The sequence below is a fragment of the Idiomarina sp. OT37-5b genome (assembly GCF_002968395.1).
Lineage (GTDB): Bacteria > Pseudomonadota > Gammaproteobacteria > Enterobacterales > Alteromonadaceae > Idiomarina > Idiomarina aquatica.
Map to the genome: position 1 here is coordinate 286,757 of NZ_CP027188.1, position 115,343 is coordinate 402,099.

Sequence of the window (115,343 nt, forward strand, 5' to 3'; positions counted from 1 at the left end):
GTACTGGGCGGTTTAATGCAAACCACCACCACCGAAGACATCGAGCAAGTACCGTTACTGGGAGACTTGCCGTTATTGGGTAACTTGTTTAAAAACCGTGCCAATCGGGTCGAGAAAAAAGAGTTGGTCATTCTGATCAAACCAACGGTCATTGGCGCGGATACGTGGCAACAGGAACTGGAACGTTCACGGGAACTCTTGAAAACATGGTTTCCTGATTTAACGGATTAATGAAAGCGGGTGTCGTCGGGATGTATTTGTATCACTATGGTCTGCAGCAGCTACCGTTCACAATAACGCCGAATACGCAGTTTTATTGTGATCTTAAAAGCCATCATCAGGCGGCTAAGGTGGTGCTGACGGCGCTGAAAACCGGCGAGGGTTTTATTAAAGTAACCGGTGAGGTCGGCACCGGGAAAACCTTGCTGTGTCGGCGGCTGCTTGAGGACATACCTGACTTTTTTAAAACCGCTTACGTGCCTGACTCCTACCTCAGCCCGGAAGAGCTGCGGCGAGCTATCGCGCAAGAGCTGGAAGTGGATACCCAGGCTATTGGCGGCGAGCATCAGTTAGCGCGCGCACTGCAACAACGCCTTCTGGAGATTAATCAACAGGGTCAGTCGGTGGTGCTGATCATTGATGAGGCACAGGCGTTGCCGGAAGAGAGCCTCGAAGCGGTGCGGCTGCTTTCTAACCTGGAAACACAATCCCGCAAACTGCTGCACATCGTGCTGGTTGGGCAGCCTGAGTTAGACGATCGAATGCAACAGCATCGGTTTCGACAGTTGCGCCAACGCATCAGCTTCTCCTACCAATTAACGGCAATGAACGCTGATGAAACCAGCGAATATATTGGCCACCGCATGCGCATTGCCGGCTATAGCGGAGCACCCATTTTTTCAGCCAAAGTGGTGGCTTCCATTTATGAATGCAGCAGAGGGATACCGCGGTTGGTTAACATGTTGTGCCATAAAATGTTGCTGCTGGCGTTTGGCGAAGGCCGCCATCAACTCACGCTGAATGATGTCAAACTGGCCGCTGCCGATACCGACGATGTCATCTACCGCAGTCGCCGTTATCGACTGTTCTTGTGGACTCTACTTTTTAGCGTTGGGCTAGTGGTCGCGTTAGGAGCGCTGTTTGTCGACTATCTGCCGTGGGAGTTACTGGGTTGAGTATTATCAATAAAGTATTGAATGACCTGGATAAGCGCAACCAGCACAATGGCTCGGGCGGTGGACATGGCTCAGCCGTTGCGCCGCCGAGCAGAAGCGGCAGCCGGCTGCTGTGGCTGTTGCTGGTCGTTGTGATGGTGACGGTCGCTGCTGTGGGCTATTACGTCTGGAATAACGCCTCCGTTTCGTCAACGTCTCAGGCTGCTGATCCGGTTCAGCAACCACCATCGCAACAGCCACAGTCCGAGCGGTCAGAGCCGGTGAAGGCAACAGCGTCCAAACCGGATACCGGGAGTGATAAACGCGTTGCCGAAGTGGCGGAAGAGAATGAAGCCGCGCCGTCGCGAGTTGCTGAGCTTGAATTACCCGAGCCTATTGCGGTTGAGCCAACCCCGAATGAGCAGCAACAATCAGACGACACGGCAAGCGAAAGCGAGCAACGCGCTAGCACTGGCAGCTTTAGCAAGCAAAGCGTACAGCTCACTGCCGCAGAAGTTGCCGAACGCCAGCGACAAAAAGCCGAGCAGGCACAAAAACAAGGGCTATTCACGGATGCTGCCAGCCACTACGAAGCAGCCCTGAATGCCCAGCCACAATGGCATGATGTGCGCAAAGAGTGGGCCGCGCTGGAATATGGCCGAGGGCAGACTACCCAAGCCCTTGCGATTTTGCGCGAAGGGCTGCAGCAGTTCCCGCAGGCGCATTCACTGCGACTGTTGGCGGCATCTATGCTGGAAAAACAAGCCCAGCCGCAGTTGGCTCTGCAGTTACTGGTACAGCATCAGCCTGCGGCGACGGAGCTACCCCAGTATTACCAGCTACAAGCCGAACTGGCGCAACAACTTGATGATAATGACGCAATGCAGCAAAGCTACCGCGCACTGGTTAACGCTCAACCGGATAATGGTCGTTGGCGACTGGGGTTGGCGCTGGCACTGCGCGAACAGCACCCACAGCAGGCATTGGCTGAATTTGAGCAGGCGGCCGCGCGGATCGAGCACACCCCGACGCTGAATTTTATTGCCGAACAGATCAAACGACTCAGGAGCCAGCATGCAACGTCCACGCCTTAAAATGCGCTTGGGTGACTTGCTGGTTCACGAGCAAGTCATTTCTGAGAAGCAACTGGATTCGGCACTGAAAGAGCAAAAGCAGTCCGGCCGTAAGCTTGGCGCAACGCTGATTGAACTTGGCTTTATCAGTGAGCAACAGTTAACGGAATTCCTTGCGCAGCAGTTGAAAATTCCGACGGTGTCGTTAAGCGATCAGAAGATCCCACAGCAGGTCGTTGAGTTGTTGCCCGAGGTACAGGCACGCCGCCACCGGGCGCTGGTTTACGAGGCTGATAACGGTCACGCCAAAGTGGCGATGAGCGATCCAGCGGATTTGGCCGCCATCGACCAGGTGAATCAACAACTGGCACCGCGAGAAGTGGATATTGCGGTAGTCGCAGAAACCGACCTGTTGCAGGCGTTTGACAGTCTCTACCGGCGCACTAAAGATATTGAAACCTTCGCCAGCCAGTTGCAGGACGAATACGAGGACACGGCTGAGTTTGAACTGGGCGCCCTGAGCCTCGACGAGGAAGGAGAGGATGCGACCGTCGCCAAGCTGCTGCAGTCCATCTTTGAAGATGCGGTGCAAGTGCGGGCCTCGGACATTCATATCGAACCCGACGAGAATATGCTGCGGATCCGTCAGCGGGTCGACGGAGTACTGCAGGAAAACATTCTTGATGAGACCAATATCGCCAGTGCTTTGGTGTTGCGCTTAAAGCTGATGTCAGGCATGGATATCTCAGAGCGCCGATTACCTCAGGACGGTCGCTTCAACATCAAGATCAAAAAGAAGAATATCGATGTGCGGGTATCCACAATGCCCGTTCAGTACGGTGAGTCCTGCGTTATGCGTCTGCTGGACCAAACCAGTGGCATTCTCTCGCTGGATCAGACCGGCATGCCGGAACCGCTGCTGAAGCGTGTTCGTGCGCTCATCAACCGGCCCCATGGCATGTTGCTGGTTACCGGACCAACCGGCTCGGGTAAAACCACCACTCTTTACGGCGCGTTAAGTGAACTTAACACCGAAAGTAAAAAGGTCATCACCGTTGAAGACCCGGTCGAGTATCGGTTGCCGCGGATTTCTCAGGTGCAGACCAGCAGTAAAATCGGTCTCGACTTTGCCCGGGTACTACGAACCACGCTGCGTCAGGACCCCGATATCATCATGGTGGGTGAGATGCGTGACCATGAAACCGTGGAAATCGGCTTACGTGGTGCGATTACCGGTCACTTGGTGTTGTCGACCTTGCACACCAACGATGCCATTACCAGTGCTATGCGCTTGATTGACATGGGCGCGCCTTCCTATCTGGTTGCTGCCGCATTGCGTGGCATTATTGCGCAGCGACTGGTACGGCGTGTGTGCGAACGCTGCGCTACGGATACGCCATTAGAGCCAGAACAGGAGTCGCTACTAGAACACCTCGAAAAGGGCAGCTCCGGGCATAGCTACAAAAAAGGTAAGGGCTGTCAGCATTGCAACCATACCGGCTACAAAGGCCGGATAGGTGTGTTTGAACTACTGGAAATGAACCGGGCAATGATGGATGCCCTGCGCATGAATGATACCCAGCGCTTTGCGGAAGCGGCCAACGAGTCCACTGGCTTTCGCTCGATGGCGTTGGTGGCGCTGGATTACGCCAAGCAAGGCATTACCAGTGTCGAAGAAGCGCTGTTCCTGGCTGAGAGTGTTGAGGACAACATTACCCCGGCGACGGTGGATACCGAAGCCGACGTAGAGCAGGCGGAGCGTTAACATGAAGTTTCGCTATCAAGCTCGTGACAAACAAGGCAAGTTGCAAAGGGGCAGCATTGAGGCGGCTGACTCACGGGCCGCCGCCAAAGCCATTATGTCGCGCGGTTTGGTCCCGGTACAGGTTGAGGCCAATACGGCTTCCGGAGCCGCTACGCCGAAAAGCAGTGGTAATGATTGGTTGCAGGTGTTAAAGGATGCGCTAGAACCCAGTGTTGAGCTTGATCAACTGATTATCTTCTGCCGGCAGATGTATTCGTTAACTAACGCCGGTATCCCGATTTTGCGGGCGATAGACGGACTTGCCGACAGCACCCACAACAAACGCATGAAAAAAGCGTTGAAAGACGTTCACAGTCAGTTGGAGCGCGGACGCACCTTATCCGCCGGCCTGTCGCAGCATAAAAAAGTGTTCCCTAAACTGGTGATTGCGATTGTCCATGTGGGTGAAAACACCGGTCAATTAGAAGAATCGTTTGAGCAGTTAGCGCTTTATCTGGAAAAAGAACAGGATACGCGTAAACGCATTAAAGCGGCGACCCGCTACCCAAGCTTTGTACTGATCGCGCTGGTTGTGGCGATGTTCGTACTGAATATTTTCGTCATCCCGACCTTTGCCGATATGTTTAGCCGCTTCAACGTCGAGTTGCCTTGGGCAACACGGGCGTTGTTAGGTACCTCCAGCGTTTTTGTCAATTACTGGCCGTTGATGCTGATGGCAATACTGGGCGGCGTTATCGGCATCCGCTACTACGTCAGTCAGCGCTCCGGACGCCTGTTTTGGGACAGTTTAAAACTTAAGGTGCCGGTGATAGGCAGTATTTTAGAGCGTTCAATGCTGGCGCGGTTTTCACGATCGTTTTCGGTGATGCTGGGGGCCGGAGTGCCACTGACCCAAGCCTTGTCGCTGGTAGCCGAGGCAGTGGACAACGCCTGGATGGAAAAGAAAATCATCGACATTCGCCGCTCCATCGAACGGGGCGACAATTTGTCACGTGCGGCCAGGCAGTCAAACCTGTTTACACCGCTAGTGATGCAAATGATCGTGGTAGGGGAAGAAACCGGACGCATCGATACGCTATTAAAAGAGGTGGCCGAGTATTATGAGCGTGAAACCGATTACGACCTGAAAACCCTGACGGCCCGCATCGAGCCCGCCATGATAGCGGTGGTCGCTGTCATGGTACTGATTCTGGCGCTGGGTATTTTTACCCCAATGTGGGACATGATGAGTGCTTACCAGGGGGGCTGATGAGCGCCGAAGAAAAGTCACGCTCACGGTTATTGCGCTGGTTGCAGAACCTGGTGGTGATTACGGTGATGGCGCTGCTGGTGATGAAGTTGCTCGAGGTGGGTATATTTAACGACCGCTGGGGCTGGCAGGCTGCTGAACGCGAGGTCGTGCAAAAGCGCTTTAATGAAAACGCGATGCTGGCGCGGACCGAATGGCTGCGGCAGGGAAAGCCTCCGCAAATAACGTTGCAAACGCAACGAGAGGACTTTCAGGTACGCATGAATCGGCAGGGATGGCCCGGCATCGACAATGGCTGTCTGCGGTTATGGCAAATGTTAGCCGGCGGACGTTTGCATCCGCGTGTCGAATTGCAGTCGCAGCAATGTTGGTTTTGGGTAGCTACGACAGACGCTGAAGAGACATTGCGGCTTGTTTATGACGCCCGCACAGGGCAGTTGAAATGATGACAGTTTGACCGTAATGACTATGAAACGTAAACATTACGTTATAGAATATTCTTACATTTTTTAAGGAAATAACTGATGGTTTCGGCAAAGCAACAATCAGGTTTTACCATTATCGAGTTGATCATTGTGGTGGTCATACTAGGGCTGCTTGCTGCCTCGGCCTTGCCGCGCTTTACCGACGTAACCGCCGATGCTGAAGACTCAGCGATCGAAGGGGTGGCCGGTGGCTTTGCCAGTGCGGTTGGTATCGCCCGCGGCGAGTGGGAACTGCGAGGCCGCCCGCGCGGCAATGACAGCAATGGTGCCGGCGCACAGGTCGAACTGGACTCGTTGCCGATTTATGTTGATGGCAACACCGGTTACCCGGTTACCGCACGAGGCGATGACAGCATTCACGATGCCAATTTAACCGGCGCCGATTGCGTGAGCCTGATGCAGGGCATACTGCAAGGCTCACCCACCGTCACCGACGACTATAATGGCTTAGGCGAAAATCGCTATTTCACCTACGCCACCCCGAATCCAGAACCCAGTATGGATAATCAGTTGTGTGTTTACTATCTGGCGAACACCATCAAAAACTTGGCCGCAGAACCGGCAGGTGAGGACTATCGCACCACCGGCAATGCCTTTGTGTACAACCCCAGAAATGGTGGTGTCACCGTGTTCAGTAATAACGATAACTGATAGCGTGGCCCGCGTTTAACGACTTATTTTTTAACTTAGTAAAACAAAGAGAGAGTACTATCATGCGCAATCAAAAAGGTTTCACACTGATCGAACTGATCATCGTGATCGTGGTATTAGGAATTTTGGCGGTTACGGCTGCGCCTCAGTTTATCGACTTTTCTAGTGATGCTCGGACGAGTACCGTTAAGGGCTTGAAAGGTGCAGTTCAAGCTGCCCAACAGACAATAAATGCACGAGCAGCAATCGATGGCGACTTAGGCGCTACGGGCAATGTTAATGGCGTTGACACTATTTATGGATATCCTGCTGCATCCGAAAGCGGGATCGTAGCAGCAGCACAGTTATCGACTATTAACGCTGTCGCAGGTCCTGGTGCAGATAGAGAGTCTGTTGACTGGGCTTTCACAGTAGTCGAGGATACTGGAGCAAATGGCGAAGACACAATTTACCTTTCACCGGTTGACTTTGCAGCTGTCGGGGCGGCTTTAGATGGTACCAACGGATGTTACCTTGAATACACTGAAGCTGGTCAAGATGGGGATGGTAACTTAGTACGGCCAGTGATCGAAGTTAATTCATCTGAGTGCTAAGTAACAAATGAAAGCCTTCACCCTAGTAGAACTGATTATCGTGCTAGTAGTGGTGGGCATTCTAGCCGTCAGTGCAACACCTTTGTTTGTGGGCACTGGCGGCGTTGAGAGCCTAAGTCTGCGTGAGCAGGCTGTGACGGTGTTACGAAACATTCAGTTGTCGGCGATGCAGGATACGACGTCAGGATGCCGGGTGGCGGTGGTTAAACCAACCACACTGGGCCGGCCGAATGAAGCCTGTGGGTCGGACGACCCAAATGACTATAGTCTGGCGACAACGGATGCTGAAGCGAATGACCGTATCCTGGACTTTGGTGCCAATACCGTGGCATTCAGTGATGCGGACGGCGCCTCGGTACCGGCGGCAATAAAGTTTGGACCATTGGGTCGACCGGACAATGTAAATTGCACCACGGTTTGCCGTATTGACTTTACCGAACCTCAGGGCACGGTAGCAAGCTTGTGTATCAATCAGGAAGGCTACATCAGCGCCTGTTGATGACTAACGAGCAGGAGGCCTATGGTAACGCAGCGCGGCTTTACCCTCATCGAAATCATCATTGGCATTGTTGTTATTGCCATTGTGACGCTGGTCGTCACCGCCGGTATGGGGCCTTTATTTCGACAATCGGTTGACCCCTGGCAACAAGTGCGGGGCGCTGAGCTCGGCCAGAGCCTGATGAACGAGATCATGGCGCGCAAATTTGATGATGCTAACACGGCCTCTTATCGTTGCTCGGCAAGTGGTCCGGAACAGTGTACCAATCCACCAAACCCAACCAGTGCTTCTTGTCCCGCTGTTGGAAACTCCCTTCCTCATATTGAAAATTCAGAAACACGGGACGAATTCGACGATGTCGATGACTTTAACTGTGTCGGCATTACTACCAATCAACTCAATAATATTTTTGGTGATGGCATTGATGTCGATTATTATCGTGGCTTTTCAGCAGAAATCCGCGTGTATTCCGTTGCTGATGATCAACTCAAGCAAATTGATATCGATGTGGTAACACCGCAAGGTGAGCGAATCGAATTTTCATCGCTTAGAGGAAATTGGTAATGATGCAGCGTGCGAAGGGCTTCACATTAATTGAACTCATTATTGTGATCGTGCTGCTGTCGATTGTTGCTATTTTTAGTTTTCGTTTTGTCGGGCTGGGTTCTGAAATGTTTGTAACCGGCGCCGATCGGGTTAAGTTGCTGGATCAAAGCCGCTTCACCATTGAGCGAGTGACCCGTGAACTACGTAATTCAGTGCCAAACAGCGCCCGCGTGCTGACTTCATCGGATAACAGCTTTCAGTGCCTCGAATTTGTCCCCATAAAAACCGCCGGTACCTATTATGGTGCGCCGTTTAGCAGCGGTGCCAATGGACAGTTTGAATTTGTGTCACTGGCAACAGAATGGGTTGATATTACTCCGGCCGATCGTCTCTTCGTGTACGCGACAAGGCCGTTCTATATCTATGACGATGTGGCGTCACAACGCTGGGCTGGCGTGGCAACCTCTACGCTTCGCGCCGGTGATACCACAGCAATAACGTTGCAAAGTGGTCAGTATTTTCAGGAACAGTCTCCGCGTCAGCGTATGTACGTTGGCGCGCCACCGGTGAGTTTCTGTGTTGACTCTGGTGGGCAACTCATTCGTTATCGCGACTACGGCTGGAATGAAACCCAAGTGAGACCACCTGCGAGTGCAGGAACGGTCATTGGAGAACGACTGGTTAATCTGCAGTTCTCAGGAACTCAGTTGCCCTTTCGGGTCGATGATGCGACGTTATTGCGTAATAATGTCATCCACGTTTTTCTTGAGTATCGCTCGGCATCCGCTGAGGCGTTATTCTTTAATCAGGAAATACAGGTACCCAATGCGCCATAGTACTCCGAGAATCGGTGCAAGGAGGCAAACCGGCAGTGCGCTGGTGGTTGCTATTTTCGTAATTGTAGTACTCGGATTATTGGTGTCTGTTCTGTCGCGTCTGGTTAGTACAAGTTCCGATTCGGTAGTCGTCGAAATCTTTGGGGGGCGTGCCTTTAACGCAGCGCAAAGTGGACTCCAACAAGCTACATTAGAACTTTATCCAGTTAGCGGTAATTTTACTGGTTGTACCGATGGTCAAACCTTTACTTATGATTTCAGTGCCCGAGGAGAGGGGCTTCAGCAATGTCGCGCCGAAGTGAGCTGCAAAGTATTTAATGATCAGAGTGCTAGCAACTATGATGAAAAATTTGCGACGCACTATCGACTAACTTCGGTAGGTTCGTGCCAGTCTGGAATAGGATATTTCTCACGTAAGGTCGCAATTGAAACTAGGAATCGACCATGAACATAGTAAACGCTACCTTACGGTTACTTTTCATAATAGCGTTATTCGCATCTTTTTCTAGTGTGGCGCAAAACAAAATAGAGTTGCTTCCTGATGATGCGGGGCGAAATGGTACGAGTTTCGCCAGTTGTGCTGATTTGGGAGTCCAAAGTGGGGTTCGAGTAATCAACTGCCCGAGTAATGTGAATCTCCCTAACGGCAATAATAACGCAGTAGCACTCAGTCAGGTTCCTCTGGAACTTCGCATTAGTGGGGATCTGAATTTGAACGGTGCAGATATCAACCCCTCTGGTTCTGCCAATGACTTAGTTCTCATTGTAGGTGGCAACCTCAATACTGGTAACAATTCGACCATCATCAATGCTAGCGTGGATGTGGGTGGAAGCATAAATGCGGGGAATAATACCGATTTAGCTGGCGGATTAGTTGTTACAGGTAATGTTACGCTTGGTCAGAACAGCAGCGTTAACGGGGACGTTGATATAACTGGTAATTTTACTACGGGCAATAATGTCACCATTAACAGTGACAGTAGTATTAGTATTGGTGGTAATGCAGTTTTTGGACAAAATAATGATATCAATGGTGATATAACTGCTACTAATGTAACGGTTAACGGCAGTAATACAGTACTGACAGGAGATATTACTGCTACTGGTAATCTCGTTAATACCGGTACCATTAATGGCAATATCAACGTTGAGGGAAATGTTAATAATAATGGGTCAGGCATCATTAATGGCAACGTTAATGTTGATGGAAATTTGCAAAATGACGGTGAAATTAATGCTGACTATGTTAACGCCCCCTGTGTTTCATCACCTAATCCTAATGCCTGTGGTAATGGTTCCATCGATGCGGATGAATTATGTGACATCAACGATAATGAGGGGCCATGCTTTGAGGGGCCAAGCTCAAATGATGCAGAATTAGTCGGTGACTGGCACTTTGATGAACAACAGTGGCAGGGTAACGAGGATGAAGTGCTTGATGCCAGTGGGAACAATAATCATGGTGAAGCGCTTGGAAGTGCAGATACCAATGGCTTTCTTTCTGCGATTGCTGGTACCGTTGGAACCTGCCGTTATGGCACCTTTGATGGTACCAACCAAGTGCAAATCCCGCGTTTGTCGGCGTTGTCTTCAGCAGATTCGGTCAGTGTTTCGCTCTGGTTCAAGGGGGGGAGTCAACGACAGGATCCGAATGGCAATAATGAGTCCTACCAAACATTATTGGTTTTAGGAGAAGGGCCGACCCTCGGTAATGAAGGGCGTTTCGAGGTCTATCGCCGTGCCAATGGTGGTGGCATGAACTTTGAAGTGCGAAATAACCAAGGCGATTTTTATGCCGTTGAGTATGGCGATCAGTCGCAAAACGAACCTCAGTTATTGAACGATGAGTGGCAACATTTTGCGGCAACATTTGACGCCAGCGAGGGTGAATTAAGGCTCTATATTAATGGTACAGAGGTAGCGGCCCGTACTATTTCATCCAATTTTAAATTGAATAACATTGGTGGTCAGCCGAATCTCTATATTGGTGGCCAGCAGTTCGGTACAAACGGTTTCGTCGGAGAAATCGATGAAGTAACGGTCGCGACCGGCGTGTATACGCCAGCGGAAGTTTCGGAACTGTATAATCGCACGCGCAATTGTGGTGCATCACAGATCTTGGCGCAATGTTCAGCGGTCTGGCCAACGGCATTTGATGATGCGGGTAATACCCAGCCGCAACCGTTTGAGTTACCCGATAATTCCAGTCAAAACCAATTACCTCAGCAGCTTCAACCGGTAGATTATTTGCGGGTAGGTGATTTTGGTGATGTTGGTGAAAACTACGACACTAATGGCGAAACCTCACGAGTCTATATCGACGGAGACCTAACGATACAATCAGGACGCCGGATCAATACATCGGGTGATCCGAGTGAACTGATCTTTATTATCACGGGCGACTTAACCATCGAACGAAATGTTCGCATTAATGGGTACATATACGTTCAGGGAAATCTTCGCTACTACCATGCCAACAATATGGACAATCGTATTGTGATCAATGGTGGACTCAGTGTGGGGGGAGTTTCGACGGCGCTGGATTCCTATCTAACTTATGGTCCCGATATCACTTATCAGCAACCCTCGACGCCACTCGATGGTGGACAGTTCTGTGCCGCAGAGCCGCCATCAGCACCACAGCCTCTATTGAATTGGCGTTTAAATGACGGCCCTTGGGGTGGTAGCGCTGGCGAAGTGTCAGACAGTAGCGGTAATGGCCTCAATGGTCGCAGTTATAATGGCGTAAGCTATCAGCCGGCCGATAGTGGCTCGGCCATAGTTACTGATGTAACCGGACTTGGTACCTGTGGTTACGGATACTTCCAGCGTAACAGTCAGCAGTACCTTGCAATTGAGGATCAGCCGGAGCTCGATTTGGATGATGAATTTACTATCGGTGTTTGGATAAAGCCAACGCAATTTCCAAATTCTGGATTGATGACCGTACTGTCAAAAGATGAAAATTATGAATTTCATGTTTTACCCGATGGGCGTATCAATTGGTGGTGGCAAACCAGCTCTGGCGCTGCGCGAGACTTGAACAGCACAGCGGCAGTACAGCGGGATCAGTGGAACTATGTTGCTATTCGATATCGCAACAATGAGCAGACGATTTTCATCAATGGCGTCGCATCTGGCACATCATCATACGGCGGCGGGTTAAGATTAAATAACGATCCGCTACAGCTAGGTTCGGATCAGAATACTTCCGGTCGATATTTCCAGGGTTACCTTGACGAACTGTCGATTTTTGCTCGTGCATTGACGCAGGCAGAAATTCAACAAGTTCAGCAACAAACGGTGCTGTGCGAAGGCGCTGCACCACAATGTTACACGTCAGCGTTAGACAGCAATGAAATTTTCGGCCAGGAATGGAGTCGTTCTAACGTTTCAGGCTCATTTCTACCCCAAATTGTGGACGGCAGAGCACGTTTGACTGAAGCGGAAACCAATCAATCAACAGCCATCACATTAAACGGCACGTTTCCCGCTGAGGACAATCTGGTTGAGCTGGAGTTTAAGCTATATGCCTACGGTGGTTCCGGTGCTGATGGCATTGCGGTGGTGTTCTCGGATGCCGAAGAGGAAGCCATTCCGGGCAGTTACGGTGGTTCTCTCGGTTATGCCCAGCGCAATAACGGCGACAGCGGTTTTAATGGCGGCTGGCTAGGCATTGGTTTTGACGAGTTCGGTAACTTTTCCCGAGCTACCGAAGGTCGAGTCGGTGGTTATAGTGATGGCTCTTTGAGGCCCAACCGTGTTGTGTTGAGGGGGGCCGAAGAGACCAACTATAACTACCTTACGGACTCAGGAGAGTTGTCACCGGGCATTGACGATAACTCCAACGCTGTTGGTCCAGGTCATAAATATCGTATTCGTATTGACTCAAGAACTCCGGGAGAGTCTATTGTCAGTGTCGAACGTGATATTAACGATGGGATGGGTTACCAACAAATCGTGCCGCCTTTTAACATCTACGACAACCAGTTTGGTCAACAACCTTATGTCCCGGAAAACTTTACCATCAGCTTTACCGGTAGCACCGGTGGCTCTACCAATATTCATGAATTTGATGACATTCAGGTATGCGCCGAAAAGGCGTCTTTTATTCCGACCGCGATAGACCATTACCGGCTCGAGTTTAATGCATCTGCGCTTACTTGTACCGGGGCTACCGTTACGGTTAAAGCGTGTGAAGACAGCAACTGCACGTCAACGTTTAGCGAAAGTAGTACTGTTGATTTAAGCCTCGCGACGGGAGCCGATGGTTGGAGTGAGAACCCGGTTATTTTTTCTGGAAGTGATTCGGTACAAGTTCAGAAATATACTGCCGGTAGCTACGAAGTAGCGATTGATTCTGCGCAACCCTCAGCAGATAACCCATACCGCTGTTTCGTTGATGGGAACGAGGAAAGCAACTGTCAGCTAACCTTTAGCGATGTGGGTTTTTTATTTACCGATGGTCCAGGACTGAACAATACTGAGTTCCCCAAGCAAGTGGCCGGGGAAACCTACGATAATTTGTTCCTTCAGTTAGTCGAGTTGAATACCAATACGCTACAGTGCCAAGCGGCGGCCGCTGATGTATCGATGGTAAGTCTACGACGCCGGTGTCTCGATCCGGGCACGTGCTCTGATACGGTAGAGTTCCCGCAGTCGAGTATGTCAGTCAGTTCCGGTGAAGGCAGTATTGATTTACCGGCCGATGAAAGTTATGTCGCACTCGCTGTGGATTTTAATAACAGCCAAGAGCAGTTGGCTTTAGATTATGGTGATGTTGGCGAAGTATTATTAACCGCCAGCGCTACGCTTCCTAACGGTAAAGCTATAGAGAACAGTAGTCCGTCTTTCGTGTGGCAACCAGCTGCAATTGGCGCCAATATAAGCAATCCGAACGAATCGTTCTCAACGGATATTATAGCTAGAGCAGGGACACCGATATCCGTTGAGTTGGCTGCATTAAATGCTGATGGTAGTGTCACGCCGAATTTTGGTAACGAGTCGCAGCCGGAACTTTTGCGTCTTCGGGGCAGTGCAGAGGTTAATCAGGTTGGTGAGGTAGTTGGTACGTTAGCAGGCGGAGATAGTTTCCCCCAGCCGGTAGATGGGAAAACCCAATCGTCAGAGGTGGTTTACTCTGAAGTCGGCTCCCCCGTATTTACTGCTGAAATTGCCTCAGGAGATTACTTGGCGGGTATCCATGCTCCGCAAGCAACTCCTACGCAAACGATAATGCCGGGGCGTTATATCCCTTACCAGTTTACTGTATCGAGTTCAGGGTTCGCTTCCACCTGTGAAGCAGGAGCCGGCTATTTTTACATCGGGCAACCTCAGTTGCTGGACAGCTCATCAGAATTTATCGCTGTTAATGCCGCTGGTGTGGTTACACGAAATTATGATTCCGATGTTGCAAACTATGTCCAATCTGGGGCGGGCCTAGAGTTTTATCCTTTTAATGACGGCGGTAATACACTACCGCAGCCTAGCGATGGACAACTTCTTGAGAGTGATGTTGCGCTGTATTGGGAACAAGGAAAGGGTAGGTTCCTGGCTACAGCAGAACCCCAAGTAACCTATGAAAGGACCGATCCGGCTCAACCGGAAGGGCCATACGATAGCTACCGACTGGGCGTGCAATACAACGACGGTGAAAACGGCAATTATTACTCATTGATTGATACATCAACGGTAGCCTTAAACGACAACAGCGCACCTCGCAGTTACTATCCATTAAATAATAATGCGATCGAGCTTAAATTTGCGCGTTTTGTTCTGGATAATCTGTTTGGGCCACCATCGGATCCGCTTTCTATACAAGGCCGTGTGGAAGTATGGGACGGCACGAAGTTTGTACATTACGCTACTGATAATTGCTCGAGCTTTAGCGCAAGCAGTGCGAATGATGATTTATTGGATAGTGATTATGACGCATTGCTTCAACCACAACTCGGTAGTGAGCAACTACTTAATGAGGGCGATTTATTTAATCCCGCGGAACCTCTGGACGAACAATTAGCCTGGTTAGAAGACGAAAGCCAGCCTGTATCAGGTGTTCAGCAGTTTATGTTTGAACTTGTTGTCCCCGGATACCTGCAGAGCGACGAAGATAATGATGGTGATTACAACGATAATCCTCAGGCGGAAGCAACCTTTGGTATATATCAAGGCTCCGATCGCCAAATCTACTGGCAGGAAGTTGGATGGTGATCGAATCTCACCACTTTGTCGTCATTATCCTACATTCCCTCTTGCGCTTTTATTGACAAGCACATAGCATAAAGCACAGTGATTACAAATGCGCGACGTTGACGAACGTTCAATAAAACTACAATAACAATAGCGCGGACGCAGCAACAGCTTACTGCCGCTGAGTTATTTTCAAGCTTGGAATGGGAACATGATGCGATTGGCTCGACTGGCCGTGATAATGGCCTCTACTTTGACATTCGCCTCGACAGCATTGGCTCAACAGGAGTCAGACGCAACGCAAATGTCTGTCGAAGAAATATCAAACCAAATTGCGACCTTAGAGACAGAATACGAAAATTTTTCTGATACCGTCGCGACCTTGCAGCGAGAAGAGCAGCAGCTAAGAGAGCAGCTACAGTCTCTGCGCGAGCGTAACAATGCGCTCGAACAGCAACGGCAGACGGCGTTGGAAGAGATGAATCACCGCTATCAGCAGTTGGTTGATGACCCCAGCATTGATATTGCTGGCGCTCAGGAAGCTTATAAAGAAGCGGTGATGGCGCATCAGCAAAATAAAGAAGACATTAAGACTCAGGTGCAACTGGTCAGTGCGAAAAGCCGTGAGGTGGAAGAAGCGCGGGTTAGCAAACACAGCCTGATTAATGAAATTGAAACGTTGAAAGATCAGCGCAACGTTGCCCGAGTTGAACGTTTACAGGAAGAGTTTAACCGCACGGGTGAGCTGGAAGTCAGCCAGTCCATCGTTTGTGACCGTCAGGAAACGCTCAGCCAGTGCGAAAACCGCGGTAAATTGCTGGCTAAACAGAAAGCGTCAAAGCAATACCTGGATCAGACCTTGTCGAATTTATCCGAGTCTCAGTTGGCGCGTGATAACCTTGACCGTGTTAGTCCAAACGTACAAATTCTCGGCTCAAAGACGGTAAGTGATGGCTTTAGCGGGCAGGGTAATTATGGCGTTAAAATGGGTGTTGAATTACGCGGACAATTGCCGCAGTCGCAGGCTTGTACGTTGCTTGATATCGACGTTCGGTACTGTGCGGTAAAGCGCAGTGAGAGTAACCAACCGGTTGCTGAAGCGCCGGTTGACAGTTCTATTATGCATCCGTTGACGATTCGTTCGAATGTCTACGACGACGAAGTGATCATTGATGGCGTGAGTTATGGTTCAACGCCTATCGAAGTGATGTTGCCGGGAGGTGAACACGAAGTCGAGGTGATTAAGTATGGTTACTCCGCGTTCACACAAACCATCAATTTAAAAGACGCTCAGTCGATTCGTGCCGACTTGGAAAAGTCTGAGTACTCATTTACGCGCGGTGAAAAAATTCAGGATATCTTGTTTCGGGATGTTCGCGGCCCGGAGCTGGTCGTTATGCCATCGGGCAATTTCAAAATGGGCGACTTAACCGGTAATGGTATGTCTAATGAACGCCCTGCGACGACGGAAACCATTGAACGTCCGTTTGGCATTACCGATACTGAAATTACCGTTGCGGATTTCCGTAAGTTTGTGAATGACACCGCCTATGTGACCGAAGCTGAGAAAAATGGCAGCTGTGCGGTGCTGGAAAATGGCATGCCGAAGTTTGATGATAGCCTGAACTGGCGTAATGCCGGTTTTGCTCAATCTGACGCTTCGCCCGTGGTGTGTGTGAGCTTGAACGACGCGCAGGCGTATACACAATGGCTCAGTCAGAAAAGTGGCTTTAGCTACACGATTCCTACCGAAGTGCAGTGGGAATATGCCGCGCGAGCGGGTACCGAAACCGATTTTTGGTGGGGCAACGACGTCGGTTTTGGTAAAGCCAACTGCCGTAACTGTGGCTCGGACTACTCCAATCAGCGTACCGCGCCGGTAGGCAGCTTTCAGCGTAACCCGTGGGGATTATTTGATACCGTGGGTAACGTCTGGGAATGGACGCTGTCTGACCAGAGCTCTGTCGTCCGTGGTGGTGCGTGGAATTTTGCACCCAGTTTAGCGCGAGTTTCGACACGGATGGAACTTCCGGCGGATTTCAGCTCTAATTATATAGGTTTTCGTGTGGTAAGAGCGCAGTAAGTACTGACTTGCGTTATCATTGCAGTTTTTAGCTTTTTAAGTAGGGATCTACCGCTTCATGTTTAAGAAAATTCGCGGCCTTTTTTCTAATGACCTGTCCATCGACTTAGGTACCGCCAACACATTGATCTACGTTAAGGACGAAGGCATCGTCCTGAATGAACCTTCTGTCGTTGCGATTCGTCAAGAGCGCTCGGGCGGTCCAAAGGCGATCGCCGCGGTGGGTGCGGCAGCGAAACAGATGCTGGGTCGTACGCCGGGCAACATTAAAGCCATCCGCCCGATGAAAGACGGTGTTATCGCAGACTTTTACGTGTGCGAGAAAATGCTGCAGTTTTTCATTAAACAAGTACACGACAGTCATTACTTTCGTCCCAGCCCCCGAGTATTAGTCTGTGTTCCTTGTGGCTCAACACAAGTTGAGCGCCGTGCGATTCGGGAATCGGCATTGGGTGCTGGCGCACGCGAAGTGTACCTCATCGATGAACCTATGGCTGCGGCTATTGGTGCCGGTTTACCGGTGTCTGAAGCGACCGGCTCAATGGTTGTCGATATCGGTGGTGGTACGACCGAAGTCGCCATCATCTCGTTGAATGGCGTTGTTTATTCGTCATCGGTTCGCATTGGTGGTGATAAGTTTGATGAAGCTATCATCAACTACGTACGCCGCAACTTTGGTGCGCTGATTGGTGATGCAACCGCAGAACGCATCAAACACGAAATCGGTTCAGCCTTCCCGGGCGAGGAACTGAAAGAAATCGAAGTGCGCGGTCGTAACCTGGCCGAGGGCGTGCCGCGTTCGTTCACGCTCAACAGCAATGAGATTCTTGAAGCGCTGCAGGAGCCACTGATGGGCATCGTCAGTGCGGTTATGGTCGCGCTGGAACAATCTCCGCCAGAACTGGCTTCGGACATTTCAGAGCGTGGCATGGTGCTGACCGGTGGTGGCGCGTTATTGAAAGATCTGGATCGTCTGTTGATGGAAGAAACCGGGATTCCGGTGATCATTGCGGACGATCCACTGACTTGTGTGGCCCGCGGTGGCGGTAAAGCGCTCGAGATGATTGATATGCACGGTGGTGACCTCTTTAGTTACGAGTAACAGAGCGATTTATGCAACCGATGCGAGGTGACCTAGCGCCAAGATGAAAACATTATTTGTCAGAGGCCCATCACTGTTATCCAGGCTAGTGCTCGCACTAGCCTGTTCGTTTTTATTGATCTTTATTGATCATCGCTTACAAGCGATGCAACCCGTCCGTTTGTTCCTTAATTCACTGGTCACGCCGGTACAATATTTGGCGATTCTGCCCGAGCAAATTTTGAGTGGCTTTTCGGAAAGCATTAAAACTCAGGATCAGCTCAGCGATGAAAACCAACGCCTGAAAAAGCAGTTACTGGAATTACAGGGGCAATTGCAGCAATTTCAGTTTATTACCAACGAAAATAAGCGTCTGCGCGAGCTGTTGGGTTCCGAACAAAGGGTTCCAAACCGGCGTATGGTTGCCGAGGTAATCGCTGTTGCATCGGAACCATTCAGTCAGCAATTAGTGATCAATAAAGGCACCCTGAATGGCGTCTACGAAGGTCAGGCGGTGCTCGATAACCGCGGTATCATCGGTCAGGTACAGGACGTCGGCAGCAATACCGCCCGGGTGTTGTTAATTTCTGACCAAAGTCATGCCATTCCGCTACGCTCGGAGCGCAGTGACATTCGCGTGCTGGCACAGGGCACCGGTGAGATTGGTCGCCTGCAGTTAATGTTCGTGCCCCACAGTACCGGCCTGAAGGAAGGCGATTTGCTGGTGTCTTCCGGGCTGGGCGGTGTCTACCCCGAGGGCTATCCGGTCGCGCGTATTCGTAGCATCGTGCGTGACGAATCGCTGCCGTTTGCACAGGTTCAGGCGGATCCTATTTCGGCTCTCGACCGTGTTCGAAATGTGTTGTTGCTGTGGCGCAGTGACGATCAACAGCAGCCCATCTATGAGGATCAGCCAGATGCTTAAGCACGGAACCTTTACGCTGATATTAACCTATCTGGTGGCGCTGGTATTGATGGTGATGCCGATGCCGGCAGCGTTTGATACCTTTCGTCCAGACTGGGTGACGCTGGTACTACTGTATTGGGTACTGGCGATTCCACACCGTGTGAACATGGGCACCGCGCTGATCCTGGGCGTACTCAGTGATATTTTGCTCGGCTCTGTGCTTGGGGTACATGCGCTTGGTATGGTGGTGGTTACCTATTTCGTGGCTCGTCATTTCCAGCGTTTCCGCAACTTCTCGTTACCGCAGCAGGCCATTCTGGTGGCGTTTCTGATCTTGTTAAAACGGATGATTGTGTTTCAGGCTAACGTGTTCATTCATGATGCTGAGTTTACCGCCAGTTACTTTTGGCCGGCGTTTACTTCTGCGGTCTTCTGGCTGTGGCTGTTTCCATTGTTACGCAAAATTCGTCGGCACTTTAAGGTGGCCTAATGAGGATTGTCCTGGCATCGGCTTCGCCTAGGCGGGCGCAGTTATTAAAGCAGATTTGCGCCCAGTTTGAGGTGTTGCCGTCACACATCGAAGAACGGCGTCATGCCGATGAAACACCGTCGGCTTACGTACAGAGACTGGCGCTCGATAAGGCGCGCTATGTTGCCGGGCAGTTGGACGACACAGCGCTGGTGATTGGTAGCGATACACTCATCGATTACGCCGGTGAGGTGATGGAAAAACCACTCGACAAGCCGCATTTTAAGCAGATGTTAGGACAGCTTGCCGGGCACGTACATCAGGTGCGTACCGCCGTTGCCGTGGTTGTTACTGATGGTCGGCAGATAAAGCGTGAACAGGTCCTGGAAGTGGTCACCGATGTCGAATTAGGTGCCATCAATGACCAGCAGTTAGAGCACTACTGGAATACCGGAGAGCCGCAGGACAAAGCTGGCGGTTACGCCATTCAGGGTGGTGCAGCGCGATTCGTGAAACGCATCAATGGCAGTTATACTGCAGTTGTTGGCTTGCCATTATATGAAACCGACCAATTATTGTCGGCCGTTGCGAACAGTTAAAGGGGAGCGCGATGAGTGTCGAAGTGTTGATGAATGTGACGCCCACAGAAAGTCGCGTTGTGCTCGTCGAAAATGGCATCTTGCAGGAAGTTCATATCGAGCGCCAGGTTAAGCGTGGCTTGGTAGGCAATATTTATATGGGCAAGGTGTCGCGGGTGTTGCCGGGGATGCAAGCCGCGTTCGTTGATATTGGGCTGGATAAGGCCGCGTTCCTGCATGCGTCGGATATCGTCACCAGTATTGATGGTGATGCCATTGAGCGCGCAGAACGCAGCGAACCCAATATTACCTCATTGGTCCATCAGGGGCAGCACATCATGGTGCAGGTGGTAAAGGATCCGCTGGGCACTAAAGGCGCTCGCCTGACCACGGATATCACACTGCCATCCCGTTATCTGGTGTTCATGCCGCAGAGTTCACACGTCGGCGTGTCACAACGTATTGATGACGCTGACGAGCGCGAGCGTTTGCGCAGCCTTGCCGAGTCGCTCAGTAATGAGGATGGTTATTTCATTGTGCGTACCGCCGCTGAAGGTGCCGAAGAGGCCGCGTTAAAGGGCGATGCAGAGTTTCTGACACGATTATGGCAACAAATAAAGAAGCGCAAAAAGGCGCAACGTAAAGTTGGCGTGCTGTATGAAGATTTAAACCTGTGTTGCCGGGTGTTGAGAGACTTTGTCGGCGAGCAGATAGAGCGGATCCGGGTTGACTCCCGAACCACGCTGGAACAGCTCAAGTTGTTCACCAAGGACTTTATTCCCGAACTCAGCTCGGTGCTGGAGTACTACACCGGTGACCGGCCAATTTTTGATTTATTTGATATCGAAAATGAAATTCAGCGTGCGCTGGACAGAAGGGTGGATCTTAAGTCCGGTGGTTCGTTGATCATTGACCAGACTGAGGCCATGACCACGATTGATATCAACACGGGGGCTTTTGTTGGTCATCGTAATCTCGAAGAAACCATTTTTAACACCAACATCGAAGCCACTCAGGCGATCGCACGACAGCTGCGGCTACGCAATCTCGGCGGTATCATTATTATCGATTTTATCGATATGCAGAACGATGAACATAAACGCCGTGTGTTGCACAGCCTGGAGCAGGCATTGGCAAAAGATCGGGCAAAAACGTCGATTAATGGCTTTACCACCCTCGGCTTAGTCGAAATGACTCGTAAGCGCACGCGCGAAAGCTTAGAACATGTCTTGTGTGGTGAGTGTCCGGTGTGCCGCGGTCGTGGTTCAATGAAAACCGTCGAAACGGTCTGCTATGAAATCATGCGCGAAATCGTCCGTGTGCACAAGGCCTATGACGCCGATAAATTTGTCGTTTACGCCTCGGCGGCGGTGAGCGAAGCGCTACTTAATGAAGAATCTCACGCACTGGCTGAACTTGAGCTGTTTGTTTCGCGTCAAATAACCATACAAACTGAAACGCTCTATAACCAAGAGCAATTTGATGTGGTGATGATGTAGTGTCCGCGAGTAAAGGTTTATTGTGGTTGTTGAACAAACTGTGGCTTTCACTTGCCATTGTTCTGGTGCTTGCGGCTGTGCTGATGAGTGCATTGCGCTATGCATTACCGCATATACCGGACGTTTCTGAACAATTGGAAGCGCAACTCGAAGCGCGTTTGCAGCAACCGATTGAAATTTCCTCGTTAGCGATGTCGTGGCACCGGCAAGGACCGGCGCTCGACGTAACCGGCATTCAATTGGCCGGACAAACCGATTCGCCGGTACAAGTGGATGTGGGTCAGGTATCGGTGGTACTGGATTTCTGGCAGTCACTGCTGCAGCAGCAATTGGTAGCACAGGAATTTATTTTAAATCAGGCGACCATCGACATTGATTTGCGGGGCTTGCAGGCGCAGGACAGTGAAGCGCTAAATTTAGACACGCTGGAAAGTCTATTTCTGCAGCAGCTCGAGCGTTTCTCATTAACCGAGAGCGAGCTCAACGTCATTAATCTTGCCGGAAATCGTCGTTCGATTGTGATTGAGCGGCTGTCCTGGCTCAATCGTGGTCGCCAGCACCAGGGGATTGGCCAATTCCGGGTGCGTGACTTTACCCGCAATAGTCTCGACTTCATCATCAAGCTGGATGGCAATGATCTCAGCACCGTCAACGGTCAGTTTTACGTCGATTCAAGGCAGATTGATATCAGCCCATGGCTGGAACAACAGCTGTCTAATGTGGATATCACCGAGTCTAAAGTGAACTTCACCAGTTGGTTGACGCTGGTCGACGGCAATATTTCCAGTGGTCTGCTGCAGTTGCGCGATAACGTCGTGGCGGCTCGTATTAACGAGCAAGATCTGCAGTTGCACATTGCGCAAGGACAAATTGCGATTCAGCCTCGCCAGCAGGGTTGGTTGTTGAATGTGTTGCCAATGACGCTGGAAATTAATGAACAGCAAATCGAGCTGCCGCTGATTGCCTGGCAAAGTAGCCAGCAACAACATCAACTCTCAGCACGACGTATTCCCATTCATGATCTGGCACCGTTCGTGCCATTACTATTGCCCGACACCCGCGGCGTAATCGAACAGCAAATCAATGCCGGCACCCAGGCTTTTGTTGACGCTAAGGTTATGCGCGACGCCGAAGGAGATTGGGACTGGCTGGTACACAGTGACAGTATTCAAAGTGACGGCGATGAGCAACTGCCGTCGTTTTCGCCGATAGCTGTTACCGTCGCAGGGCATAACGATGAGCGCGGTTATTGGTCGGCACAGGCCGATGAATTTCAGCTGTCCAGTAGCCGCTTATCGGACGCTGCAATTTGGCAACAGCAGGCGTTCAGCTTAACGGGCAACTGGAATCACGATGACGCTGGCTGGCAATTTGAATTGGGTGACGGACAGTGGCAGTTGGGGGATTTAGCTCTGCAACTTCAGGGTCGCCTTAAGCAAGTGGGTGATGACACCCCCAGCATTGCATTGTTAGCGACGGCTGAACAATCATTCGCGGTGGCTACAGCACGTGATTTATTGCCGCGTGCCATGGGCGAGGGCGTTCGCAACTATCTGAACGAATCATTAGTGGCTGGTGACATTCGTGGTCTGGAGGTGCTCTGGCGTGGCCCTCTGCAACACTTCCCCGATGATGACATGGCCGGCGTATTTAATGCCCGCGTTGACTTCGCAGGGTTGGATTATCAGTTTCAGGCCGATTGGCCGATGCTGCAGGACACGCCTCTACGGCTTGATTTTTACCAGCACGGGCTGTTTATGTTCAGCGACGCCGGTCAGCTTATGGACGTCACGGTGGACGCGGTCAGTGCAAAAATTCCCGATCTGACTGACGGCGGCCGCGGGCTGCAGTTGCAAAGTTCAGTCAGTGCGGAGGCCGGCAGCTTGAAACCGGTCTTTGATGCGTCGCCATTGCAGTCGATAGCAGAAACCTTAACTCAGGTGCAACCGAGGTCAGCGATTAAAGGTGACTTTCGCCTGGATATTCCTTTCGACGGCTCCCGGGATGTCGATGTGTCGGTGCGAGCCGATCTGGCCGGGCAAGCCTTTTATGTGACCGCGATCGATCAAAACTTTGCCGTGAAGCGTGGCACATTGATGATTGATAATGCGCAGGTAAGTACCCGTGATCTCATCATGAACTGGTACGGGCGTCCGATTAACACTGAAATTGTCGGCAATAACAAAGATGGTGACTACTTACTAACCGTTTCTACGGCGATTGATTGGCAATTAGAGCCATTACTGGAGAATTTACCGAGTGACGGTTGGCAGAAATATTTTTATGGTGCCATCAACGGTACCGGTGAGTTGGAATTATTATTGGGTGACCAAGTTAACGTCGACTGGACTTCACAATACGACTTGACCGGGCTGGAATCGAACTTGCCGGCACCGTTAGCGAAAGACTTTGGCGAAAACTGGCAGTTGCAGTTGAACCTGAGCGGAGACCCCGGGCAACTGCAACTGGACGTCAATGTCGACGACCGGTTGGACTGGTCCAGTCGTTGGCAACCGGGTGTTGCTGAATGGCAGCAGGCTAGCCTGGTGCTGGGTGAGCAACCCTCTTCGCAACGGGCAACATTGGCGCAGGGGCGAGGCGCCTTCGTGATCTCAGCGGTTTTACCCCAGGTTAATATTGGTGAATGGTACGATTTGGTTTATTTCATGCAACAGAGCGATGACGGTACCGATGATACCGCTGAAGGCTCGTCGATACCGCCGTTGGCGCCGGACTATATTACGGTTACAACGCCATTGTTGATGTGGGCCGGACAGCAGTTTGCCGACGCGGAATTTGAAATATGGCCTGACAATACGGTTTGGAATGGTCGAGTATTTGCCAATGATTTGGCCTTAGAAATCCGTATCCCGGAAGACTTTATAGAAAGCCCCATTGAAGTGGATGCGGATTTTGTACAGCTTTCCTCTGAGTTAGATGGCGGTACGGATAATCCCGTTCGCGAGTCGGAAGGCGAGTGGCAGTGGGTGACGCGGTTACCGGCCATTAACGTTAACTGTAAAACCTGTAAACTTGACGATAAGAGCTTCGTCGATGTGCGGGCGCAGTTAAAGCCGGTGAAAGGTGGGGTCGAATTATCAAACCTCAGCGCGCGCAGCAATAATTCACAAATCAATAGCTCTGGTTATTGGCTGGTTGATGATGGTAAGCCTCATACCCAAATCAGCGGCCAACTCAGCAGCGAAGATTTTGGTGATCTGTTACGAGAGTATGGGTTGGAAACGGCGATTCGCGACAGCGCTGCGGAGATTGAGTTTGGACTCAACTGGGACGGACATCCGCATCAACTGGATTTTGACAGCCTCGGTGGTTCGATGAGTTGGGAGTTAGGTCAGGGCTATCTTGCCGAAGTCAGCGATGGTGGCGCACGACTGTTTTCGTTACTGAGTTTAGACGGTATTTTGCGTAAGCTGACCCTCGATTTCCGTGATATCTTCTCTCAAGGTATGTTCTATACTAACTTGTCAGGTAGCGTGCAGGTGGCTAATGGTGTGGCGACCACCAACGATACCCAAATGCTCGGCTCGGCCGGTAATATGGAAATCAAAGGCACCACCAACCTGGTGACCGAAGAATTAAACTATCAATTGACCTACGCGCCCAAGGTGACTTCCAGCTTACCGGTTATCCTTGCCTGGATGGTGAACCCGCCCAGTGGACTTGCCGCCTTGCTCATTGATAAGGTATTGCAGGACGCCGAAGTTATTTCACAGTTACGTTATCAAGTGACCGGCACCATTAGCGAACCCGTTGTGACCGAAGTGGATCGCAACAGTCGCCCGGTTGATATTCCGGAGCTTGATATCCCGCAGGAGGACCAACCGAGTGAACCAACAAACGCAACCTCTGCTGACGGCGGTTCAGTTAAGTAGCCGCGAAACGCCCGAGCAAAACCTGGAACGTGTCGAACATTGGCTGCAACAGCTGCCTTCACAACGGCCACAACTGGTGGTACTGCCGGAGGCTTTTAGCTGTTTTGGCGCAGGCGATCGCGCGCAATTGGCGATGGCTGAGCCTGACAACGACGGCCCGGTGCAGAAGCGCTTAGCGCAATTAGCGAAACACTATGGGGTATACCTGATTGGTGGCACCATTCCGTTGCAGGCCGGTGAACGCTTTGCTGCTGCATCCCTGGCCTACGATCCGCAAGGCCAACGGATTGGTCGTTACGATAAAATCCATCTGTTTGATGTCGATGTCGCTGATAACACCCGTCAGTATCGGGAGTCCAAATGGACGAAACCGGGCGGCTCGATTGTTACCATCGACTGTGGCTTTGCTGTGGTCGGTATGGCGGTATGTTATGATGTTCGTTTTCCTGAGTTATTTAAGGCGCTGCGACAGGCCGGCGCCGATATTATTGCCCTGCCGTCGGCGTTTACTCAGGTGACGGGAGCGGCGCACTGGCACACGCTGGTGCGCGCCCGAGCCATCGAACAACAAGTTTATGTGGTTGCGCCTGGGCAGGTTGGTGAACATGCTAACGGCCGGAAAACCTATGGACATTCACTGATCGTCGATCCCTGGGGCGAAATTCAGGCCGAACGAGCGCAGGGTGAAGGGGTTATCAGTGCCCCGTTTGAGCGAGCTCGGCTTGCTGAGATCCGGCAACAAATGCCGGTGGCAGAGCAAAGTCGTTTAAAGGTCGCGTTAACGCAGTAATAAAGAGGTTTCATGACAAATAACAGTCAACCCTCACTGGCGTGGTTAAGCCAGTGGGGTATTGGTGAAGACCAACTCCAGGCCGCACTTGGCAAACTCTATACCGGCGACATTGATTTCGCAGACATTTATCTGCAAAACAGCGTCAATGAGTCCTGGGTGCTGGAAGACGGAATCATCAAAGATGGTGCTTACCATATCGAAACCGGTATGGGTGTGCGTGCAGTACACGGTGAAAAAACCGGTTTTGCGTACGCCGATGAGATAACGGAGCAGGCGCTTTCACGCACGTGCGAAGCGGCACGCGGTATTGTCCGACAGGGACAGAGTAAACAGGTGAAAGCACTGTCATCGCGTGCTATCACGCCGCGCTATCAAGGCATTAATCCGCTGACGTCGCTCAATGAAAGCGAAAAAATCGCGTTGCTTAAGCAAGTGGATGCGCACGCACGCGCGCAAGATCCACGAGTTTCACAAGTGGTGGTGAGTTTATCGGCTAGTTACGATGACGTTACGGTTGCCGCTACCGATGGTACCTTGGCTTCCGATGTGCGGCCGTTGGTGAGACTGAACTGCAGTGTGATTGCTGAACAGGACGGTCGCCGTGAGCGTGGTAGCGCTGGCGGCGGCGCGCGTGTCGGGTATGATTATTTTCTGCTGCAGGACGGTAAGCCTCGCTGGCAGAAATTTGCCGAAGAAGCGGTACGTCAGGCATTGGTTAATCTGGAAGCCGTGCCGGCACCTGCGGGGACGATGCCCGTGGTGTTAGGGGCCGGCTGGCCCGGTGTGTTGTTGCACGAAGCTGTGGGTCACGGGCTGGAAGGGGACTTTAACCGCAAAGGATCTTCGGCCTACTCCGGCAAAATTGGTCAGAAAGTAGCGTCGGAGCTGTGCACCATTGTCGACGACGGCACCCTCAGCGACCGTCGGGGTTCGATGACCATCGACGACGAGGGCACGGAAAGCGGCTACAACGTGTTGATTGAAAAAGGCGTTCTCAAAGGCTACATGCAGGACAAGATGAACGCGCGCTTGATGAATATGCCGTTAACCGGTAACGGGCGTCGGGAAAGTTACGCGCATTTGCCAATGCCGCGCATGACCAACACCTATATGTTACCGGGCGAACACGAGCCGGAAGAGATCATCGCCAGTGTTAAGCGCGGTATTTATGCGCCACATTTTGCCGGTGGTCAGGTGGATATTACCTCCGGTCAGTTTGTGTTTTCGGCGTCGGAAGCCTATTTAATTGAAAACGGCAAGATTACGACACCGATTAAAGGCGCGACGCTGATTGGTAATGGCCCGGATGCCATGTCTCAAGTGTCCATGGTCGGAAATGACCTGGAACTGGACGAAGGGGTTGGCGTGTGTGGTAAAGACGGTCAGAGTCTGCCGGTTGGCGTTGGCCAGCCGACACTCAAACTGGACGCAATGACGGTCGGCGGCACCGAATAACGGAGGATGAGCCGCTCAGCGGCTCATCAACTTACGCAGTTCGACAAAGATGCGACGCGATGCCATTGGCGGCTTATTGTGTTGCTGCTGTTGCAGGTGTTCAGCGTATAACGACAGCAACTGTGCTCGGTCAGCCTCGGGCTGCTGTTGGCACAGTTCATCAATAGCGCTGGCGCCCTCAGCCAGAATGCGGTCACGCCATTGCTCAATGTGATGAAACTGGGCGGTAGCCTGCTGGTGACGTCCTTGCAATTCGGCCAATGCCTCTTTAATTGGCTGTGGGTCACGCTGGCGCATCAGTTTGCCGATAAACTGCAATTGGCGACGGTAGCCTTCGTGCTTGTTCCGAATGCGTCGGGCCAGCAGCAAAGCATCGCGCAACTCGTCATCTAACGGGATGGTTTTGAGTTGGGTATCGGTCAACTGGATCAGTTCTTTGCCAAGATCCTGCAACGCGTCCATTTCGCGTTTGATCTGGGACTTACTGACAAACGACTCGTCGTCGTGTTGGCCATCGTTGGCATCAGAAGTGTGCTTGGTCATGAGTAGTGCAGTACACAGGTTATGAATGAAGACTAAGTTTAGCAGTTTTCGCTACCAAGCCGGTAGCGGTTTAAGGAGAGCTTTTTGAAATTACAACGCGAACAACTAGAGCAACAGCTTGGGCAAGTGAAGCAGGCCGTTTCCGAGGCGTTAGATATTGCTCGCCAGCTTGGCGCGAGCGATGCAGAATGTTCGATCAGCAAGAGCTCGGGAATTTCGGTGGGTACTCGCATGGGTGAGGTTGAAACCGTTGAGTTTAACCAGGATGGCGCACTGGGCATTACGGTCTACCGCGATCATCAGAAGGGCTCGGCGTCGACCACCGATTTGTCGACCGAGGCGATTCGTGCTGCGGTTAATAAAGCCTGCGAAATCGCCCGTCACACCTCCGCAGATCCTTATAACGGGTTAGCACCGAAGGAACTGATGGCGTTCGAATACCCTGAGCTTGAGCTTTGCCATCCGGGCGACCAAAGTCCCGAGTATGCTATTGAACAAGCGCTACGGTGCGAGCGACACGCGTTAACTCTGGATAAACGGATTATCAACTCAGACGGCGCCCACTATGGTTCACACAGTGGCTTTAAAGTTTACGGCAACAGCCACGGCTTTATCGGCGGTTATCTGCAGTCACGGCAGAATCTCAGCTGTGTGCTGATTGCAGAGCAAGACGGTAAAATGCAGCGAGACATGAGCTATACCGTCGCCCGCCGCACGGACGACTTGCTGGCCGCTGAACAGGTTGCTGAGCAAGCGGCCGAAGAAACGTTGGCGCGACTGGGTGCGCGTAAGATTGATACGGCGAAGGTACCGGTAATTTTCCGTGCCGACGTCGCGAGCAGTCTGTTTGGCCATATGATTGCCGCCATCAGTGGGGGCAACCTGTACCGTAAGTCGAGCTTCCTATTGGACGCGCTGGGAGAAACCATCTTACCCGAGTGGCTAACCATCACGGAAGACCCTCATTTGGTTGGTGGGCTGGCAAGCACGCCGTTTGATAATGAAGGAGTAGCAACTCGCAAGCAGGACATCATTAAAGCCGGCGTACTGCAAACTTACCTGCTGACCAGTTACGCAGCCCGAAAGCTGGATCGCACGCCTACCGGGCATGCCGGCGGTATCCATAACTGGCGTATGACCCACTCGGATAAATCGTTACAGCAACTGTGCCAGCAAATGGGTAAAGGTCTGCTGGTCACCGAACTCATGGGGCAGGGTGTGAACCTGGTGAATGGCGACTATTCACGCGGAGCCGCCGGTTTCTGGGTAGAAAACGGTGAAATACAGTATCCGGTGGAAGAGATTACCATTGCCGGTAACCTGAAAGATATGTTGCGCAATATTGTTGCTATTGGCAATGACACAGACACCCGGCACGCGCTGCATACCGGGTCGGTGTTACTGGATGAATTACGAATTGCCGGTGTTTAACGGTTAGGCGGAAAGCAACAACGTCGCGGTGCCAAGGAAGGCAAAAATACCGACAACATCGGTAACCGTTGTAAGAATGACCCCGCCTGCAAGGGCAGGGTCAATATTAAATTTCTTCAATATCATTGGCACCGTAACCCCGGCCAGCGCGGCTGCCAGTAAGTTCGCCATCATCGCGAAGGCGATAATGCCACCGACCAGCCAGCTCTGCATCCACAACGCCACAACGGCGGCTATCAAGACCGACCAGATAACGCCATTAAGCGCCCCAATCGCGAGCTCCTTACCGATAAGCCAACGTGAGTTACTGGTACCGATGTGGCCGAGCGCCATACCCCGAATAACCAGAGTCAGTGTCTGACTGCCGGCGATACCGCCCATGCTTGGGACGATGGTATTGAGAATGGCGAGCACTGCCATTTGCGCCAAAATGTCTTCAAACAACGAACTGACCATTGCCGCCAGTAACGCGGTCAGCAAGTTAACCGCCAGCCATACGGTACGGCGACGGGTACTTTTCAGTACCGGTGCGAAGGTATCTTCATCATCCTCAAGACCGGCCATGCTCAGCATCGAGTGCTGGGCTTCTTCACGAATGATATCAACCACGTCATCGATGGTGATACGACCGACCAATTGCTGTTCTGCGTCAACAACCGGCGCGGAAACCCAGTCAAAGCGTTCAAAAAGTTTAGCGACTTCGGTTTCCTGCATATCAACCGGGATACTGACCACTTCGGTCGACATGATGTCAGAAACGATTTTGCTGGGATCAACGGTAACCAGCCGCGCCAACGAGATTTCACCAATCAGTTTGTCGTTGCGATCAGCAACATAGAGCATGTCAGTGGCTTCGGGTAACTCACCCTTCAAGCGCAAATAACGCAGAACCACGTCAACGCTGACGTCGGCCCGAACCGTGATGGTGTCGGTATTCATGATACCGCCGGCGGTATCCTCATCATAGGACAGTGCCGTCTCTGCACGTTCGCGGTCGCGCTCGTCCATTGACTTAAGCACTTCCTGATAAACCTGATCCGGAAGACCACGAAGAACATAGGCAAGGTCATCGGTGTCCATGCCTTCGGTTGCGGCGGCCAGTTTCTCCGGCGCCATTTGCCGGATGATCGACTTCTGTACTTCTTCGGAGAGTTCTTCGAGGATTTCACCGTGTTCGTCAACATCGACCAGCTTCCAGACGATGGCACGGTTTTTCGGCGGTGATGACTCCAGTAACAGCGCGATGTCACAGGCCGGCATATTATGCAGCATACGGCGGGCAGCCACGTACATGCCGTCCGCCAGGGCAGCATTCACCTCTTGAATACGCTGCATTGCATATTCTTTATCGGTCAGTTCGGCGACCATGCTTATTCGTCTTCCTCAAAGCGCTGTTCAAATAACTCGGTAACGGCTGCCAACGCGGCTTCGGCCTCATTGCCTTCGGCATATACATTAACCGCTTTGCCTTGTTTACCGGCAAGCAGCATCAGACACATGACACTGGCTGCATCGACACGCTGGCCGTCTTGTTCAACCGCGATTTTGGCATCGAAACGCTGGGTAAGTTGCGCCAGTTTGGTGGCTGCGCGTGCGTGTAAACCAAGTTTATTACGAATGATCAGTGTTTTACAGAGGGTTGCCATTATTTTGTTATCTCACGGTGGCGCACTTGCACATTAATCGCCGTATGACGAAAACGTTCTGCCAACTGCTCGGTGATGTAAACAGAACGGTGCTGACCGCCGGTGCAACCTGTGGCAATGGTCAGATAGCTACGGTTGCTGCGCTGAAAATGTGGAATCCAGGTGGCCAGGAAGTTTTCCACCTGATGGATGTACTTAGCAACCAGCGGTTGTTGCCGGAAGTAATGCTGGACATCATCATCCAGGCCACTGAGCAGTTTGAGCTCTGGCTGCCAGTGTGGGTTTGGCAATATGCGCGCATCAAAGACAAAGTCGGCATCTTTGGGTAAGCCGTATTTGAAGCCAAACGATTGAAAGACGATGATGAGCTTTTTCTGTGCCCGCCCCAGCACTCGTTCGGCGACTTGCTCACTCAGTTGGTGCAACGACAAGTGGCTACTGTCGATGCGCCAGTTGGCACGCTCCATAATCGGCTCAAGTAGCTTGTGTTCAAGCTGTAGGGCGTCAGTGAGGGGCAGTTCTTTTTGTGACAACGGGTGTAGCCGGCGGGTTTCGCCGAAGCGCTGTAATAAGGTTTGGTCATCCGCATCAATGAACAAAATTTCCGGCTCGACTTCAGCCGGGAGAAAGTCCAGCGACTCGAGTAATTCTTCCGAATTTTCGGGTAAATTTCTTACGTCGATACTGATGGCAATGCGATCATATTGCGCCATTACGGCATGCACCAGCGTCGGTAACAAAGCGATCGGAAGGTTATCAACGCAGTAGTAGCCAAGATCTTCCAGAACCCGAAGAGCGATGGTTTTTCCTGAACCAGACCGGCCACTAACAACGATTAACTGCATGATCCGTCACTGTCCTCATTAACAAAAATGTCGTAAAGATCCTGGTCACTATGTGCCGCTCGCAGTGCGCGGGTACACACCTTATCATTCATGCGGCGTGCTACGGTGGCCAGCGTTTGCAGATGATTTTCGTGTTCAGATTCGGGTACCAGCAGGGCAAAAATAATGTCTACGGGCTGGTTATCTATGGCGTCAAACTCAATCGGCTCGGCAAGCGTTATCAACACCGCCACAGGCTGAGTTGCATTGGGTAAGCGACCATGTGGAATCGCAATACCAAGGCCAATACCGGTACTGCCTAAACGTTCGCGATTTAACAGGCTCTCAAAAATATCATGGCGGGTAATGCCGACCAGCTTGGGAGCCGCAATTTGGCTAATGGTTTCTAATAGCCGTTTTTTACTTGCGCCCTCGACTGCACACTTGGTGCAGTCGGGGCTTAACAGTTCAGACAGTTGCATGATTAATGTTTTTTCATTTTCTCTTTGTGTTTAATAACTTGCCGATCGAGTTTATCAATTAAACCATCGATGGCCGCATACATATCGTCGTGTTGGGCATCGGCAAAAATTTCGCCGCCATTAACGTGCAGGTTGGCTTCCGCGATTTGTGCCGTTTTTTCTACTTTAAGGATGACGTGAACATTGTTGATGTGGTCAAAGTGTCGCTCAAGTTTAGCGAACTTAGTGTCTACATAGTCACGCAGTGCGTCGGTAATATCGATGTGATGACCGGTCAAATTAATTTGCATAACGTCTTCCTTCTTGTTTCTATCACGATTAAAGCAGACTCTTGCGTTGGCTCGAGGACGGAATGTTTAACGACTCCCGATACTTCGCAATTGTCCTCCTTGCTACTTGGATTCCCTGGTCTGCTATGAGTTCAGCAATTTTGCTGTCACTCAATGGTTTAGCGCGGTTTTCCGCCGCCACTAACTTCTTAATTAAAGCACGAATAGCGGTACTTGAACACTCACCTCCTGCTTCTGTATTGACATGACTGGAGAAAAAGTATTTGAGTTCAAACACGCCCCGTGGGCAGTGTAGATATTTCTGCGTAGTGACCCGTGAAATAGTGCTTTCATGCATATCGACGGCTTCGGCGATGTCGTTGAGTACCATCGGCTTCATAGCCTCTTCACCGTGTTCAAAAAAGCCTTGTTGGCGGTGAACAATGCAGTGTGCAACCTTTAACAAGGTCTCATTACGACTTTCCAAACTTTTAATGAACCAGCGCGCTTCCTGCGTGTGCGATTTTATATATTGACTGTCTGCTGCGGATTTTGCGGCTTTACTTAAGGCCGCATATTCTTCGTTCACTTTTAATTTGGGTACGCTGTCGGGGTTCAATTCGACCACCCAGCGCCCTTGTTTTTTTACCACTGAAACGTCGGGTATGACGTATTCAACCGGCTTCTGCGCAATTTGTTCACCGGGGTGAGGATGCAATTGCTGAATTAATTGCATAATCTCTTTCAGTTGCCCTTCGGATAAGCGCATTTTGCGCAGGATGGTGCGGTAATCGCGGCTACCGAGCAGGTCCATGTGTTGCTGTACAAGCTCCAGCGCCTGTTCTTTGAGTGGTGAGTCTTCTACTTGTTGACGTAACTGAATGCTCAGACACTCGGCGACATCGCGGGCACCAACACCAACGGGATCAAAATGTTGAATACGCTTCAGCACCATCAGCACTTCGTCTTCACCAATGTCCAGATGCTGTAACGCGGCAACGATGTCGTCAACGGAGGAAGTCAGGTAGCCATTATCATCAATCGACTCGATAATGGCTTCGGCTATTTCAGTGTCCTCATCGGAAAAATGCGACAGTTGCATTTGCCACAACAGGTGATCCTGCAGTGACTCACTGGTTTCGCCCTGATAGACATCCATCTCGCCGTCATAGCTTTTACCGTTAGGGCTGGTAACCGATGTCGGAGTGGATGAGGTATAGGTATCATCCCAGCTGCTGTCGACCGGGAGTTCATCAGGGAGTTGATCTTTTTTCAGCACATCAGAGGTTTCCTGATGGCTGTCATCACGATGATTAGAGGTTTCTGGTGCTTCACCCTCGACGTCCTGATGGTCACCGTCAACTTCAAGCAGCGGGTTGTTGTCCAGTGCCTCCTGAATTTCAGCCTGTAGATCCAACGACGACAACTGCAGCAGGCGAATGGCTTGCTGTAGTTGTGGTGTCATGGTCAGCTGCTGACCGATTTTTAACTGAAGGCTTTGTCGCATTTATCTGACTCCCGGCTTCACGCTATGCTGCTTACAGTGTGAACTGCTCACCGAGGTAAACATCCTTAACCTGTTGATTTGATAATATACTCTCAGCATCACCGCTGGCAATCAATTGTCCGTGACTGACAATATAAGCATGCTCACATACTGACAAGGTCTCACGTACATTATGATCGGTGATCAAAACACCAATGCCACGTTGTTTAAGGTGCTCGATAATTTTCTTGATATCGAGTACAGAAATCGGGTCCACCCCGGCAAACGGTTCATCAAGCAGAATAAAGGTCGGGTCCGCCGCCAATGCGCGGGCGATTTCAACGCGGCGGCGCTCGCCGCCGGAAAGGCTCATGCCGAGGCTATTGGCGATGTGGCCGATGTGAAACTCTTCTAACAGTGCATCAACCTTTTCTTCGCGCTCTACTGCGGTGAGGTTTTTGCGAGTTTCCAGGATTGCCATCAGATTGTCGCGCACGGTCAGTTTCCGGAAAATCGATGACTCCTGCGGCAAATAACCGATGCCACGTCGCGCTCGCTCGTGCATAGGCAGCAGGGTTAAGTCGGTGTCATCCAGATAAATCTGTCCTTTGTCGCTGTTCACCAAGCCTACGATCATGTAAAAGGTCGTGGTTTTACCGGCACCGTTCGGGCCCAGCAGCCCAATGATTTGCCCCTGGCTGACTTCCAGACTCACGTCCTTAACCACTTGCCGGCGTTTGTAACTCTTTGCTAAATGACGAACGGATAAAGTAGCCATGAACTCAGTTGTTGCTCCCGTTTTTATCGTCTTTTTTCTTTTTCGGCGGTGTGAATATGGTGGTTACCCGGTTGTTTTCAGAACCTTCGCCACTGGCTGAAACGGTCTGCTGAGCCAGGTCATAGGTAATAATTTGCGCACTCGAACGGCTGGAGCCCTGCGAGACTTGAGCATTCCCCACCAGCTCCAGCACTTCACGTGCCTGATAGTAGGTAATACGGTCGGCCTGTGCACTGATGGTGGAGCCGTCGTCCAGTTGTTGAGTATAGGTCGCTGGATTTCCTTCCGCGATAAAGGTGTCCGCCTGTTGATCCGCATTTCGCAGAGCTTCGACACGATCGGCCTTAATTTCCAACGTGCCCTGTTTGACGGTAACATTATCGGTCAGCAGTAGCCGGTTGTTTTTGATATCCAGTTCTTCATGCCCGGCGGTTAATTCAATGGCTTTCGAGAAGTCCGCTTCGCCTTGCGCATAAACGTTCGCACTGACGAGCAGCATAACGCCACTAGCGAGGCTCAAATACGGTCTTAACATGTCGGTTTAGCTCCATTTTTTCGGCGTATAAGTCAGCTTTCAGACCATCGCCCTGAATCGTAAGTTGTGGCCCAAACAGGGTAACTGGATAGTCAGTGCGCATTGTTTCAGCGGCCATATCAATGACCAGATATTCCGTCACAACCCTTTGTATAGCAGTATCAGGCTGAAGCGACTTTATTTCAACACCACGCTCCAGGATCAGCGTTTGGTCGTCATAAAAAGTGCCTTGTTCAGCACTGATTTGCCAGGTCGCCTGATTGTCCTCGGTATACACCGAATAAACCGGCTGGGTTAACTCTGTCAGCCCGATTTGCAGGTAGTGTGCCATGGCATCCGCTTTAAGCTGGTGTGCCAGGTTTCCTTCCGACTCAAATAATCGGGTTTCCAGCCCCCGAGCGGTGAAATCGGGCTTCATGATTTGTGAACGTTGTTGGGCAGTATCTTCACCTTCGTCGATAAAAGGGCGCCAGACCAGTAACAGTCCCGCCCCGAACAGCAGTAGCAGAATGAAGGTGATGCGACGACTCACAGACTGATCCCCTCAGCACTGCGAAGCTGGCCACTGGCCAACAGTAATAAATCACAGACTTCGCGAACAGCACCGTGGCCGCCCGCGCACCGGGTAATATAATCAGCGCCTTGTTGCACGGCCGGGTGCGCATCATGAACGGCGATACCCAGTCCGGAACGTTGAATTAATGCCAAATCCGGAACATCATCGCCGATGTAAGCGACCTGCTCGGGGGTCACATCGAGTTGCTCAAGCAATTGCTGATAAGCGACGGTTTTGTCGGATTGTCCCTGAAAAATATGACCTACGTCCAGGTGCTTCATTCTGCGTTCGACGATAGCAGACTGACGGCCGGTAATCACGGCCGTGGTAAAGCCGGCGTTAACCAGTGCCTTCATGCCAAAACCGTCACGGGTATGAAAGGCTTTCAGCTCTTCACCGTCGTTACCTAAATAAATACGGCCGTCCGAAAATACCCCATCCACGTCGAGCACCAGTAAACGTACCTGTTGAAACTTCTTCAGCAGCGCCTGCTCGATATCGCCATACCAGGTATTAATCATCTCCATTGATTATCTCCTCAGACAACGCCAGCTTGTAGCAGGTCATGCATGTTCATTGCGCCAACGGGACGGCCATCCTCGTCAACAATGATAAGACCGTTAATTTTGCGATCCTGCATAATTTTTAGCGCTTGCGCAGCCAGCATATCGGCGTTCGCGGTAATGCAGGAACGTGTCATAACCTCATGGATACCGGTGCTGTGAACATCGATACGATTGTCGAGAATGCGGCGTAAGTCACCATCCGTGAAAATGCCCGCCAGGCGCTTGTTGTCATCGACAATTGCGGTCATGCCCAGGCCTTTGCGCGACATTTCTAATAAGGCTTCACTGATGAGCGCCGTTTGTTCGGTTACCGGAACGCGATCGCCGGTGTGCATAATGTCCTGTAGGCGTAGCAGCAAACGCTTACCCAGTGAACCGCCGGGATGAGACAAGGCAAAGTCATCGGCGGTAAAGCCCCGGGTTTTCAACAGAGCCACGGCTAACGCATCCCCCATAACCAGGGTGGCCGTCGTCGAGGCGGTGGGCGCTAAACCCAATGGGCAGGCTTCTTGTTCTACCTTAATGCAGACATGCACGTCAGCAAGGCGTGCCAACGTTGACTCGGGGTTGCCGGTCATGGCGATCAGCTTCACACCTAATCGTTTTATCACCGGTAGAATATTCAGAACCTCTGAGGTTTCACCACTGTTGGAAATGGCAATAACAACGTCGTTGTCGGTTACCATACCGAGGTCGCCATGGCTGGCTTCACCCGGGTGGACAAAGAATGCCGGCGTGCCGGTAGAAGCCAGTGTTGCGGCTATTTTTCCACCGATGTGGCCTGATTTACCCATGCCGATGACAATCACCCGGCCTTTGCAATCGAACATGATCTGACAGGCGCGATTAAATTGTTCGTCGATGTATTGTTTGAGGCCTGCGATAGCGCTTTGCTCGATCTCCAGCACATCGTGGCCGAGCGGGCGAAAGTCATGTGTGACTTGCTTCATAGAATCTTCCCAGCTTGTCAGTTTATGCGCTAATGATACGTCATTATCAATGGCTATGCCTACCGTGACGGAGCAGAGAATATTGCTTTTTTATTAAGAGTTAATTACTATACCAACTGGACGGTTAATAAAGTGGGCCCTAAATGAGCCCCGGGAAGCAGTAAATGGTGGGTCGGCCAAGCAATCGTGATGCAATTATAGACGCGGCAGAACAACTGGTTGCGGAGCAGGGGGCTGCGCATTTGACGTTTGATGCCCTGTGTCAGGAAACCGGTATCAGTAAAGGCGGTTTGCTGTATCACTTTGCCAATAAAAACGCGCTGTTAGCCGCTATGCTAGAGCGTATGGTGCAACAATTCGATGCCTTGCGTGCGCACTTTCGTGAGCAACTCGAAAACGATCCACGCCGTGAACTAAAAAGTATTCTATTAGCCTCATTAAACAGTGATGCTGAATGTGCACAATTGAGCAGCGGTATGTTGGCCGTTGCGGCAAATAATCCAGAACTGCTGGAGCCGTTACAAGAGCATGTCCGGCAGACCTTCGACGCGATAAAAAATGATACGCCTGATCCGCAGTTGGCGGAATTGTTATTCTTTTCTGTGCACGGTGCCCGTTTGTTTGAGCAACTGCAGCTTTGCCAGCATTGCCAGGCCGATCGCGAACAGTTTGCGCAGAAATTGATGACATTGGTTGATTCGATTAACTGATATGTTTTGCAACATTTTTACAGTTAGTGATTAGACGCTTACGCGCTAAACTACGTAAGCTTAAAGAAACGATAACACAGGAAGCACAGTGAGCAATTTTGTCGAGCTGAACAATGTGCATTTTTCACATGGCGAGCGTTCCATTTATGAGGGCTTGTCGTTAACCGTTCCGAAAGGTAAAACGGTCGCGGTAATGGGACCGAGCGGCATCGGTAAAACAACCTTGTTGCGACTCATTGGCGGGCAGCTAAAGCCGTCATCGGGAAGCATTAAGGTGGCGGATGTGGAAGTGCCTCAACTGGCAAGAAAACCGCTTTATGAATTACGCAAACGGATGAGCATGTTGTTCCAGAGTGGAGCCCTGTTTACCGATATGAGCGTTTACGACAATGTCGCGTTTCCGTTGCGAGAACACACCAACTTATCCGAACGGTTGATTCGCAGCATTGTCATTATGAAGCTCGAAGCCGTTGGTTTGCGCGGCGCCCGACACTTGATGCCGGCGGAACTTTCCGGCGGTATGGCACGGCGTGCGGCGCTGGCAAGAGCCATTGCGCTGGATCCTGATCTGATCATGTACGATGAACCGTTCGCCGGGCAGGACCCGATTTCGATGGGGGTGATCGTTAAGCTGATCAAGTCGTTAAATGATTCGCTTGGGTTAACCTCAATCGTGGTGACACACGACGTCGATGAGGTGCTGAGCATTGCCGACTATGCCTACATTATTGCGGACAAACGAGTGGTTGCAGAGGGTGAGCCCCAGGCATTGTTAAAAGATGACACCGCATTGGTTAAACAGTTCTTGCACGGTGAGGCCGATGGTCCGGTGGCATTCCACTATTCTGACGATGACTTTGCCAGTGACTTATTAGGAGGTCAGCGATGATCGAACAGCTGCGCCGAGTGGGGCACACGTCACTGAATCAAGTCGCTGGGATTGGTTATGCGTTAGCGATGTTGCTCAGTGCGATAATCGGTAAGCCGAACCCGCGCAAATCGTTTCCTTTGTTCATCAAACAGATGTACGTCGTTGGTGTCTTGTCGTTGCTTATCATCATTGTCAGCGGTTTGTTTATCGGCATGGTGCTTGGTCTGCAGGGCTATACCATATTGGTGGACTATGGTGCCGAGCAGAGTCTCGGACCGATGGTGGCGCTGTCGCTACTGCGCGAGTTAGGCCCCGTCGTGACGGCCTTGTTGTTTGCCGGTCGGGCGGGCTCGGCGTTGACCGCTGAAATTGGTTTGATGAAGGCGACCGAACAGCTATCCAGCCTCGAGATGATGGCTGTAGACCCGCTACGGCGGGTGGTGGCGCCACGGTTTTGGGCCGGTTTTATCAGCATGCCATTACTGGCGTTGATTTTTTCTGCGGTCGGCATCTACGGCGGTTACCTGGTGGGTTCCGGCTGGCTGGGTGTTGATGAAGGGGCGTTTTGGTCGGTGATGCAGTCGTCGGTCGATTGGTACGACGATTTATTGAACGGCATTATTAAATCCATCGTATTTGCATTTGTAGTGACCTGGATCGCACTTTACAAAGGTTATCGTGCCGTACCAACGTCTGCAGGTATTAGCACAGCGACGACTTCGACAGTGGTGACGGCGTCACTGGCTGTTCTCGGACTTGATTTTATTCTTACAGCTTTGATGTTTGGTGGGTAGAAACCATGGAATCACGTAAAACACAGATTTGGGTTGGCTTGTTTGTTGTACTTGGCGTACTTGCCTTACTTTTTATCGCGCTTAGAGCTGCCAGTGGCAGTGCCGCAACGTCGGGCGAAACGTATAAGCTCTATGCAAAGTTCGATAATATCGGCAGCCTCAAAGTGCGCTCGCCGGTAAAAGTCGGCGGGGTTGTTGTCGGACGCGTAAGCAACATCACATTGACCGGTGAATATTACGAACCCACAGTAGAGATGGAAATCAGCGCGGACTACGACCAGTTCTCTGAGACCAGCTCATTGTCGGTGCTAACGTCAGGCTTGCTGGGCGAACAGTACCTTGGTCTGCAACCGGGTTTTATTGATGACACCGTGGGCATGTTAGAAGACGGCGATACCATCAGTGACACGAAGTCAGCATTGGTACTTGAGCAGCTAATCGGGCAATTCCTGTTCAGCCAGGGTAACGATTAAGTTAAGGAGATAAACATGAAGGCATTAATTTTTTGGGCACTGAGTCTACTGATGATCGCTGCCCCTGCGTCGGCGCAAGTGATTAAAGACGATAACCCATACCGTTTGCTGGAGCAGGTGGCTGAAAAGACGTTCGCTCGTATTGCTGAGGAACGCGACCGGATTAATGACGACCCTAACTATCTAAAAACGGTTGTCAGAGAAGAGCTGATGCCTTACGTCGACAACATTTATGCGTCGAAAAAGGTGTTGGGCCGTTACTTTAAAGACACCAGCAGCGAGCAACGGCAGGCTTTTTACCAAGCTTTTACAGATTACATTGTTGCCACCTATGCCCGTGCTTTTACACAATATGACGAGTCAAAGCACGACGTTGAGTTCGTTAACCCGAAGAACGTTTCGCCGGATGACCGCGCGGTACGTGTCGAAACACGGGTTATTGAACAGGGTCGACCGCCCATACGGCTTGATTTCGCGGTACGTTATGACAGTGAAAGCGAGACCTGGAAAGCCTACGACCTCATTGTTGAAGGTGTGAGCCTGTTGCAAAGCAAGCAAAGTGAGATTTCTTCGGTGATCCGTGCCCGAGGCATTGATAACACCATCGCTTTGCTGAAAGACAAGGCAGAGCAACCCATCTCGTTGGACGACGAAGTAGACGTACCGGCATAATGGCGAGTTCACGCAAGTTAAACGGTATCCAGATCAGCTTCAGCGATGATCAACATACGCTGGAGCTGGCGGGTGCTTTGACACGAGAAACGATTCCGGCAATTTGGTCGCAGTGGCTAAGTGACGTCAATGGCAAAGCCATATCACGGGTGGATGTGAGTAAGGTTGACGCGGTAGATACTGCTGGCGTGGCATTATTGCTGGAAGTCGTAAAAGCGCAAAACGTCACGTCGATTGAATGTGTCGGAGCAAGTCAACAGTTGCAACAAATTGCAGCGGTCAGTGGCGTTGAGGGCGTGCTTTCGTTAAGCTAGCGTCCTGACACTTACACCTGCTGTAAAAAAGGTAATAATGATGGACGCAGAACAAATTGAAGGCTTATTAAAAGACCAACTGGAACTTGCCGAAGTGCATGTCCAGCTTGACGGTGCTAACGTAAACATCATCGCGGTAGGGGATGTGTTCGCGTCGTTAAGTCGGGTGAAACGACAGCAGTACGTTTATAATCCGTTAAAACCCCTGATTGCTGATGGTACCCTGCATGCGGTCTCGTTAAAGACGTACACGCCGGAAGACTGGGCTCGCGATAAAAAGTTAGTGATGCCGCAGGGTTAATGGTCAGCATGGATAAATTCGTCATCAAAGGTGGCCATCGCTTACAGGGCGAGGTCACAATTTCCGGCGCTAAGAACGCCGCACTCCCCATTCTGTTGGCAACGGTCGCCGTCAGCGACACCGTGCAACTCGATAATGTCCCGCAGTTACAAGATGTAAAGACCAGCCTGAAATTGCTGAAAACGCTCGGTATCGAGCACAGCGGACTCAGTGATGGCAGTGTGACCATCTCGCCAGCGTCATTGTCGACGACCGTGGCGCCTTACGAACTGGTTAAGACCATGCGGGCGTCGATTCTGGTGTTAGGTCCGTTACTGGCACGTACCGGAAAGGCAGAGGTGTCATTACCGGGTGGCTGCGCCATTGGTGCTCGGCCGGTTAACCTTCACATTGAAGGCCTGCGTCAGATGGGGGCGCACATTACCGTCGAAAACGGTTACATCAAAGCGGCAGTGAACGGACGCTTAAAGGGTGCCAATATCTTAATGGACACGGTAAGTGTTACCGGCACCGAAAACTTGATGACGGCGGCGGCGCTTGCCGACGGCAAAACCGTTATTGAGAATGCGGCTCGTGAACCCGAAGTTATTGATTTAGCCAACTTCCTGAATACGTTGGGCGCAGACATACGTGGTGCGGGTACCGATACCATTGTGGTGCATGGGGTCGAGAAGCTGCATGGTGGACGTTATGCGGTCATGCCGGATCGCATCGAAACCGGTACTTTCCTGGTCGCTGGCCTGGTAACCCAGGGCGACGTGACCTGTCGCAACACGAATCCTGCGTGTCTTGACGCGGTGTTGAAAAAGTTAACCGAGGCCGGTGCGAATATCGACAAAGGTGATGACTGGATTCGTATTCGTGCCAGTCATCGACCACAGCCAGTAACCATTATTACTGCGCCTCACCCGGCATTTCCAACAGATATGCAGGCACAGTTTTGTGCGTTAAATTGCATTGCCGACGGCAGTGGTTGGATTCGTGAAACCATCTTCGAAAATCGTTTCATGCACATTCCGGAGTTGCGTCGCATGGGTGCACAAGTGGAGCTTGAAGGTAACACGGCAATCAGTAAAGGTGTCGACCGACTGACCGGCGCTGAGGTGATGTGTACCGATTTACGAGCCTCGGCATCGCTGGTTATTGCCGGTCTTGTGGCGCAGGGCGAAACCGTGGTCGAACGCATTTACCACATTGATCGCGGTTACGAATCGATTGAACACAAATTGCGTCAATTGGGTGCGGATATTACTCGCGTCCGTGATTAACTAATTGGCCGGTGGTTCGGCAATCGTAACGGTGACGCTTTGCGGCTCACCGTTGCGGTAAAAGTCGATGACTACTGCTGACCCCGGCTTACTGTTTACGACCTCTTTCATGCCTTCCGATGCCGAGCGCACCGGTTTACCACCGATGCGGGTGATCACATCATTCGGCTTAAGGCCGGCAACGGCGGCAGGGCTGCCGGGGTCAACCGCTGTTATCTGAATGCCCTGTTGGGCAAGCCGATCACTGGAGTTCGGGTCGACACTGATACCAATCCAACCTCGCACCACTTTGCCTTCTGCGATAAGCGTTTCCATTACATCCCGGGCGGTACTAAAGGGAACCGCAAAATAAATGCCTTCAATGCCATCGCCAAAAGCGTTGTTAAAACGGGCGTTATTAATGCCGATCAGTTGCCCGGTTGAGTTAACTAAAGCGCCGCCGGAGGCCCCTTGGTTAATGACCGCATCCATCTGAATAAGGTCGGAATAAGAACTACGACTGACCCCAACGCGGCCACCGGTGGCACTGATGATGCCCTGAGTGATGGTCTGGCCAATATTATAGGGATTGCCTATCGCCAGCACGATGTCGCCAACCCGCGTCTGTGGATTTTCGGCAGTTGGTATCACCGGCAGGTTGTCGGCTTCTATTTTTAACACGGCTAAGTCGGTGTAGTAGTCGCTGCCGATAAGTTGGGCACCGTATTGACGACCGTCCTGCAAGGCAACCAAAATTTGATCAACATTATCGACCACATGTTGTGCGGTGAGGATATAGCCGCGGCCGTCCATAATAACGCCAGATCCTAATCGCCAGACACGCGAGGTACGTGGTTGAAAATAGGAACCCTCAATTTCGCCCAGGCTATAGATATTGACTACTGCCGGTGCTGCGCGGCTAACGGCGTCGTTAAAACTGAGCGCAGTTGCATTTTGATCCAGTGCGCCACGCGAATGATTGGACAGATAGGGGAGCAACAGAATCACGATGGCAGCAACGATTAAACCCAATCCAACCGACTGAAAGATAAAACGAAAGACCGATTGTGCTGCACTCATGATGGGGTTCCGACGCTATTAACAAAAAAGGTGACATCAGCTTATCACTGCTGTCACCTTTTTGTAAGCTTCTGACGTAGCTGACGTTAACCGGGGTTACGCAACACCAGGTACAGTGAGCTGTTGCCCCGTTGTACATTAAGGGCAACGACGCCAGCAGTGTCTTCAATGACACTGCGCAAATCGCCAACCGAGGTCACGATCTGGCGATTCACACCGCGGATGATGTCGCCTTCTTCCAGACCAATGCGAGCGGCAGGAGAACCCTCTTCGATGGCGGTAATTTCGATACCCGCCGGGTCACTTGAAACCGCCAGGGTAGCGCCTTCAAGTGCCGGATGAATAGACGATGCGGTCACTTCAACATCCTGGGCACCAAGCACAACGTCCACTTCTAATTCTTCACCGTCACGGACAATACCCAGGCTGATGGTTTTACCTTGCCCCATGCTGCTGACTAAGGCACGAAGCTCAGAGAACGAAGCAATGCGTGAGCCATTGACGGAAAGGATCACATCACCGGATTTAATGCCGGCTTCAGCGGCCGAGCCACCAGGAATGGCTTCTGCGACAAAGGCGCCGGTACTTGCGTCAATGTCCAGTGCTTTAGCGATGTCATGAGTGAGGTCGTGCCCGCGAATACCCAACACGCCCCGACGAACTTCGCCAAATTCGATCAGTTGCATAACCAGGTTGTTCATCATATCCGACGGGATCGCAAAGCCGATGCCGATGTTACCGCCGTTGGGGCCAAGAATGGCGGTATTAATCCCAATCAACTTACCGTCCAATGTGACCAGTGCACCACCGGAGTTACCGCTGTTAATCGCAGCATCGGTCTGAATAAAATTTTCCAGCTCTTCAATGCCGAGGCCACTGCGACCCAATGCGCTGACAATACCCGAGGTCACGGTTTGCCCTAAACCGAATGGATTGCCAATAGCGACGACGAAGTCACCCACGCGTAAATCGGAGGATTTGCCCAGCTCGATATCGGTCAGGTTTTCGCCGTTTTTAATTTTGATTAAGGCGATATCTGAACGCTCGTCGGTACCAATGACCTCGGCGTCAAATTCGCGGCCATCTTTCAGCGTCACCAAAATTTCGGTAGCGTCATCGATAACGTGGTTATTGGTAACAACATAGCCCTTTTCTGCGTCGATGATAACGCCAGAACCGAGCCCTTGGAACGGCCGCTCACGAACTTGTTCGCGCGGGGCATTGGGGCCAAAAAAGAACCGTAGCGCATCCGGAAGTCGCTGTCTGACTTCGCGTTTGCCTTTAACAGAAATGTTCACGACGGCCGGTGTCACCTCTTCCAGCATTGGCGCCAGAGTAGGGACTTCGTCGGATTTACCAAAAAACGGGATACTTGCTTGCGCAGTGGCCGTAACGCTGGCAACAGCAAGGCCAGCAGCGGCAATAAGAGTCAACAGTTTCTGCATAGTGTTACTTACTCCTCGGAATAGGGCTTAATTGCTCATCGAACAAAAACCAACTGTGCGTTCAGACCGCTGACTCGTTATATGAGTTCACTGGCAAAATGTTTCAAGATATTATTTTTTTAATCCCTTTCTGAGTGTTTGTCACGGCTGGACTCAAACAAACCACTGCGTTTTTCCGTGTAGTCACGAGGCGCTTGTTCAGCCGCGTCATCATTTTGACCCGAACGGTAGTCTTTATTGACGGTGTTGGCTACGCGCAACTGACGCAAAGTGTCCTCAGAGAAAAACGGTAAGTCGTCTTGTACGCCATGTTGCTGCAGTAACTCAGCGCTTTGATTCAGGTAATTTTGCAGTTTGTCCTGAGTTTCCGCCAATTGCTCGACCAGCGCATTCGCGGTAGCGAAATGCTCTGCGACTTCGCGCTGATAATCCGCCAACTGCTTCTGGCTTTGTTCAACCTGGCTTTCCAGATCGCCGTTGGTGCCGGAACTCAGCCAAAACTTAGCCACAAAAAAACCAATGATAGCGCCGACAATGACCAGTAGCACACCAATAATCCAACTCATTTTCTACTCCTGCGCAATGGGGGCATTGCTATTGATTGCTGAAAGTTAGCTTCATGATAAACTATCTGCTTATTTTAGGGTAATCGGATCTGAGGTTAAGTTGTAGTGTCCAGCCAAGGCTTAAGCCCAAAACAGCGGTATCAAAAAGACTTACAGCAAGACGGATTCAGCCACGATGAAGCGCAGGCGCATGCGGTTGAACAGCTCGAAGCACTCTATCAGCAACTGTTGCTGTGGCAGCGCCAGTGCCAGCAACCGTTTTGGAAGCGATGGTTCAGTGCGACGCCGAAACCGCCAAAAGGACTCTACTTTTGGGGTGGTGTAGGGCGTGGTAAAACGTATTTAGTCGATACGTTTTTCGACAGCCTGCCACTGGATAAAAAATGGCGCGTTCATTTTCATCGTTTTATGCATCGAGTGCATCAGGAACTGAAATCCCTTAAGCACCAGTCCGATCCGTTAGAAATCATTGCCGACCGCATCGCGGCGCAAGCTAAAATCATCTGTTTTGATGAGTTTTTTGTGCAGGACATAACCGACGCTATGTTGCTCGGCAAGCTGTTTGAATATTTATTTGAGCGCAAGGTCGTGCTCGTCGCCACGTCCAATATCGTGCCTGATGATTTGTACAAGAATGGCCTGCAGCGGGAACGTTTTCTTCCGGCTATCCGCCTGATTAAAGAAAACTGTCGTGTGGTTAACGTCGATAGCGGTGTGGATTACCGTTTGCGCACACTCAGCCGAGCGGAAATTTTCCACTCGCCGTTGGATCAGCAGGCTGACGCGAACCTGCAGCAGTATTTTTCGCAGTTGGCTCCGGAAAACAAAGACAGCTATGACGCCACCACTATTGATATTCTCGGCCGAGAGATCGAGGTGCGGGCAGTCAGTGATGATGTGGTGTTTTTTGACTTTAACGCAATCTGCAAAACGGCGCGCTCACAGAACGACTACATGGAAATCAGTCAACTCTACCACGCGGTGTTAGTCAGCAACGTCGAACAGATGGGTCGTGGCAGCGATGATATTGCGCGCCGTTTCATCGCCTTGGTGGACGAATTTTATGAGCGCAAAGTGAAACTTATCCTTTCGGCGGAAGTGCCCATTGAGCAATTGTACACCGAAGGTCAATTGAGCTTTGAGTTCAAACGTTGCATCAGCCGCCTGCAGGAGATGCAAAGCCAGCAATATCTTGCCGAAGAGCACAAAGCGTAGGCTAAATTTTCTGCAAAAAGTACGTGATCTTTAGCGCCATTTTTCCTATAATCCGCGCAGCCCACGTTACAGTCCATTGCGTTAACTTCGGTTAGGCAATGGTCGCAGCAGATAACTTAATGAATTTCCTCATTATTTTATTGTTGTGATTCGCGGGGAAGCCCGGAATTACTGTCCGTGAACTTTTTGATTTAGGTTTTTTTATCATGAAAACATTTGTAGCAAAACCAGAAACGGTAAAACGCGACTGGTATGTAGTGGACGCAGAAGGTAAAACTTTAGGTCGTTTGGCTACTGAAATCGCTCGTCGCCTGCGCGGCAAGCACAAGCCTGAGTATACTCCGCACGTAGACACCGGCGATTACATCGTTGTTGTTAACGCAGAGAAAGTTGCTGTAACCGGTAACAAAGCTCAGGACAAGATGTACTACTCGCACACTGGATTTCCGGGTGGTATCAAATCAATCAGCTTTGAAAAGCTGATTGCCAAGAAGCCTGAAATGGTAATTCAGAAAGCGGTTAAAGGTATGTTGCCTCGTGGACCACTAGGCCGTGCCATGTTCCGTAAACTGAAAGTGTACGCAGGTGCTGAGCACAACCATGTTGCTCAACAGCCGAAACAACTGGATATCTAACGGAGCAAGACTACTATGGCAGATAATCAATACTACGGTACTGGTCGCCGCAAAAACTCAACGGCTCGCGTATTCTTGCGTCCGGGTAGCGGCAACATCCAAATCAACAACCGCGCGTTGGAAGAATACTTCGGTCGTGAAACCGCTCAGATGGTTGTTCGTCAACCGTTAGAGCTTGTAGAAATGACTGAAAAGTTCGACCTGTACATCACTGTAAGTGGTGGCGGTACTACTGGTCAGGCGGGCGCAATCCGTCACGGTATTACTCGTGCGCTGATGCAGTATGACGAAGCGTTCCGTGGTCCTCTTCGTAAAGAAGGCTACGTTACTCGTGACGCACGTCAGGTTGAACGTAAGAAAATCGGTTTGCACAAAGCGCGCAAACGTCCACAGTTCTCGAAGCGTTAATTCAAGCTTCAACTGTACCCCAAAAACCCGGCATCGCCGGGTTTTTTTATGGCCGTAGCTCGCGCCTTTGGCGCGAGGAAATCATCGGTGCGTTTGGCGCACAGGTAAACCGGCTTGGCGGAGCGCTCACACCGGCGACTTTTTGATGTAACGCGACCCCGTCAGTCGGGGAACGCCACAAGTACGTCCCTGTAGGCTTGTTTGCGGCCATCCATGGCCTCCAACACCCCCGCCTGATCCAGCCCCCTGGAAGTCGAATAAAAGCGTTTTCCTGCGGCAGGCGGTTCGTTGCGCGTAACGGCATCTATAAACAACGCCGTGCCCAGCCTTTTGTCTTGTAAATTTTGTGGGTTTTCTTTATCATTCTAAGGCATTTTTTGTAATCCGTATGGCGGATAACGCAGCAGCTAATTCCCGATTCCGTGGCGATGCACCGCGGAGCGTCCAAACCTGGAGAATAAATGGATGAGCAATGCGCCTGTAGATAAAGGCCGCCGTCGTTTTTTGACGGTCGCGACGGGGGTTGTCGGTGGAGCTGGAGCAGCATTTACAGCTGTTCCTTTTATTGCTTCCTGGAACCCTAGTGCGAAAGCCAAAAACGCCGGAGCACCGGTCGAAGTAAATATAGCCAAAGCTGAACCGGGTCAGATGATCCGTGTGAAATGGCGGGGCAAGCCCGTATGGGTTGTTCGTCGAACCCCGGAAATGTTAGACGGTCTGGGTAAAATCGAAGACAACCTGCGTGATCCTAACTCTGAAGAACCGCAACAACCTCCTTATGCAGCGAATAAATACCGCTCTATCAAAGAAGAGTTTTTCGTTGCCGTTGGTATTTGTACCCACTTGGGCTGTTCTCCTACCTACTTGCCATCCGGTATGGGCGAACACGTTGAAGGTGTAGAATCCGGTTTCTTCTGCCCATGTCACGGTTCCAAATTCGATATTGCTGGTCGTGTTTTCCAAAGCGTTCCTGCGCCACTGAACTTAGTGGTTCCGCCTCATTACTACGTTGATGACAACACGATTTTGGTTGGCGAAGAGAAGGGGCAAGCGTAATGGCTAACAAATTTGTACAGTGGATGGATGAACGCATCCCAATGACCAAGACGTGGAATATCCACCTTGCTCAGTACCCCGCGCCGAAAAACTTCAACATGTGGTACATCTTTGGTGTGCTCGCCATGTTGGTATTGGTTAATCAGATCCTTACCGGTATCTGGCTGACCATGAACTACGTTCCCAGTGCGGAAGGCGCGTTTGCATCAGTAGAATACATCATGCGCGATGTTGAGTACGGTTGGTTACTGCGTTACATGCACTCAACCGGTGCCTCAGCCTTCTTCGTCGTCGTCTACCTGCACATGTTCCGCGGTATGATGTACGGCTCTTACCAGAAACCACGTGAATTGCTGTGGCTATTCGGTATGTTCATCTTCCTGGTGTTGATGGCAGAAGCCTTTATGGGCTACCTGCTGCCATGGGGTCAGATGTCATACTGGGGTGCGCAGGTTATCATCTCACTGTTCGGTGCAATTCCGGTTATCGGTGATGATTTAACGCTGTGGATTCGCGGTGACTACGTTATCTCCGGCGCGACGCTTAACCGTTTCTTCGCATTGCATGTTATTGCCTTACCGTTGGTGCTGGTGATTTTGGTGTTCTTGCACATTATCGCTCTGCACGAAGTGGGTTCTAACAACCCGGACGGTGTTGCCATTAAGAAGCCTAAGGGCTCCGTACCGGACGAAGAGAAGCCGAAGTTTAAGTTCCATGAGCGCTTCACGAAGAAATACGACATCGTTGATGCAATTCCTTTCTATCCTTACTACATCGTGAAGGATCTGATTGGTATCGGTATCTTCCTGTTCTTCTTCTGTTATGTGATTTTCTTTAACCCTGAAATGGGCGGTTTCTTCCTTGAGCCACCAAACTTTGAGCCGGCTAACCCGTTGAAGACTCCGGAGCACATTGCACCTGTTTGGTACTTCACGCCGTTTTACGCGATTCTGCGTGCGGTACCGGACAAATTGTTGGGTGTCATCCTGATGTTTGCAGCGATCGTTTTGTTGGCGCTGTTGCCATGGATTGACCGCGGTAAGGTTCGTTCAGTGCGTTATCGTTCGGTGTTACACAAGTTGAACCTGGTTAACTTCGTCATCAGCTTTGTGGTGTTGGGTTACCTCGGTACACAACCTGCAACGCCGGTAGCGACACTGTTTGCGCAAATCTTTACATTCCTGTATTTCGCGTTCTTCGTGTTCCTGTTCTTCTACAGTCGACGCGAGAAAACGAAACCGGTACCAGAAAGGGTGACGTCATAATGAAAAAACTGTTAATCGCTCTTATCACCTTGATCCCGTCGCTGGCATTTGCGGCGGGCCCAACTGTACCGTTAGATGAAGCGAAAGTGGATTTGCACGACAAAGCTTCTCTGCAGCGCGGTGCGCAGTTATACATGAACTATTGTCTGGGCTGTCACTCTCTGGAGTACGCTCGTTACAATCGCATGTTTAACGATTTGGAGATTCCGGAAGAGCTGGGTCAAAAGCACCTTCAGTTCACCGGTAACAAAGCAGGCGACCTAATCACCATTAACATGTCGCCTGATGCGGCCGGAAACTGGTTTGGTAACCCGCCACCGGATCTAACCAACGTGGCGCGAGTTCGCGGTGAAGATTGGATCTACACGTACTTGCGGTCTTTCTATAAAGACGACAGCCGTCCGTTTGGCGTTAACAACACCGTGTTCCCAAATGTCGGTATGCCGCATGTATTGGAAGAACTGCAAGGCTTGCCAGAGAAGACGTATGAAGAACGTCGCATCGATGGCGAAATGAAAGAAGTCTACGTTGGGATTAAAACCGACGGTAGTGGACGCTTAACTGAGAGTGAATACGATCAGGCCATGCTCGATTTGACCGCATTTTTGGTCTATATGGGTGAACCTATGTTGCTGGAGCAACGCCGTACCGGTTGGTTCGTCTTCGGCTTCTTGTTGGTATTCACCATTTTAGCTTGGCTGCTGAAGAAAGAGTTCTGGCGAGATCTCAAGTAATCAGTATGGTCAGGAAAAGGTAATTAAGGGTGGCTTGCCACCCTTTTGCCGTTGATATTATCTGGAGAAATAAATGGCGGTTGCAGCAAATAAACGTTCAGTGATGACGTTGTATTCGGGTCGGGATGATTTGAAAAGTCATCAAGTTCGCTTGGTCTTAGCCGAGAAGGGCGTAAGTGTTGAAATCAGTTACGTTGATGGTGATGAACGTCCGGAAGATTTGATTCAGCTGAATCCTTACCCTGATGCGACGCCGACCTTGGTGGATAGAGAACTGGTCCTGTACGATGCGCAAATCATCATGGAATACCTCGATGAGCGTTTTCCTCATCCTCCATTGATGCCGGTGTATCCGGTCGCTCGTGGCACCAGCCGTTTGATGATGTATCGCATTGAGCGTGATTGGTACGCGCTGGCCGATAAGATCCTCGCCGGCGACAACGCAGCACGGCAGGAACTTAAGGAAGGACTGCTGTCACTGGCACCGATTTTCGCTGATACGCCTTATTTCATGAGCGAAGAATTCAGCTTAGTCGATTGCTATATTGCGCCGCTGTTATGGCGTTTACCGGCCTACGGTATTCAACTGGAAGGTCAGGGCGCAAAAGACATTAAAGCGTACATGATTCGTGTGTTCGAGCGTAAAACGTTCCAGGAATCACTCACCGACGCCGAAAAAGAACTGGCACGCTAGTTCTTGCTCGCTACCTTTGGGAGGCGATGATGAAAGTGACTGATATGACCCCTAAGCGCCCGTATTTACTGCGGGCCTTATACGACTGGATTGTGGATAACCAGCTGACACCACATCTGGTGGTCGACGCTACGATTGTAGGTACTAAGGTGCCACAACAATTCGTCAACGACGGACAAATTACGCTGAATATTTCACCCAGCGCGGTTGTGGGTCTGCAACTGCTGGATGATGAAATACGTTTTAATGCGCGGTTTGGCGGTCAGCCAATGGAAGTGATCGTGCCGATGACGGCAGCGCTTGCCTTGTTCGCCCGCGAAAACGGTGCCGGGGCGATGTTTGAAGCCGAGCCTCAGCTGGATAAAATGCCATCTACGGATGACGATGCCGGCGACGCACCTGAGGCGAGCCCGGAGAAAAGCTCTACAACCCGTAAACGTCCTAATCTGAAAGTCATTAAGTAATAAAATAGGTGTTTAAGGCCCCGCTTAGCAAAACTCCGCGTAAACCCTCGCCCAATCGGGCGGGGATACAAGCGGGAACCGCGCAGCGGTTCTAGTCCGGTGTAGCCTGACTCTGCACATACTCTCTCAGTGTTTCAATAGTTGCCCCGCCTGCACTACAGGCAAAGTAAGAGCGTGACCAGAGCGCTGCGCTTTTGCTTTGCCGGGGTATGTGGGTATTGAGTATGCGTATCCGGCGAGATGAAACCGATTTCAGGTTGTTCACCATAACGCTGATCGCCAGCTTCGGGGGATAGGCTATCAGCAGGTGAACGTGATCCGCTTCAACGTCCATTTCCAGCAGGTCACACTCCAATTTCCCGCAAGCAGAATCAAACGCTTCACGTAGTTGCTCAATCATATAGCCGTTGAACAGTTTTCGCCGGTACTTGGTGGTAAAGACCAGATGCACAACCAGCTTGGTGACGCTGTGGCGTTTTCGGAGGTAATCTGCAGCAACGCTTTATTATGCATACTCACTTGAAGAGTGACCTTACTGGCTTATAATAAATGAATCATATCAATGAGCGCTGAAATGTTAAAGGCCACGAAAGTACGCATCTACCCGACACCTGAACAGGCGGAATTTCTCAACCGCCAGTTCGGTGCTACGCGGTTCGTGTACAACAAGGCGTTGCATATCATCAGCTCACAGTACAAACGCCACGGCCTGAAGCTCAAGGCCAAGAAAGACCTTAAGCCGCTGTTGGCGGTGGCGAAAAAGTCCCGCAAGTATCACTGGCTCAAGGATTTTGACTCGATTGCACTCCAGCAAGCGTGCATCAACCTCGATGAAGCCTTCCAGAACTTTTTTGACCCGAAGCTTCCCGCCCGTTATCCGAAGTTCAAGCGCAAACACGGTAAACAATCCAGCTACCACTGCATGAGTGTGAGTGCTGGTGAGAACTGGATCAAAGTGCCGAAGATGAAACCGATTAAGGCGCGGGTCCACCGTGAGCTGGACGGAAAGCTCAAGAGCGTAACGCTGTCGCGCACGGTAACAGGGAAATACTATGCCTCGCTGTTGCTCGAAGACGGCTTGGAAACACCTGCCCCATTGCATAGCGTTGATACCGTGCTGGGCGTTGATATGGGGCTCACCCATCTTGCTATCGACTCCGAAGGAAACAAGACGGCGAATCCCCGTTTCCTGAAACGCGCCCAGTCTAACTTGCGACGCAAGCAAAAGGCCCTGTCCCGGTGCCGGAAAGGCAGCAAAGGACGTACGAAAGCACGCTTGAAACTTGCCAAGGCGCATGAGCGCCTAGCGAATGCACGTGCGGATTTCCAGCACAACCTGTCCCGACAACTCATTGACGAAAACCAAGCGGTGGTAGTCGAGACCCTAAAAGTAAAAAACCTGCTGAAGAGCCGGAAGCTATCCAAGCACATCGCAGACGCAAGCTGGTTCGGCCTGATTCAGAAACTGGAATACAAGGCGAAGGAGCAGGGCAAACATCTGGTCAAAATCGACCAGTGGTTCGCCAGCTCCAGGACCTGCTCCTGCTGTGGGCACAAGGTAGACACCCTGCCGTTGTCGGTGCGTAACTGGTCGTGCCCTGCTTGTAAAGCAGAGCTTGACCGCGACATCAACGCCGCGGTCAATATCCGCCAGCAGGGTATTATCAAACTAAGAGCCGAAGGACTGTCGGTTCCTGCCAATGGAGGCTTGCGTAAATCCGGCCACGCGCCGGTTGCTGCCTGAGAAGTTGGAAGCCTCGCCCGGCAGGGCGGGGAGCAGTCACCGAGACGCCTTAAACGCTTTGATGACACGAGTTACACCTTTTACGTTGCGGGCAATGTCGACCGCGATGTTGGCCGAATCACCACCGACAATCCCCAACAAGAACACTTCACCATTCTCGGTAACCACTTTTACATCCGATGCATCGACCTTATCGTTCGCGGCGAGCTTCAGTTTTACCTGACTGGTAATCCAGGCGTCATTGGTCTGAGTAGAGAGGCCGGCCTGAGAGCTGATACGTACCTGGTTAAAAATGTTATCGATACCGTTAGTATCGCTAATGATGCGCTCGGCACGTTGACGAGCGGCTTCGTTCGGTACCTGCCCGATCAGTAATACATTCTGGTCATAACTGACCACACGTAAACGGTATTCACCTAATTGTTCGTCATTGCCAAGCTTAGCGTTGGCTTTCATTTCGATGGTCTGGTCGTCCAACTGGCTGCCGATAGTCCGCGGATCGGTTACCGAGCTAACGCCCAGTGCCGCTGCCCCGGTCGCAACCACGGCGCAACCATTCAAGGTTGCCAATAACGTGAGTGCCGTAGCAACTTGGGTAAAACGACGGCGTAAACAGGTTTGGCTAAGCTGTTGCATGATTAATCGTGCTCCTGAGGAAAAATGGTCTGTTCAATCAATTCGCATAGGCAATGGCTTATCAATAACTGTTGTTCAAGCACGCGCGCCGGATTCAGCGACGGTACCTGTATTTCCACATCATCCGCGCCAAGCAGACCCGACACCAGCTCGTTATTCTGTCCGGTTAAGGCGACAATGATCATTTCCCGGCTCAGTGCCACTTCCATGGTCTCGATTAACGTTTGGTCGTCACCGTCAGCTGCGGCAATCACAATCAAAATGTCATTACTTTGCGCCAGTGAAGCCACTTGTTGGTGGCCATAGGACTGTAATGGAATCGCCTGAAAAGCCGGCCGTTCCAGCTTCATTCCGCAATTCATTTTTTCAGCAAAATGCTGACTGAGCCAGGATGCCGACGCATTACCATGAACAAACAAACGCTGGCCATTGAGCAGACTATTGACCAACAGTCCGACAGTGTCTTCGATAACATCCGATAACCCTTCAACCGCCGATATTTGCGTCTGAATACTTTCGGTAAATACGGTTTTAACGCGCTCTGACTGCATGATTAAAAAGCATCCTTAAGCCAATTAATGGAAGCGTCGGGGCCGGTAATAGTGATCACATCAAAGCGTAACCTCAGCCGATGCTGATCCAGTCCCCGTTGCAGTAAAAAGTGTTGTGCTGTAAAACGAATTCTTCGACATTGTGCCGGAGTGATTTGTTCTAGCGCCGCTGCAAAATTCTCATCATGCCGGTATTTGACCTCGATAAATACATAGGCTTGTTGATGTTTTGCAATTAAATCGATTTCACCCCCCTCGATACGAAAATTACGTTCGACGAGTTGCAATCCTTGCTGCGATAAAAACGCGGCCGCGAGTTGTTCTGCGCGGTTTCCTTTGGCTTTTTTTGACATAGTTTACTTTAAGGGCTGAATGGCTTGCTCCTTAAAGATAGCCCAGTCGAGTTCTCTTTGTACGCGGTTAAATGCTATCGATAAACGTCCGTTAAATCCGCTCCACTGTGCGCCAGGGAATACATTAAGCGCCTGTGCTTTACTCACCAAATAAAGACTATCATGGCCCATGGCCAATAGTCGCGCTTCGTTAAAGCTCATGTCGGAGCGCAGTTCAAGCCACTGTTCGAGCGCCGAGCTTTGTTGATGAGCGCCGATGAGAAATGGACTGTCCGAGAACTGAACGCCGGACAAATCAGAATCACCGCCGCGGTTACTGCGTTCGTGCACCGAGGAACTGGCGTATACGGTCAGCGGTGGCGCAAAAGGCGACAGATTGACATCAATAAACGGCTTTAATAACCGCACCTGCGCCAAATTACCGGGTAAGTACACCGAGTCAACGTCAGCACGACTGCGCTCCTGCTCGTCGACAATGATTTTACCGGCCGCGATTTTGACCTCGCGGATACGCTGTTTACTCGCGCTGATACCGAGCAACTCCTCGACCACGGGTTGCATTTGCTCTTGCTCAGCATACCAGCCGACGGTCGCTGAGTGATCACTTACTTGCTGCAAACGTTGTTGAAAGTTCTCCACCATGCGGCGGCTGGAGCCGCTATTGGCGGCAAAAATCAACGGTGCCTGTTGCGACTGCGAGGCAAGATATTCAGCGGCCTGATGAGCCTCATCCTCCGGTGCCAGTGCAAACTGGATAATGGTATTGGTGGGTACCGTTGATAATACACCGTCGCTCTCATTCAGCATAAGATGAAAAACGCCGGGTAACGGGCGTTTCAGCCAGGCTTCAACGTTGTCCTTCAATAACGGTCCGATAACATGAGTGACGCCGGACTCGACAATTTGGGCGGCCTGCTGTTCGATGTCGGTACGGTTGGTGTCGATAAAGGTAATGTCTTGTTGCTGCTCTGCCGCTGCCATCAGTAAACCGTCGCGAACGGCTATGCCTTGTGCCTGATAGCGTCCCGATAACGGCAGTAGAGCGATAACCTGCTGCGGTGTTTGCCAGGACTGCTGTTGCCATTCGGTCACTAAACCATTGGCGAGATGATCCGGGTAGCTTGATTGCCAGCGGGCAAACCCCTCTGCCAGATCAATCGACTGTTGCTGGCTGTCATGAAACAGTTTCGCCAGCCGCCACCAACCGGCTATGGTACTGTTTGACGGCCGTTGCTGTGGCAGTTGCGCAGCGGGAACCTGACGTAGATAGCGCCAAATAGCGTCACGGCTTTGTTGTGCTGTCGCTTCACCATGATACTGCTCCGCTTCTATTTGTCGCACCACGGCTTGCCAATACTGATTTTGTTGAGCGTAGCTGAGCGCCAACAAGTTAAGCGCCTGTAGCCTTAAGCGCCGTTGTTGGAATCGTTGGGCGATGGGCTCAAGGGTGGTGGAAACCTGTTGCCACTGTTGCTGCTGTGCCAACCACTGTGCCTGAGCAAGACGGAACAGCGGGTAGGCGGACGGCGTCAGTTGCCGAGGACTGATTTGACTCAAAATTGCCGCGCTTTGTTGCCACTGTTCGTCGTTTTGAAACGCTAACGCAGCATGAATGAGCAAAGTTTGTTGTTGTGCCGTCGAGTCCGCTTCGCGGGCATCCGCCAGCCATTCAGCCGCAGCGCGTTGACTTTTTATCGTGTCGGTCAGCACTTCGTTGCCGTTGTCGGGAGCTGTCGCGGGTGGCACCGACGACGGCTGCTCGACCGAGCTGCATTGTGTGAGCAGAACGGTGCTCAGCATGGCAATGCCAGCTCGCATGATGCGAGTATAAACTGTACGACTGAATTGAATCGTCACGGAAACCTGTCCTCTGCCAAAGCCTGGCTGGTGATGATACTATAATGCCAAGGTTGATTGAAACAAACAAAGGCACACATGTCGTCCGCTGGTACTGTAAAAGAAACGAAAAACACAGGCACACTTTATATTGTTCCGACGCCGATTGGTAATTTGGGGGATTTATCGGAACGAGCCGTAGCGGTGCTACGCACGGTTGACTGTGTCGCCGCTGAAGATACCCGGCATAGCCGCCCGTTACTGCAGCAGGTTGGCTCTAAGGCTCGCGTCATTGCTTTGCATGAGCATAACGAGCAGCAGAAAGCGCAGACGCTGATCGAACAACTTGAGCAGGGACAGTCGATTGCATTGATCAGTGATGCGGGAACACCGTTAATCAGTGATCCGGGTTATGTCATGGTGCGCGCCTGCAGACGTCAGGGAATTCCGGTGGTCGCGTTACCGGGCCCCTGTGCGATCACCACGGCATTGAGTGGTGCCGGTATCGCGACGGACCGCTTCACTTTTGAAGGGTTTTTGCCCGCTAAGCCACAGCAACGGCGTAAGCAACTGGAGCTGCTAAAAACAGAAGTGCGGACATTGGTATTCTATGAATCACCACATCGCATCCTGCACACCCTGCAGGATATGGCCGAGGTTATCGGGCCAGAGCGTGAGCTAGTGCTGGCGCGTGAATTAACCAAGCAGTTCGAAACCTACTTGTTCGGTAACGCCGAACAACTTTTGCAGCGCTTGCATGACGACAGCAATCAGCAACGCGGTGAAATGGTGTTAATGGTTGCTGGCTTTCAGCCGTCGGAACAGACCTCTGACGAACCGGGAGCTGAGGCACAGAGAGCATTACGAGTGCTATGTGAAGAGCTGCCATTAAAGAAAGCGGCGGCATTAGTCGCCAAGCTCTACGATGAGCGAAAAAATGCACTCTACCAATGGGGTCTGAAAAACCTTAATAATTGATTGAGGTCTGTGTCGACAGGGCGTATGATTGCGCGCTTGGGAAGCCTGCCAGACAATCGCTGCTCATGCTTGCATGAGGGGAGGAAAGTCCGGGCTCCACAGGGCAGGGTGCCAGGTAACGCCTGGGCGGTGTAAACCGACGACCAGTGCAACAGAGAGCAAACCGCCGATGGCCGCTTGCGGCACAGGTAAGGGTGAAAGGGTGCGGTAAGAGCGCACCGCGCGACTGGTAACAGTTCGTGGCACGGTAAACTCCACCCGGAGCAAGGTCAAATAGGGGTTCTATGGCGCGGCCCGCGTTGAACCCGGGTAGACTGCATGACGATCAGGGTGACTTGATCGCTAGATGAATGATTGTCCACGACAGAACCCGGCTTATCGGCGGGCTTCCCTCCTTCTTTATGTAACCGTTCTCTCAGTTTCAGAAATACGTCCCAAATACGCCTCAATACGCCTCAATACGCCATTAGCCAAAATGCCTTTTGGCTTCAACGACTTGACGTAAAAATCCTGAAAATTTCACGAAAAGCCCAGTTTCCGCAAGGTTTTTAGCTTGACAGTGGGAAGTTTAACTACCTAGACTGTAACATTGTGGGGATTTGTGGATAATCGTGGATCAAAAATGATCAGGTGGGGATCATGTTCCGAGGGGCAACAACAATCAGTCTGGACAGTAAAGGGCGCTTAGCGATACCCGCTAAGTATCGTCATGCGCTGTCGATAGACTGTGACGGCAAGATGGTCTGCACGATAGATATCAAGCAGCCTTGCCTATTGTTGTATCCGCTACCGGAATGGCAAATCATCGAACGTAAGTTGACCCAATTATCCAGCATGAATCCAGCAGAACGCCGTTTACAGCGTTTACTGCTTGGCCACGCCGACGACTGTGATATGGATAAAAATGGCCGTTTGCTCATTTCTGCACCACTGCGGCAGCATGCCGGGCTTGATAAAAAGCTGATGTTGGTGGGGCAGTTAAATAAGTTTGAAATTTGGGACGAAGCCGCCTGGCATGACCAAATTGCGCAAGATATGGATGTTGAGCGTGAAGGCGATTTCACCTTAAACGAACGCTTGGAAGATTTCTCTTTATAATGACAACAACGACACCGCAACACGTTTCGGTGCTTTTAGAAGAATCCATTACTGCGTTAGTGATTGATCCGCAAGGCACCTATATTGACGCCACCTTTGGACGTGGCGGTCACACGCGTGCGTTGCTACAGCAACTCGGTGACCAAGGGCGCGTTATCGCGCTCGACCAAGACCCTCAGGCGATCGAAGCAGCCAGCCACATTGATGACCCTCGTTTTAGCATTATCCACACCCCCTTTTCACGCTTGGGCGAGGTGATTGAACAACAACAACTGACCCACCAGGTCACCGGCATTCTGTTCGACCTTGGCGTCTCCTCCCCACAATTGGATGACGCCGAGCGTGGTTTCAGCTTTATGCGCGACGGTCCACTCGACATGAGAATGGACAGTTCACAAGGCGAAACCGCGGCAGAATGGCTAAACCATGCCAGCTTTGATGACATCGTTTATGTACTGAAAGTCTATGGCGAAGAGCGTTTCGCCCGAAAAATTGCTCGCGCTATAGTCCATGATCGTGAGTTGGAACCCTTTACTCGCACGAAGCAACTGGCTGACTTGATTGGCCGCGTTGCGCCTAGTAAGGAACGTCATAAACATCCGGCGACGCGGTCGTTCCAGGCGATCCGTATTCACATTAACCGTGAACTGGAACAAATTGAAGCCGCGTTGGATGCTTCTTTGGACGCCCTGAAAGAAGGTGGACGGCTGGTGGTGATTAGCTTCCATAGTCTGGAAGACCGCATCGTCAAACGCTTTATGCGTGCTCACAGCCAGGGTAAACAAGTGCCGGCCGGGTTGCCACTGACCGAAGCGGAACTGAATAAAGATCGCACGCTGGCGCTGGAAGGAAAAGCCATCAAGCCGTCAGCACAGGAACTGCAACATAACCCACGGGCGCGCAGCTCGGTGTTACGGGTAGCGCGGAGGTTGGCTCATGGCTAAACCACGTTATCCGACATTACCGGTCATGCTGCTGCAGGATCTGCGCCGCTATAAATGGGTGATCGCGTTGATGTTGTTAGTGATGATGACCGCATTGAGTGTCATTTATATCGCCCATCAAAACCGGCAACTTACCGCGGCCAGAGATCAATTGCTCTCTAACCGCGACCTATTGGATCGCGAATGGCGACACCTGGTGATCGAGCAAAACTCACTTACCGAGCACAGTCGTGTCGAACGGATCGCGCAGGAACAGCTGGGTATGGTCGATATTACCCGCGAGCATGAGGTGGTCGTGCCATGGCAATAAGACCACAGCCAAAAACAGCGGCCAAGCGCAACCGTAAAAACAAACCGGCTGTCGGCACACAGTGGCGTTTTTATGTGGCGGTCAGTATTTTGTTCTCGGTGTTCAGTGTGCTGGTGGCGCGCGCCGCTTACATTCAGGTCATCAGTCCGGAGCGTTATTCATCGCAGGGCGATATGCGTTCGTTGCGCTCAGCCAGTTTGAGTGTGCAACGCGGCATGATCGTTGACCGTAACGGTCGCGAGTTGGCTGTCAGCGTACCGGTTGAAACCGTTTGGGCCGACCCGCAGCGTATTGCGGAAGCCAATGCACTCAGTGATACGAGACGCTGGCAGGCATTAGCCGAAACGTTTCGGATGAATCGTGAAGAATTGGTTAGTAAGGTGTCTGACCCCGAGCGACGCTTTGTCTACCTACAACGTAAAGTGACGCCCAGCGAGGCCGATTATGTGCGCCAGTTAAATATCCCGGGTGTCTACTTAAAAACCGAATCACGCCGTTATTATCCAACCGGCGAAATCAGCGCCCATTTGTTGGGGCTGACCAACATTGACGGGCAGGGTCAAGAAGGGCTTGAACTGCTTTATGATGAACATCTAACCGGTACTCCCGGTAAGCGAGTTTATCGCAAGGACGCGCAAGGGCGGGTTATTGAAGAGGTGAGTCAAACCGACGCTGAGCAACCGAAACAATTAACCCTAAGCATTGATCAACGGATTCAGGCGACTGCCTACACCGAGTTGAAAAAAGCCGTGCGCTACAATCAGGCAACCTCGGGTAGTGCGGTGGTCATCGACGTTGATACCGGCGAAATTTTGGCGATGGTCAATAGCCCGTCCTTTAATCCTAACAATCGTGCGGACCTGCAAAGTTACAAAATGCGCAACCGGGCGATTACCGACAGCTACGAACCTGGCTCAACGGTTAAGCCATTGGTGGTGTTGAGCGCGTTGGAAAACCGCTTGCACAAAGCCGGTGACACCATCGATACCAGCCCTGGCTGGCTGCGCATCGGCGGACGCCGGGTCAGCGATCCGCGCAATTACGGCGAGCTGAACCTGGGCGGCATTCTCGAGCATTCATCAAACGTCGGGGTTACCAAAATCGCCCTGGAACTGGGCGTCGACCCGTTGTTGCAAACCTATTTTGATGTCGGCTTTGGTAATGATACCGGCGTGTCGTTACTGGGTGAAAGTATGGGCATGTTTGGTAACCGCCGGCGCTGGTCAGATTTTGAACTGGCGACCTTGTCCTACGGTTATGGACTTTCGGTCACCACGTTGCAACTGGCGCGCGCCTATACCGCCATTGCCAGCGGGGGCATGTTGCGGCCATTAACGATTTTCCGGCAGGAGTCGCCGTTACCGGCCGAGCAGGTGTTCAGCCCGGATAATACCCGAGCCGTTATCCGTATGATGGAACGGGTGGTCAGCGAGGGAACGGCAAAAGAAGCGCAAGTGCCGGGTTATCGTATCGCCGGCAAAACCGGAACCACACGAAAAGCGACGGCGACTGGCGGCTATGGCGACGAGTATGTGGCGTTATTTGCGGGAATGGCACCGGCGTCCGACCCCGAAGTGGTGGTTGTGGTGACCATTAATGAACCCGGCACCGATGATTATTATGGCGGTACCGCTGCCGCCCCGGTATTTTCTTCCATTGTGGGTCAGACCATGCGGTTACTGAATATTGCGCCTGATAACCTGCACAACGAACCAATGAAGGCTGCCAGTGTGGGAGGGCCTGTGCCATGAAGCTGCAACACCTGTTACACATGGTGCACCAACCTTTGCCCGATGTTGAGATCAGCGGGCTAAAACTGGACAGCAGACAGGTCGCCAATGGCGATTTGTTTGTTGCTGTGCCTGGCTACTTAACCGATGGCCGGCAGTTTATTCGCCAGGCGTTGGACAGTGGCGCCAGTGCGGTATTGGCAGAAGCGGAAAGCCTGACGGTTGAAGTGCTGGAGGGTGTTCCGGTGGTAAAAATGCCCGCCGTAAAAGAACAGTTGTCATTAATTGCGGGCACCTTTTTCGGCCATCCGTCCCGCCATGCCAAGGTGATAGGTGTGACCGGCACCAATGGCAAAACGTCGGTGACTCAGCTTATCGCGCAACTGGCTAAAGCGATGGGGCATGAGGCTGCGGTCATCGGTACCACCGGCAGTGGCCTTATTGGTCGCTTGCTGCCGGAAAAACACACCACACCGGATGCTGTTACCGTTCAACAACGTTTGGCGACGATGGTGGCAGAAGGTGCGCAGTGGATTGCTATGGAGGTGTCGTCCCACGCGCTGGTGCAGCGACGAGTTGAAGCGTTGAGTTTCAGTTCGGTAGCGGTGACCAACATTAGCCGTGACCATCTTGATTACCACGGCACGATGGATAATTACGTGCGGGCAAAGTATCGCCTGTTCAGTGACTTTGACGCCGGGCACCGGATAATTAATGCCGACGACCACGCCTTAGAAAGCTGGTTAGAGGACTTCCCTGACAGCATCACAACCGGTCTGTTTGAACAACCGAATGGTCAGGGTTTACGCGCCGAGAATATTCGCTACAACGGCGACGGCACCCATTTCGATGCGGTTTGGTATCAACCGCAGGGTCGAACACAGCAGGTCGAAGTGCAGTCGCCACTGCTCGGCCAGTTTAATGTTTATAACCTCCTGACTGCACTGGCGGTAATGGTTGCTGAAGGCGTGGCGTTAGCCGATGCGGCGGCAGCATGCCAGCAGTTGCAACCGGTTCCGGGCAGAATGGAAGCGTTTCAGAACGAGCGTTCGGCGCTCATCGTCGTCGACTATGCGCACACTCCGGACGCACTGCAGCAGGTATTGCAAGCCTTACGCAAGCACTGTAAAGGCAAGCTCTGGTGTGTGTTTGGTTGTGGCGGCGATCGCGATCGTGGTAAACGCCCGCAAATGGGTCAGGTGGCGGCTGAATACGCCGACGAGGTGGTGGTGACAGACGATAACCCCCGCACCGAGCCGGCAGAACAAATCATTGCCGATATCTTAGCGGGTACTGGCAGCAAAAAGCGTACTCGGGTGATTCAGGGGCGCCGCGAAGCGGTGCTGGATACTATCGCCCGGGCTGAGGCTGATGATGTGGTATTGCTAGCCGGAAAAGGCCATGAGGATTACCAGGTGATTGGCACCGAGCACATTGATTATAACGAACGGGCGATTGTTGCCGACTGGCTACGAGGAGACAATCTATGATTACGGTCAGCTTGCAATGGATAGCCGAGAAACTTGGCGCCAAAGTGGTAGGGACGGATGACGCTGCCGGAATAATGATCAGTAAAGTAAGCACTGACACGCGCGAATCCATGGCCGATGCGTTATTCATCGCGTTAAAAGGTAAAAACTTTGATGCGCATGAGTTCATTGACCAAGCCGCTGCCCAGGGTGCGAAGGCGGTGGTGTGTCAGCAGCAAGTCGACAGCAACATACCGCAACTTATTGTTGAAGACAGCCGCTACGCACTGGGTCAGCTTGGTGCAGCAGTAAAAGCCGAGGTTGCACCGAAAACCGTCGCCATAACCGGCAGCAACGGCAAAACGACGGTTAAAGAAATGCTGGCCGCGATTTTATCGCAACGGCATAAGGTGTTAGCGACCCAAGGTAACTTTAACAATGACATCGGCGTGCCGCTGACGCTGCTGCGTATTCAACCCGAACACGAATACGCCGTGATCGAATTAGGTGCGAATCACCCAGGGGAAATTGCCTATACCACGGCGCTAACGCGGCCCGACGTTGCCATTTTGAACAATGTTAGCGCCGCTCATGTTGAAGGATTTGGTTCGATACAGGGCGTAGCTCGCGCGAAAACTGAGATTTTTCGGGGCTTACCGGATGATGGCCTGGCGATAACGACTCGCCACTCGGAGTTCTTGCCCTGCTGGGAGCGCAACCGCGAGGGCAAACGCTGGCAAACCTTTGGCTGGGATGATGCCGCCGATGTTTATGCCAGTGACGTACAACTCGATGCTGAAGGACGGCCAAGTTTTACCTTACATTTGTTCGATAACCAAGCACGAGTGTCGTTGCAACTATCCGGTAAACACAACGTGCTCAATGCGCTGGCAGCGAGCACTGCTGCGCACGAACTGGGCGTAGGCATTGTTGATATCATCAGCGGGCTCGAATCGGTGCAGCCCGTCGCCGGGCGCTTGACCACTTATAAGCTGAGCGATCGTATTCGTCTTATCGATGACAGTTATAACGCCAGTGTCGCCTCAACCAAGGCGGCATTGGAGCTGCTGGGTGATTACCGGGGTTACCGAATTATGGTGCTGGGTGATATGGGCGAGCTGGGGGCAGACGCTCGTGCCTATCATGAAGAAGTCGGCAGCCACGCGCTCGACTGTGGTATCGATAATTTATTTACGCTCGGTGTGCTCAGTCAAAGTGCCAGCGAAGTGTTCAACGGCCGCGGTGGCCGACATTTTTCTTCGGTGGATGATATTGTCGCCGCCATTTTACAGATCATTACACAACAAAGCCTGGAGCAGCCGGTCACAGTGTTGGTTAAAGGCTCTCGCTCTGCACATATGGAGCGCGTTGTACAAGCGTTAAAAGAGCAGATGCAGAAGCAAACACAAGAGGACCAGCACGCATGTTAGTTTGGCTTGCGGAATACCTAACCCAGTTTGAGAGCGCGTTTAATGTGTTCTCCTATCTGACCCTACGCGCAATATTAAGTGTGCTGAGTGCACTGATTTTATCACTGTGGTTAGGTCCGTGGATGATCGCCCGGTTACAGCGTCTGCAAATTGGCCAGACGGTGCGTGATGATGGCCCACAAAGTCACCTCAGTAAAACCGGCACCCCGACCATGGGCGGGGTGCTGATCCTCGTTGCCATTGTTGGCTCAAGTCTGTTGTGGGCGGATTTAGATAACCGCTATGTATGGGTGGTTTTGTTTGTCGTTATTGGTTTTGGCGTGGTCGGATTTATTGATGATTACCGTAAAGTGGTGCGCAAAGATCCAAAAGGCCTTATCGCCAAGTGGAAGTATTTCTGGCAATCCATCATTGCTAGCGTGGCGGTGGTTTACCTGTACTGGTCCAGCAGCCTGCCAAGTGAAACCGCACTGTTGGTGCCGTTTTTCAAAGAGGTTATGCCACAGCTCGGGCTGATGTATCTGCTACTGGGTTACTTTGTCATTGTTGGTACCAGTAATGCGGTAAACCTGACCGACGGGCTGGATGGGTTGGCGATCATGCCGACGGTAATGGTGGCTGGCGCACTCGGCGTGTTCGCCTACGCGTCCGGTAACATTAATTTTGCCGAGTATTTACAAATTCCGCACTTACCCTTGTCCGGTGAACTGCTGGTGGTTTGTGCGGCCATTGTTGGCGCCGGGCTTGGCTTTCTGTGGTTTAACACCTACCCGGCAATGGTGTTCATGGGCGATGTCGGTTCGTTGTCACTCGGTGCCACGCTCGGCACCATCGCCATCCTGGTGCGCCAGGAACTGGTGCTGTTCATTATGGGTGGCGTGTTTGTGATGGAAACCGTCTCGGTGATGTTGCAGGTTGGCTCCTACAAACTGCGTGGTAAACGCATTTTCCGGATGGCACCCATTCATCATCATTACGAATTAAAAGGCTGGCCGGAACCACGGGTGATCGTGCGCTTCTGGATTTTATCATTAATTTTTGTGCTGATAGGGCTGGCAACGCTCAAGCTGCGTTAAGCTTGGACGTGCCAGCACGACAAACGGAGTGCTGAAAAAATGTCGTCAATTGACTGGCAAAACGTAGAACAAATCACGGTACTGGGCTTGGGTAAGTCCGGCCTTTCCGTGCTGCGTTACTTGCAACGTCAGTTTAACAACGACATCAGCAACGGTACCTTAAGCATTAGGGCGTTCGATTCACGAGAGCAGGCGCCGGGGCGAGAACAGGCAAGTGCCTTGATCGGCGCAGAGAACGTGTTTTGTCGGCGTTGGCAGTTGGAAGACACGCTGGCGGCGGATGTACTGGTGTTAAGCCCCGGTATCGACGCGCGTGAAGAGCCTATCGAGCTGGCGATGCAAGCCGGCGTGATCGTCACCGGCGATGTTGAACTGTTTGCCCAGCAGGTGCGCCAGCCGGTGGTGGCGATTACCGGCTCTAATGGCAAGTCGACGGTTACCCGAATGGTAGAACACATTGCTCGACGCGCCGGTATCAACGCACTCGCGGCAGGTAATATTGGCTTGCCGGTATTGGATGCGCTGGCGCAAAACGCTGACGCCTATGTGCTGGAGCTGTCCAGTTTTCAGTTGGAAACCCTCAATTCATTGCGGCCAAAGGCCGCGACCGTGCTCAATATCAGCCCGGATCATATGGATCGTTATCCGAGCCTGGCCGACTATACGGCGGCGAAACTGCGCATTTATCAGGGTTCGGAGATACAGGTGCTGAACCGTCAGCAACCGGAGTGCTGGCCAACCCAGTGCAGCTCAACCTTACGCTTTGGTGATGACGATGCGGCAGAGTTTGGGCTCATCAGGCACCAGGACGAAACCTGGATTAGCTATCAGGGTAAACGTCTGCTTGGCGCTCATCAATTGACGGTGCAGGGCTTGCATAACTTGCTCAACGCCCAGGCAGCACTGGCATTAAGTTCAGCATTGGGTATCTCCGTTAATGAGGCAGCCCGTCATCTGGTCCAGTTTTATGGTCTCCCGCATCGTTGCCAATTAGTGACAGAGCGCAACGGTGTTAAGTGGGTGAATGATTCGAAAGCCACCAATATCGGAGCAACCGAGGCCGCCATTAAGGGTATGCGCCCGATTGTCGCCGGTAAATTGATTCTTATCGCCGGCGGAGAGGGCAAAGGCGCCGACTTTAGCGCGTTACAGGCAAGTTTGAAGCAGGTCGATGTGCTATTAACCATTGGCAAAGACGGGCCGGCCATTGGCGCATTATTCAATGGCTCACGGCAGTTACAAAGCCTTGACGATGCGGTAGCGTTGGCGTCAACCCTGAGTGAACCGGGCGATATGGTACTGCTGTCGCCTGCCTGCGCCAGTTTTGATCAGTTTGATAATTTTGAACATCGCGGTGACGTGTTCGCCCGGGCTGTGGAGGCGCATGATGAACAAAGCGCATGAACAACAGCTTGATCTGAATATGCAGACAACGTCGCGGAAGCCATTAGCGGCTACCTTGGCGTGGTTGTGGCCGGGCCACGCGAACAGTCTTTATGACCGCGTGCTGTTGACGCTGTCGATGGTGTTGTTGATTTTTGGTTTTATTATGGTGACCTCGGCATCGTTGCCCACGGCTGAAAAGTTAACCGGTAATCCGTTTCACTTTGCTATCCGCCATACGGTGTATGTCATCGCCGGTCTGATAGTGATGCTGGTGACGCTGGCCATCCCCACCCAGTTGTGGCAACGGCATAGTGGCAAGTTGTTGCTGACGGGGCTGGGCATGTTGGTACTGGTGCTGCTGGTCGGCCACTCGGTCAATGGCGCTCAGCGCTGGATAAAAATTGGACCGATCACGATCCAGGTCGCGGAACTGGCGAAACTGTTCTTTTACATTTATATGGCCAGCTATTTGTCACGGCGAGAAGAGGAAATCCGCGAGGCGACCAAAGGTTTTATTAAGCCGTTGGTACTGCTTTTTATCGCCGCAGTGTTACTATTGATGCAACCCGACTTTGGTACCGTAGCGGTGATGTCGGCGACCACCATTGCCATGCTGTTCCTGGCAGGCGCCAAACTGTGGCAATTTTTTGGTGTGTTTCTTACCTGCGTGCTGGCGCTGATCCTGCTTATCATCGTTGAACCCTACCGGATGCAGCGGATGCTGACCTTTTTAGAGCCGGAGAAAGATCCCTTTGGTGCCGGCTATCAGTTGATGCAGTCACTGATTGCCTTTGGTCAGGGACAGTTTAGTGGCCTGGGGCTTGGCAACAGCATTCAGAAGCTGCAGTACCTGCCTGAGGCTCATACCGACTTTATTATGTCCGTGGTTGCTGAAGAGCTCGGTTTTATCGGCGTAGTGAGCGTTATTGTACTGGTGTTAATGCTGGTCAGCCGGGCGCTAGTGATCGGCCGTCGCTGTTTGTTGATCAATCACCGTTATGGTGGCTACCTGGCGTATGGTATCGGCGTGTGGTTCAGTCTGCAGGCTTTTGTCAACATTGGCGTAGCCTCGGGAGCTTTGCCGACGAAGGGCCTGACGTTACCACTGATCAGCTACGGCGGGACCAGCCTGGTGGTGTCATCACTGGCAGTAGGATTGTTGTTACGCATCGACCATGAACGGCGTATGAGTGGCCGCAAAGTGGCGCCGCGGGGAGGTGCTGAATGACACGGGCGTTGATCGCAGCTGCCGGTACCGGCGGTCATGTCTTCCCGGCGTTGGCCGTTGCTAAACAGTTGCAGCATAACGGCTGGCAGGTGGATTGGCTGGGCACGGAAGAAGGTCGGTTGGAATCGCGGGTGGTGCCGGCCAACGGCATCAACTTGCACCGCATTGCGATGACCGGTGTTCGTGGACATGGATTGTTGCGGCTGGTGAAGGCGCCGTTGCTGTTGGCGTCGGCGGTACGCCAGTGTCAGCGCTTACTGAAGCAGTTGCGTCCGGACATCGTGGTGACCTTTGGTGGTTATGTTTGTGCGCCACTGGGGATTGCCGCCAAGTTAGCCGGTATTCCGTTGCTGGTGCATGAGCAAAATGCGGTGCCGGGGATGACGACGCGTTTATTGGCACCTATCGCGACGGTGGTAATGGCAGGGTTGCCATTGCGTAAAAAAGTCATCAAGCGCGCGCAATGGGTGGGTAACCCGTTGCGCCGTGACATTGAACAATTGGCACAACGGCCGTTACCGGATTCCGCAAGCGGCCATCCGATCAAGTTGCTGGTGGTCGGCGGTAGTCTTGGCGCTCAAGTGCTCAATGAGGTTGTGCCGGAGGCCTTACAGAATATCGAACAGCAGCTAACAGGCACGCATCAGTGTGGTGAGGGTAAAGCGGAGACGGTAACCGCACGCTATCAACAACTGAACCGTCAACCGTTGCAAGTGGTCGAATTTATTGACGATATGGCAGCGGCTTATGACGCCGCCGATTTGGTGATTTGCCGCGCCGGCGCACTGACTGTGTCGGAATTGGCTGCGCTGGGTAAGCCAGCCATTTTTGTGCCACTGCCACATGCGGTCGACGATCATCAAACGGAGAATGCGCGGGTGATGGTTGAGGCAGGCGCAGCGCGGTTGATACCGCAAGCTGAGCTGACTGCCGCCAGCCTTGCAAAGGAGTTGCAAAGTTTATTGCAACAGCCACAACAACTGTGGAAAATGGCGCGCTTCGCGCGCCAGTGCGCTCGGCCCGACGCGACCGAAGCAGTGGCGCAGTTATGTATTGATGCGGTCCGGAACAGGGCTGCATAGCAGGTGATATGAAATGACGATAACAGCAGCAAAAGAACAGCCTTTTACCATAGTGAACGTACCGGAAATGCGCCGGGTAAAACGTATTCACTTTATTGGTATCGGCGGTGCCGGTATGGCCGGTATTGCTGAAGTGCTGCTCAATCAGGGGTACCGCGTCTCGGGCTCTGATATTGCTGACAATGCCAATACCGCGCGGTTGACCCAGTTAGGTGCATGTGTCGTGTTCGGGCACGCGGCAGAAAACGTGGCAGAGGCTAGTGTAGTAGTGGTGTCGAGTGCGATAAAAGCTGACAACGCGGAGCTACTGGCGGCGCAGGAATTACGCATCCCGGTGGTACGCCGGGCAGAAATGTTGGCTGAGCTGATGCGCTTTCGCCACGGTATCGCGGTTGCCGGCACGCACGGTAAAACCACAACGACCTCGCTACTGGCCAGTGTGTTTGCTGAAGCCGGGCTGGATCCGACCTTTGTCATCGGCGGCTTGTTGAATTCTGCCGGCTCTAATGCGCGGCTGGGTAACAGTAAGTATTTGATTGCCGAGGCCGACGAAAGTGATGCCTCGTTTTTGCATCTGCAGCCGATGGTTGCGGTGGTGACGAACATCGAAGCAGACCACATGGACACCTACGAAGGTGACTTTAATAAGCTGCTGGACACTTATGTGGAATTTCTGCACAACCTGCCATTTTATGGGTTGGCCGTGATGTGTATTGATGACCCGGTGGTGGCGGAGTTGATTCCGCGGATTGGTCGGCAGGCCATTACCTATGGTTTTTCCGAGCAAGCGGATGTACGTGCAGTCGATTACCGACAAACCGCCGGGCAGAGTCGTTTTACGGTGCTACGGGACGGTCACGCACCACTCGAGGTGGTGCTGAATTTGCCTGGAAAACATAACGCCTTAAACGCGTTAGCGGCGGTTGCTGTGGCGACGGACGAAGGTGTTTCTGACAAGGCGCTGCAGGCGGCTCTGAACCGTTTTGAAGGGATCGGTCGCCGTTTTCAGCATTATGGCGACTTTGTCGCGCCGCAATGGTCGGCGCAGCAAAAGCAACAAGGGCATGTGATGCTGGTCGATGATTACGGACACCACCCGTCTGAAGTCGAAGCGACCATAAAGGCGGCCCGCGAAGGTTGGCCCGATAAGCGCCTGGTGATGGCCTTTCAGCCGCACCGTTATTCGCGCACCCGGGATCTCTACGAAGATTTCGTCAATGTGTTATCGCAACTGGATACGCTGTTATTACTGGAGGTTTATGGCGCCGGTGAAGCGCTGATCAGTGGCGCAGACAGTCGTTCGCTGAGCCGCAGTATTCGCCAGCGAGGACAGGTTGACCCGGTCTATGTCAGCTCGCCGGATGAGTTGGTGGATGTCATCGGTGACATTTTGCAACCGAATGACCTGTTGTTAACGCAAGGTGCCGGTAACATTGGAGCGCTGGCGAAACGCCTTGCCTTCGAGGTATTAGAAGTGGAGAGCAAAGCATGAGTCGCGCGGAATTTGGCAAGGTTGCTGTGATGATGGGGGGACATTCCGCAGAACGCGAGGTGTCACTGAAATCTGGTCAGGCGATCTTAAACGCGTTGCAGGCGCAGGGTATCGAAGCGGTTGCCTTTGATCCGGCACAACAGCCCTTGCAGGCGTTGCTGGAGCAAAACATTGACCGGGTTTTTATTGCCCTGCACGGCCGCGGCGGTGAGGACGGCAGTATGCAGGGTGCTTTGCAAACACTGGGCTTGCCATACACCGGAAGCGGTATTCTGGGCTGCGCGTTGGCAATGGATAAAGTACGTACCAAACAGATCTGGCAAGCAATGGGTTTACCGGTTGCCGACAGTGTCAGTGTCAGCCCACAACAACGGGACCAGATTGATACGCAACAAGTGATGGCGGATTTGGGGGGACGCGTGATCGTGAAGCCGGCCAATGAAGGTTCGTCGATCGGCATGAGTGTCGCCAATGATGCGGAACAACTGGCAACAGCGCTGGATATTGCGTTTCAATACGATCAGCAGGTGCTGGTCGAGCGTTGGATCGTGGGTAAGGAATACACGGTGGGTTTGTTAGCGGGCGAGGCGTTGCCGGTTATCCGTTTACAAACTCCTCATGAATTTTATGACTTTGCGGCCAAATACCAGGCCAATGATACCCAGTATCATTGCCCCGCCGGACTGAGTGCGGAAGACGAACAACACCTGCAACAGTTGGCTGTAGCAGCGTTTGCAGGACTGGGTTGTCGTGGCTGGGGGCGTATTGACGCCATGCGTGATGAACAGGGTAATTGGTATCTGCTAGAAGCCAACGCGGTGCCGGGAATGACCGAGAAAAGCTTAGTGCCAATGGCTGCTAAGGCGCGCGGAGACAGTTTTAGTACGCTGGTTGAAAACATACTGGCGCAAACGTTGGAGTCGTAATGGCAGCAAACGCCAAACGGCAGCCACTACCAAAATGGAATTTTTGGCTGGGTTTGCTGACCTGCGTGGCGACCGTGCTGGCGTTTATTATTGGCACTGTGAAGTTGATCGATGTGCTGAAGGATGAGCAACAGGTGCCGCTGGCGCGGTTGAACGTGCAGGGTGAACTGCGACAACTGACGCAGGCTGAGATCCGCAGTGCGTTAACGCAACAGCCTATGGGGAGCTTTTTTACCGCCGACGTGAATGTGTTGCGGGAGCGCGTCGAACAACTGCCCTGGGTGGCCAAGGCGTCATTACGGAAAGTCTGGCCGGATCGGCTGTCGGTGTATGTCACCGAGCGGCAACCGGTGGCGCGCTGGAATGGCGACCGGTTGGTGACTGCGGAGGGAATCGTATTCCGTGCCCAACTGGACGAAACGCAGTTAGCGCAGCCGCTGCCAGAGTTGTTCGGCCCGGAAGATGCGGTGTCAGCGACGCTGGAGCAGTTTAATCAGGTCCGACAGATGTTGCAGGTGAATGGCATTGAGGTGCGGGCGATGCGTTTAACCGAGCGGTTTGCCGTCAGTGTGATGCTGGCAGACCAGGTAGAGCTGAAGTTAGGTCGCGAGGCGACATTAGAACGAATAAAACGGTTCATTGATTTATTACCCAGTATCAATGAGCACAAAAACAGTAAGACTAAGGTGCTGGACACCGTCGATTTACGTTATGACACAGGTGCGGCAGTGAGTTGGCGCGAACCAGAAAATAAAGAGAGCTAAATCAGTATGTCGAAAGCTACAGAACGTCAAATGGTCGTTGGTCTTGATATTGGTACCAGTAAGGTGACTGCGCTTATTGGCGAACTGTTACCGGATGACGAGATCAGTGTCGTGGGCGTTGGCGTGACCACCGCTCGCGGGATGGATAAAGGTGGTGTCAACGATCTCAATTTGGTGGTGCAGTCGATTCAGCGCGCCGTTGATGAGGCTGAACTGATGGCCGACTGCCGCGTGGCGTCCGTCTTTCTGAATATTTCCGGACGCCATATTTCGTGTCAAAACGAAAGTGGCATGGTGCCGATTAACGAAGCCGAAGTGACTCAGGATGACGTGGATAACGTCATTCACGCGGCGCAGTCAGTGCCTATTGCGAAAGAACGTCGCATCCTGCACGTCCTGCCACAGGAATATGTGATTGATTCACAAGAAAGTATTCGCAGCCCAATTGGTATGTCCGGGGTGCGTATGGAGTCAAAAGTCCATATCATTACCTGCGCGAATGATATGGCCAAAAACATCACCAAAGCGGTTGAGCGCTGCGGTTTGCAGGTGGACAAACTGATTTTTTCTGCACTGGCATCGAGCATTTCGGTGCTCACCGATGATGAAAAAGATTTAGGCGTGGCTTTGGTGGATATGGGTGGCGGTACCATCGACATCTGCATCTACGCCGGTGGCGTGTTGCGGCATACGGCGGTGATTCCGGCCGCCGGTAACCAGGTCACCAGTGATATTGCGAAAATATTCCGTACGCCGACCAACCACGCTGAGCAGATAAAAACACAGCACGCCTGTGCTCTGCGACAGATGGTCAGTATGGAAGATACCATTGAAGTACCGTCGGTTGGCGGGCGTCCGGCACGCATGATGTCGCGCCATACGTTGGCTGAAGTGGTGGAACCGCGCTACCAGGAGTTATTTGAGCTGGTCCGCGATGAGATTGAACAAAGCGGTCTGGATGAGCAAATAGCGGCTGGTGTTGTGATCACCGGCGGTAGTGCAAAAATGCAGGGTTGCGTTGAGTTCGCCGAAGAGATTTTTCAGATGCCGGTGCGCATCGGTAAACCCCTCAATGTTAAGGGGCTAAAAGATTATGTAGAAGATCCGGTTTATGCCACTGCGGTCGGCCTGTTACGCTACGGGCAGGAGAGTACGACGGCAGTGCAAAAAGAAAGCACTAAAACTGACGTGATCGGTCTTTGGCAAAAAGTCCAAAGCTGGTTTAAAGGTGAGTTTTAACGCTGGGGTAGCACAATAAGAAAAGCAGGTAGGGAGAAATCTAATGTTTGAACTGATGGACAATTACGAAAGTGAAGCCGTCATAAAAGTGATTGGCGTCGGTGGTGGCGGTGGTAACGCCGTACAACACATGGTGAAAGAGTCGATCGAAGGGGTTCAGTTTATTGCAGCGAACACCGACGCGCAGGCTCTGCGTAACCACACCGCGGATGTCACCATTCAACTGGGCGGTGAAATTACCAAAGGTCTTGGGGCTGGCGCGAACCCGGAAGTTGGGCGGCAGTCAGCAGAAGACGACCGCGAAGCCATCAAAGCGCAGTTGGAAGGCGCTGATATGGTATTCATCGCTGCCGGTATGGGCGGTGGTACGGGTACCGGTGCCGCACCTGTAGTGGCAGAAATTGCCAAAGAACTCGGTATCCTCACCGTTGCCGTGGTGACCAAGCCGTTTCCGTTTGAAGGCAAAAAGCGTATGGCGGTTGCCGAAGAGGGTATTAATGCGCTGTCGCAAAGCGTCGATTCCTTAATCACCATCCCGAACGAGAAGCTGTTAAAAGTGATGGGCAAAGGAACTTCGTTGCTGGATGCCTTTAGTGCCGCCAATAACGTGTTGTTGGGTGCGGTTCAGGGTATTGCGGAACTGATTACCCGTCCTGGTCTGATCAACGTTGACTTTGCTGACGTGCGTGCGGTCATGAAAGAAATGGGTACGGCGATGATGGGCACCGGCGTTGCCAGTGGCGAAGACCGTGCTCAGGAAGCGGCGGAGATGGCGATCAACAGCCCATTACTGGAAGACATCGATCTTTCGGGCGCGCGTGGCGTATTGGTTAACGTAACGGCCGGCATGGATATGAGCATCGACGAGTTCGAAACCGTGGGTAATACGGTTAAAGCCTTTGCCTCGGATAACGCCACCGTTATTGTCGGAACCGTTATCGATACTGAGATGTCGGACGAATTGCGTGTCACTGTGGTTGCAACCGGTATTGGCGCAGAGCGTAAGCCTGATATTTCACTGGTTAACAGCGCTCAGAGCAATAAGCGTGAATCGAGCCAAGGTTATCGAGCGGATCTTGACCGCAGCGCCGCAGCACCGCGCTACGAAGAAGTGGAAGAGCCACAGGCGGAGACACATCAGGAACCAGCACGTAAGCCGGCTGCCAAAAAGCAGCAGGATAAAGAACTGGATTACCTGGATATTCCGGCATTTTTACGCAAACAAGTCGATTAGTGCTGAAAAAACAGCCAAAATTTGCTTGTAGCCTATCAAATGTCGTATACTATGCGGCCGCGCTGGCAATGGCCAGCGGCTAGTTGACGAGGTGAGTTTAGCTGATGGTAAAACAACGTACACTGAAACAAGCGATCTCAACCACGGGTGTCGGACTGCACAAGGGTAACAAGGTCAATTTGACGTTACGCCCTGCACCGGCGAATACCGGGCTGATTTTCCGCCGTGTCGATCTTGACCCGGTAGTGGATATTCCTGCGCGCGCTGATTGGGTGCGGGATACGCAATTGTGTACGTGTTTAATCAATGAGCAGGACGTCCGTGTTTCTACGGTTGAGCACCTGCTTGCAGCATTAGCCGGCGTTGGCATTGATAACTGCATTATTGAAGTTGATTCACACGAGATTCCGATCATGGACGGCAGCTCGCACCCCTTTGTTTACCTGCTACAAAGTGCGGGCATTGAGGAGCAGTCGGTGGCGAAGAAGTTCATTCGCATCAAAGCACCGATTCGTGTGGAAGAGGAAGATGGCAAATGGGCGGAACTGCTACCCCACGATGGGTTCCGCATCGATTTTGCCATCGACTTTAATCATCCGGCAATTGCAGAAACCGGTCAGCAAGTATCGATGGATTTCAGCAGCGGTGCCTTCATTAAAGAAATCAGCCGTGCGCGCACCTTTGGTTTTATGAAAGACATCGAGTATTTACGTAAAAACAATCTGGCGTTGGGCGGCAGCTTTGATAATGCCGTTGTGCTGGATGAATTCCGAGTGCTGAATACCGACGGCTTGCGTTACGACGACGAATTTGTAAAACATAAAATGTTGGATGCGATTGGCGACTTGTACATGTGTGGGCACAGTATATTAGGGCATTTACGTGCCTATAAATCTGGACACGCACTGAATAATCACTTGTTGCAAGCGATGCTACAGCAACAAGAAGCCTGGGAGTTCGTCACCTTTGACGAAGAGCAGGCGCAGTCACCTATCGCGTATTGGGCGCCCAGCCTGGCTTAAATTCTGTAGGTAGCCTGCACGCTTTGGCGACAGCGGGCTACCACATCTTCTCAGCAATCTTCAGTAACTCCGATTTCAACGGCTCCTGGCTGTTTTCCGCTAAACGTAAAATCCGCTCGCGTCGCGACTGTTGTTCTGTTGACGCCGTCAGTGCCCGGTCAGCACCGGGTTTAATCTTGACTTCGATCTCGTTAACCTCAATCATCGCATCTTGTTGGAAATGCGTTATAATGCGCGCTTGTTGAAATTTTAGCTGGGTAGCCCAGGTGGCGGCATCGGTTTCAACGATCAGCTTGCCATCACGAACATTCAGTAATTGGCAGTGATCCGACAGCGGCCTTTCGAGTAGGCGTTGAAACAAAAGTTGCCATTGCTTTAGTTGGACGGCAAACTGTGCATAGTGTTGCAAAGTTTGCGTTTGCGGCTCAACTCGAGTGCGTAGCCATTGTTTTGGTGTTTTTGGTCTGTTGTTCATAACCCGTGGTTTACCCCACAAAAGAGAGTATTCATGAGTTTATCAGTCTTTTACCGAGGCTCAAAAATACGTTTTGGTTTTCGCTTAACACGGCGCCGTATGTTGTCCTATGCAGGACTTTCTGCTGTGGTGGCGTTGGCGGCATGGTCGCCATGGGAATATCGCGGAATCGATCCGAACATCGCACAGCAAGAAATTACTGAAGAGCAACGCCAACTGGCATTGCAGGAAGCCGCAGTCGCCGAGTTGCGCACGAAAACGGAGAAAAAACTGGGCGCGATGACCGTGTATCTGGGCGAGCTCCGGGCGCAAGTGCGACGCCTTGATGCATTAGGTGAGCGGTTGGCGGAAAAGGCCAACTTAACCAACGGCGAGTTTAATTTTAATACTGACATCCCTCTTGGCGGTCCCGAAGCGACGGTGGCAGAACTGCCAAAAGCATCGGGCAATGACGTCTTGGCAGAGATCGATCAATTACTGAATCACATTGCTGACAAACAAAAACAGCTGTCGCTCCTTGAATCTGTGATGATGAACCACAATGTCAGTAATGCCAGTTACATTGCCGGGCGGCCAATAACGGAAGGCTGGCTGTCCTCGCAATACGGTGTGCGTAAAGACCCCTTTAATGGCACGCCGGCCATGCATAAAGGCCTGGATTTCGCCAGTTATGCCGAAGACGTAAAAGTGATTGCGACAGGCGCCGGGGTTGTTACCTGGGCCGGAGAGCGCTGGGGCTATGGTCAGTTGATTGAAATTGATCACGGTGGTGGATTGAAAACCCGCTACGGTCACAATGATCGCTTATTAGTTGATGTCGGTGACGTTGTCACGCGCGGACAGCCGATTGCGCAAATGGGCAATACCGGTCGTTCGACGGGGCCTCATGTGCATTATGAGGTGCTGCGCAATGGTCAACAAGTTGACCCGAACCAGTTTGTGTATCGCAAGCTAGACAACGATTGATCACCGAAACGTGCGAGTGACCTCGGCAGCGAGTGTCGCTTTTATTGTTCATAATTAATAACAGGAAATTCCTTACTCATGCTAGGCAGTTTGTTTCGTAAAGTATTTGGTAGTCGCAACGACCGTATTCTGAAGGCGTTGTTCAAGAAGGTTAATCAGATTAACCAACTGGAGCCGGAATTCGAGGCGTTGTCGGATGCAGAACTGAAAGACAAAACGGCCGAGTTTCGTAAACGTCTGAATGACGGCGAAAGCCTGCAGGATCTCCTGGTTGAAGCGTTCGCGACCGTACGCGAGGCGAGTAAGCGTGTCTTTGGTATGCGCCACTTCGATGTACAGCTGGTCGGTGGCATGGTGCTGGATGAGAACCGCATTGCCGAAATGAAAACCGGTGAAGGTAAAACCCTGACGGCAACACTGCCGGCGTATCTTAACGCCCTTGCCGGTAAAGGCGTGCACATCATTACGGTGAACGATTATTTGGCGCGTCGTGACGCTGAGTTCAATCGCCCGTTATTTGAATTCCTGGGTATGAGCGTCGCCTTTAATATTCCGGGCCTACCGCCGCAGCAAAAGAAAGAAGCCTATCAGGCTGACATCACTTACGGCACCAACAATGAATTCGGCTTTGATTACTTGCGCGATAATATGGCGTTTTCGCCGGAGGATCGGGTACAGCGGGAACTCTACTATGCACTGGTGGATGAGGTCGATTCAATCCTGATTGACGAAGCTCGCACGCCGTTGATTATTTCAGGCCCGGCTGAAGACAGCTCAGATATGTACACCAAAATGAATGAGCTGGTACCGCTGCTGACTCGCCAGGAAAAAGAAGACACCGAGGAAGAAAAAGGCGATGGTGATTTCACCATCGATGAGAAAGCCAAGCAACTGCATCTTACCGAGCACGGCCAGGAGCACATCGAATCGCTGTTGAAAGAGCGCGGTATGCTGGCCGAAGACGACTCCTTGTACTCCGCCGGTAACATCACCCTGTTACACCACATCAATGCGGCACTGCGGGCTCACCACCTGTTCCAGAAAGACGTCGATTACATCGTTAAAAACGGCAAAATTGTCATCGTTGATGAGCATACCGGCCGTACTATGGAAGGACGTCGCTGGTCTGAAGGTTTGCACCAGGCGGTGGAAGCCAAAGAAGGTGTTGAAATACAGAATGAAAACCAGACACTGGCATCGATTACCTTCCAGAATTATTTCCGTCTGTACGACAAACTGGCCGGTATGACCGGTACCGCCGATACAGAAGCCTTTGAATTCCAGTCGATTTACGGCCTCGAAACGGTGGTGATTCCAACCAACAAACCGATGGTTCGTGATGATCGCGCAGACCTTATCTATTTAACCGCGCAGGAGAAGTACGAAGCCATTGCCGAGGACATTGAAGAGTGTCGTAAGCAGGGACGTCCGGTGCTGGTCGGTACTGTGTCGATCGAAAACTCGGAACTGCTGTCGCGGTTATTGAAAAAGAAAAAGATTCCACATGCGGTGCTCAATGCTAAGTTCCACGCGCAGGAAGCCGACATTATCGCGCAGGCCGGGCGTCCGGGAGCGGTAACCATTGCCACCAACATGGCCGGTCGTGGTACGGACATCGTATTAGGCGGTAGTTGGATGGCCGAAGTGGAAAAGCTGGAAGAGCCGAGCAACGACAAGATTGAAAAAATTAAGCAGGAATGGCAAAAGCTTCATGACGCTGTTATCGAAGCCGGTGGCCTGCATATCATCGGTACTGAGCGCCACGAGTCGCGTCGTATTGATAACCAGTTGCGTGGCCGTGCCGGTCGTCAGGGTGACCCGGGTTCATCGCGGTTCTACCTGTCACTTGAAGATCCGCTGATGCGTATTTTTGCGTCCGAGCGTATGGCTTCAATGATGAAGCGCCTGGGTATGAAAGAAGGTGAAGCCATTGAGCACCCGTGGGTGACCCGTGCCATCGAAAACGCCCAGCGTAAAGTCGAAGGCCGTAACTTCGACGTGCGCAAACAGTTGCTTGAGTACGATGACGTTGCCAACGATCAACGTCGCGTGGTGTACGAACAACGTAACGAGTTGCTTGATGAAGGCGACATCTCAGAAACGATTCAGGTGATCCGTGAAGACGTTATTAACTCAGTGATTGATGAGTATGTACCACCACAATCACTGGCCGAATTGTGGGATTTGGCCTCGTTGGAAGAGCGCCTGCGTGCCGATTTTGATATCGATCTGCCGTTGCAACAATGGCTGGACGAAGACGATCATTTCCACGAAGAAGTGTTGCGCGAACGTGTGCTGGAAGCCTTGACCAAGGCTTATCAGGATAAAGAGCAGTTGGTTGGCGCAGAGGTGCTGCGCCGGTTCGAGAAATCGATCATGCTGCAAAGCCTGGACCAACACTGGAAAGAACATCTGGCCGCAATGGACCATTTGCGTCAGGGGATTCATTTGCGCGGTTACGCACAGAAGAACCCGAAACAGGAATATAAGCGCGAAGCCTTTGAGCTGTTCAGTGAAATGCTGGAGAACTTGAAGCTGGATGTTGTCACCATCTTAAGTCGCGTTAAAGTGCGTGCTCCGGAAGATGTGGATGCGGTGGATAAACAGCGTAAAGCGGCTGACAGCGCACCGCGTGAATTTAAACATGAGCAGGCCAGTGCCACCGGTCAGACGACCGACGGCAGTGCCGGCGAGCAACAAGAGCGTCCGGTGCAACGTGGTCAGAAAGTGGGTCGCAATGACGCTTGTCCTTGCGGCTCGGGTAAAAAATACAAACATTGTCATGGCAAACTGTAATTCATGAGTGACTCAGACAGTCAGCTCCCAACCGTACACGTTGCGGTTGGGGTTATCGAAAACGAGAACGGCGAAATTTTTATCGCCCAACGGCTTCCTGAGCAGCATCAGGGAGGCAAGTGGGAGTTCCCCGGCGGTAAAGTGGAAGCCGGCGAAAGCGTTCAACAGGCATTGACCCGTGAGTTGAAAGAAGAGTGCAATATCGAGGTTATCGACTGTGCTCCGCTGACGGTGGTCGAACATCAGTACCATGATAAACGGGTGTTACTGGATGTCTGGTGGGTATTGAAATACCGCGGCGAAGCGCGTCAGTTGGAAGGGCAGAAATGGTTGTGGGTTGATATCGCACAACTGGACGCGTTTCAGTTCCCGGACGCTAACCAACCCATTGTTGAGCGCCTGGTCGAGACGCTCAACAGTTATTAATCAATAAGCTTCATCATTACCGGGTTGCTGGTCGGGTATCACCGCCGGCTCACCCGGGATCGCTTTCTCTTCATTGGCCCATTCACCTAAATCGATAAGTTTGCAGCGCTCACTGCAAAATGGCTTAAAGGGCGATTTATCGGACCATTCTACCGTCGTTTGGCAGGTGGGACAGGGTACAGACGTGGGCATAGTTCTCTCTTAATCGTTTAGGTATTGGTGAGTAACGGGCAACGCGCAATCGCCAGTGGCACATTATCACTGACGGCGTCGGTTTGCTTGGCTTCGCCTTCGGCCAGCGTCATCAAGCGCAGCGTAAAACGCTGGCGGTGGCCGCTGATGACCGGGTAACAGGCATGTTCTGCTGCAATCTTGATGCGCAAAAGCGCTAATGGCTCACAGCTTTCCTGCCAAAATCCGTTATTTGCGACGACGTCACTGAATTGACCCTGCTGACGGGTTAATTCCAATTGCAGTTCAACCGCAGCAGCGATGGGGGCAAAACAGTCCAGCCACTGCTGCGCGTGTTGTTGGCGAGTAGCCGAAGGCTGTTGTAACCAAAGTTGTAATTGCGGTAATTCGAACAGTCCGGTCACTCCGGGTTGAGCAAACCGATTGCGGATACTGGCGAGAAACCGGTCATCCTTTATCAAACGTAATTCCTTCGGCACCTGTTGCAGATTGTCAGCCGCTGCCAGAACACTTTGCAGAGCACCTTGCAGTGCCGTCTGATCAATTTGCGGGTGTTGCTCCCAGCGTTTCATGAACAGCCTTTGCTGATCAAGGTCCTTGCTCAGTTCGGTGCGAATGTCGCTACGTTCAATCAATTCCTGAGCAGCAAACAACGCACTGAAGAACGGTTCCGGGTGTTCACCGAGCACTGCCAGTGCCGAGTGCAGCTGTTTAAAGCTGTGCTCGAGTCGCAAGTACGTACGAAAACGCTCCTGCAGAGGGTATTCATAGATAACACTGGATGGCAGTTGTTCGGGCATCTAGGCTCTCGTTTGGTTAATAGTGATTGTCGCCTATGATAACGGAATCGTGGTGGGGTGCAATGCCGACTCTGTTAAGAGCCTTTGGCCAACTGGCGATAACGTTTGTCCAATGCCGTCAACTGCTGCTGCAGATGGATCAGGTCGGCGTCATTGTGGACGATATCGTCAGCTCGCTGTAAGCGTTGCTCGCGAGTCAGTTGCGATGCCATAATGGCCTCAACCTGTTGCTGTTCACTGTTATCCCGCTGCATAGTGCGTTCAAGTTGTAAGGCTTCGGGAACGTCGATGACCAATACCCGGTTACAGTAGCGCTGCAGTTGGTTTTCCAGCAACAACGGGGCTACCAGCACCACATAGGGCGAATCGGCTTGTTGCAATTGAGCCAACAGCCGCTCTCGAATCGCCGGGTGCAACAGTTGGTTCAGCCATTCTTTCGCACGGTCGTCGTTAAATACGATATCGCGTAATGCACGGCGGTTGAGTTGCCCCTGCGCATCGATAACGCGCTCGCCGAAGTGCTCTGCAATGGCTGTTAAACAAGGGCTACCGGGTTCGACCACTTCGCGTGCCACCACGTCGGCATCAACAATGTCGATGCCCAACGAGGCGAGAAAGTCGGAGGCGGCGGTTTTACCGCTGCCGATTCCACCGGTTAGCCCGACCACATAGTTCGACATCAGGAATACCCCAGCCATTGCCAGTAACCGTGAAGCAGTTGCTCACCCCAGAAAAAGCTGATGAGGCCGCCGCCAATTAAAAATGGACCAAAAGGAATCGGCGCCGAATGCCCCCGTTTTATCATTGCAATGACCCCCACCACAATGCCGACCAGCGAACTGGCAAGAATGGTAACCGGCAGCAAACTGGCACCGGTGAAGGCGCCGATGGCGGCAAGCAGTTTAAAGTCGCCGTAGCCCAGACCTTCCTTGCCGGTCAGCAATTTAAATACCCAGTACACCGACCACAGACTCAAGTAGCCCGCGGCGGCACCAATGATGGCCTGTGAGGGGGTTATGCTGGCGGCATCGTGCAGAGACCATAACAGTCCTGTCCATAACAAACAGTAGGTTAATTGGTCCGGTAGCAATTGATGACGACTGTCAATAACGGTCATTACCACCAGCAAGGATGCAACAGTCACCACCACGGCAAAGGTTAAGCCTAACCCCAATTGCCAGGCGGCAAATGCAGCGATCAGGGTCAGCACTACCTCGACCAGCCAGTACACAATCGGAATCGATTCACGACAATGACGACAGCGTCCGCTGAGCATCAGGTAGCTGAGCAGCGGAATGTTGTCGTACCAGGCAATGGCTTGCTGACACTGCGGACAATGTGAAGGAGGATGTGCCAAGTTATAGCGATCCAGCTCTTTCACCGGTTGTCCGTTGAGTTCTGCACATTCACGTTGCCACTGCTGATGTAACTGCTTCGGCAGACGTACGATAACCACATTTAAAAAGCTGCCAATACTGGCGCCCAGTAATACAGCAACTAAAATCGCCGGCCACTGGCCTGCAGCGTAAAGACTTTCCATGGTATTTTCCTATTAGAACTGCTGTCCTATGTTAAATATTGGTAGATACATGGCCAGCAAAAGAGTGCCTATGATGCCGCCTAAACTCAGCATCAGCAAGGGCTGGATTAAACCTAAACGTTGCGCACACTGATGCGCAAAGCGTCTGCCGAGCTCGGCCGCCAGGCGCGTCATCATGTCATCAATCCGGCCGGTCTGCTCGCCGGTTTTTAAGTACGCGTTAATCAAGGTGTTGTCCAATCGTTGCTCTGCGATCGCAATAGACCAACTTTTACCCTGCTCGATGGCACTGCCGATAGCACCGCAGTCAGCCCGGGTGCGAAACCATGGACTACTCGCGGCAACCAGTTGCAAGGCCGCGGTTGCCGCCATTCCTGCCCGTAACAACAGACTCAGTTGGGCGAACAGCTGCTGCGTCCGCGCCAGCCGCAACAATGGTCCTACGATGGGTAAACGCAGCAGTAGCCGCTGCCACAGTTGCGGGTGATAGCGTCGTATGGCGCTGAACAGCAACACCGTGCTGACGCTGACGGCGAGCATCGTCAGGCCGTGTTGCTGCATCAGTGCCGATAATTGCAGCAGAGCTTGCGTCAGCATCGGCAGTTGCTGAGTCTGAAACAGTGCGGTGAATTGCGGTAATACCCAGACCAGCAAGACCACCGTAACCACGATGGCAACGGCAAAAATGGCGGCCGGATAACGGATGGCTTGTAGCAATAAGCGGCGCTGTTGCTGGCGTTGTTGATAATCCTGCACCATATGCTGCAACACCGTGGCGAACTGCCCGCTTTGTTCGGCAAGTTGTAAATAGCCAAACATGGCGGCAGGTAACCGTCTTGGCAGGTGATTGGCCGCCTTATGCAGCGGTAAACCATCGTCGACGGTGGCAATAAAGGTTGCGAAGCATTGCTGTATGGTCGCCGATGACAGCTGGGAATGGACAACGAACAAGGCCGCGCGCAAAGGCAGGCCACTATCGATGAGCAGCGCAAGCTGCTCAAAGGCGGCAATCAGCTGTTGCTGTTGAGACGGGGTAAAGTCGCGTTCAGAGGCTGACATTTTGCAGTCGTTCCGCTTGTTGTGCGGACGTCAACCTAGCTTCAACACAGGCTTGAGCATGCTGTTGTAACGTCGGCAGTTGTTGTTGGGATAAATAATCACGAATGCTGCCAGCCTGCACTAACTGCTGATGACTGGAACTGTGCCAGGGAACCACTTCAAACACCGCTAATTGACCAAAATAACCGTCATGGCAGTGCGCGCAAGCGCGCCCACCACAGTGTTGGCACAAGCGTCGCAGTAAGCGCTGACTGATGATAAGACTCAGCGCGGTACCGACATCGTTGCTGCTGACGCCCAGCGCTTGAAGCCGCTGTAGGCTTTCTAAAGCGCCGTTAGTATGTAATGAGGCCAGTACTAAATGGCCGGTCTGAGCCGCTTGTAAGGCAACCTGTGCGGTTTCTGCATCACGGATTTCACCGATCATCAGCACGTCCGGGTCTTGTCGGAGCAGGCTGCGCAGAATACGGGCAAAGGTAAGCTGTCGCCGGCTCTGCACCGGTACCTGATTGATGCCGTCACAGCGTATTTCGACCGGATCCTCGACGGTACAAATGTTCAACACCCGCTGATTTAAGCGCTGTAGCAGGCTGTAAAGCGTCGACGTTTTACCGCTGCCGGTGGGTCCGGTGACCAAAATCAGTCCTTGCTTTAATGTCAGTGCCCGGGTCACCTGCTGACGCTGCGCATCGGTCATGCCCAGTTGGCTCAGAGCGGTTACCTGCTGTAAGGTGCCAAGACAGCGTATCACCAGCTTTTCGCCATGCAGCACCGGACACGTGCTGATCCGGAAGTCTTGTGTGTGCTGGTCGTTCAGGGCAATGGAAAAGCGACCATCCTGCGGTTGTCGTTGCTCGCTGATGTCGAGATCGGCAATCACTTTTGCTCGCGCAATCAGTTGCCGGCCATGCTCTAAGGATAGGTGTTGCAAGGTCACCAGTTGACCCGCTAAGCGAAGCCGCAAGCGCAAACCCAGTGTCGTCGGCTCACAGTGAATGTCGGAAGCGCGCTGTGACAGGGCGTAGCGTAATAGCGCATCAAGCCATTCTGCTACGCTTTGCGTTTGGCAGTTAAACAGTACAGGAACCGTGTCGCTGAGCGCAATCAGGATGAGCTGTGACGAATGCACCTGTTGCCAGGCAAATTGTAATTGCGTCGCCCGACAGGACAGTGCTTCAGCAATAGCCAGTACTGCGGTGTCGGCCCCTTGATAAAGCAAGCATAACTGTTGTGGCGGACACTGCACCGCCAAAGCCAGTTGTTGTTCCGGCTCGAGCTGTTGCCGCGGCAGACTGACAAATTCACCGCCGATCATTGACGTAAATCTGCCTGGCAAGCCGCTACGGCTGAGCGTCCTGATGCGTAGTCTGAACAGCGGGTTATCCAGTTCAGCATGCCTTGCTGCAGTTGCGGACTTAACTCGACCACAACGGCCGTGTTGTCTTGAGTGACTTCGCGCAGTTCCAACTGAATGGACGCTGAATCAAGCACTTGAAAGTCGCTCAGCGAGTCCGGCAACGGCAGCGGAAGGTTTGGTAGCCCTCGTTGTCCAGGGCGGTTGCAGCGGTCGAGGCTGCCTTCAACCTGCCAACACAGCGCAATCGCCAGTTGCATCGGCTGCGCATGTTGTATTGCTTCAGCGGCTTTGGCGCGTTGGGTGTAATGATGGTAAGCCGGTACCGCGAAAGAGGAGAGGATACCGATAATGGCAACCACAACCATCAGCTCGATCAGGCTGAAGGCGGGTTTAAGCGCAGGGCGGGCGTGTGTTATGAGCATAGCGGTTTCCAATGATGAAAACCGCAAGCATGGTAGAGGCTGCTGTTACCGGCAACTCTATTGTTTCGTACGAGATCAGCTTATCCGCATGGACAAGTCAATGGCTTGCACGTTTTTGGTCAGTGCGCCGGAGGAAATGAAATCAACACCGGTGGCTTTCAGTTCATGCAGACGGGCATCCGTGATGTTGCCGGACACCTCCAGCTTAGCCGGGTGAGCATGTTGTTGATTGATGGCAACGGCGCGTTCAATATCAGCTAATGAAAAATTATCAAGCATGACAATATCCGCCTGAGCGTCGAGTGCCTGGGTAAACTCATCCAGGTTTTCCACTTCCACTTCGACCGGTTTATCGGCATGCAACTGACGCGCGCTGGCGATCGCTTTAGCGATACCGCCACAGGCTGCAATGTGGTTCTCCTTGATCAGGTAGGCATCGTACAAACCAATACGGTGGTTCTTACCGCCACCGCAACGAACGGCGTACTTCTGCGCCAGTCTTAAGCCGGGCAGGGTTTTGCGAGTATCGAGTAAGCGCGTGTTTGAACCCTCAAGTAAGGCGGTGTACTGAGCCGTTAACGTGGCGGTGGCTGCCAGCGTCTGCAGAAAGTTCAGAGCCGTGCGCTCGCCGGTCAGTAGCGAGCGGCTGGGGCCGCTGAGTTTGCACAACACGGTACCGGCCTTGACCGCCTCGCCATCGCTGACTTGCCAGTCAATGGCAACGCGCTCATCCAACTGTTGAAATACTTCGTTGACCCAGGCCACGCCGCACATGACCATGTCTTCGCGGGTAATAATGGTCGCATTGCTATGGCTGTCTGCGGCGATTAACTGTGCGGTAATATCGTAATCGGCATCGACCGCTGATAAGTCCTCCTGTAATGCCAGAGTAACTTGTTGTTGCAGCGATTGCAGTTCGGATTGGGACAACACTTCCATGACGACTTTACCTTTATCAGCACAATGACGATACTAGGGGGCAAACTTTACCTGTTTGCGACCGCGGTGAAAAGACATAGCATCAAAAACCATTGGCTGGAGAGCGTCGACCGACGACCCTCACCTCATTTCGATGAACGCCCCGACCCGGCGGACATCAGTTTACTGGTGATCCACTGTATCAGTTTGCCGGAAGGCGAGTACGGCACCCCCTTTGTTGAACAGTTATTTATGGGCACACTAAAACCAGCACCGGGTAGCGCGCTGGAACCGTTGATCGGATTAAGGGTCTCCGCACACCTCGTCATTCGTCGTAACGGCCATATCGAGCAATACGTTGGTTTTGATAAACGTGCCTGGCATGCCGGTAAATCCAGCTTCTGCGGGCGCAAGCGTTGTAACGATTATAGCATCGGCATAGAATTGGAAGGGACGGATAAAGAGGCTTATACTGAGGCACAATATCGACAGTTGGTCTCGGTGACGCAGGCCTTGATGCAGGACTATCCGGGCATTCGTTCAGGTCGTATTGTCGGCCATGAAGACATCGCCCGCGGACGTAAAACGGATCCGGGCCAAGGCTTTGACTGGACACACTTTCTGCAGCAACTGACTAAGGAGAGGATATGATCCTCATCGCACTGCTGATAGCGCTAAGTATTGAGCGTGTTACGCATCTACCCGCTTTCTGGCAGATGGATTTTCTGCTTGGCCGTTGGCTTGACTGGAGCCAGCAAAAACTCGCCGCGAGCCGTTACCAGCAGCAGCTACAAAAGCCATGGGTGCAAATGCTGTGGTTGTTGTTACCAGCGTTGGCGGCAGGACTATTGGTCAGTTGGCTCGACAATCTATTGGTGACCTTTATCGGTGGTATCATTGCCTTATTGGTGGCTTGTAGCTGTCAGCCGGCGCGAAACGCCTATAAACAGTATTTAAAAGCGGCCAACAAAGGCGAGCCAACGGAGCGGCAAGAACAGCAGTTGCAGGCGTTCGCCGGTCACGATGATACGCGTGCTGTTGAAGACACCGTATGCTGGTTAAACTACCAATATTACGTCGCTATCATTTTCTTTTTTGTGGTGTTTGGGGTTTTTGGTGCCTTAGCGTACGCTTCTATCCGCAGCGCTCAGGTACAGTATCAATCGCAATTTAGCGCGTTGCCCCTTGATCGCATCCGCTGGGCCGTCGACTTTATTCCGGTTCGACTGACCGGTTTGGGATTGCTGGTGGTTGGCCATTTTTCTCGCGCCTTGCCGGTTTGGCTGGCCTCATTAACCGACTTCAACCGTCCCAATGACCGGATTCTCGCAAACCTTATTGCTAAAGCGGAGGATCTTCCCCATCACCCGGATGATAAAACCGATGCGGTCACCGCGCAGTTGGGATTAATGAAGCGACAACAGTTGGTGTGGTTGTGTGTTATCGCGTTGCTGACGTTGTCCGGCGGACTGCATTAACGCAAATTATCATTCTGCGCAGGTCATACCAGACCAGAAAAAATTTGGGTTATAGGCCGTTATGGATTAAAATAACCGCACTGTTTGGTCAGACCAATTTACCTAACGATTTATCGAACTATCGGGAGAGTCGCGCATTTTGCCGTTTCAGCAAATAAAAGTAACGAAAATTTCCGACCAGATCGTTGCCGAAATTGAAGCGATGATCGTTGACGGGCGCTTCGTTGCCGGCCAAAAACTCCCGTCAGAGCGCGATCTGGCGCAGCAATTTAATGTGTCCAGACAATCGCTGCGCGAGGCGATTCAAAAGCTCGAAGCCAAAGGCTTAGTTGATCGTCGTCAAGGCGGCGGCACTTATGTTACCGATACCTTGAATGACAAGGTGACTACCCCTTTGTTTGAGTTGCTGGCGAAACATCCGGAGTCGCAATTTGACCTGCTGGAGTTTCGTCACGCCTTAGAGGGTATCTCATCGTTTTATGCGGCGTTGAGAGGAACCGATTCCGATCTGGATCGGATCAAACTGAGTATCAATAACATCATTGAATCACAAGCGGGTGATATTGATGCGCAAGTTGATGCGTTAGTGAGTTTTTACTTACGTATCGCAGAAGCATCCCACAATGTGGTGTTACTGCATGTGGTGATGGGAATGCAAGAATTGCTCGCGGAAAACATCAAACAAAATTTAGAAATACTGGCTCAAAACCCCGAGGTTATTGAGCAGCTCAATCAACATCGCTCCCAGATTGCTGCGGCAATTATTGGGGGGCAACCGGAGCAGGCGCGGGATGCGTGTCATCAACATTTGTCCTATATTGAACAGGCATTGTTGGAAATGACCAAGGAACAGTCACGCATCCAACGCTCGCTGCGTCGTTCCTGAATAACGTAACGGTAAGGAATAGCTATGAGTGAAGAATTAAACAAAGACGTTGACCAGCAGGAAACTCAGGAGTGGCTAGACGCTCTTGAGGGTGTGCTTGATGCCGAAGGCCCCGAGCGCGCCCACTTCTTGTTGGAGCAATTAATCGATAAAGCGCGCCGCAATGGTGCGTATTTGCCGTATCGTCCAACAACGTCATACCTGAATACGATTCCTGCCAGCCAGGAACCGACCATGCCGGGCAACCAAACCATGGAAGCACGTATCCGTTCAGCGATTCGCTGGAACGCCGTGATGATGGTATTGCGTGCCTCGCAAAAAGGCGAAGAGCTGGGTGGTCACATTGCTAGCTTTGCCTCGTCGGCGATGCTGTATGACGTAGGCTTTAACCATTTCTTCCGTGCGCCGAGTAACGGTGACGGCGGTGACTTCCTGTTCATTCAGGGCCATGCGTCGCCGGGTATTTACGGCCGAGCCTTTATTGAAGGACGTCTGACCGAAGAGCAATTAAACAATTTCCGTCAGGAAGTTGAAGGCAAAGGCCTGCCTTCGTACCCGCATCCAAACTTGATGCCGGACTTCTGGCAGTTCCCGACGGTATCTATGGGGCTTGGTCCGATTCAAGCCATTTACCTGGCGCGGTTCCTGAAGTACCTGACTGACCGTGGTATTAAAGACTGTTCAAATCAACGCGTATACTGCTTTATGGGCGACGGTGAAACCGATGAGCCGGAAAGCTTGGGTGCTATCAGCCTGGCAGCGCGCGAAGAGTTGGATAACCTGACGTTCGTGATTAACTGTAACCTGCAGCGCCTGGACGGCCCGGTGCGTGGTAACGGTAAGATCATTCAAGAGCTGGAAGGAACCTTCCGTGGTGCCGGCTGGGAAGTGATCAAAGTGATTTGGGGCCGTTACTGGGATCCGTTGTTGTACCGGGACACCGAAGGTAAGTTGCGTCAGTTGATGGAAGAAACCGTTGACGGTGACTACCAGAACTTTAAAGCCAAAGGCGGCAAGTACACTCGTGAACACTTCTTCGGTAAATACCCTGAAACTGAAGAAATGGTGGCGAACCTGTCCGATGAGGATATCTGGCGTCTGAACCGTGGTGGCCACGATCCGGTGAAAGTTTACTCGGCGTACCACAAAGCGGTGAACACCAAAAATCGTCCACAGGTGATCCTGGCGAAAACCGTTAAAGGTTATGGCATGGGCGCCGCGGGTGAAGGTAAAAACATTGCGCACCAGGTTAAGAAAATGGACATGGACGCGATCAAGCACTTGCGTGACCGCTTCAACATTCCATTCAAGGACGGTGAGCTGGAAGACCTGCCGTACTACAAGTTCGACGAAGACAGCGACGAAATGAAGTACATGAAAGAGCGTCGCGAAGCATTGGGCGGTTATATGCCTGTGCGCCGTGCGCAAAGTGACGTTGAACTGGAACTGCCTGCGCTGAAAGCCTTCGATGCGGTTCTTAAAGGTTCCGGCGATCGCGAAATTTCATCGACCATGGCATTTGTCCGTGTGCTGACGGCGTTGTTGAAAGATAAGAAAATTGGTAAGCGAATTGTCCCGATCATTCCGGATGAAGCGCGTACCTTTGGCATGGAAGGCTTGTTCCGTCAGGTGGGTATCTATGCACACCACGGTCAAAAATACACACCACAAGATGCTGATCAGGTTGCTTACTATCGTGAGGACAAAAAAGGTCAGGTTATCCAGGAAGGTATTAACGAACTGGGTGCGATGGCATCGTGGGTGGCAGCGGGTACCAGCTACTCACTGAACAATGAGCCGATGATCCCGTTCTACATTTACTATTCAATGTTTGGCTTCCAGCGTGTCGGTGACCTGGTCTGGGCTGCCGGTGACAGCCAAACTCGTGGTTTCCTGATTGGCGGTACCGCGGGTCGTACAACGCTGAACGGTGAAGGTCTGCAGCACCAGGATGGCCACAGCCACATTCTGTTTGGTACGGTACCTAACTGCATCAGCTATGATCCAACCTACGGCTATGAAATTGCGGTTATCGTACACGACGGTCTTAAGCGTATGTACGAAGACCAGGAAAACGTGTTCTATTACCTGACGGTAATGAACGAGAACTACCAGCAGCCGGAAATGCCGGAAGGAGCTGAAGAAGGCATCCTTAAAGGTATTTACGTACTGGACAACGTCAAGGCGAAGAACAAAGCCAAAGGCGATGTGCAGTTACTGGGTAGCGGTACTATCCTGCAACAAGTGCGTAAAGCCGCTGACATGCTGGCTGAGCAGTTTGACATTAACTCAACGGTATACAGTGTAACGTCGTTTAATGAATTGGCTCGTGATGGTCTGGACGTTGATCGCCACAACATGCTGCATGCCGATAAAGACAGTAAAGAAGCCTACATCACCAAAGTGATGAAAGACGCGAAAGGTCCGGCGGTAGCAGCAACGGATTACATGAAGCTGTACGCTGATCAGGTTCGTGCGTGGGTACCGACCTCTTACCGTGTGCTGGGTACCGATGGCTTTGGTCGTTCGGACAGTCGCAGCAATTTGCGTAAGCACTTTGAAGTAAGTCCGGAGTACATCGTTGTGGCGGCACTGAAAGAACTGGCTGATGCCGGTGATATCGACAAGAAAGTGCTCGCAAAAGCGATCAAAGACTTCGGTATCGATGTCGACAAAATCAACCCACGTAACGCATAAGGAGTACTGAGATGGCCGATACAATCGAACTCAAAGTCCCTGACGTGGGCGGTGAAGAAGTCGAAGTCATTGAATTGTTAGTCAGCGTTGGTGATACCGTCGAAAAAGAAGACGGTATTGTCACCGTCGAGAGTGACAAAGCGTCCATGGATATCCCTGCTTCAGCCGGCGGTAAAATCGTCGAGCTGAAGGTTAAGGAAGGCGATACCATCAGCGAAGGTGACGTGCTGGCGCTGGTCGAAGCGGCGGATGCGGGCTCCTCGGACGATGCCGACGAGGCAACCGAAGAGAGCACTGACGACACAGCAAACAGCGATGAAAAAAGCGACGATAAGGCTGAGGCAGAAAGCAAGGCTGAGCCAGAAGACGAAGCAAAAGAAAGCTCGGATTCTGACCGCAAGGCGAGCGCTGGCGAAGCCAAAGTGATTGACGTGGAAGTCCCGGATATCGGTGATGAAGAAGACGTCGAAATCATTGAAATCCTGGTCTCGAAAGGTGACAGCGTTGCCAAAGAAGATGGCTTGATTACGCTTGAAACCGATAAAGCAACGATGGATGTGCCGTGTCCTGATGACGGCGAGATCGTTGAGATGTTGGTAAAAGAGGGTGATAAAGTCTCGCAGGGGTCGGTCATTGCTAAGCTGAGAGTGGCTGGCGGTTCGGCGGACACTGCGGATGCGTCTGAGCGTTCTCAAGAGCAAACCACAGAGAACACAGAGAGCACCGAGAAAAGCGAATCGAAAGACAAGCCAAAACAAGACGATTCGTCAGACAGTAGCTCGCGTGCGACGCCAACCACCGAGCGTCAGCCGCCGGTACCGGATCACCCGACTGAGCGCAAAGATAAGCACGTCATTCATGCGTCACCGGCGGTACGTCGCGTTGCCCGCGAATTTGGTGTGGATCTGTCCCAGGTCAAAGGCAATGGACCAAAAGGGCGTATCCTGAAAGAAGACGTACAAGACTACGTTAAGTACGAACTGTCGCGTCCGAAAGCGGTTGCGGGTGCAACTGGCCAGGGCGGTGGCGGTCTGCAGGTCATCGATGCGCCAAAAGTTGATTTCAGCAAGTTTGGTGAAGTCGAAGAAGTGCAATTGTCGCGGATTCAACGTAAATCTGGCCCTAATCTGCACCGTAACTGGGTAACCATCCCGCACGTTACGCAGTTTGACGAAGCGGATATCACCGAGCTGGAAAACTTCCGTAAATCCGAGAACGAGGTGGCGAAGAAGAAAGATCTTGGCTTCAAGATCACACCGTTGGTGTTTATCATGAAAGCCTGTGCCAAAGCGTTGCGCGAGTTCCCGACCTTTAACTCGAGCTTGTCAGAGTCGGGTGAGTCGCTGTACATGAAAAAATATGTACACATCGGTATTGCGGTTGATACACCAAACGGCCTGGTGGTTCCGGTTATTCGTGATGTGGATAAAAAAGGCATTTACGAACTATCCGAAGAACTGGTTGAGATCAGTGCCAAAGCACGAGACGGCAAATTGAAAGCCGCTGACATGCAGGGCGGTTGTTTCTCTATCTCAAGTTTGGGTGGCATTGGCGGTACGGCCTTTACGCCGATTGTTAATGCACCGGACGTTGCTATTCTGGGGGTTTCACGTAACGAGATGAAGCCGAAATGGAATGGCAAAGAGTTCGAGCCGCGACTGATGTTGCCATTGTCACTGTCGTACGATCACCGTGTGATCGACGGCGCGGAAGCCGCGCGCTTTACCAGCTACCTCAGTCAGGTGCTGGGCGACATTCGCAAATTGGTATTGTAAGTCTCGTGCCAGTGGCACGAGCTACGATCATTTTGCACAAGAAATACGAAACAATTCGCGCTACAATAGCGCCACTTTTTAGCGTTGACTGACCTCGGCTGGTGGCTCAACCAGCCGTAACAAACAAGGGGTTAACATGAGCGACAAAATTAAGACACAGGTAGTGGTGTTAGGTTCAGGCCCAGGCGGATACTCGGCAGCTTTCCGTGCCGCCGACTTAGGCCTTGATGTTGTTTTGATCGAGCGTTACAGCACCTTAGGCGGTGTTTGCCTGAACGTTGGCTGTATCCCGTCAAAAGCACTGCTGCACATGACCAAGCACATCGAAGAAGCAAAAAATCTTGCGGCTGAAGGCATTGAATTTGGTGAGCCAAAAATCGACTTGGAAAAAATGCGTAAGCATAAAGAAAAAGTCGTTGGCCAGCTGACCGGTGGCTTAGGTCAGATGTCGAAAATGCGTAAAGTCAAAGTCGTTAATGGTTACGGCAAATTTACCGGCAGCAACACCATCAAAGTAGAAGGTGATGACGGTGAAACCACCGTTGAATTTGATAACGCTATCATTGCGGCCGGTTCACAACCAATCAAACTGCCGTTTGTACCGCATGACGATGAGCGCGTATGGGATTCTACTGACGCGCTGGAATTAAAAGAAATTCCGAAGAAAATGTTGTTGTTAGGCGGCGGTATTATCGCACTGGAAATGGGTCAGGTTTACGCATCGCTGGGTTCTAAAGTGGATGTTGTCGAAATGACCGACCAGCTTGTACCACCTGCTGACGCCGATATTATCAAGAGCTTCAATAAGCAAATCAAAGGCCGCTTTGAAAACATCATGCTGAGCACCAAGGCGACCAACGTTGAAGCCAAGAAAGACGGCATTTACGTGACCTTTGAAGGCAAGAACGCGCCAGAGAAACCGGTTAAGTACGACGTAGTTCTGGTTGCCGTTGGCCGAGCGCCGAATGGTAACAAAATTGACGCTGACAAAGCCGGTGTGAAAGTGGATGAGCGCGGTTTCATCAACGTTGACAGCCAAATGCGTACCAACGTTGACCACATCTTCGCCATTGGCGATATCGTTGGTCAGCCAATGCTGGCGCACAAAGCCGTACACGAATCTCACGTTGCTGCCGAGGTGATTTCTGGTAAGAAGCATTTCTTCGAGCCTAAAGTCATTCCTTCGATCATGTACACTGACCCAGAAGTAGCATGGGCAGGTGTTACTGAAAAAGAAGCGAAAGAGAAAGGCATCGAATACGATGTGGTCACCTTCCCTTGGTCAGCATCAGGTCGTGCCATTGCCTCTAATGCGCAACAGGGTATGACTAAACTGATCTTTGATAAGAACAACCGCATTATCGGTGGTGCTATGTGCGGCAGCAATGCCGGCGAGCTGCTGGGTGAAGTCTGCCTGGCCATCGAAATGGGTTGTGATGCCGAAGACATCGCTTTGACCGTGCACGCTCACCCAACGCTGCATGAGTCAGTCGGTCTGGCCGCTGAGATTCAGGAAGGTTCGATTACGGACATGCCGAATCCAAAGGCGAAAAAGAAAAAGTAACAGACTGTTACGTTTAATGAACGGTAAAACGGCCGCATTCATCGCGAATGCGGCCGTTTTTCTTTGCGTGTCGCGTAACAATGCGATAATTTTACAAAGTTGTCTAACATAGACTCAACCCCAAACTAAGGAGGCTGTTATGGCCAACGAAGGATACCACGAACCCTACGAGCTGTTATCCGACGAAACGCGTGACATGCACCGAGCCATCATTTCACTGATGGAGGAGCTGGAAGCGGTCGATTGGTACAACCAACGTATCGATGTGTGCAAGGACGAAGAACTTAAAGCGGTGTTAATTCATAACCGCGATGAGGAAAAAGAGCATGCAGCGATGATGTTGGAGTGGATCCGACGCAAAGATCCGAAGTTTGATGAAGAGCTAAAAGACTATTTGTTTACGGATAAATCCTTAAAACACGATTAGAACAAGAAAACCAGGGAAAACATAATGAAACTGAAATTAGCTACTGTCGCTGCCAGTGTATCAATGGCGCTGGCGTTGTCAGCCTGTTCACCACAACAAGCGCAAAATGAGAACAACCAACAGGCGAGTGCCGAGCAACAGCAACAACAACAGTTGTCGTCCGGTGTCTTTTTAGAGAACTTTGACCACAGTGTTAAGCCACAGAACGATTTGTATCGTCATGTGAACGGTGCCTGGATTGAGCGCACAGAAATTCCTTCCGATCGCTCTTCGATTGGTGCGTTCTACGATTTGCGTGAACAGAACCAGAAGCGCTTACGTGACATCATTGAAAAGGCCGCTAATTCAAACCCGGAAGCGGGTTCTAATGAGCGCAAAGTCGGTGATTTCTTCAACGCGTACATGGACGTCGAAACACTGAATGAGTTGGGTGTTAAGCCGATCCAAAGCGACCTAGATGCCATTGCCGCGCTGGACAGTCACTCTGCAGTCGCCGAACATATGGCGCGTTTCAGTCGCCAAAGTGTCTCAACACCGTTTGGCTTTTATGTTTATCCGGATGCCAAAGATCCGCAAGTCAATGCGATGTACGTGTCCCAATCGGGCCTGGGTCTGCCGGATCGCGATTACTACTTGAAAGACGATGAGAAATTCGAAGAATTCCGTAATGCTTACCAGGACTACGCCGCTGACATTCTGGCGATGGCCGGTGTGGCAGATGCGGAAGCGGCGGCAGAACGCATCCTGAAGTTAGAAACCCAACTGGCTGAAATTCAATGGTCACGGGTCGAAAGCCGCAATGCCGATAAAACCTATAACAAAAAGACCGTAGCAGAAGTTGCCGATATGCTGGGTGATTTTGATTTCTCGGCTTGGGTAGAAACGGCAGGATTGAGCGACGTAGAGGCTATGGTCATTCGTCAGCCGTCGTATTTTGAAGCGTTTGGTGAGTTGTTTACCGACGTTGATTTGCAAACCTGGAAAGACTATTTAAGTTTCCGCATGGTTAACGATGCCGCCCCCATCCTGAGTGAAGAGTTCGGTGAGCGCCGATTTGCCTTCTATGGCTCAACGCTGCGCGGTATCCCTGAACAAGAACCACGCTGGAAGCGCGGTGTTGACGCCACTAACGGCATCCTGGGCGAAGTACTGGGGCAAGTTTATGTGAAAGAATACTTCCCGCCGGAAGCCAAGCAGAAAATGGAAGTGTTGATCGAAAACTTGCGTGAAGCCTATGGAGAATCGATTCGCAACCTTGAGTGGATGACCGACGAGACCAAGGAAAAAGCCTTAGACAAACTGGCTAAGTTCGATCCGAAAGTGGGTTATCCGAACGAGTGGCGCGACTACAGCGATCTGCAAATTTCGGCAACCGATCTGGTCGGTAACTACAAAGCCTACGCAGAATTCAACTATCAGGAAGAAATCGCCAAAATCGGTGGTCCTGTTGATGAAGAAGACTGGGGTATGACGCCACAGACGGTGAACGCCTATTACAGCCCGGTACGTAATGAAATCGTCTTCCCGGCCGGTATTTTGCAGCCTCCGTTCTTTGATATGAACGCAGAAATGGCGGTCAACTACGGCGGTATTGGCGCGGTTATCGGCCACGAGATGGGTCACGGCTTTGACGACCAGGGTTCTAAATACGATGGCGATGGTAACCTGGAAAGCTGGTGGACCGATGCCGATCGTGAAGCCTTTGATGAGCGTGGTCAGCAGTTGTCTGAACAGTTTAGCCAATACGAGCCGATTGAAGGTCTGAACATTAACGGCGACCTGACGCTGGGTGAAAACATCGGTGACCTGGCCGGCTTAACCATCGCTTATGAAGCGTATAAAAAATCGCTCAACGGCGAACCGGCACCGGAACTGGATGGCTTTACCGGCGAACAACGTGTCTTTATCGGTTGGGCGCAGGTATGGCGTGGTAAGTACCGCGAAGACGCGATCCGCGAGCAAGTCATGAGTGATCCGCATTCACCGGCCGAGTACCGTGTTAACGGTACCGTGGTCAACGTTCCGGCTTTCTACGAAGCCTTTGAGGTGAAGCAGGGTGACGAGCTGTACGTGGCGCCGGAAAATCGCGTGACGATTTGGTAAGCGCTCTGTTAGACTAACGACTATGAAAACACTTACGGTTGTTTTGACATTGATTGTGGCGCTGCTGGCGGGGAGCTTTTCCTCGCCGGCAATGCACGCTATGCCAATGGCAGATACCGTAAGTGTTATGTCTCAGGAGGTCGGCGAATCGCATGACTGCTGTGACGAGGCCGAGCAAGCAACGATATCCGCCTCGTGCGAACAAGAAAGCTCATTTTGCCAGCATTGTGAACAACACTGTGCTGGCCAAATTGGCTTAGTCAGTTTACTGACCCAATTCCCCTCAACATCATTCTTTACCCTGTTTGAGCGTCGCGAGATGGCCCTCTGGCAGCGCAATGAACGTCTTATTCGTCCACCGAAATTGATGGTTGCATAACCCGAAGTACGTTTTTTATGCACAATCAGAAGGTGGAATACCATGCGAGTTTTATTGTTAGCGTTGACGCTGTTGGCGCTGCTTTCTACGGTTAGCGCGCCGCTTGCGTTAGCTCAGGACCACAGTCAACATCAGCATCAGCAAAGCACTGACAACGACCCCTTTAACGAGCAGGACGTGCAGTACGTCTGCCCGATGCACAGCCAAATCGTGAAAGATGAACCCGGTACGTGCCCAATCTGTGGCATGGACTTGGTTCAGAAGAAAACGGAAGCACGGCCGCAATCGCAGCAACCGTCCAATGACATGAGCGAGAGGTCAGAGTCGGATACGGATCGCTCGCGAGATTTTACGGTGCCGGTGAAACAGCAACAGGCGCTACGGGTAACGACCGCTGTGGTTGAACGTAAAAACGTCACCCCCAGTATCTCGGCGCAAGCACAAGTGAGCTGGCAACAGTCTGCCAAATACCACGTGCATGCTCGTGCAGAAGGTTGGATCGAAGAGTTATACGCCGACATCGAAGGCCAGTGGGTGGATAAAGGCGACAAACTGTATCGTGTTTACGCACCGGACCTGGTGGTGGCACAGGATGACTATCTGCAATTACTAAACTCGTTGGCGCAAGTGGGTAACTCGCAGCGTCAGCAACAGTTCAAGCAACGTGGCCAGCAGCGATTGCGGCTGCTGGGTATGACCGAGGCGCAGATCGCGCAATTGGAGAAAAGTGGCGAGACGCGCTACGAGGTGGATTATTTCGCACCAAAGTCCGGTTATGTGACGGAGCTCAATATCCAGCAAGGTATGTACGTTAATCCCGGACTTGAGTTGATGACCATCAGTGGTGACGAGCAGCTGTGGTTTATGCTGGATGTGCCGGTACGTTATGCCGATCAGCTCGCTGTCGGGCAAATGGTACACCTTAGCTCGGAACAAATTGACGGCCACTGGATGAACCGCATTGATTATCTTTACCCGCAAGTTGACCAGAGCACACAAACGATAACCGCCCGGGTTCCGGTCGATGCGTCCATCGATAACTTGCGCGAGGGCATTTGGGCGAGCGGCCGTATCGAGCTGGATACTATCGAGAACGCTTTAGTTATCCCGGTGAAAAGCCTGATCCAGACGCAAAAAAATAACCGTGTCATCGTGCAGACGAATGAACAGGCGTTTGCCGTGCGAAAAGTCACGACGGGTTTGCGTATTGGTGATGATATCGTTATCCGGGAAGGTCTTCAGGAAGGCGAGCGTGTGGTCACCAACGGCCAGTTTCTACTCGATTCGGAAGCGTCATTACGGGGCCTGCAGCCGGATGCTGAGGCAATGCCAGCGATGCAACATGACCACGGAGGCCACTGATGTTAACGCGGATCATTCAGGCATCGTTGCGTAACTCGATGCTGGTGCTGCTGCTTTTTGCAGCGTTAAGTTTTTTAGCCTGGAAGTCGTTGCAACAGACTAAGCTGGATGCGATTCCGGATTTGTCCGACGTCCAGGTGATTGTTAAGACCAGTTACCCGGGGCAGGCGCCGGCCGTGGTCGAAGAGCAAGTGACCTATCCATTGTCGAGTGTGATGTTGTCTGTCCCCAATACCAAGTCGGTACGGGGCTTCTCATTTTTCGGCGACTCTTACGTTTACGTCATCTTTGAGGAAGGCACCGACCCTTACTGGGCCCGTAGCCGGGTCATCGAATACCTGGATCAGGCGCAAAGCCAGTTACCAGAGGCGGTACAACCAAGCCTTGGACCCGATGCAACCGGGGTTGGCTGGATTTATCAGTACGCGCTGGTCGACCACAGCGGTCAACACAACCTGGGCGAGTTGACGCGTTTACAGAACTGGTTTTTGCAGCAGGAATTGCAGAGCGTTGAAGGCGTCGCGGAAGTTGCCCGGGTGGGCGGTATGGTTGAGACCTATCAGGTGGTTGTTGACCCGCGCACGTTGCACCAATATCAGCTGTCATTAACCGACGTTGAACAGGCCATACAGCAAGCCAATTCGGAAGTCGGCGGTTCGGTGGTCGAAATGGCCGAAGCCGAGTATATGGTAAGGGGTCTTGGTTACCTGCAGTCCATTGAGGATCTGCGGCAATTGCCGTTGCTGAAGGCTTCCGGCAACGACGGTGTGCTGCTACTGGAAGACATTGCCGATGTGCGGCTGGGACCACAAGTGCGACGTGGTGTCGCTGAACTTGATGGTGATGGTGAAGTGGTCGGCGGCATTGTGGTGATGCGCTACGGTGCTAATGCCTTGCAAACCATCGACAACGTCAAAGCCAAGCTCGAACAATTGCAGCAGGGCTTGCCGGAAGGTGTTGAGCTGGTGACCACCTATGATCGATCGGAACTGATACAGGCTTCCGTAGATAACCTGACCACCAAACTGATCGAAGAGATGGCGCTGGTGGCCATTGTTTGCGTCCTGTTCCTCTGGCATGCGCGTTCCGCGTTGGTGGCGGTGGTCAGCCTGCCGCTGTCGGTATTGTTGGCGATCTGGATCATGAATGGCTTGGGCATCAGTGCCAACATCATGAGTTTGGGCGGTATTGCGATTGCGATAGGGGCGTTGGTTGACGCGGCCATTGTGATGATAGAAAACGCCCATAAGCACTTGCATCATTACCAGCAACAAAATGACGATAAACCGGCGCAAGGTGCGCAACGCTGGCGTTTGATCACCGATGCCTGCTCGGAAGTCGGGCCATCGCTATTTTTCTCGCTGTTGGTGATAACCGTAAGCTTCATTCCGGTTTTTGCCCTCCAAGGGCAACAAGGGCGCTTATTCGAACCGCTGGCTTACACCAAGACATTGGCGATGGGTGCCGCATCGGTACTGGCAGTGACGTTGATCCCGGTATTGATAGCGTTACTGGTGCGGGGAAAAATCCCGGCGGAAACCGGTAACCCGTTGACGCGATTGCTGATTTGGCTGTATCGGCCGTTGCTGAACATGACGTTGCGCTGGCCCAAATTGCTGATTGTGCTGTGTATCGGCATCACGGCGTCGGCCTGGTATCCGTGGCAAAAATTAGACTATGAACTGATGCCGCCATTGTATGAAGGTGACCTCATGTACATGCCGACCACGTTACCGGGCATTAGCGTGAACGAGGCCAGTGAACTGCTCCAGCAGACCGATGCACTGATTGCTCAGCATCCGCAGGTAAAACGGGTGTTTGGTAAGATTGGGCGGGCGGACACAGCCACCGATCCCGCGCCGTTAACGATGATTGAGACCAGCATCACGTTAACGCCGGAAGAACAGTGGCCGGCAGGGAAAACCATTGATGACGTGATGGATGAGCTCGATGCGATGGTGCAGATTCCGGGTTTGACCAATGCCTGGGTGATGCCGATCCGGACGCGCATCGAAATGCTTGCTACCGGCGTTAAAACGCCGTTGGCGATCAAGGTAAGCGGTGCCGAGTTTGCCCGCATTCAGAAACTGGCGACCGACATTGAAGGGGTACTGGCGGAGTTACCGGAAACCGGCTCGGTGATCGCCGAACGCGCGGCCGACGGACGCTATATCGAAGTATTGCCTAAACTGCGCGAAGCGGCCCGATTTGGCTTATCACAGGCGGATATTCAGCAGCATTTAATGCAGGCCGTCGGCGGCAGTAATATTGCCACCTCGGTACAGGGCAACGAGCGCTTTCCGATTAACCTTCGGTACCCGCGCGAGACACGGGATCATATCGATAAGTTACGTGAGTTACCGATCCGCTCGGCTGACGGTCGTTGGCTGACACTGTCCGATGTTGCTGAGATTGATTTAACGTCCGGGCCGGCGGTATTAAAAAGTGAAAATGCGCGGCTCAGTAGCTGGATCTTTATCGAACCGGCGAAAGGCGTGACGGTCAGTGATTACATTGCTGCCGTCAGCGATGAGCTGGCGCAGTTGTCATTGCCAACGGGCTATAGCTGGAGCTGGACCGGGCAGTTTGAGTCCATGCAACAAGTCGAGGCGGATTTAAAAGAGATCATTCCGCTGACATTGGCCTTGATCGTGATTTTGCTCTACTTGACCTTCCGTTCGATGGGGCAGGCATTGCTGGTGATTGCGACATTACCGCTGGCGTTGACCGGCAGTTTATGGTTGCTGTATTGGCTGGATTACAACCTGTCATTGGCGGTGATCGTGGGCATGATTGCGTTGGCCGGGGTTGCCGCCGAATTTGGTGTGGTGATGTTGCTGTATCTGAATAACGCCTGGAAAGGCGTGGGTCAGCAGCGCCCGCAATTGCAGGCTGCGATTGAGGAAGGGGCGGTGTTGCGAGTACGACCTAAGGCAATGACGGTGGCTACCATTGTTATCGGGCTATTGCCGATCATGCTCGGCAGCGGTATTGGTAACGAAGTTATGCAACGGATAGCAGCACCTATGGTGGGCGGGATGATCCTCGCTCCGCTGGTATCCATGCTGTTGATACCGGCTGTGTTTTATTTACGCTGGAAGTAGCGCATGTTCACCGCGAAGAGCGCGGAGAGCGCAGAGGTTTTATTGTTAAAACATCAAAACCTTCGGATGTTATGAACAGCGGTGCGGGTGATGGGCACAAAACCCGTACCAACAACCAAACCCAAACAAACGGGTTTTCCATTAAAAAGGTTTTCTCCGCGGTTCTTAGCGCGCTCAGCGGTGAGAAAAAACACTGTGTTCACCGCGGAGGCCTGTCTACTATAGGATACAGAGCTGGTGTAGTTTGTTTTGATCCAGATCAATAGTAAGGTTTTTATGTAAATAAAATTCAATTTAAATTCAACATATTATCCATTTGTTATAAAAAATCTTCATTTTCTTACTGGCGGAATCGCAAATTGCTGATTAATATTTCGTCACCTGAAGGCACTAACGGTGACTTCAGGTAAGCCAAACCCACCGCGAGGTGGGGACGGAAAGCCACGGGTCTCAGAGTATTCTGAGTCGTTTCTAAGATAGCCGGGCTGCGAAAATTAGGATTTCGCAACAATGAAAAATTCAGTAAAAACACTTATCGCTGTTAGCTTACTCACCTCCACCGCAGCGTTAGCTGAACAGATGGATATGAATAACACCGACACCACTTCTTTCTCTGTCAATGGTACCGTAGAAAAAGTGTGTAAAGTCGATAACAGCAGTGGCCCATCAAAAACTATCGCTTTGGATGGCGTTGCTACCGCAGGATTTGGTATCGGTTTCTGGTGTAACACCGCAGCGATGCCAACCATCACCTACAGCTCTCAAAATGGTGGTGTACTTGCCCTTAACAACGATCCACAAGCCGGCTTCATTCCATACACCATGGATCATGGCGCTGCAGTAGGTGTGTCGTTGACTTCTCCCTACTCAATGACTGGTAACGGCAACATGGTAGGTAACAACACCAATGGTGACCTACACCGCCGGACATTGACTGTATCTCCTGCTCCAACAGGGTATGAGCGTGCGGGTGACTACAGTGACACAATCACTGTGACTGTCACACCAAACTAATCCGTAATAAAGCCATCGCCCTCGGGCGATGGCTCTCGTTTTCCGCCAAAATAAGAAAAAAACCATGCTAAAAAAATCATTGTTCGGGTTGCTCGTGCTCACCGCTTTATTGGTGAAAGCCTACGAGGTTGAGCCGATGATAGCTGAAATTCTGGCAAGCAGCGGTAACAACCGGGTCACCTACCGTGTGGCTAATCCAAGTGACACCACGCTGGCACTGGAAGTGGAAATCTACAAACGGACGTTCGATGAAAACCAGGCCGAGCAGTTGGTCGAAACCGATGACATTCTGGTACTGCCGCCACAAACCGAAGTGAACGCCAAATCTTACCAAGTTTTTCGGGCGCAATTCATTGGTGACCCACGGATTGCAGAGACTCAATCCTATCGTATCGTGTTCAAGCAATTGCCGTTGAAGAACGACGCCGACGGTCAACCTGAGATTAATATGGTGTTTAACTTCGCCACCTTATTGTTTGTCAATCCGCAGCAAGGCATCGAAAGCCTGCAGCAACGTCTTGAATGTGACGCGCAGCAACACTGTGAGCTGGTATTGAGTAACGAAGGCAACCAAGTGGTTAACCTAAATGGCAGTGAGTTGTTTATTAACGATGGCGAAGAACGTGTGGTGGAGTGGACGCTGTATCGCGAGCTACTGCCAGTTTCTTATTTAATGCCATCACATACCATCCGGCTGGCGTTATCATCAATTCACGAACAAGGGACAGTTGAAGATGCGTTCATCCGCCTGGCTGACGATCGTTAGTGCATCATTTGCTGCTGCGGTTCCTGTTTGTGTCGCACAGCAATACGCTATCGATTTACCGGTTACCTACAATGAAAGAAACTTAAAAGATATCGCCGTCAGTATTCAATCCGGTGAGGTTGTCTCGGTGGTTCGGGACTCTCTGCTTGATTCGATGAAACGGTTGCTCAATGATGAAACCTTGCAACGACTCAGCACCTATGAACAGTCCATGATTCCACTGTCAACGTTGGAAGACAGCGGTATTTTTCTTACTTTTTCAGTGCAAAACATGAGCCTGACCCTGAAGCTGGCGGGGACGGCATTGCGTCCTACCGAGCTCGATTATGGTGGCCAAAATGAATTGGTATTACCCGATGAAACGGCATCCTGGGCAACATTAAACCGTTTTAATTTGTTAACGGAAACGATCGACTCCGATACCCAAGTTGCGCTTGAATGGCTCGGTAGTGTCAACTTTGGGGGCTATGACGGCGTCAATATGCGCTGGTCAGGGTTTGCTGACCGCGACAATGAGGGAGATAACACCTTCTATCGCGGCGAAATTACGCTTTATCACGATGATCCCGTCAAACCGATGCGCTACGAGCTCGGTGACTTAACCACCTTTACCAGTGGTCATGTCAGTGGTCTTAATATGGGCGGCATCGGCATTTCGCGTGCATACCGGGAACTGCAACCTCGTCGTGAAATCAGCCCGGGGAACACCCAACAGTTTTATTTGCCCTCCAGCGCCGATGTTGAAATCCAGGTGAACGGGTTCACAGTACTGCGGCAGCAGTTTAATCCGGGTCGTTACGAGTTGAATGATTTGCCGCTTACGTCCGGAGCAAATGAGGTACTGGTTATTGCTACCTTCGAAGACGGCACTACGCAAACGTTTCAGTTCGATAACTTCTACAGTGGTGCTTTATTGCGTAAGGGCTTGTCGGATTTTGCATTACGGCTGGGGTATGCTTCGGAGTTTGAGGAGTTCTCATACGATTATGAGGACGAATTAACCCTCTCGGGTTACTACGATTATGGTTTTAGTGATGCCTTTACTGCGGGTATCAATGCCGAACTCAGTAGCCTTGGTCATATTGCCGGAACTACATTGTCTTATGGCTTTAGCGTGGGGGTCGTTACCTTACGTGGGTCGCACTCGAAAATTGAAAGTTACGACGGCTATGCGGCCTCCATTGATATGGGTTTTTCGGTTTGGGGGAGTGGTTATAACAGCTCTCCCAACTTGCGTTTTAGTTATGAAACCCGGTCCGATTTTGCTCCAACCGTGGCAATGGTGCCATTGACACTATTGGACGATAAACGTTTTACCGCAGATTACAGCTATTATTTTAACGATGATCTGGATCTCACAGCCAGTGTTTCGCGCTATGAAGCGGTTGATGGTACGGAAATAGACATTGATTCGCTGCGCATGAGTTATCGTCGTCGTGGGTGGCTGTTTAGCGCCGAGTACTACCGTAGTAACTTTATCGATCCGCTGACGCAGCAGCAGGATGGTGTGTTTTTCAGTATCTCCTGGAACGGCTATGACTCTCGCAGTCAGATCCGTAGCCGGGCGGAATACGATGATCGGCGGGAACAGACGCAACTTTCCTATGGCCGCATAAATCGGAACCGAGTCGGTAATTATGGCTACGAAATCTATGGCATTGATAATGCTCAGATCCGCGATATACGTGCCAGTGCAAGCTATACTGGTAATCGGGGTCGAGCTGAGTTGACGGCATCGCAACTGGAATTAGCGTCAGGAGCGAAATTTGACATTTATCGTACGGCACTGTCATCAACCCTGGGTATAGCCGATGGTCAGGTTGGTGTCGGAAGTATTGTCGAAACGCCCTTTGCGTTAGTGCGCAAGCACCATACGCTGGCGAACAGTACCGTGCAGGTAAACCCGGACTATCTGGGCGAGATTGAAGCAAAAGCGGGTGAAACCATAGCCGGTATGGTGTCACTTGGAGCACCGTTTAGTGAAACCAGTGTGTTGGTTAACGTGCCGGATGCGCCGCTGGGCTATAACTGGGGGCCTGGTTTGTATGACTCAAGCGGCGGTAGTACGACCGGTCGTGTTATTACGGTAGGTTCCGACGCGGCCTATTTGGTGCTTGGTTATATATACAATCATCTGGGGCAGCCGTTAAGTCTGGAACGGGGAGAGTTACGTGGAGAAGGGCGGGTGCTCGAAGTCTTCACGAATCGGCGAGGGCGGTTTGCGGTCGAAGGTATAGCGCCGGGTCGATACCAATTGGTGATAGGTGGCCTGTCCGCTGACGTTGTACTGACAGCAACAGAAGAGAATTTAATTGATGCGGGGGTTATTACCGTAAGTGAGGTGAAGCCATGAAGTGGTTCATGTTTATACTTGTGGGGGTGTTTGCGCTTAATGCGCAGGCCAATAGTCAATATCCTCACCAGTGTACCGGCGATTTTGATGTGCAAATCAATCAGCACAGTTCGGTGCGCTTTGATGATGAGATTTTATTGCCAATAAAGGTGCAGGCGTATCGGGAGGGAGGCCCGTGTATTGACACCCTGATTTTTGGGGCGGTGGACGCGGGCCCCTTTAAACTTAAGGGGGCTAACGGGGTTGAACTGGATGCAACGCTGCTTGATACCAACCGTAAGCCATTGCCGGTTCGTACGGTCGACGGCAGATTGTCATGGGTGGTTGATTACCATGGTCATCAGCGTCTGAACCTGTGGCTGCGCATTGACGGTCACCGGGTGATCACCTCCGGTACCTATTCTGCTGCGTTGATGGTGAGTTCTCGGGATGGTCAGCATAATTTGGTGCAAAAATACCTCGATGTTGGCTTTTATATGCCGGCAATGGTGAGCATTCATGTGTCAGACTCTGACAGCAGCGTGCAAGGCCACGGCGGACATTATCAGGTTGAATTGGGTAGTTTGAATGACGGTGCCCGCGCCGACTGGCGTTTGAGTGTGTTCAGCAACAGTCTTTACGACGTCACCATATTTTCTGAAGAGAAAGCACTGGTTCACCAACAGGACAGTGGGAGTCAGATACCCTACGAGATTTTATTCGATGGTGACCGTTTCTCGTCCAGCAGCATGTATCAGCGCAGTTACCAGCAGAGTTATTCGGGTAAGCGACGGTTCACGATGGGGGTGGTCGTCGATGATGTCAATTATCAGCGCGCGGGACGTTATCGGGATACGGTTTACGTTACCGTTACAGCGCGTTAAAACTTTTTCAGGAATGAAAAAAAGCGCCTTGCGGCGCTTTTTTCTTTGCGATGGCTTAGCTTACGTTATTAAGCCACATTAATGGTTGGAATGATGTTTGCCTTGGCCGCTTTCTCAGCGTCACGGAAAGCATCCATTTGATCAAAGTTTAGATATTTATAAACTTCGCCAGCCATTGAGTTAATGTCCTGTGCGTATTCCAGGTATTCTTCCGGCGTTGGTAGACGGCCAACAATCGCACCGACGGCAGCCAGCTCGGCTGAGGTCAGGTAAACGTTGGCACCATCACCTAGACGGTTCGGGAAGTTACGGGTAGAGGTCGACAGAACGGTTGAATTAGGTTCAACACGCGCTTGGTTACCCATACACAGTGAACAGCCCGGCATTTCTGTACGAACACCATTACGCTCGTAAATGTCGTAGTAACCTTCGGTTTCCAGCTGTGCTTTGTCCATCTTCGTTGGCGGCGCAATCCACAGACGAGTATTCAGAGGATCCGAGTTCTTCTCCAATAATTTACCCGCAGCACGGAAGTGACCAATGTTGGTCATGCACGAACCGATGAAGACTTCGTCAACTTTATCGCCGGCGACTTCGCTCAGGAACTTGGCATCATCCGGATCGTTCGGGCAGCAAACGATAGGCTCTTTGATTTGATCCAAGTCGATTTCGATGACTTCTGCGTATTCCGCATCTTTATCCGCACGAATTAAACTTGGGTTCTCCAGCCACTCTTCCATCTTACGCGCACGACGTTCAAGGGTACGGGCATCGCCGTAGCCTTCGTTGATCATCCAGCGCAGCATGGTGATGTTTGAACGCAGGTATTCTGCGACAGAATCTTCAGACAGGTTGATGGTACAACCCGCCGCGGAACGTTCTGCCGAGGCGTCAGATAATTCAAACGCCTGCTCAACGGTCAGGTGTTCAAGACCTTCAATTTCCAGGATACGACCCGAGAAGGCGTTTTTCTTGCCACGTTTTTCAACGGTCAACAAACCTTCTTTAATCGCAAAGGCAGGAATCGCATGAACCAGGTCACGCAGGGTAATACCCGGCTGCATTTTACCTTTAAAGCGAACCAGCACAGATTCCGGCATATCCAGTGGCATAACCCCTGTTGCTGCAGCAAACGCAACCAAACCAGAGCCTGCCGGGAAAGAAATACCCAGCGGGAAGCGGGTATGTGAGTCACCACCAGTACCGACGGTGTCCGGCAACAACATACGGTTCAGCCAGCTGTGGATGATACCGTCACCCGGACGCAATGAAACACCACCACGGTTCATGATGAAATCAGGCAGCGTGTGCTGAGTTTCAACGTCAACCGGCTTAGGATAAGCCGCTGTGTGACAGAACGACTGCATGACCAGGTCAGAGTTAAAGCCAAGGCAGGCCAGGTCTTTCAACTCGTCACGGGTCATTGGGCCGGTGGTATCCTGAGAACCAACGGTCGTCATCTTAGGTTCGCAATAGGTACCTGGGCGAACACCTTCCATACCACAAGCTTTACCCACCAGCTTTTGTGCCAGGCTGTAACCTTTACCGCTGTCAGCAGGCTGTTCAGGTGTCAGGAACAGATCGGTGTGACCCAGTCCCAGAGATTCGCGAGCCTTGGTGGTTAAACCGCGACCGATGATCAGGTTGATACGACCACCCGCACGAACTTCGTCAAGGATGACACGTGATGCGTAGTCGTATTCGGCGATCACCTCGCCCGCTTCGTTTTCGATTTTGCCTTCATAAGGGTAGATGGTAATGACATCACCCATGTTCATTTTTTCTACGTCGGCTTCAAACACCAAAGCACCAGCATCTTTCATGGTGTTAAAGAAGATTGGAGCGACTTTACCACCGATGCAGATACCGCCGGCACGTTTGTTTGGTGTACCCGGCATATCTTCGCCGATGTTCCAAAGTACCGAGTTGGTTGCCGATTTACGTGAAGAACCAGTACCGACAACGTCACCAACGAACGCAACCGGATGACCTTTTTGCTTCAGCTCTTCAATTTGCTTGCCCGCGTCAGTGATGCCTTCGCGCGGCATTTTATACATAGCTTTAGCGTGCAGCGGGATGTCTGGGCGTGACCAGGCGTCAGGCGCCGGTGACAAGTCATCGGTGTTGGTTTCACCGGTTACTTTGAAAACCGTCGCTTTGATTTGCTCCGGCATTTTGTCACGGCTGGTAAACCACTCACCCTCAGCCCACGACTCAACCACTTCTTTCGCCAGCTCGTTACCGGCTTTCATTTTTTCTTCAACGTCGTGGAACGCGTCGAACATCAAAATGGTGTGTTTTAATTCTTCCGCGGCCAAACGACCCAACTCGGCATCGTCTAACAGTTCCACCAAGGTTTCGATGTTATAGCCGCCGTGCATGTTACCCAGTAACTTAACGGCGTCCTGTTTACTGATAACCGGGCTTTGTACGTCACCCTTTACCAGCGCGCTTAAGAAACCGGCCTTAACGTAAGCGGCTTCATCAACACCCGGAGGCACGCGCTCTGCCAGCAGTTCGACCAGAAAATCTTCTTCGCCGGCCGGTGGATTTTTCAGTAGCTCAACAAGATCCGCTACCTGCTCAGCCGTTAATGGTTTTGGAGGGATGCCCTCTGCGGCACGTTCTTCCACGTGCTGACGATATTCTTTAAGCACTCGAATTACCTCTTATTTTGCTTACATCAATGGATGACAATTGCTCGATGCGGCGCATTATACGGAAAGCGCGGCTAAATTCCCATGTTATGGGGGCATTCAGGCAATAAATGCGGTGAATGGCTATTGTCAGCCGCAGTGATTGAGCGCCTGCTGCCAAAGGCTCTGTGCTGCTGGCCCCAGGGTGCGTGCGGCAGACCGAATCATGTGCACTTCCAGGTTAACTTGCTGGACAAAACCGGGGATCGAAATCTCATGTAATTGACCCCCGTCAAGATAAGGTCTGACCATATGTTTGGGAATGATACCCCAGCCCATACCGGCGAGAAGTAACTCCCGTTGGGTGGTCACATCATTAGCCTGAATACGGCGCTTACTGGGTAGCCGCAAGATGGCATCGACGCTGATCCCGACGTCCAGATTCTGTGGCAACAACATCGTGAGATTCAATAATTGCTGGCGGGTGGTGGGGCGCGTACCGATGCGTTTGACGAGGCTGTCCGCGATCACCACGATAAGTTCGAACGGCGCAATAGGTGTGGTCTCAAAATCACCGTATTGGCGGAACAGCGGTAGCCACGGGCAAATAGCGAGATCAACTTCACCTTCATTGACGCGGCGCAGACTGCGTAACTGCGATTCGCCTTCGATGCGGATTTCCGTGGCCGGAAAGTCGGTCTGCAAGGTGTCTATGTGTTGCAGCCAAAGACCGGCATCGCAGGTGTGGTCGTAGCATAACGTGATATGGGGCTCGGCACCTTCACGTAACCGTCCGGCCAGTGTTTGTAAACGCTGATGCTGGCGCAGCACCTCCTCGGCCTGGCGCAGATACTGCTGGCCGTGGGCAGTGAGCTTTAACCGGTAGCCACTGCGATCGAACAAGGCAAAACCGGCTTCCTGTTCAAGCTTTTTTAGTGCCATACTGATGGCTGACTGGGTTTTAAACAGCTGTTGTGCTGCTTGTTGCAGACTGCCGGTAGCGGCCACGGTCTGCATCATTTCCAAGTGTAAGATGTTCATAATTATTGAATAAGATGAAAATATTAATTCAATATAACTGTATTAGATTCTTGCTTAAACTAATACCATTAATTCACCGTTTAATACGCTGATGACTGCAACGGGGCTTGCTATGTACACTGGAAACTGGAAAACGCTTTTGGCGATAGGGTGGTTGTTGTTAACGGTGGCGGGTTGTTCCGACAACAGTGCCGCCGAAAGTGTGACTAAGCCTCCCCGGCCGGTAAAAATCGCCGAGGTTAAAGACGCGGCAGCGGTGCAATTGCGCCACTTTCCGGCGGTGGTGCAGGCATCGGAAGTGGCTCAGCTGACCTTTCGGGTCGGCGGCGAGATTGAGCAACTGCCGGTCAGAGCTGGCGCTGAAGTAAAGCAGGGTGACTTAATTGCGGCGTTGGATCCGACCGATTATCAGCTCGCGGTGGATCAGGCTAAGGCGCAATACGATCTCGCCTCATCGCAATATCAGCGCAATCAAAAGCTGGTGCAGCAAGGGCTCATGTCAGAAGCGCAGTTTGATGAAATAGAATCGCAGTTGGCGGTGGCTAAATCCAACTATGAAACCGCACAGGCGAATTTGAGTTATACCCGGCTGGAGGCTCCCTTTGATGGGATTGTGGCCCGTTTAGCCGTGGAAAAATATGAAAATATTCAGCCCAAGCAACCGATCGCGACGTTACAAATTGCCGATGCCATTGACGTTGCGATACAGGTTCCGGAAAACTTGTTTGCTCGCGTTTCCAAGCGCCTTGACTATGAACCTCTGGTGGCGTTCGACGCGGCGCCGGAACAGCGTTTTTTAGCGCACTTAAAGGAGTGGGATTCGCAGGCTGACCCGGCCACCAACACTTACGAGGTGGTGTTTACCTTGCCAAAGCCGGAAAACCTCAACATTCTGCCCGGCATGACCGCAACCGTTATCGTTGATCTCAATCAGGTGCTGCGACAAGTTCTTGATGGCGTTGTGATCCCGTCCTCGGCGGTGTTTGCTGACCCTCAGGGGCAGTCTTATGTGTGGCGTGTTAACGACGATATGACGGTCACTCAGGTCGCGGTCGAAGTCGGCAACATGACCAACAGCGGTTTGTTGATCAGCGACGGACTCAGCGCCGGTGAGCGTGTGGTTGCCGCCGGTGTGCAGCAATTACAAAACGGCCAGTCCATTCGTCAATGGAAGCGTGAGCGGGGGCTGTAATGAACATCGCTCAATACAGCATGGAACGTAAAACCAGTAGCTGGCTACTGCTATTGATTTTATTAATTGGTGGTATCGTCAGTCTGACGCAGTTAGGCCGGCTGGAAGATCCTAAGTTCACCATCAAGCAGGCGATGGTGATTACCCAATACCCCGGCGCATCGGCGCAACAGGTTGAGGAAGAGGTCAGTTACCCGCTCGAGAATGCGATTCAGGAACTCAGTTACGTTGATCATGTGCGTTCGATTTCCAAGCCGGGACTGTCGCAGATTACGGTGGAGATGAAATCGATTTACCGTGCCGATGACCTGGAGCAAATCTGGGATGAATTGCGCCGTAAAGTCGGTGATGCCAGCCGCCGTTTGCCGCCGGGCACTCAGCAACCGATGGTGCGTGATGATTTTGCCGATGTTTATGGGGTGCTACTGGCGATCACCGGCGAGGGTTACTCCTATCATGACATTGAACATTATGCGGATTTTCTGCGCCGCGAATTGGTGCTGGTTGAAGGCGTCGGTAAAGTGGTGGCAACCGGTGAGCAACAAGAGCAGGTGGTGGTTGAAGTGTCGCGGGCGAAACTGTCAAACGTGGGCATTCCTCCGGCTCGCATCGCCAACTTATTGACCACGCAAAATACGGTGGCCGATGCCGGTCGCGTAACCATCGAAGACGAAGCGTTCCGCATCGCCACCAGTGGTGAGTTTGAGTCGGTGGAGGAGTTGGCCAATTTAGTGATATCAAATCCCGGTGCCGACGAACGCATTTACCTGCGGGATGTTGCCGCAATCTATCGAACGGTAGAGGAAATTCCCCAGCAGGTGGTGCGTTTTAACGGTCTGCCATCGGTATGGCTGGGGCTGTCTTTTGCCGATAACGTGAATGTCGTGGAGGTCGGCGAGCGCATTCAGGCAAAGCTGGATGAGCTGAGCTATGCGCAACCCATCGGGATGCAGTTGGAACGCATCTACGATCAGCCGCATGCGGTCGAAAACTCGGTCAATGACTTTCTGCTGAACTTGGTCGAAGCGGTCGCGATCGTTATTATCGCGTTGCTGGTAACCATGGGGTTTCGCAGTGGTCTGTTGATCGGCACGGTATTGTTGTTGACGGTGCTGGGTACCTTCATCTTCATGAACGTGTTTTCGATCAACCTGCAACGGGTATCCCTGGGGGCGTTGATCATTGCGCTGGGGATGTTGGTTGATAATGCCATTGTGATCGCCGATGGCATTGTGGTGGGCATGCGCCGCGGGCAATCAAAACTGCAGGCCGCGGTGATCACCGTGAAACAGAATCAATGGGCGCTGTTGGGTGGTACGGTGATTGGTATCATTGCGTTTGCGCCGATTGGTCTGTCAGCGGATGCGACCGGCGAATTTGCCGGCAGTTTGTTTTGGGTGTTGCTGATTTCGCTGT

Annotated in this window: 107 protein-coding genes, 1 other RNA gene and 1 riboswitch (2 of these 109 running past the window's edge); of the genes, 77 read left to right on the forward strand and 31 right to left on the reverse strand. The window is 51.9% G+C overall.

Going from position 1 to position 115,343, the window contains the following annotated elements:
* The 21 genes from mshL to tldD all read left to right on the forward strand — a co-directional run.
* On the forward strand, positions 1-231 hold the 3' portion of the coding sequence (mshL, locus tag C5610_RS01380; RefSeq protein WP_105305538.1) for a pilus (MSHA type) biogenesis protein MshL. The gene continues 1,467 nt to the left of window position 1, outside the view; the window shows 231 of its 1,698 coding nt (coding positions 1,468-1,698); its start codon lies beyond the left edge, outside the window; it ends in the stop codon at positions 229-231.
* 20 nt (positions 232-251) lie between these two features.
* Positions 252-1,175, forward strand: coding sequence for an ExeA family protein (locus C5610_RS01385; RefSeq protein WP_105307663.1), 924 nt, complete (start codon positions 252-254; stop codon positions 1,173-1,175).
* Positions 1,172-2,248, forward strand: a complete 1,077-nt coding sequence (locus C5610_RS01390) for a hypothetical protein (protein ID WP_105305539.1) — start codon at positions 1,172-1,174, stop codon at positions 2,246-2,248. Before C5610_RS01385 ends, C5610_RS01390 begins: the two co-directional genes overlap by 4 nt.
* On the forward strand, positions 2,229-3,992 hold the full coding sequence (locus C5610_RS01395) for a GspE/PulE family protein (RefSeq protein ID WP_105305540.1): 1,764 nt from the start codon (positions 2,229-2,231) through the stop codon (positions 3,990-3,992). Before C5610_RS01390 ends, C5610_RS01395 begins: the two co-directional genes overlap by 20 nt.
* Before the next feature lies 1 nt (position 3,993).
* The gene (locus tag C5610_RS01400) at positions 3,994-5,241 is read left to right on the forward strand and encodes a type II secretion system F family protein (RefSeq protein WP_105305541.1); all 1,248 of its coding nucleotides are present in this window, start codon (positions 3,994-3,996) and stop codon (positions 5,239-5,241) included.
* Positions 5,241-5,687 carry a hypothetical protein gene (locus C5610_RS01405; protein WP_105305542.1) on the forward strand — a complete coding sequence of 149 codons (447 nt, stop codon included), beginning with the start codon at positions 5,241-5,243 and terminating at the stop codon, positions 5,685-5,687. Before C5610_RS01400 ends, C5610_RS01405 begins: the two co-directional genes overlap by 1 nt.
* 78 nt (positions 5,688-5,765) lie before the next feature.
* Positions 5,766-6,377, forward strand: coding sequence for a prepilin-type N-terminal cleavage/methylation domain-containing protein (locus tag C5610_RS01410; RefSeq protein ID WP_105305543.1), 612 nt, complete (start codon positions 5,766-5,768; stop codon positions 6,375-6,377).
* Between the two features lie 62 nt (positions 6,378-6,439).
* Positions 6,440-6,970 (forward strand): type IV pilin protein, encoded by a 531-nt coding sequence (locus tag C5610_RS13785; RefSeq protein WP_105305544.1) that lies wholly within the window; start codon positions 6,440-6,442, stop codon positions 6,968-6,970.
* A 7-nt stretch (positions 6,971-6,977) separates the two neighbouring features.
* Complete coding sequence (locus C5610_RS01420) at positions 6,978-7,469, forward strand: prepilin-type N-terminal cleavage/methylation domain-containing protein (RefSeq protein ID WP_105305545.1); 492 nt, start codon at positions 6,978-6,980, stop codon at positions 7,467-7,469.
* Between the two features lie 21 nt (positions 7,470-7,490).
* Positions 7,491-8,033, forward strand: a complete 543-nt coding sequence (locus tag C5610_RS01425) for a prepilin-type N-terminal cleavage/methylation domain-containing protein (RefSeq protein ID WP_105305546.1) — start codon at positions 7,491-7,493, stop codon at positions 8,031-8,033.
* Positions 8,033-8,851: a PilW family protein gene (locus tag C5610_RS01430; protein ID WP_262339949.1), complete on the forward strand. Its 819-nt coding sequence runs from the start codon at positions 8,033-8,035 to the stop codon at positions 8,849-8,851. The genes C5610_RS01425 and C5610_RS01430 overlap by 1 nt, the downstream gene beginning before the upstream one ends.
* 444 nt (positions 8,852-9,295) lie before the next feature.
* The gene (locus C5610_RS01440; protein ID WP_105305548.1) at positions 9,296-15,061 is read left to right on the forward strand and encodes a DUF6701 domain-containing protein; all 5,766 of its coding nucleotides are present in this window, start codon (positions 9,296-9,298) and stop codon (positions 15,059-15,061) included.
* Between the two features lie 190 nt (positions 15,062-15,251).
* The gene (locus tag C5610_RS01445) at positions 15,252-17,123 is read left to right on the forward strand and encodes a formylglycine-generating enzyme family protein (protein ID WP_105305549.1); all 1,872 of its coding nucleotides are present in this window, start codon (positions 15,252-15,254) and stop codon (positions 17,121-17,123) included.
* Positions 17,124-17,181: 58 nt separating this feature from the next.
* On the forward strand, positions 17,182-18,225 hold the full coding sequence (locus C5610_RS01450; protein ID WP_105305550.1) for a rod shape-determining protein: 1,044 nt from the start codon (positions 17,182-17,184) through the stop codon (positions 18,223-18,225).
* A 43-nt stretch (positions 18,226-18,268) separates the two neighbouring features.
* The gene (gene mreC, locus C5610_RS01455; RefSeq protein ID WP_105305551.1) at positions 18,269-19,129 is read left to right on the forward strand and encodes a rod shape-determining protein MreC; all 861 of its coding nucleotides are present in this window, start codon (positions 18,269-18,271) and stop codon (positions 19,127-19,129) included.
* A complete protein-coding gene (gene mreD, locus C5610_RS01460; protein WP_105305552.1) occupies positions 19,122-19,601 on the forward strand; it encodes a rod shape-determining protein MreD in 480 nt (159 codons plus the stop codon). The genes mreC and mreD overlap by 8 nt, the downstream gene beginning before the upstream one ends.
* On the forward strand, positions 19,601-20,179 hold the full coding sequence (locus tag C5610_RS01465) for a Maf family protein (protein WP_105305553.1): 579 nt from the start codon (positions 19,601-19,603) through the stop codon (positions 20,177-20,179). Before mreD ends, C5610_RS01465 begins: the two co-directional genes overlap by 1 nt.
* A gap of 11 nt (positions 20,180-20,190) precedes the next feature.
* Positions 20,191-21,657, forward strand: coding sequence for a ribonuclease G (gene rng, locus C5610_RS01470; protein ID WP_105305554.1), 1,467 nt, complete (start codon positions 20,191-20,193; stop codon positions 21,655-21,657).
* Positions 21,657-25,550 carry a YhdP family protein gene (locus C5610_RS01475; protein ID WP_105305555.1) on the forward strand — a complete coding sequence of 1,298 codons (3,894 nt, stop codon included), beginning with the start codon at positions 21,657-21,659 and terminating at the stop codon, positions 25,548-25,550. The genes rng and C5610_RS01475 overlap by 1 nt, the downstream gene beginning before the upstream one ends.
* Positions 25,504-26,340 (forward strand): carbon-nitrogen hydrolase family protein, encoded by an 837-nt coding sequence (locus tag C5610_RS01480; RefSeq protein ID WP_262339950.1) that lies wholly within the window; start codon positions 25,504-25,506, stop codon positions 26,338-26,340. The genes C5610_RS01475 and C5610_RS01480 overlap by 47 nt, the downstream gene beginning before the upstream one ends.
* 12 nt (positions 26,341-26,352) lie before the next feature.
* Entirely contained in the window at positions 26,353-27,798 is a 1,446-nt protein-coding gene (gene tldD / locus C5610_RS01485; RefSeq protein ID WP_105305556.1) for a metalloprotease TldD, read from the forward strand.
* A gap of 15 nt (positions 27,799-27,813) precedes the next feature.
* Here the strand turns inward: tldD and yjgA are convergent, their stop codons facing one another.
* Positions 27,814-28,341, reverse strand: coding sequence for a ribosome biogenesis factor YjgA (gene yjgA / locus C5610_RS01490; RefSeq protein WP_105305557.1), 528 nt, complete (start codon positions 28,339-28,341; stop codon positions 27,814-27,816).
* An 84-nt stretch (positions 28,342-28,425) separates the two neighbouring features.
* Here yjgA and pmbA point away from each other — a divergent pair, with 84 nt between their 5' ends.
* Entirely contained in the window at positions 28,426-29,772 is a 1,347-nt protein-coding gene (gene pmbA / locus C5610_RS01495) for a metalloprotease PmbA (protein ID WP_105305558.1), read from the forward strand.
* A 3-nt stretch (positions 29,773-29,775) separates the two neighbouring features.
* Here the strand turns inward: pmbA and mgtE are convergent, their stop codons facing one another.
* From mgtE to C5610_RS01550, 11 genes are read right to left on the reverse strand one after another with little or no spacing between them, the layout of a single operon-like run.
* A complete protein-coding gene (mgtE, locus tag C5610_RS01500; protein ID WP_105305559.1) occupies positions 29,776-31,140 on the reverse strand; it encodes a magnesium transporter in 1,365 nt (454 codons plus the stop codon).
* Positions 31,141-31,142: 2 nt separating this feature from the next.
* Positions 31,143-31,418 carry an HPr family phosphocarrier protein gene (locus tag C5610_RS01505; RefSeq protein ID WP_105305560.1) on the reverse strand — a complete coding sequence of 92 codons (276 nt, stop codon included), beginning with the start codon at positions 31,416-31,418 and terminating at the stop codon, positions 31,143-31,145.
* Positions 31,418-32,263 carry an RNase adapter RapZ gene (gene rapZ / locus C5610_RS01510; protein WP_105305561.1) on the reverse strand — a complete coding sequence of 282 codons (846 nt, stop codon included), beginning with the start codon at positions 32,261-32,263 and terminating at the stop codon, positions 31,418-31,420. The genes C5610_RS01505 and rapZ overlap by 1 nt, the downstream gene beginning before the upstream one ends.
* Entirely contained in the window at positions 32,254-32,724 is a 471-nt protein-coding gene (ptsN, locus tag C5610_RS01515) for a PTS IIA-like nitrogen regulatory protein PtsN (protein ID WP_105305562.1), read from the reverse strand. Before ptsN ends, rapZ begins: the two co-directional genes overlap by 10 nt.
* 2 nt (positions 32,725-32,726) lie before the next feature.
* Positions 32,727-33,014: a ribosome hibernation promoting factor gene (gene hpf / locus C5610_RS01520; RefSeq protein ID WP_105305563.1), complete on the reverse strand. Its 288-nt coding sequence runs from the start codon at positions 33,012-33,014 to the stop codon at positions 32,727-32,729.
* Positions 33,015-33,042: 28 nt separating this feature from the next.
* Positions 33,043-34,500: an RNA polymerase factor sigma-54 gene (locus C5610_RS01525; RefSeq protein ID WP_105305564.1), complete on the reverse strand. Its 1,458-nt coding sequence runs from the start codon at positions 34,498-34,500 to the stop codon at positions 33,043-33,045.
* A 31-nt stretch (positions 34,501-34,531) separates the two neighbouring features.
* Complete coding sequence (gene lptB / locus C5610_RS01530) at positions 34,532-35,257, reverse strand: LPS export ABC transporter ATP-binding protein (RefSeq protein WP_105305565.1); 726 nt, start codon at positions 35,255-35,257, stop codon at positions 34,532-34,534.
* A 4-nt stretch (positions 35,258-35,261) separates the two neighbouring features.
* Entirely contained in the window at positions 35,262-35,792 is a 531-nt protein-coding gene (lptA, locus tag C5610_RS01535) for a lipopolysaccharide transport periplasmic protein LptA (RefSeq protein ID WP_105305566.1), read from the reverse strand.
* Positions 35,764-36,324 carry an LPS export ABC transporter periplasmic protein LptC gene (gene lptC, locus C5610_RS01540; RefSeq protein ID WP_105305567.1) on the reverse strand — a complete coding sequence of 187 codons (561 nt, stop codon included), beginning with the start codon at positions 36,322-36,324 and terminating at the stop codon, positions 35,764-35,766. The genes lptA and lptC overlap by 29 nt, the downstream gene beginning before the upstream one ends.
* Complete coding sequence (gene kdsC, locus C5610_RS01545; RefSeq protein WP_187346286.1) at positions 36,321-36,869, reverse strand: 3-deoxy-manno-octulosonate-8-phosphatase KdsC; 549 nt, start codon at positions 36,867-36,869, stop codon at positions 36,321-36,323. Before kdsC ends, lptC begins: the two co-directional genes overlap by 4 nt.
* 17 nt (positions 36,870-36,886) lie before the next feature.
* The gene (locus tag C5610_RS01550) at positions 36,887-37,864 is read right to left on the reverse strand and encodes a KpsF/GutQ family sugar-phosphate isomerase (protein WP_105305569.1); all 978 of its coding nucleotides are present in this window, start codon (positions 37,862-37,864) and stop codon (positions 36,887-36,889) included.
* A 164-nt stretch (positions 37,865-38,028) separates the two neighbouring features.
* Here C5610_RS01550 and C5610_RS01555 point away from each other — a divergent pair, with 164 nt between their 5' ends.
* The 8 genes from C5610_RS01555 to murA all read left to right on the forward strand — a co-directional run bounded on the left by C5610_RS01555 (position 38,029) and on the right by murA (position 43,267).
* The gene (locus C5610_RS01555; protein WP_105305570.1) at positions 38,029-38,574 is read left to right on the forward strand and encodes a TetR/AcrR family transcriptional regulator; all 546 of its coding nucleotides are present in this window, start codon (positions 38,029-38,031) and stop codon (positions 38,572-38,574) included.
* Positions 38,575-38,662: 88 nt separating this feature from the next.
* A complete protein-coding gene (locus tag C5610_RS01560) occupies positions 38,663-39,463 on the forward strand; it encodes an ATP-binding cassette domain-containing protein (RefSeq protein ID WP_105305571.1) in 801 nt (266 codons plus the stop codon).
* Complete coding sequence (mlaE, locus tag C5610_RS01565) at positions 39,460-40,239, forward strand: lipid asymmetry maintenance ABC transporter permease subunit MlaE (protein WP_105305572.1); 780 nt, start codon at positions 39,460-39,462, stop codon at positions 40,237-40,239. Before C5610_RS01560 ends, mlaE begins: the two co-directional genes overlap by 4 nt.
* A gap of 5 nt (positions 40,240-40,244) precedes the next feature.
* Positions 40,245-40,712 carry an outer membrane lipid asymmetry maintenance protein MlaD gene (mlaD, locus tag C5610_RS01570; protein ID WP_105305573.1) on the forward strand — a complete coding sequence of 156 codons (468 nt, stop codon included), beginning with the start codon at positions 40,245-40,247 and terminating at the stop codon, positions 40,710-40,712.
* Positions 40,713-40,727: 15 nt separating this feature from the next.
* Complete coding sequence (gene mlaC / locus C5610_RS01575; RefSeq protein ID WP_105305574.1) at positions 40,728-41,384, forward strand: phospholipid-binding protein MlaC; 657 nt, start codon at positions 40,728-40,730, stop codon at positions 41,382-41,384.
* Positions 41,384-41,698: a lipid asymmetry maintenance protein MlaB gene (locus tag C5610_RS01580; RefSeq protein ID WP_105305575.1), complete on the forward strand. Its 315-nt coding sequence runs from the start codon at positions 41,384-41,386 to the stop codon at positions 41,696-41,698. The genes mlaC and C5610_RS01580 overlap by 1 nt, the downstream gene beginning before the upstream one ends.
* A 40-nt stretch (positions 41,699-41,738) precedes the next feature.
* Positions 41,739-41,999 (forward strand): BolA family protein, encoded by a 261-nt coding sequence (locus C5610_RS01585; RefSeq protein WP_105305576.1) that lies wholly within the window; start codon positions 41,739-41,741, stop codon positions 41,997-41,999.
* Between the two features lie 8 nt (positions 42,000-42,007).
* On the forward strand, positions 42,008-43,267 hold the full coding sequence (gene murA / locus C5610_RS01590; protein WP_105307666.1) for a UDP-N-acetylglucosamine 1-carboxyvinyltransferase: 1,260 nt from the start codon (positions 42,008-42,010) through the stop codon (positions 43,265-43,267).
* Here the strand turns inward: murA and C5610_RS01595 are convergent, their stop codons facing one another.
* From C5610_RS01595 to C5610_RS01605, 3 genes are all read right to left on the reverse strand, one after another.
* A complete protein-coding gene (locus tag C5610_RS01595; protein ID WP_105305577.1) occupies positions 43,268-44,326 on the reverse strand; it encodes a trypsin-like peptidase domain-containing protein in 1,059 nt (352 codons plus the stop codon).
* An 86-nt stretch (positions 44,327-44,412) separates the two neighbouring features.
* Positions 44,413-45,771: a Do family serine endopeptidase gene (locus tag C5610_RS01600; RefSeq protein ID WP_105305578.1), complete on the reverse strand. Its 1,359-nt coding sequence runs from the start codon at positions 45,769-45,771 to the stop codon at positions 44,413-44,415.
* A 119-nt stretch (positions 45,772-45,890) separates the two neighbouring features.
* On the reverse strand, positions 45,891-46,337 hold the full coding sequence (locus C5610_RS01605; protein WP_105305579.1) for a YhcB family protein: 447 nt from the start codon (positions 46,335-46,337) through the stop codon (positions 45,891-45,893).
* Positions 46,338-46,442: 105 nt separating this feature from the next.
* Here C5610_RS01605 and zapE point away from each other — a divergent pair, with 105 nt between their 5' ends.
* From zapE to C5610_RS01645, 8 genes are all read left to right on the forward strand, one after another.
* Positions 46,443-47,552 carry a cell division protein ZapE gene (gene zapE, locus C5610_RS01610; protein ID WP_105305580.1) on the forward strand — a complete coding sequence of 370 codons (1,110 nt, stop codon included), beginning with the start codon at positions 46,443-46,445 and terminating at the stop codon, positions 47,550-47,552.
* Positions 47,553-47,758: 206 nt separating this feature from the next.
* The gene (gene rplM, locus C5610_RS01615; RefSeq protein ID WP_105305581.1) at positions 47,759-48,187 is read left to right on the forward strand and encodes a 50S ribosomal protein L13; all 429 of its coding nucleotides are present in this window, start codon (positions 47,759-47,761) and stop codon (positions 48,185-48,187) included.
* A gap of 15 nt (positions 48,188-48,202) precedes the next feature.
* Entirely contained in the window at positions 48,203-48,595 is a 393-nt protein-coding gene (gene rpsI, locus C5610_RS01620; protein ID WP_105305582.1) for a 30S ribosomal protein S9, read from the forward strand.
* A 465-nt stretch (positions 48,596-49,060) separates the two neighbouring features.
* Entirely contained in the window at positions 49,061-49,651 is a 591-nt protein-coding gene (petA, locus tag C5610_RS01625) for a ubiquinol-cytochrome c reductase iron-sulfur subunit (RefSeq protein ID WP_105305583.1), read from the forward strand.
* The gene (locus tag C5610_RS01630; protein WP_105305584.1) at positions 49,651-50,916 is read left to right on the forward strand and encodes a cytochrome b; all 1,266 of its coding nucleotides are present in this window, start codon (positions 49,651-49,653) and stop codon (positions 50,914-50,916) included. Before petA ends, C5610_RS01630 begins: the two co-directional genes overlap by 1 nt.
* Entirely contained in the window at positions 50,916-51,650 is a 735-nt protein-coding gene (locus C5610_RS01635) for a cytochrome c1 (protein ID WP_105305585.1), read from the forward strand. The genes C5610_RS01630 and C5610_RS01635 overlap by 1 nt, the downstream gene beginning before the upstream one ends.
* A gap of 73 nt (positions 51,651-51,723) precedes the next feature.
* Positions 51,724-52,344 carry a stringent starvation protein SspA gene (gene sspA, locus C5610_RS01640; RefSeq protein ID WP_105305586.1) on the forward strand — a complete coding sequence of 207 codons (621 nt, stop codon included), beginning with the start codon at positions 51,724-51,726 and terminating at the stop codon, positions 52,342-52,344.
* Between the two features lie 44 nt (positions 52,345-52,388).
* Entirely contained in the window at positions 52,389-52,808 is a 420-nt protein-coding gene (locus C5610_RS01645) for a ClpXP protease specificity-enhancing factor (protein ID WP_105307667.1), read from the forward strand.
* Between the two features lie 91 nt (positions 52,809-52,899).
* Here C5610_RS01645 and tnpA read toward each other — a convergent pair whose 3' ends face one another.
* Positions 52,900-53,265 (reverse strand): IS200/IS605 family transposase, encoded by a 366-nt coding sequence (gene tnpA, locus C5610_RS01650; protein WP_105305587.1) that lies wholly within the window; start codon positions 53,263-53,265, stop codon positions 52,900-52,902.
* 105 nt (positions 53,266-53,370) lie between these two features.
* On the opposite strand from tnpA, the gene C5610_RS01655 reads away from it, so the two are divergent.
* The gene (locus tag C5610_RS01655; RefSeq protein ID WP_222843002.1) at positions 53,371-54,552 is read left to right on the forward strand and encodes an RNA-guided endonuclease InsQ/TnpB family protein; all 1,182 of its coding nucleotides are present in this window, start codon (positions 53,371-53,373) and stop codon (positions 54,550-54,552) included.
* Between the two features lie 36 nt (positions 54,553-54,588).
* Here the strand turns inward: C5610_RS01655 and dolP are convergent, their stop codons facing one another.
* Genes dolP through C5610_RS01675 form a run of 4 tightly spaced genes read right to left on the reverse strand, consistent with a single transcriptional unit; the run spans position 54,589 to position 57,949 of the window.
* On the reverse strand, positions 54,589-55,188 hold the full coding sequence (gene dolP / locus C5610_RS01660; protein ID WP_105305588.1) for a division/outer membrane stress-associated lipid-binding lipoprotein: 600 nt from the start codon (positions 55,186-55,188) through the stop codon (positions 54,589-54,591).
* Positions 55,189-55,190: 2 nt separating this feature from the next.
* Positions 55,191-55,739: an SIS domain-containing protein gene (locus C5610_RS01665; RefSeq protein WP_105305589.1), complete on the reverse strand. Its 549-nt coding sequence runs from the start codon at positions 55,737-55,739 to the stop codon at positions 55,191-55,193.
* A gap of 2 nt (positions 55,740-55,741) precedes the next feature.
* The gene (locus C5610_RS01670; RefSeq protein ID WP_105305590.1) at positions 55,742-56,092 is read right to left on the reverse strand and encodes a YraN family protein; all 351 of its coding nucleotides are present in this window, start codon (positions 56,090-56,092) and stop codon (positions 55,742-55,744) included.
* Positions 56,093-56,095: 3 nt separating this feature from the next.
* Complete coding sequence (locus C5610_RS01675) at positions 56,096-57,949, reverse strand: penicillin-binding protein activator (protein ID WP_158682636.1); 1,854 nt, start codon at positions 57,947-57,949, stop codon at positions 56,096-56,098.
* Between the two features lie 78 nt (positions 57,950-58,027).
* Here C5610_RS01675 and rsmI point away from each other — a divergent pair, with 78 nt between their 5' ends.
* From rsmI to lpxC, 18 genes are all read left to right on the forward strand, one after another.
* Entirely contained in the window at positions 58,028-58,906 is an 879-nt protein-coding gene (gene rsmI / locus C5610_RS01680; RefSeq protein WP_105305592.1) for a 16S rRNA (cytidine(1402)-2'-O)-methyltransferase, read from the forward strand.
* A gap of 40 nt (positions 58,907-58,946) precedes the next feature.
* Positions 58,947-59,300: RNase P RNA component class A (gene rnpB, locus C5610_RS01685), an RNA gene on the forward strand.
* A gap of 245 nt (positions 59,301-59,545) precedes the next feature.
* Positions 59,546-60,004, forward strand: coding sequence for a division/cell wall cluster transcriptional repressor MraZ (mraZ, locus tag C5610_RS01690; RefSeq protein WP_105305593.1), 459 nt, complete (start codon positions 59,546-59,548; stop codon positions 60,002-60,004).
* Positions 60,004-60,948, forward strand: a complete 945-nt coding sequence (gene rsmH, locus C5610_RS01695) for a 16S rRNA (cytosine(1402)-N(4))-methyltransferase RsmH (RefSeq protein WP_105305594.1) — start codon at positions 60,004-60,006, stop codon at positions 60,946-60,948. The genes mraZ and rsmH overlap by 1 nt, the downstream gene beginning before the upstream one ends.
* The gene (gene ftsL, locus C5610_RS01700) at positions 60,941-61,258 is read left to right on the forward strand and encodes a cell division protein FtsL (RefSeq protein WP_105305595.1); all 318 of its coding nucleotides are present in this window, start codon (positions 60,941-60,943) and stop codon (positions 61,256-61,258) included. Before rsmH ends, ftsL begins: the two co-directional genes overlap by 8 nt.
* Entirely contained in the window at positions 61,249-63,009 is a 1,761-nt protein-coding gene (locus C5610_RS01705) for a peptidoglycan D,D-transpeptidase FtsI family protein (protein ID WP_105305596.1), read from the forward strand. Before ftsL ends, C5610_RS01705 begins: the two co-directional genes overlap by 10 nt.
* Positions 63,006-64,478: a UDP-N-acetylmuramoyl-L-alanyl-D-glutamate--2,6-diaminopimelate ligase gene (gene murE, locus C5610_RS01710; RefSeq protein ID WP_105305597.1), complete on the forward strand. Its 1,473-nt coding sequence runs from the start codon at positions 63,006-63,008 to the stop codon at positions 64,476-64,478. The genes C5610_RS01705 and murE overlap by 4 nt, the downstream gene beginning before the upstream one ends.
* Positions 64,475-65,887: a UDP-N-acetylmuramoyl-tripeptide--D-alanyl-D-alanine ligase gene (gene murF, locus C5610_RS01715; protein WP_105305598.1), complete on the forward strand. Its 1,413-nt coding sequence runs from the start codon at positions 64,475-64,477 to the stop codon at positions 65,885-65,887. The genes murE and murF overlap by 4 nt, the downstream gene beginning before the upstream one ends.
* Positions 65,881-66,963 carry a phospho-N-acetylmuramoyl-pentapeptide-transferase gene (gene mraY / locus C5610_RS01720; RefSeq protein ID WP_105305599.1) on the forward strand — a complete coding sequence of 361 codons (1,083 nt, stop codon included), beginning with the start codon at positions 65,881-65,883 and terminating at the stop codon, positions 66,961-66,963. Before murF ends, mraY begins: the two co-directional genes overlap by 7 nt.
* A gap of 39 nt (positions 66,964-67,002) precedes the next feature.
* Positions 67,003-68,367 (forward strand): UDP-N-acetylmuramoyl-L-alanine--D-glutamate ligase, encoded by a 1,365-nt coding sequence (murD, locus tag C5610_RS01725; RefSeq protein WP_105305600.1) that lies wholly within the window; start codon positions 67,003-67,005, stop codon positions 68,365-68,367.
* Positions 68,351-69,577 (forward strand): cell division protein FtsW, encoded by a 1,227-nt coding sequence (ftsW, locus tag C5610_RS01730; protein ID WP_105305601.1) that lies wholly within the window; start codon positions 68,351-68,353, stop codon positions 69,575-69,577. Before murD ends, ftsW begins: the two co-directional genes overlap by 17 nt.
* On the forward strand, positions 69,574-70,659 hold the full coding sequence (murG, locus tag C5610_RS01735) for an undecaprenyldiphospho-muramoylpentapeptide beta-N-acetylglucosaminyltransferase (RefSeq protein ID WP_105305602.1): 1,086 nt from the start codon (positions 69,574-69,576) through the stop codon (positions 70,657-70,659). The genes ftsW and murG overlap by 4 nt, the downstream gene beginning before the upstream one ends.
* Before the next feature lie 13 nt (positions 70,660-70,672).
* Positions 70,673-72,151, forward strand: coding sequence for a UDP-N-acetylmuramate--L-alanine ligase (gene murC / locus C5610_RS01740; RefSeq protein ID WP_105305603.1), 1,479 nt, complete (start codon positions 70,673-70,675; stop codon positions 72,149-72,151).
* Positions 72,148-73,077 carry a D-alanine--D-alanine ligase gene (locus C5610_RS01745; RefSeq protein ID WP_105305604.1) on the forward strand — a complete coding sequence of 310 codons (930 nt, stop codon included), beginning with the start codon at positions 72,148-72,150 and terminating at the stop codon, positions 73,075-73,077. The genes murC and C5610_RS01745 overlap by 4 nt, the downstream gene beginning before the upstream one ends.
* Positions 73,077-73,841, forward strand: a complete 765-nt coding sequence (locus C5610_RS01750; protein ID WP_105305605.1) for a cell division protein FtsQ/DivIB — start codon at positions 73,077-73,079, stop codon at positions 73,839-73,841. Before C5610_RS01745 ends, C5610_RS01750 begins: the two co-directional genes overlap by 1 nt.
* Positions 73,842-73,847: 6 nt before the next feature.
* Positions 73,848-75,080 (forward strand): cell division protein FtsA, encoded by a 1,233-nt coding sequence (ftsA, locus tag C5610_RS01755; protein WP_105305606.1) that lies wholly within the window; start codon positions 73,848-73,850, stop codon positions 75,078-75,080.
* Between the two features lie 43 nt (positions 75,081-75,123).
* Positions 75,124-76,314, forward strand: coding sequence for a cell division protein FtsZ (ftsZ, locus tag C5610_RS01760; protein ID WP_105305607.1), 1,191 nt, complete (start codon positions 75,124-75,126; stop codon positions 76,312-76,314).
* Between the two features lie 104 nt (positions 76,315-76,418).
* On the forward strand, positions 76,419-77,336 hold the full coding sequence (gene lpxC / locus C5610_RS01765) for a UDP-3-O-acyl-N-acetylglucosamine deacetylase (protein ID WP_105305608.1): 918 nt from the start codon (positions 76,419-76,421) through the stop codon (positions 77,334-77,336).
* Between the two features lie 37 nt (positions 77,337-77,373).
* On the opposite strand, the gene C5610_RS01770 is transcribed toward lpxC, so the two are convergent.
* Complete coding sequence (locus C5610_RS01770) at positions 77,374-77,811, reverse strand: DUF721 domain-containing protein (protein ID WP_105305609.1); 438 nt, start codon at positions 77,809-77,811, stop codon at positions 77,374-77,376.
* A 33-nt stretch (positions 77,812-77,844) separates the two neighbouring features.
* On the opposite strand from C5610_RS01770, the gene C5610_RS01775 reads away from it, so the two are divergent.
* From C5610_RS01775 to mutT, 3 genes are all read left to right on the forward strand, one after another.
* Positions 77,845-78,777 carry a M23 family metallopeptidase gene (locus C5610_RS01775; protein ID WP_105305610.1) on the forward strand — a complete coding sequence of 311 codons (933 nt, stop codon included), beginning with the start codon at positions 77,845-77,847 and terminating at the stop codon, positions 78,775-78,777.
* Between the two features lie 78 nt (positions 78,778-78,855).
* On the forward strand, positions 78,856-81,573 hold the full coding sequence (secA, locus tag C5610_RS01780; protein ID WP_105305611.1) for a preprotein translocase subunit SecA: 2,718 nt from the start codon (positions 78,856-78,858) through the stop codon (positions 81,571-81,573).
* A gap of 3 nt (positions 81,574-81,576) precedes the next feature.
* The gene (gene mutT, locus C5610_RS01785) at positions 81,577-81,999 is read left to right on the forward strand and encodes an 8-oxo-dGTP diphosphatase MutT (RefSeq protein ID WP_105305612.1); all 423 of its coding nucleotides are present in this window, start codon (positions 81,577-81,579) and stop codon (positions 81,997-81,999) included.
* On the opposite strand, the gene yacG is transcribed toward mutT, so the two are convergent.
* The 8 genes from yacG to nadC all read right to left on the reverse strand — a co-directional run bounded on the left by yacG (position 82,000) and on the right by nadC (position 88,308).
* Entirely contained in the window at positions 82,000-82,191 is a 192-nt protein-coding gene (gene yacG, locus C5610_RS01790; RefSeq protein WP_105305613.1) for a DNA gyrase inhibitor YacG, read from the reverse strand. It lies immediately after the preceding gene.
* Positions 82,192-82,208: 17 nt separating this feature from the next.
* Positions 82,209-82,991: a cell division protein ZapD gene (zapD, locus tag C5610_RS01795; RefSeq protein WP_105305614.1), complete on the reverse strand. Its 783-nt coding sequence runs from the start codon at positions 82,989-82,991 to the stop codon at positions 82,209-82,211.
* Between the two features lie 74 nt (positions 82,992-83,065).
* Positions 83,066-83,689, reverse strand: a complete 624-nt coding sequence (gene coaE / locus C5610_RS01800) for a dephospho-CoA kinase (RefSeq protein ID WP_262339961.1) — start codon at positions 83,687-83,689, stop codon at positions 83,066-83,068.
* Positions 83,671-84,531, reverse strand: a complete 861-nt coding sequence (locus tag C5610_RS01805) for a prepilin peptidase (protein WP_105305616.1) — start codon at positions 84,529-84,531, stop codon at positions 83,671-83,673. The genes coaE and C5610_RS01805 overlap by 19 nt, the downstream gene beginning before the upstream one ends.
* A gap of 12 nt (positions 84,532-84,543) precedes the next feature.
* Positions 84,544-85,590: a type II secretion system F family protein gene (locus C5610_RS01810; protein WP_105305617.1), complete on the reverse strand. Its 1,047-nt coding sequence runs from the start codon at positions 85,588-85,590 to the stop codon at positions 84,544-84,546.
* Positions 85,577-86,905 (reverse strand): GspE/PulE family protein, encoded by a 1,329-nt coding sequence (locus C5610_RS01815; RefSeq protein ID WP_105305618.1) that lies wholly within the window; start codon positions 86,903-86,905, stop codon positions 85,577-85,579. Before C5610_RS01815 ends, C5610_RS01810 begins: the two co-directional genes overlap by 14 nt.
* Entirely contained in the window at positions 86,902-87,369 is a 468-nt protein-coding gene (locus tag C5610_RS01820; RefSeq protein WP_105305619.1) for a prepilin-type N-terminal cleavage/methylation domain-containing protein, read from the reverse strand. The genes C5610_RS01815 and C5610_RS01820 overlap by 4 nt, the downstream gene beginning before the upstream one ends.
* A 75-nt stretch (positions 87,370-87,444) precedes the next feature.
* Entirely contained in the window at positions 87,445-88,308 is an 864-nt protein-coding gene (nadC, locus tag C5610_RS01825; RefSeq protein WP_105305620.1) for a carboxylating nicotinate-nucleotide diphosphorylase, read from the reverse strand.
* 66 nt (positions 88,309-88,374) lie between these two features.
* Between nadC and ampD the strand changes: the two genes are divergently transcribed.
* From ampD to C5610_RS01900, 15 genes are all read left to right on the forward strand, one after another.
* Positions 88,375-88,938 (forward strand): 1,6-anhydro-N-acetylmuramyl-L-alanine amidase AmpD, encoded by a 564-nt coding sequence (gene ampD, locus C5610_RS01830; RefSeq protein WP_105307669.1) that lies wholly within the window; start codon positions 88,375-88,377, stop codon positions 88,936-88,938.
* Positions 88,935-89,765, forward strand: a complete 831-nt coding sequence (gene ampE / locus C5610_RS01835; protein ID WP_105305621.1) for a regulatory signaling modulator protein AmpE — start codon at positions 88,935-88,937, stop codon at positions 89,763-89,765. The genes ampD and ampE overlap by 4 nt, the downstream gene beginning before the upstream one ends.
* Before the next feature lie 139 nt (positions 89,766-89,904).
* Positions 89,905-90,651, forward strand: coding sequence for a pyruvate dehydrogenase complex transcriptional repressor PdhR (pdhR, locus tag C5610_RS01840; protein WP_105305622.1), 747 nt, complete (start codon positions 89,905-89,907; stop codon positions 90,649-90,651).
* A 24-nt stretch (positions 90,652-90,675) separates the two neighbouring features.
* Entirely contained in the window at positions 90,676-93,348 is a 2,673-nt protein-coding gene (aceE, locus tag C5610_RS01845) for a pyruvate dehydrogenase (acetyl-transferring), homodimeric type (protein WP_105305623.1), read from the forward strand.
* Between the two features lie 11 nt (positions 93,349-93,359).
* Positions 93,360-95,123 (forward strand): dihydrolipoyllysine-residue acetyltransferase, encoded by a 1,764-nt coding sequence (aceF, locus tag C5610_RS01850; protein ID WP_105305624.1) that lies wholly within the window; start codon positions 93,360-93,362, stop codon positions 95,121-95,123.
* Between the two features lie 136 nt (positions 95,124-95,259).
* Positions 95,260-96,687 carry a dihydrolipoyl dehydrogenase gene (gene lpdA, locus C5610_RS01855; RefSeq protein WP_105305625.1) on the forward strand — a complete coding sequence of 476 codons (1,428 nt, stop codon included), beginning with the start codon at positions 95,260-95,262 and terminating at the stop codon, positions 96,685-96,687.
* A gap of 139 nt (positions 96,688-96,826) precedes the next feature.
* Positions 96,827-97,114 carry an encapsulin-associated ferritin-like protein gene (locus C5610_RS01860; protein ID WP_105305626.1) on the forward strand — a complete coding sequence of 96 codons (288 nt, stop codon included), beginning with the start codon at positions 96,827-96,829 and terminating at the stop codon, positions 97,112-97,114.
* A 24-nt stretch (positions 97,115-97,138) separates the two neighbouring features.
* A complete protein-coding gene (locus C5610_RS01865) occupies positions 97,139-99,217 on the forward strand; it encodes a M13 family metallopeptidase (protein ID WP_105305627.1) in 2,079 nt (692 codons plus the stop codon).
* A gap of 22 nt (positions 99,218-99,239) precedes the next feature.
* Entirely contained in the window at positions 99,240-99,596 is a 357-nt protein-coding gene (locus tag C5610_RS01870) for a hypothetical protein (RefSeq protein WP_105305628.1), read from the forward strand.
* A 42-nt stretch (positions 99,597-99,638) separates the two neighbouring features.
* Positions 99,639-100,958, forward strand: coding sequence for an efflux RND transporter periplasmic adaptor subunit (locus tag C5610_RS01875; RefSeq protein WP_105305629.1), 1,320 nt, complete (start codon positions 99,639-99,641; stop codon positions 100,956-100,958).
* A complete protein-coding gene (locus C5610_RS01880) occupies positions 100,958-104,062 on the forward strand; it encodes an efflux RND transporter permease subunit (RefSeq protein WP_105305630.1) in 3,105 nt (1,034 codons plus the stop codon). The genes C5610_RS01875 and C5610_RS01880 overlap by 1 nt, the downstream gene beginning before the upstream one ends.
* A gap of 400 nt (positions 104,063-104,462) precedes the next feature.
* Positions 104,463-104,555, forward strand: a riboswitch (cyclic di-GMP riboswitch).
* A 17-nt stretch (positions 104,556-104,572) separates the two neighbouring features.
* On the forward strand, positions 104,573-105,076 hold the full coding sequence (locus tag C5610_RS01885; protein ID WP_105305631.1) for a hypothetical protein: 504 nt from the start codon (positions 104,573-104,575) through the stop codon (positions 105,074-105,076).
* A gap of 64 nt (positions 105,077-105,140) precedes the next feature.
* Complete coding sequence (locus C5610_RS01890; RefSeq protein WP_157982907.1) at positions 105,141-105,842, forward strand: fimbria/pilus periplasmic chaperone; 702 nt, start codon at positions 105,141-105,143, stop codon at positions 105,840-105,842.
* Positions 105,811-108,195, forward strand: coding sequence for a fimbria/pilus outer membrane usher protein (locus C5610_RS01895; protein WP_105305633.1), 2,385 nt, complete (start codon positions 105,811-105,813; stop codon positions 108,193-108,195). The genes C5610_RS01890 and C5610_RS01895 overlap by 32 nt, the downstream gene beginning before the upstream one ends.
* Before the next feature lie 8 nt (positions 108,196-108,203).
* Positions 108,204-109,058: a hypothetical protein gene (locus tag C5610_RS01900; RefSeq protein WP_158682637.1), complete on the forward strand. Its 855-nt coding sequence runs from the start codon at positions 108,204-108,206 to the stop codon at positions 109,056-109,058.
* Between the two features lie 68 nt (positions 109,059-109,126).
* On the opposite strand, the gene acnB is transcribed toward C5610_RS01900, so the two are convergent.
* Both acnB and C5610_RS01910 read right to left on the reverse strand, forming a co-directional pair.
* Entirely contained in the window at positions 109,127-111,715 is a 2,589-nt protein-coding gene (gene acnB / locus C5610_RS01905; protein ID WP_105305635.1) for a bifunctional aconitate hydratase 2/2-methylisocitrate dehydratase, read from the reverse strand.
* Positions 111,716-111,844: 129 nt separating this feature from the next.
* Positions 111,845-112,735, reverse strand: a complete 891-nt coding sequence (locus tag C5610_RS01910; RefSeq protein ID WP_105305636.1) for a LysR family transcriptional regulator — start codon at positions 112,733-112,735, stop codon at positions 111,845-111,847.
* Between the two features lie 112 nt (positions 112,736-112,847).
* Here C5610_RS01910 and C5610_RS01915 point away from each other — a divergent pair, with 112 nt between their 5' ends.
* Positions 112,848-113,927, forward strand: a complete 1,080-nt coding sequence (locus C5610_RS01915) for an efflux RND transporter periplasmic adaptor subunit (protein WP_105305637.1) — start codon at positions 112,848-112,850, stop codon at positions 113,925-113,927.
* Positions 113,927-115,343, forward strand: the beginning of a protein-coding gene (locus C5610_RS01920) for an efflux RND transporter permease subunit (protein ID WP_105305638.1). 1,631 nt of this gene lie beyond the right edge of the window; 1,417 of the gene's 3,048 nt are visible here — the first part of the coding sequence; it begins with the start codon at positions 113,927-113,929; its stop codon lies beyond the right edge, outside the window. Before C5610_RS01915 ends, C5610_RS01920 begins: the two co-directional genes overlap by 1 nt.

Bases quoted from the DNA above. Each gene is read 5' to 3' on its own strand.
- sspA (WP_105305586.1), top strand. From the start codon at position 51,724: ATGGCGGTTGCAGCAAATAAACGTTCAGTGATGACGTTGTATTCGGGT.
- C5610_RS01880 (WP_105305630.1), top strand. From the start codon at position 100,958: ATGTTAACGCGGATCATTCAGGCATCGTTGCGTAACTCGATGCTGGTG.
- C5610_RS01450 (WP_105305550.1), top strand. From the start codon at position 17,182: ATGTTTAAGAAAATTCGCGGCCTTTTTTCTAATGACCTGTCCATCGAC.
- coaE (WP_262339961.1), bottom strand. From the start codon at position 83,689: ATGGCTGGGGTATTCCTGATGTCGAACTATGTGGTCGGGCTAACCGGT.
- ptsN (WP_105305562.1), bottom strand. From the start codon at position 32,724: ATGCAACTGTCTGAACTGTTAAGCCCCGACTGCACCAAGTGTGCAGTC.
- murC (WP_105305603.1), top strand. From the start codon at position 70,673: ATGACGATAACAGCAGCAAAAGAACAGCCTTTTACCATAGTGAACGTA.
- aceF (WP_105305624.1), top strand. From the start codon at position 93,360: ATGGCCGATACAATCGAACTCAAAGTCCCTGACGTGGGCGGTGAAGAA.
- hpf (WP_105305563.1), bottom strand. From the start codon at position 33,014: ATGCAAATTAATTTGACCGGTCATCACATCGATATTACCGACGCACTG.
- mgtE (WP_105305559.1), bottom strand. From the start codon at position 31,140: ATGGTCGCCGAACTGACCGATAAAGAATATGCAATGCAGCGTATTCAA.
- C5610_RS01815 (WP_105305618.1), bottom strand. From the start codon at position 86,905: ATGATCGGCGGTGAATTTGTCAGTCTGCCGCGGCAACAGCTCGAGCCG.
- lpdA (WP_105305625.1), top strand. From the start codon at position 95,260: ATGAGCGACAAAATTAAGACACAGGTAGTGGTGTTAGGTTCAGGCCCA.
- tldD (WP_105305556.1), top strand. From the start codon at position 26,353: ATGACAAATAACAGTCAACCCTCACTGGCGTGGTTAAGCCAGTGGGGT.
- C5610_RS01915 (WP_105305637.1), top strand. From the start codon at position 112,848: ATGTACACTGGAAACTGGAAAACGCTTTTGGCGATAGGGTGGTTGTTG.
- nadC (WP_105305620.1), bottom strand. From the start codon at position 88,308: ATGGAAGTGTTGTCCCAATCCGAACTGCAATCGCTGCAACAACAAGTT.
- C5610_RS01895 (WP_105305633.1), top strand. From the start codon at position 105,811: ATGCGTTCATCCGCCTGGCTGACGATCGTTAGTGCATCATTTGCTGCT.
- rplM (WP_105305581.1), top strand. From the start codon at position 47,759: ATGAAAACATTTGTAGCAAAACCAGAAACGGTAAAACGCGACTGGTAT.
- C5610_RS01525 (WP_105305564.1), bottom strand. From the start codon at position 34,500: ATGCGACAAAGCCTTCAGTTAAAAATCGGTCAGCAGCTGACCATGACA.
- C5610_RS13785 (WP_105305544.1), top strand. From the start codon at position 6,440: ATGCGCAATCAAAAAGGTTTCACACTGATCGAACTGATCATCGTGATC.
- dolP (WP_105305588.1), bottom strand. From the start codon at position 55,188: ATGCAACAGCTTAGCCAAACCTGTTTACGCCGTCGTTTTACCCAAGTT.
- C5610_RS01820 (WP_105305619.1), bottom strand. From the start codon at position 87,369: ATGCTCATAACACACGCCCGCCCTGCGCTTAAACCCGCCTTCAGCCTG.
- lptB (WP_105305565.1), bottom strand. From the start codon at position 35,257: ATGGCTACTTTATCCGTTCGTCATTTAGCAAAGAGTTACAAACGCCGG.
- yacG (WP_105305613.1), bottom strand. From the start codon at position 82,191: ATGCCCACGTCTGTACCCTGTCCCACCTGCCAAACGACGGTAGAATGG.
- C5610_RS01605 (WP_105305579.1), bottom strand. From the start codon at position 46,337: ATGAGTTGGATTATTGGTGTGCTACTGGTCATTGTCGGCGCTATCATT.
- murA (WP_105307666.1), top strand. From the start codon at position 42,008: ATGGATAAATTCGTCATCAAAGGTGGCCATCGCTTACAGGGCGAGGTC.
- C5610_RS01410 (WP_105305543.1), top strand. From the start codon at position 5,766: ATGGTTTCGGCAAAGCAACAATCAGGTTTTACCATTATCGAGTTGATC.
- C5610_RS01745 (WP_105305604.1), top strand. From the start codon at position 72,148: ATGAGTCGCGCGGAATTTGGCAAGGTTGCTGTGATGATGGGGGGACAT.
- C5610_RS01635 (WP_105305585.1), top strand. From the start codon at position 50,916: ATGAAAAAACTGTTAATCGCTCTTATCACCTTGATCCCGTCGCTGGCA.
- C5610_RS01885 (WP_105305631.1), top strand. From the start codon at position 104,573: ATGAAAAATTCAGTAAAAACACTTATCGCTGTTAGCTTACTCACCTCC.
- mreC (WP_105305551.1), top strand. From the start codon at position 18,269: ATGAAAACATTATTTGTCAGAGGCCCATCACTGTTATCCAGGCTAGTG.
- C5610_RS01860 (WP_105305626.1), top strand. From the start codon at position 96,827: ATGGCCAACGAAGGATACCACGAACCCTACGAGCTGTTATCCGACGAA.
- rpsI (WP_105305582.1), top strand. From the start codon at position 48,203: ATGGCAGATAATCAATACTACGGTACTGGTCGCCGCAAAAACTCAACG.
- C5610_RS01770 (WP_105305609.1), bottom strand. From the start codon at position 77,811: ATGAACAACAGACCAAAAACACCAAAACAATGGCTACGCACTCGAGTT.
- C5610_RS01400 (WP_105305541.1), top strand. From the start codon at position 3,994: ATGAAGTTTCGCTATCAAGCTCGTGACAAACAAGGCAAGTTGCAAAGG.
- C5610_RS01580 (WP_105305575.1), top strand. From the start codon at position 41,384: ATGGCGAGTTCACGCAAGTTAAACGGTATCCAGATCAGCTTCAGCGAT.
- ftsA (WP_105305606.1), top strand. From the start codon at position 73,848: ATGTCGAAAGCTACAGAACGTCAAATGGTCGTTGGTCTTGATATTGGT.
- petA (WP_105305583.1), top strand. From the start codon at position 49,061: ATGAGCAATGCGCCTGTAGATAAAGGCCGCCGTCGTTTTTTGACGGTC.
- C5610_RS01655 (WP_222843002.1), top strand. From the start codon at position 53,371: ATGAGCGCTGAAATGTTAAAGGCCACGAAAGTACGCATCTACCCGACA.
- C5610_RS01705 (WP_105305596.1), top strand. From the start codon at position 61,249: ATGGCAATAAGACCACAGCCAAAAACAGCGGCCAAGCGCAACCGTAAA.
- C5610_RS01805 (WP_105305616.1), bottom strand. From the start codon at position 84,531: ATGGAAAGTCTTTACGCTGCAGGCCAGTGGCCGGCGATTTTAGTTGCT.
- mlaC (WP_105305574.1), top strand. From the start codon at position 40,728: ATGAAGGCATTAATTTTTTGGGCACTGAGTCTACTGATGATCGCTGCC.
- ftsW (WP_105305601.1), top strand. From the start codon at position 68,351: ATGAACAAAGCGCATGAACAACAGCTTGATCTGAATATGCAGACAACG.
- mutT (WP_105305612.1), top strand. From the start codon at position 81,577: ATGAGTGACTCAGACAGTCAGCTCCCAACCGTACACGTTGCGGTTGGG.
- C5610_RS01420 (WP_105305545.1), top strand. From the start codon at position 6,978: ATGAAAGCCTTCACCCTAGTAGAACTGATTATCGTGCTAGTAGTGGTG.
- C5610_RS01395 (WP_105305540.1), top strand. From the start codon at position 2,229: ATGCAACGTCCACGCCTTAAAATGCGCTTGGGTGACTTGCTGGTTCAC.
- mraY (WP_105305599.1), top strand. From the start codon at position 65,881: ATGTTAGTTTGGCTTGCGGAATACCTAACCCAGTTTGAGAGCGCGTTT.
- ampE (WP_105305621.1), top strand. From the start codon at position 88,935: ATGATCCTCATCGCACTGCTGATAGCGCTAAGTATTGAGCGTGTTACG.
- lptA (WP_105305566.1), bottom strand. From the start codon at position 35,792: ATGTTAAGACCGTATTTGAGCCTCGCTAGTGGCGTTATGCTGCTCGTC.
- mraZ (WP_105305593.1), top strand. From the start codon at position 59,546: ATGTTCCGAGGGGCAACAACAATCAGTCTGGACAGTAAAGGGCGCTTA.
- C5610_RS01870 (WP_105305628.1), top strand. From the start codon at position 99,240: ATGAAAACACTTACGGTTGTTTTGACATTGATTGTGGCGCTGCTGGCG.
- mlaD (WP_105305573.1), top strand. From the start codon at position 40,245: ATGGAATCACGTAAAACACAGATTTGGGTTGGCTTGTTTGTTGTACTT.
- C5610_RS01910 (WP_105305636.1), bottom strand. From the start codon at position 112,735: ATGAACATCTTACACTTGGAAATGATGCAGACCGTGGCCGCTACCGGC.
- C5610_RS01600 (WP_105305578.1), bottom strand. From the start codon at position 45,771: ATGCAGAAACTGTTGACTCTTATTGCCGCTGCTGGCCTTGCTGTTGCC.
- zapD (WP_105305614.1), bottom strand. From the start codon at position 82,991: ATGCCCGAACAACTGCCATCCAGTGTTATCTATGAATACCCTCTGCAG.
- C5610_RS01865 (WP_105305627.1), top strand. From the start codon at position 97,139: ATGAAACTGAAATTAGCTACTGTCGCTGCCAGTGTATCAATGGCGCTG.
- lpxC (WP_105305608.1), top strand. From the start codon at position 76,419: ATGGTAAAACAACGTACACTGAAACAAGCGATCTCAACCACGGGTGTC.
- aceE (WP_105305623.1), top strand. From the start codon at position 90,676: ATGAGTGAAGAATTAAACAAAGACGTTGACCAGCAGGAAACTCAGGAG.
- C5610_RS01445 (WP_105305549.1), top strand. From the start codon at position 15,252: ATGATGCGATTGGCTCGACTGGCCGTGATAATGGCCTCTACTTTGACA.
- C5610_RS01465 (WP_105305553.1), top strand. From the start codon at position 19,601: ATGAGGATTGTCCTGGCATCGGCTTCGCCTAGGCGGGCGCAGTTATTA.
- rapZ (WP_105305561.1), bottom strand. From the start codon at position 32,263: ATGCAGTTAATCGTTGTTAGTGGCCGGTCTGGTTCAGGAAAAACCATC.
- rng (WP_105305554.1), top strand. From the start codon at position 20,191: ATGAGTGTCGAAGTGTTGATGAATGTGACGCCCACAGAAAGTCGCGTT.
- C5610_RS01810 (WP_105305617.1), bottom strand. From the start codon at position 85,590: ATGTCAGCCTCTGAACGCGACTTTACCCCGTCTCAACAGCAACAGCTG.
- yjgA (WP_105305557.1), bottom strand. From the start codon at position 28,341: ATGACCAAGCACACTTCTGATGCCAACGATGGCCAACACGACGACGAG.
- rsmH (WP_105305594.1), top strand. From the start codon at position 60,004: ATGACAACAACGACACCGCAACACGTTTCGGTGCTTTTAGAAGAATCC.
- C5610_RS01425 (WP_105305546.1), top strand. From the start codon at position 7,491: ATGGTAACGCAGCGCGGCTTTACCCTCATCGAAATCATCATTGGCATT.
- C5610_RS01670 (WP_105305590.1), bottom strand. From the start codon at position 56,092: ATGTCAAAAAAAGCCAAAGGAAACCGCGCAGAACAACTCGCGGCCGCG.
- C5610_RS01555 (WP_105305570.1), top strand. From the start codon at position 38,029: ATGGTGGGTCGGCCAAGCAATCGTGATGCAATTATAGACGCGGCAGAA.
- C5610_RS01440 (WP_105305548.1), top strand. From the start codon at position 9,296: ATGAACATAGTAAACGCTACCTTACGGTTACTTTTCATAATAGCGTTA.
- C5610_RS01585 (WP_105305576.1), top strand. From the start codon at position 41,739: ATGGACGCAGAACAAATTGAAGGCTTATTAAAAGACCAACTGGAACTT.
- C5610_RS01385 (WP_105307663.1), top strand. From the start codon at position 252: ATGTATTTGTATCACTATGGTCTGCAGCAGCTACCGTTCACAATAACG.
- murD (WP_105305600.1), top strand. From the start codon at position 67,003: ATGTCGTCAATTGACTGGCAAAACGTAGAACAAATCACGGTACTGGGC.
- secA (WP_105305611.1), top strand. From the start codon at position 78,856: ATGCTAGGCAGTTTGTTTCGTAAAGTATTTGGTAGTCGCAACGACCGT.
- C5610_RS01875 (WP_105305629.1), top strand. From the start codon at position 99,639: ATGCGAGTTTTATTGTTAGCGTTGACGCTGTTGGCGCTGCTTTCTACG.
- kdsC (WP_187346286.1), bottom strand. From the start codon at position 36,869: ATGATTAATACCTGGTATGGCGATATCGAGCAGGCGCTGCTGAAGAAG.
- C5610_RS01405 (WP_105305542.1), top strand. From the start codon at position 5,241: ATGAGCGCCGAAGAAAAGTCACGCTCACGGTTATTGCGCTGGTTGCAG.
- C5610_RS01630 (WP_105305584.1), top strand. From the start codon at position 49,651: ATGGCTAACAAATTTGTACAGTGGATGGATGAACGCATCCCAATGACC.
- ftsL (WP_105305595.1), top strand. From the start codon at position 60,941: ATGGCTAAACCACGTTATCCGACATTACCGGTCATGCTGCTGCAGGAT.
- murF (WP_105305598.1), top strand. From the start codon at position 64,475: ATGATTACGGTCAGCTTGCAATGGATAGCCGAGAAACTTGGCGCCAAA.
- murG (WP_105305602.1), top strand. From the start codon at position 69,574: ATGACACGGGCGTTGATCGCAGCTGCCGGTACCGGCGGTCATGTCTTC.
- C5610_RS01430 (WP_262339949.1), top strand. From the start codon at position 8,033: ATGATGCAGCGTGCGAAGGGCTTCACATTAATTGAACTCATTATTGTG.
- C5610_RS01665 (WP_105305589.1), bottom strand. From the start codon at position 55,739: ATGCAGTCAGAGCGCGTTAAAACCGTATTTACCGAAAGTATTCAGACG.
- C5610_RS01550 (WP_105305569.1), bottom strand. From the start codon at position 37,864: ATGAAGCAAGTCACACATGACTTTCGCCCGCTCGGCCACGATGTGCTG.
- C5610_RS01595 (WP_105305577.1), bottom strand. From the start codon at position 44,326: ATGAGTGCAGCACAATCGGTCTTTCGTTTTATCTTTCAGTCGGTTGGA.
- rsmI (WP_105305592.1), top strand. From the start codon at position 58,028: ATGTCGTCCGCTGGTACTGTAAAAGAAACGAAAAACACAGGCACACTT.
- C5610_RS01645 (WP_105307667.1), top strand. From the start codon at position 52,389: ATGACCCCTAAGCGCCCGTATTTACTGCGGGCCTTATACGACTGGATT.
- mreD (WP_105305552.1), top strand. From the start codon at position 19,122: ATGCTTAAGCACGGAACCTTTACGCTGATATTAACCTATCTGGTGGCG.
- ftsZ (WP_105305607.1), top strand. From the start codon at position 75,124: ATGTTTGAACTGATGGACAATTACGAAAGTGAAGCCGTCATAAAAGTG.
- C5610_RS01775 (WP_105305610.1), top strand. From the start codon at position 77,845: ATGAGTTTATCAGTCTTTTACCGAGGCTCAAAAATACGTTTTGGTTTT.
- mlaE (WP_105305572.1), top strand. From the start codon at position 39,460: ATGATCGAACAGCTGCGCCGAGTGGGGCACACGTCACTGAATCAAGTC.
- C5610_RS01890 (WP_157982907.1), top strand. From the start codon at position 105,141: ATGCTAAAAAAATCATTGTTCGGGTTGCTCGTGCTCACCGCTTTATTG.
- C5610_RS01750 (WP_105305605.1), top strand. From the start codon at position 73,077: ATGGCAGCAAACGCCAAACGGCAGCCACTACCAAAATGGAATTTTTGG.
- C5610_RS01505 (WP_105305560.1), bottom strand. From the start codon at position 31,418: ATGGCAACCCTCTGTAAAACACTGATCATTCGTAATAAACTTGGTTTA.
- C5610_RS01900 (WP_158682637.1), top strand. From the start codon at position 108,204: ATGTTTATACTTGTGGGGGTGTTTGCGCTTAATGCGCAGGCCAATAGT.
- murE (WP_105305597.1), top strand. From the start codon at position 63,006: ATGAAGCTGCAACACCTGTTACACATGGTGCACCAACCTTTGCCCGAT.